Consider the following 113,076-nt stretch of genomic DNA (forward strand, 5'->3'; position numbering starts at 1 on the left):
GCCAGTGGCTGCGCAGTGGCGGCATCGTTTCCGGCGGTTCAACGCTGACCATGCAGGTCGCGCGCATCCTCGAAGGCCATCCGACCCGCAGCGCCACGGGCAAGCTCCGGCAGATGGCGCGCGCGCTGCAACTGGAGGCGCGGCTCTCCAAGCCGCAGATCCTGCAGCTGTACCTGGAACGCGCACCGTTCGGCGGCACCATCGAAGGGGTCGAGGCCGCCAGCTGGGCCTACCTGGGCAAGCCGGCCGCGCGCCTGTCGCATGCCGAGGCGGCTTTGCTCGCAGTGCTGCCGCAGGCACCCAGCCGGCTGCGTCCGGACCGGAATCCGGAGGCCGCGCGCGCGGCGCGCGACAAGGTGCTGGAGCGGATGCAGGCACTCGGCGTGTGGACACCGGAGGAAGTCGACGACGCACGCATCGAGCCGGTGGTCGCACGGTCGCTACAGGTGCCGGTGCATGCCGCCTTGCTGGCGCAGCGATTGCGCCAGGCCGCGCCGGCGCAGGCACGCATCGCCACCACGATCGACGCCGACCTGCAGCGCGCGCTGGAGGAGCGGGTGTCGGCCTATTTCGCCACGTTGCCGCCACGGACCTCGGCGGCGCTGCTGGTGGTGGACAACACGGACATGCAGGCGCGCGCGTATATCGGTTCGGTGGTGTTCGGCGATCGCGAACGCCTCGGCCATGTGGACATGGTCCGTGCGTGGCGCTCGCCGGGCTCCACGCTCAAGCCGTTCCTGTACGGCATGGCCCTGGACGATGGACTGATCCACTCGGAAAGCCTGCTGGTGGACGCACCGCAGGATTTCGGCGGCTACCGGCCGGGAAATTTCGGCGAGGCCTTCAATGGCCCGGTCGGCGCGGCGTCCGCGTTGCGACTCTCGTTGAACGTGCCCGCGGTGGACCTGCTCGACCGGATCGGCGCGGCGCGCTTCGCCGCGCGGCTGGACCATGCCGGCATCGCGCTGCGGTTTCCGCGCGGGGCGCGCCCGAACCTGGCGCTGATCCTCGGCGGCACCGGCGTGCGCCTGGAGGACCTGGTCGGTGCGTTCGCCGCGTTCCAGCGCGAGGGCGTCGCCGCGCAGGTGCGCTACACGGCGCAGCAGCCACTGGTCGAGCGCCGCCTGCTGTCGCCCGGTGCGGCCTGGATCGTGCGCGACATCCTCCAGTCCAGCCCGCGGCCGGGCCAGGGCAACGTGGCCTTCGATACCGGGTCGCGGCCACCGGTGGCCTGGAAGACCGGCACCAGCTACGGCTTCCGCGACGCCTGGGCGGTCGGCGGTACGCGTCGTTACACGGTCGGTGTCTGGGTCGGCCGACCCGATGGCACGCCCTTGCCGGGGCAGTACGGTGCGCTCACCGCGCTTCCGCTGCTGCTGGAGACGGTGGACAGCCTGCCGCGCCTGCCCGGCGATGCCGATGCCGTGCCGCGACCATCGTCGGTGGATGCGGTCGAAGTGTGCTGGCCCTTGGGTCGTGCCAGCGCGGACACCCCCGCGTCGCTGTGCCAGCGACGCCTGCAGGCCTGGCGGCTGGAGGGAGTGGTGCCACCCACCTTTCCCGAGCGCGATGCGCGCCTGTGGAATGCGGGGCGCGAGCGCTTCCAGGTCGACGCGACCACCGGCCTGCGCGTGTCGGCCGAATGCACCCGGCCGCATCCGGTCGAAACACGCGAGCTCGCGCGCTGGCCGGCGCTGCTGTCGCCGTGGCTGCCCGCCGAGGTGCGCAACGCCGCGCGCCTGCCGCCTTTGGCGCGCGACTGCGTCGATGACGGACGCGGCACCGCGGAGACGCTGCGCATCGAGGGCATCGTCGACCGGGCTACGCTGGCGCAACCCCCCGGTGCGTCGCGCGGATTGCGCCTGCGGATCCGCGCGCTGGGTACGTCCATGCCGGTGCAGTGGCTGCTCGATGGCCGCGCGATCGCAAGGACCGAAGGTGCGCGCGGATTCGAGCATGACTACGCCCTGGCCGGCCGCGGCGAGCATGTGCTGACCGCACTGGCCGACAGTGGCGCCTGGGCGCAGGTGAGGTTCCGGGTGGCGGACATGGACGGAGGCGCACGGCCGGTCGTGCAGGGCACGGCCATCGCAAGCCCCTGACGGTCTGTCCTCAGGCCGCAAGCCAGGCCTGTGCCCGGCGCCGGCCATGCTGGCGCTCCCCGCGACCCACCGAGCCCCACCGCGATGAACCCACGCCCGGCCATCGCCGAGGACCTGGCCGCCGCCATCGGCCACACGCCCCTGCTGCGCCTGCGCCAGGCCTCGGAACTGACCGGCTGCGAAATCCTGGCCAAGGTCGAATCGCTCAATCCCGGTGGCTCGATCAAGGACCGCACCGCGCTGGGCCTGCTGCTGGACGCCGAGCGCCGCGGCCTGCTGCGCAGCGGCGGGACGATCGTGGAAGGCACCGCGGGCAACACCGGCATCGGCCTGGCCCTGCTCGGCGCCAGCCGCGGCTACCGCACCATCATCACCATGCCGCAGACCCAGAGCCGCGAGAAGATCGACGCGTTGCGCGTCACCGGGGCGCAGGTGCGGCTGGTGCCGGCCGTGCCCTATGCCAATCCCGACCATTACGCGCACCAGGCGCGGCGGCTGGCCGAGGCGATGAACGGGGCCGATCCGGGCAGCGCCTGGTTCGCCGACCAGTTCGACAACACCGCCAACCGCGATTTCCACCAGGCTACCACCGGCGTGGAGATCTGGGAGCAGGCCGGCGGGCGCATCGACGGCTTCGTCTGCGCCACCGGTACCGGCGGCACCCTGGCCGGCGTTGGCCACGCACTCAAGTCGCGCAATCCAGGCGTGGTCGTCGCGCTCGCCGATCCGGCCGGCTCGGCGCTGGCCAGCTACATCAACACCGGCGAGTTGAAGAGCGAAGGCGGCTCGATCAGCGAAGGCATCGGCTCCAGTCGCATCACCGCCAATTTCGACGGCGCGCCGATCGACCTGGCCTGGTCGATCCCCGATACCGAATCGGTGCCGTGGGTCCATGCGCTGATCCACGAGGAAGGCATCAACGCCGGCGGCTCGAGCGGCGTCAACGTGGCCGGCGCGGTGCGGCTGGCGCGGCAGCTGGGCCCCGGCCACACCGTCGTCACCGTGCTGGCGGATGCGGCCACCCGCTACCAGGCCAAGCTGTTCAATCCGGCGTTCCTGCGCGACAAGGCACTGCCGGTGCCGGCATGGCTGGAGCGCGCGTTCCCGGAATAGGGTGCGCGCGCCGGTTCGGTGGAGGCCGGTTCAGTCGAGACGTGCTCAATTGAGATGCGCGATCACATGGTCGGCCGAGGACACCTTGAACTCGCCCGGCGCCTCGACGAACAGCTGGCGCACGATGCCGTCCTCGGCGTACAGGGCGAAGCGCCGCGCGCGGATGCCCATGCCGTAGCCGCTGGCATCCATTTCCAGGCCCAGGGCCCTGGTCAGGTCGGCGTTGCCGTCGGAGACCAGCTGAAGGCCGTCCGGTGCTTCCAGCGACTTGCCCCAGGCCTGCATCACGAACGGGTCGTTGACCGCCATGCAGATCACCTCGATGCCGCGGCTGCGGAAGTCCTCGAAGCGGGCGATGAAGCCGGGCAGGTGCTTCTCCGAACAGGTCGGGGTGAACGCACCCGGCACGGCGAACAGCACGACCTTGCGGCCTTCGAACAGGGTGGGCGTGTCCACGCTTTCCACGCCTTCGCGGATGCGCTTGAGCACGACTTCGGGGATGCGGTCGCCGGTCTGGATGGTCATCGGAGGGCTCCTGTGGGGAAGGGGGGCGGGCGTCGCCTGGTGGCTGAACACAGTCTAGCCGTCTGGCGGTCGCCGCCGCGTGGCGACGCTTGAAACATGCCGGCCGATTCCCATTTTCCGGGCATCGCCGCGCATCCCGCAGCGGCCCTTCGAGCAAGGAGACCTCCATGGCCATCGTCCGCTACAACACCGTTCCCGGCCGCCACCTGCAGGATGAATTCCGCCAGGTGTTCGAGCGCTTCCTCGGCGAGGCCGGCGCCGATCCGTCCGACGTGGTGACCAGCCAGTGGGCACCCTCGGTGGATATCCGCGAGGAGGCCGACCGGTTCGTCATCTTCGCCGACATCCCGGGCGTGGATCCCAAGGAGATCGAGGTGCAGATGGACAAGGGCGTCCTGACCCTCAAGGGCGAACGCGCCGGCGAGGAAGGGGAAACCCAGGGCTATTCGCGCCGCGAGCGCGCCTGGGGCGCGTTCCACCGCCGCTTCGCCCTGCCCGACAGTGCCGATGCCGACAACATCACCGCCAGCGGCCGCAACGGCGTGCTGCGCATCGACATCCCCAAGCGCCCGCGGGCTACGCCGCGCCGCATCGAAGTGCAGTGATGCCACGCCCGGCGCTGCGAGCGCAGCGCCGGGACCCGTCGCCGGTTCGCGCCGGTGCCGGGCGAACGCCTAGAATCAGGCCCGTGGCGCCCGCGCTGCGGGCCTTTATGTTTCCGGTGCCGGGCGGCAGACGCCCGGCACCCAGCCAGTCGTGGTGAATGATGGAATTCAAGGACTATTACGCGATCCTCGGGGTCGAACCGAGCGCCGGCGAAGCCGAGATCAAGTCGGCCTACCGCCGCCTGGCGCGCAAGTACCACCCGGACGTGAGCAAGGAATCCGACGCCGAGGACAAGTTCAAGGCGATCGGCGAAGCCTATGAGGCCCTGCGCGATCCGCAGAAGCGCACCGCCTACGACCAGTTGCGCGCGCGCGGCTACCGGCCGGGGCAGGAGTTCCATCCGCCGCCGGGCGGTTTCGAAGGTGGCGGCTTCGATTACGACGAGATCTTCGGCGACATGGGTGGCCGCGGTGGCGGTGGCGGCGGCTTCAGCGATTTCTTCGAAAGCGTGTTCGCACGCCAGCGCGGTGCCGGTCCGCGCGCCGGCGGGCCACAGCCGCGCGGCGACACCCGGGCCAAGCTCGCAGTGCCGCTGGAGGCGGTCTACCGCGGCGACAGCGTGCGGATCACCCTCAACGGCCGGCAGCTGGAAGTGAAGGTCCCCAAGGGCATCCGCGCCGGCCAGGCGATCCGCCTCTCCGGCCAGGGCAACGGCGGCGGCAACCTCTTGCTGGAGATCGAGTACCAGGCCCACCCGCAGTTCGAAGTGGACGGGCGCAACATCCTGCACACGCTGCCCGTGCCGGCCTGGCACGCGGCGCTGGGAACGACGGTGAGCGTGCCGACCCTGGGCGGGCCGGTGGAGCTGAAGATTCCGGCCGGCTCCGATGCCGGTCGCAAGCTGCGCCTGCGTGGACGTGGCCTGCCGGGCGACACGCCGGGCGACCAGATCGTGGAGCTTGAGGTGCAGGCGCCGGCGCCGGGCAACGAGGCGCAGCGCCAGGCCTATCGCGACCTGGGCGCGGCGTTCGGAGACAGCGAGTAGGCCCGGCTCAGGCCTCGGGTACGAGGCCGGCTTCGTCGCCGAGCAGGCGGCCGATCACGTCCGACAGGTCGCTTTCCGAGAACGGCTTGGTCAGGTAGGCGCGCGCGCCCTGGCGCATGCCCCACATGCGGTCGGTGTCCTGGTCCTTGGTGGTCACCAGCACCACCGGGATGTCGCGCGTGGTGCTTTCGCGACTCAGGGTGCGCGTGGCCTGGAACCCGTTGAGGTTGGGCATCACCACGTCCATCAGGATCAGGTCGGGCAATTGCGCCTTGGCCACCTCCACGCCCGCAGCGCCGTCTTCGGCGGTGAGCGTTTCGTGGCCGAGCTTCTCGACGATGCGCTGGATTCCCATGAGCTGGGATGGCGAATCGTCCACGATCAGGATGCGTGCCATGGTGCGTCCCCCGGTATTTCCCCTGCGCCGGAGTGTAGACGTTGCGTGAAGCCGCCGGAAGCCTCCCGCGGCCCCGGCGCCGCCACGAAGATTGACCATGCGCACATTGCGGCCCCGGAATGGGTCCCTAGCAGTCGCCCGACAGGCCCGTGGCGTAGCGCAGGCCGCGCAGCAGGTGCGCGCGGAATACCGGGTCGGCATACAGTGCTGGATCGTGGCCGAGGCCGGTGTACCACGCACGCCCCCCGGCGGCACGGTGGCACCACGCGATCGGATGATCCGCGCCCATGGTCCCGCCGGCATAGGTCGATTCGTCCACGGTGGCGATCACGTCCACGCCCGCGCGTGGATTGCGTCGGTAGTTGTAGATCTCGTCGCTGACGCGCCAGCGTTGCAGGCCATCGGGCCCGCGACCGGATTCGAAGCGCACCTCGGTTGCCTGCAGGCCGGGTGGGTGGCCCTTGAACCAGGCGCCGACCAGGTCGCCGTACCACGGCCACTGCTTGCCGGTATCGGCGGCGGAATGCACGCCCATGAACGCGCCGCCGGCGGCGACATAGCGCTCGAATGCTGCGCGTTGCACAGGATCGAGCACCTCGCCGGTGGTGTTGGCGAACAGCACCGCACGGAAGCCCGGCAGGCGGGCATCGTCGAACATCGCCGGATCCTCGCTGTGGACGATGTCGAACCCGGCCTGGTCGGCGAGGTCGCGCAGCGTGGCGACCGCCTGCGGAATCGAGTCATGGCGCCAGCCAGCGGTACGGGTGAACACCAGGAGTGCGGGGCGCGCGCTGGAGACCTCCGCGGGCGAGCCCGCTGCCACGCCTGTGACCGGCGGCGCGCCGGCAACGACGAGGTGCGGGAAAGCGCATGCCGAAGCAAGCAGGAGGGCGGCCATTCGCGGGCCATGCATGCGCATGGGGGGATCGATCATGCCTGCAAGGGTAAACGCCGCCACCGCCGGGCACCCGCTGCGACGCAGCGACCCGCCTCGCTGCGCTGCAGCTTCGCCGGGCAGCGGCGCGTGCCTAGAATCGGGGGATTCCATCAGGGGGAAGCAGCGCATGGGTCCGATCGCGAGAATGGGGCGGGTGCTGTGCCTGCTGGGCGTGATGCTGGCGCTGGCGGCGCAGGCCGAAGACGGTGCCGGCGCGCAGGCGCGGGCCTGGACGTTCGCATCGACGCCTTCGTGGCAGGACGAATTCGACGGCGACGGCCAGCCCGATCCGGCGAAGTGGGGCTACGACCTCGGCGGCAAGGGCTGGGGCAACAACGAACTTCAGTACTACACCGACAAGCCGGCCAATGCGTTCGTCGCCGATGGCCTGCTGACCATCGTCGCGCGCAGGCAGAGGGCGGGAAAGAACCCGTATACCTCGGCGCGGCTGGTCTCGCGCGGCAAGGGCGACTTCCAGTACGGACGCATCGAGTTCCGCGCGCGGCTGCCGGTCGGCCGCGGCACCTGGGCCGCGCTGTGGATGCTGCCGACCGAGAACCGCCATGGCGGATGGCCGCGCTCGGGCGAGATCGACATCATGGAGCACGTGGGCTACGACCCCGGCCAGGTCCACGTAACGGTGCATACGCAGGCCTACAACCACAAGATCAAGACCCAGCGCGGCAAGCAGGCGCATGTCGACGGCCACAGCAGCGAATTCCATCGCTACCGGGTGGACTGGACCCCGGACTGGATCCGCGGCTACATCGACGACGCGCCGGTGTTCGAGTTCGCCAACGAAGGCACCGGCCCGGATTCCTGGCCGTTCGACCAGCCCTTCCACCTGCTGATGAACCTGGCCGTCGGCGGCGACTGGGGCGGTGCGCAGGGCGTCGACGAGTCCGCGTTCCCGGCATGGATGGAGGTCGACTACGTGCGGGTGTATCCGCTGCTTCAGGACTGAATCCGCTGTCAGCGGGAGCGGTCTACGCAGGCAGGCGGACCACCGTGCGGCCCAGCGAGCCGCCGGCAAGCATGGTGTCGAACACGGCCGGCAGGTCTTGCAGCGTCGCCTCGCGGGTGCAGATGGCGTCGAGTTGCACCGGCTTCCATTCGTCCGCCAGCAGCGCCCAGATGTCGTCGCGGATGTCGCGCGCCGTGCCGGCCGATCCGATTCCGAGCAGGGAAACGCCGCGCAGGATGAAGGGCATCACCGTCAGCGCCTCCAGCGAAGGCGTGGCCGCAAGCCCCGCGGCGGCGACGTTGCCGTAGGCGGCGGTCTGCGCCAGCAGGCTGACCAGCATCGGCCCACCCACGTTGTCCAGGCCGCCGCCGAAGCGGATCGATTCCAGGGGCCGTTTCGCATCCAGCGCGTCGCGGCCGAGCACTTCGCTTGCGCCGAGCGACTTCAGGTAACCGGCCTGGTCGGCCTTGCCGCTGATCGCATGCACCTGGTAGCCGGCGCGGCTGAAGATCGCCACCGCCAGCGAGCCCACGCCGCCGGTGGCGCCGGTGACGGCCAGCGGGCCCAGCTCCGGGCGCTGGCGGTTCTCGCGCATGCGGTACAGCGCCAGCGCGGCGGTGAAGCCGGCGGTGCCCAGGATCATGGCCTGGCGCAGGTCCAGTCCGCGGGGCAGGGCGACGACCCATTCGGCCGGCAGGCGCGCATAGGCCGCGTAGCCGCCATCGCGGGTTTCGCTCAGGCCGCAGCCGGTGACCAGGACCGGATCGCCTTCGCGGAACTTCGGATCGGTGGAGGCGACCACGTGGCCGGCGACATCGATGCCGCCGACCAGCGGAAAGCGGCGCAGGATTTTGCCCTGGCCGGTGCCGGCCAGCGCGTCCTTGAAGTTGACCGAGGACCATTCGGCCTTGACCACCACTTCGCCGGGCGACAGCTCGTCCAGCGACAACGCTTCGATACCGCTGCGGTAGCCGGCGTCATCGTTGCGGATGCGGAAAGCGGGGAAGGAGGCGGGGATGGTCATGCGTGGAACTCCGTCGTCCCGGGGAACGCCGGGACCCAGTGCCTAGATTCTTGCCGCCTCGCCCGCGGAAATCAAAGCGGGCAGAGGAGGTCCGGATAAAGGTCGCGCCGCGCCGGGATTGCAGGGGGGCGCTGGCGGCGTCTGGCGCGTCGCCACGCGCCTGCGGCCTCATCGCATCGCGTCGCGTCGCTTCTCGTCGATCCACTTTGACGCCTGCGCCGGCTCATACCCCCGCATCCACGCCAGCATCGCCTCGAGGTCGTTGCCGTACCACAGGTCCGCGCGCTGGTCGGGATGCAGGAAGCGCTCGTCGACCATCCTGTCGATCATGCCGATCAGCGGGGCGTAGAAGCCTTCGACGTCGAGGAAGGCGCAGGGCTTGCTGCCGATGCCCAGCTGGCGCCAGGTCAGCATCTCGAAGATCTCTTCCATCGTGCCGAAGCCGCCGGGCAGGGCGACGAAGGCGTCGGACAGGTCGAACATGCGCGACTTGCGTTCGTGCATGGAGCCGACGATCTCAAGTTCGGTCAGGCCGCGGTGCGCCACTTCCCAGTCGGCCAGCTGCTTGGGAATCACGCCGGTGACCTGGCCGCCCGCCGCCAGCACCGCATTGGCGACCGTGCCCATCAGGCCGACGTTGCCGCCGCCATAGACCAGGCGCAGGCCCTCCCGGGCGATGCGGTCGCCCAGGGCGATCGCGCGCTCGGTGTAGGCCGGTTTGCTGCCGGAGTTGGAGCCGCAGTAGACGCAGATCGATTTCATGCCGATGTCCTTCGTTGCCCGATCAGTTCTTCGACTTGCGCTGGCGCACCACGATGGCGACGCCCAATACGATGAAGGCCACGCCGACGCCACCGAAGGCAAGCCGCTGGCTGGCGACCGCGCCGGCGATGAACATCACGCCGGCGGCGATGTAGAGGCCGGCGGTCACGCGATGCGGCAGTCCGTTCGAAGCCATGGTCACCCTCTGTGATCGGTTGCTGTGCTTGTGGAACGACAAAGCCGGGCATCACCCGGCTTCGTTGTGCCGTAGCCCCCGAGTCGGGGGCGGTCCGCGCCAAAGGCGCGCGACGGCGGGGATGGCGGCTTCCACGAGGCGCCGATCTCCGACGGCTCCTGGCCATAGCCCCCGAGTCGGGGGCGGTTCGCGCCAGCGGCGCGAAATGGCGGGGATGGCAGTTCCATGGAGGACATTCGATCTTGAATGTCCTCCATCCATAAAGCCAACTCAGTTGGCTTTATGGATCGCGCGCTTGTCCACCGCCATGGCCGCGTCGTGGATCGCCTCGGACAGGGACGGGTGGGCGTGGCAGATGCGCGCCAGGTCGTCGGCGGAACCATTGAACTCCATGGTCAGCACGCCCTCGTGGACCAGTTCGGACACGTTCGGGCCGATCAGGTGCAGGCCGAGCACGCGGTCGGTCTCGGCATGCGCGATCACCTTGGCGAAGCCGACCGGCTCGGCCATGGCCACGGCGCGGCCGACGGCGGCGAACGGGAAGCTGCCGGTCTTGTACGGCACGCCCTCGGCCTTGAGCTGCTGCTCGGTCTTGCCGACCCAGGCGATCTCCGGGGCGGTGTAGATCACGTAGGGGATGGTGTCGAGGTTGACGTGGCCGGGCAGGCCGGCGATCAGCTCGGCCACGGCGATGCCTTCCTCGAAGCCCTTGTGCGCCAGCATCGGCCCACGCACGCAGTCACCGACCGCCCAGACGCCATCGACGCCGGTGTGGCAGTGCTCGTCGACCACGACCTGGCCGCGCTCGTTGACCTGCACGCCGGTACCTTCGGCCAGCAGGCCCTTGGTCGCGGCGCGGCGGCCCACGGCCACCAGCAGCTTGTCCACGACCAGCGACTGCTCGCCGGATGCGTCGGCGTAGGCGATCGCCACTTCCTTCTTCTTGCCCTTGCCGGCGCCCTTGGACGGCACGACCTCGGCCTTGGATACCTTCGCGCCCAGCTTGATGTCCAGGCCTTCCTTCTTCATCTCGCGGGCGGCCAGCTTGGCCACTTCGGCGTCGGCGGCGGGCAGGAAGTCGGGCAGGGCTTCGAGCACGGTGACCTCGGCGCCGAGGCGGCGCCACACGCTGCCCAGTTCCAGGCCGATGACGCCGGCGCCGATCACGGCCAGGCGCTTGGGCACTTCGGTGAAGTCCAGCGCGCCGACGTTGTCGACGATGTTCTCGCCGTCGAACTTGGCGAACGGCAGCTCGATCGAATCCGAACCGGCGGCGATGATGACGTTGGTGGCCTTCAGCTCGACTTCGGCGCCGTCATGCTGCTTGACCTTGACCACGTTGCCCGGCTGCAGCGTGCCGAAGCCGTAGTACGCGGTGACCTTGTTGGCCTTGAACAGCATCGCGATGCCACCGGTGAACTGCTTCACGATGGCGTCCTTGCGGGCGACCATCTTCGGCACGTCCATCTGCGCATCCTTGAAGCTGATGCCGTGCTGGCCGAACTGGTGCTGCATGTTCCAGTACTGGTGCGTGGAATCCAGCAGCGCCTTGGAAGGGATGCAGCCCACGCGCAGGCAGGTGCCACCGAGCGCCGGCTTGCCGTCCTTGCCCAGCGCCGCGTCGATGCAGGCCGTCTTCAGGCCCAACTGCGCGGCACGGATCGCGGCGTGGTAGCCGGCCGGGCCGGCACCGATGACGACGACGTCGAATTGTTCAGCCATTTCCAGTTCCTTTGCCGTTCGCTCCCCGTCGCGGGAAGCAGCCCCGTCGGGGGCATGGAGAGTGCGGCAGGGCGGTGGAGCCGGAATGGAGCGCGTGTTCCGCCAGCCCTGGCGAAAGGCCCTCCTCCGCGCGGGAGGAGGGCGGTCGTGCTTACAGCCCGAACAGGATCCGGTTCGGGTTCTCGAGCTGGTTCTTGATGTCGACCAGGAACTGCACCGCATCCTTGCCGTCGATGATGCGGTGGTCGTAGGACAGCGCGATGTACATCATCGGTGCGATCACGACCTGGCCGTTCTCGGCGATCGGGCGCTCCTTGATGGTGTGCATGCCCAGGATCGCGCTCTGGGGCGGATTGACGATCGGCGTGGACATCAGCGAACCGAAGGTGCCGCCATTGGTGATGGTGAAGGTGCCGCCCTGCAGGTCGTCCAGGCCGAGCTTGCCGTCGCGCGCCTTCTTGGCGTAATCGGCGATGCCCTGCTCGATGTCGGCGAAGCCCATGCGTTCCACGTTACGCAGCACCGGCGTCACCAGGCCCTTCTCGGTCGACACGGCGATCGAGATGTCGGCGTAGCCGTGATAGATGATGTCGCTGCCGTCGACCGAGGCGTTGATGACCGGGAAGCGCTGCAGCGCGTTGGCCGCAGCCTTCACGAAGAAGCTCATGAAGCCCAGCTTGATGCCGTGGGCCTTCTGGAAGTCCTCGCCCAGCTCCTTGCGCGCGGCCGACACCTTGGCCAGGTTGACCTCGTTGAACGAGGTCAGCATCGCGATCGAGTTCTTCGACTGCATCAGGCGTTCGGCGATACGGGTGCGGATGCGGGTCATCGGCACGCGCTCTTCCGGGCGTGCGCCGCCGGCCTTGCCGGCGCCGCCGCTCTTGGCGTAGTTGACCAGGTCTTCCTTGGTCACCGCGCCGCGACGACCGGTGCCGTCGACCTGCGACGGATCGATGCCTTCCTTGGCGGCGGTGAAGCGCGCGCCCGGCGGCAGTTCGCTGCCCGAAGCCGGAGCCGGCTTGGTCGAGGCGGGAGCGGCGGCTTCGGCCTTGGCGGCGGCGGCCTTGGGCTGCACTTCCTCGGCGCCCGCGGCCGGCTTGGCGGCGGCCGGTGCGGCAGCGGCTGCGCCACTGGCAACAGATGCGCCTTCCTCGATGATCGCCAGCAGCTGCTGGCTGGTCACCGTGTCGCCTTCCTTGAACTTGATTTCCTTCAGCACGCCGTCGACCGGCGAGGGGACCTCAAGCACGACCTTGTCGGTCTCCAGGTCCACCAGGTTCTCGTCGCGCTTCACCGCGTCGCCGGCCTTCTTGTGCCAGCTGGCGATGGTGGCGTCGGAGACGGATTCGGGAAGGACCGGAACTTTGACTTCGGTGGCCATGGGGCGTCCTTGATTCGTTATGCGTAGGGCAAACAGGGCGAAGGTTTATTCGGCGACGATCTGGTTGCCGGGCGGATTGACCAGCGCGTCGGCAACCAGCTTCAGCTGCTCTTCGACGTGGTCGGCGAAATGGCCGACGGCCGGCGAGGGCGAGCGGGTGCGGCCGGCGTAGCTCAGGGCCTGGCCCTTGGCCAGGCAAGCCTGCAGGTGGTGCTTGATCTGGTACCAGGCACCCTGGTTCTGCGGCTCCTCCTGGCACCAGACCACCTCGGTGGCCTTGGCGTAGGTCTGCAGCACGGTGCCCAGCGCCTCGCGCGGGAACGGGTACAGCTGCTCGATGCGGACGATGGCGACATTGTCCTGGCCGCGCTTCTGCTGGTCCTCGAGCAGGTCGTAATAGACCTTGCCCGAGCAGGCGACCACGCGCTTGACCTTCTTCGGGTCGGCACTGGTGTCCGGGATCAGGTGCTGGAACTCGCCGTTGGCCAGCTCGTCCAGGCTCGACACGGCCAGCTTGTGGCGCAGCAAAGACTTGGGCGACATGACGATGAGCGGCTTGCGGGTGCTCATCTTCAGCTGGCGGCGCAGCATGTGGAAGCACTGCGCCGGCGTGGTCGGCACGCAGACCAGCATGTTCTCCAGCGCGCACAGCTGCAGGAAGCGCTCCAGACGCGCGGAGCTGTGCTCCGGGCCCTGGCCCTCGTAGCCGTGCGGCAGCAGCAGGGTCAGGCCGGAAATGCGGCCCCACTTGGCCTCGCCCGACGCGATGAACTGGTCGATCACGACCTGGGCGCCATTGGCGAAGTCGCCGAACTGGCCTTCCCAGATGTCCAGCGTGTTCGGGTCGGTGGTGGAGAAGCCGTACTCGAATGCCATCACCGCCTCTTCGCTGAGCAGCGAGTCGATGATCGTGGCCTGTTCCGGGCTTTCCACCAGCTGGCGCAGCGGCAGGTAGTAGCTGTCGGTCTTCTGGTCGTGCAGCACCGCGTGGCGGTGGAAGAACGTGCCGCGGCCGGCGTCCTGGCCGACCAGGCGCAGGCCGTAACCCTCGGACAGCAGGGTGGCGTAGGCGAGGTTCTCGGCGAAGCCCCAGTCGCCGCCGATCTCGCCGGCGGTCATCTTCAGGCGGTCGTCGTAGATCTTGGCCACGCGCGGATGCAGCGACACGCCCTGCGGGATCGTGTTGATGATCTTGGCCAACTGGACCAGCGTGCCCTTCTTGACCTTGGTGTCGACCGTATCGGACAGCGTGCCCGACAGGTACTTGGACCAGTCGATGGTCAGCTCGTAGTCTTCCGGCTTGGAACCGGCCAGCTCGGTGGTGTACTCACCGGCGTCGAGCTTGTCGCGGTACGCGTCGACCAGCGCCTTGCCGGCGTCGGCGGCGATCACGCCGGCCTTTTCCAGCCTGGCGGCGTAGAGCTCGCGCGTGGTCGGGTGCTTGCGGATGGTCTGGTACATCACCGGCTGCGTCGCCGCCGGCTCGTCGGCCTCGTTGTGGCCGTGGCGGCGGTAGCAGACCAGGTCGATGACCACGTCCTTGCGGAACTGCTGGCGGAACTCGTAGGCCAGCTTGGCCACGAACACCACTGCTTCGGGATCGTCGCCATTCACGTGGAAGACCGGTGCGCCGACCATCTTGGCCACGTCGGTGCAGTACATCGTGGAGCGGGCATCTTCCTTGTTGCTGGTGGTGAAGCCGACCTGGTTGTTGACCACCACGTGCACGGTGCCGCCGACGGCGAAGCCGCGCGCCTGCGACATCTGGAACAGCTCCATGACCACGCCCTGGCCGGCGAACGCGGCGTCGCCGTGGATCACGACCGGCAGCACGCGGCGGCGCTCGTCGTCGCCGCGGCGCTCCTGCCGCGAACGCACCGAGCCGACGACCACCGGGTCGACGATCTCCAGGTGCGAAGGATTGAAGGCCAGGGCCAGGTGCACCGGCGCGCCCGGGGTGGCGAGGTCGGCCGAGAAGCCCATGTGGTACTTCACGTCGCCGGCGTGGGCCAGCGCGTCGTGCTCGAACTTGCCCTCGAACTCGTCGAACAGCTTGCGCGGGTTCTTGCCCAGGGTGTTGACCAGGACGTTGAGGCGGCCACGGTGGGCCATGCCGATCACGATGTCCTTGACCTTGTCCACGCCGGACTGGCGGATCACCGTGTCCAGCAGCGGGATCAGCGAATCGCCGCCTTCCAGCGAGAAGCGCTTCTGGCCGACGTACTTGGTGTGCAGGTAGCGCTCCAGGCCCTCGGCGGCGGTCAGCCGCTCCAGCACGCGCTGGCGGGTCTCGGCGCTGAGGTTGTAGTCGCCACCGGCCAGCTCCAGGCGCTGGTACAGCCACTGGCGCTGCTCGACCTCGGGGATGTGCATGAACTCGGCGCCGATCGGGCCGGTGTAGGTCGCCTTGAGCCGGGCGAGCAGGTCGCGCAGCTTCATCCGCGGCTGGCCGGCCAGGCCGCCGGTGCTGAACTCGCTGTCCAGGTCGCGCTCGGACAGGTCATGGAAGCCCAGGCCCAGGTCCGGCGGGTTCATCGGCGGGGTCAGGGCGAGCGGGTCGACCTGGGCGCCGAGGTGGCCGCGCGAGCGGTAGGCGGTGATCAGGCGGCCGACGTTGCGCTCGCGCTCGTCGCCGGCGGACGGGGCGGTCGCATGGCCGTTGTTGGCGGCCTGGCGGGCGGCCTGCGCGACGTGGGCGATGACGACCGAGTGCGGGATATCACCGGCCTCGCGGCCCTTGAACCCGTCGAAGTAGCTTTTCCACTTCGGATCGACACTTTCGGGGGAGACCAGGTACTGCTCGTACAGGTCCTCGATGAAGGCGGCATTGCTGCCGAGTAGCGAAGACTGTGCAAACTGCTTGAGTAGGTTGTCCACGATGGTCGCGTCTGGAGGGGGGACGGGCCGGTATTGGCCCCAGGCCCGCCGGAGCGGGCGTGACAGCCGCAAAAGTATAACCCCCATCGCCCGTTCAGGGACCTAGACGAATGGCCGATCCACGCCCGTCGAGGCACGCGTGGTGCGCCTGTTCACACTCCGTGTGCACCGATTCGCCGCGGGTTCGCGATTCGCCCTGCGCTGTCCCGCGCCCGGTCCACGAAATACACCGTTGCGTGGCATCCATGCAGGGGCCTGCCCGGGTCGGCCCGCCGCCTGCGTACGCGTTCGCCACCTGCCGCAGCGACAGCACGGGCCGTGCTAGAGCGTGCGGTACTCGGTGCAGGGCCGCGAACGCTCCCAGATGCGATCGAAGTCCAGCTGCAGGCGCCGGGCGAGCGGTGCGTCGTCCACGCCGCCTTCGCCGTCGAAGCGGTGGCCCAGCGGGCGGAAGCAGGCGCCACCGGTATCGTTGAAGGCGTAGGCCGAGGGATAGCGGGCGTCGACCGGGTCGCGGACCTCGCGGAAGGCGAACACGCTGGGCAGGCGCTGGGCCAGCGGCAGCAACGGCGCGCCATTGCGCTGCGGCGTGGCCGCATCCTGCAGCAGCACCCGGACCCGGCGTTCCCCGCCGCTTACCGCGAAGCGGCGCAGGGCTTCGAGCACGTCCATGCGATCGAGCAGCCCCGGATCCATGGCCCGGCTGTAGACGCCCAGGTCGCGTCGTGCGTGGCCGGCCAGGGCGACCAGCACCGCGGCGGCGCCCATGGCGTCCTCGATCGGGCTTGAGCCGGGCAGGCGGCGGCGCATTTCGCGATGGTCGATGCCGGCCTCCACGAAGGAGGGGCCGGAGGGAACGAAGCCGGCGCGGGCGTAGAACGGCAGCGCGTGGAGCTGGGCATGCATCGAGACCTCCGGCCACTGGCGGCGCCGGGCTTCGGCGACCAGCGCCGCCAGCATCGCCTCGCCGATGCCCCGGCCGCGGTGCGCATCCAGCACGGCCATGCGCCCGATCCGCCGGTCGGGCGTCAGTCGGGCCGTGCCCAGCGCCTGGCCGTCGGCGTCCACGGCCAGGACGTGGAAGCACAGCGGGTCCAGCGCGTCGCGTTCCAGTTCGACGGGAACCTGTTGCCCCTGCACGAAGACCACCTCGCGCACCGCGTGCACCCGCGCGTGGTCGCGTGCGTAGTCGACGGTGGCGATGGTGAAACCAGCGGTCATGCGTCGTAGTCCGCGTCCGGGTCTTCGACCAGCAGGGCGTAGTGGCCGGCCTGGTACAGGGCGTGGGCGGCCTCGCGACCGTCCGGCGAGAGCTGCGACCAGAGCGCGCCGTCGAGCGCCTGGGCGTCGGCCAGCAGGCGCGCGTCGGCGACCGGCAATGGCAGCGCCCGCCCGCTGCAGAACAGGCTGGCGTCGTCGCGGGTGCGCCGCCAGGCCATCCGCGACCACGGATGGCGCTGCAGCACCGCCCCGCGGGTCAGGTCCCACTCCAGCTCGATCCGGGGACGCTCGTCGCCGCGCGGCATGACCTCGCCGGCGGCGCGGTAGGTGGTGATGAAGCGGCCGAACCAGTCGCCGAGGCGGTCCGGGTCGTTCATCCGGATCGCGTTGAGCGCTTCGACCACCCGGTTCATCGCGTCCACGTCGATCTCGTTGGGATCGGCCGGCACGAGCAGGTCCTCGTCGTGGTAACGGACGGACTCGTCGGCGCCGAGCAGCACTTCGTCCAGCCAGTCCCCCATCAGTTCGGATGCGGCCGGCGCGCGCATGCCGATCGAACAGGTCAGGCAGGCGTCCTCGGCCACGCCGTGGTGCGGTACCAAAGGCGGCAGGTAGAGCATGTCGCCCGGGCCCAGCACCCAGTCGTGGGTCGGATCGAACTTCCGCAGCAGCTTGATCGGCACCTCGTCCTGGAAGTCCAGGTCCGGCGCGGCTTGGCCCATCGCCACGCTCGCGTCGATCTGCCAGCGGCGATGGCCCTGTGCCTGCAGCAGGAACACGTCGTAATGGTCGACGTGCGCGCCGACCGAGCCGCCGGTGGCGGCGAAGCTGACCATGACGTCGTCGATGCGCCAGCGCGGCAGGAAGCGGAACTGCTCCAGCAATGCGGCCACGTCGGCGTCCCACTTGTCGACGTCCTGGACCAGCAGGGTCCAGTCGTGGTCGGGCAGGTCGGGGAAATCCTCCTCGGCGAACGGGCCATGGCGCACATTCCAGGCACCGCTGGCACGGTCGTGGGAGATCAGCCGTGCCAGCACGCCTTCCTCGCAGGCCAGCCCGGCTAGGTCCTCGGGCTGCAGCGGGGCCTGCAGCCCGGGGAAGGCATTGCGGATCAGCAGGGGGCGCTTGTGCCAGTAGTCGCGCAGGAACACGGCCGGATCCATGCCCAGCGGCGGCAGCCGCGCGGCATCGATCTCGAAGGGCGGCTCGATGGAGGTCTTCTTGGTGCGGGGGGTCATGTGGCGATCTCGTCGTAGCCGCGGCCGAGGAACTGGAGCAGGCACCAGCCGTGCCCGAACGGGTCGGCCAGCTGCACGATGCGGCCCCAGGCGGCTTCGCGCACTTCGCCTTCGGCGCGGGCACCGGCGCCAGTCGCGCGGGCCAGGGCGGCGTCCAGGTCCTCGACCACGAGGTCCAGGTGGATCGGCGACCAGTGGCGCCGATAATTGCGCGACGAACCGGCGGCGCCTTCGCTGCCGGTCTCCTTGCGCAGCAGGTAGAACGGCACCGGTGCACCGGTCATTTCGAGGCCGCCATCGCCGAAGCGCCGCGCGGCCGCCAGGCCGAACGCGTCGCGATAGAACGCCTCGGCGCGGGCCAGGTCGTCGACGTCGATGTTGATCAGCAGCTGCATGTCGGATCGCGTCGGCGGCGGCGGGGATCAGCGTTGTGGCGGGGTGGTGGCTTCGTCGGCCAGGCGCTTGTCGAGGCGCTCGCGCGCCTTGCCGGCATAGGCACGGCACGCACCTTCCTGGGCCAGCGGCTGGCGGGCGCCCGGACCCAGTCGCGACCACAGGTCGCTGGCGGACGGATGCGGCGTGACCAGGATGTCGCAGGGCAGGACGGCGACCGCGTCGAGCGTGCGGCGCAGGCTTGCCACGTAGTCCGGATGGTCGCTGAAACGCCATTCGTCGTCGGAGATCGCGGTGAGGCTGTCCACGTAGGCGATGTCGGCGCAGGCGCCGTTCTCGCAGGAGCGCCAGGTCCAGCTGGTGCCGCCGGGCGAGTGCCCGGGTGTGGCATGCGCGGTCAGGCGCCAGCCGCCCAGCGACAGCTCCTCGCCATCGCCGATGCGGCGCACGCCTGCGACGGGCGCCATGGCGTCGAGCATTGCGAACTGCGGGTCTTCGCGGCCGCTGCGGCCGCTCTCGAGCACCACGGCGGCCGGCTCGCGCGCGACCACGGTCGCGCCGCTGGCCTTCTGCAAGGCGGCAATGCCGCCGGCATGGTCGAAATGCTCGTGCGAACCCACGATGTAGCGCACGTCCTCGACCCGGAAGCCCGCGGCGCGGATGTTCGCCTCGATCAGTGCGGCACCCTTGGCGGTGCCGCCATCGAGCAGCACGTGACCCTGCGGGGAGGTCACCAGCAGCGCGGTGATGCCGCAGGTGCCGACGAACCAGGTGTCGCCGTGCAGGTGGTAGGGCGGGGACGGATCGTCCCAGCCGGCGTCGGCGGCGCAGGCCGGCGCAGGCGCGGGGCTGGCTGCGCTCGTGGCACCGGCACGCACGGCGAAGGGCGCGAGCAGCGCGACGGCCGCGATGGCGAGCGTCCGCACCTTCACAGCGCGCGCGCCAGGCGTTCGGCCAGGCCGGTGTAGGCAGCGGGCGTCAGCGCCTGCAGGCGCGCACGTGCATCTTCCGGCAGGTCCAGCGAGGCGACGAAACCGCGCATCGCCTCCGCGTCGATGCCCTGGCCGCGGGTCAGCGCCTTGAGCTGTTCGTACGGGTTGGGCAGGCCGTGCCGGCGCATCACCGTCTGCACCGCCTCGGCCAGTACTTCCCAGGCCGCGTCGAGGTCGGCCTCCAGGCGCTCGGGATTGACCGTCAGCTTGCCCAGGCCCTTGCCCAGCGAGTCCAGCGCGACCTGGGTATGGCCGAACGCGGTGCCCAGCGCGCGCAGCACGGTGGAGTCGGTCAGGTCGCGTTGCCAGCGGCTGATCGGCAGCTTGGCCGAGAAATGCTCGAACAGCGCGTTGGCGATGCCGAAGTTGCCCTCGGCGTTCTCGAAGTCGATCGGGTTGACCTTGTGCGGCATGGTCGAGGAGCCGATCTCGCCTTCCTTGAGCTTCTGCCTGAAATAGCCCAGCGAGATGTAGCCCCACACGTCGCGCGCCAGGTCGACCAGCACGGTGTTGGCGCGGCGCACCGCATCGCCCAGTTCGGCGATGTTGTCGTGCGGCTCGATCTGGGTGGTGTAGGCGTTGAAGGGCAGGCCCAGTCCTTCGACGAAGCGCTGCGCGAACACAGGCCAGTCGATTTCCGGATAGGCGATCGCATGGGCGTTGTAGTTGCCGACCGCGCCGTTGATCTTGCCGGTCAGCTCGACCGCGGCGATCTGCCTGCGCTGGCGTTCCAGGCGGGCCACGACATTGGCCACTTCCTTGCCGAGGGTGGTTGGCGAGGCGGTCTGGCCGTGGGTGCGCGAGAGCATCGGCTGGGCGGCCTGGGCCGCGGCCAGCGCGCGCAGCTGGGCGATGACGCCGTCCAGCGCCGGCAGCAGCACCGTGTCGCGCGCCTCGCGCAGCATCAGTGCGTAGCTGAGGTTGTTGATGTCCTCGCTGGTGCAGGCGAAGTGGACGAATTCCAGCGCGGGCCCCAGCTCTTCGGCAAGCTCGCCGGCGTCGTCCTTCAGCCGCTCCTTGATCAGGTACTCGACCGCCTTGACGTCGTGGTTGGTGGTGCGCTCGATCTCCTTGACCCGCGCCGCGTCGTTGACCGAGAGGTCGTCGGCCAGCGCGCGCAGGCGTTGCTGCGCAGCGGCGGAAAATCCGGCCAGCTCGGCGATGCCCGGCTCGGCGGCGAGCGCCAGCAGCCATTCGACCTCGACCTTGACCCGGGCGCGGATGAGGCCGTACTCGGAGAAGATCGGGCGCAGGGCGTCGACCTTGGACGCGTAGCGGCCGTCGAGCGGGGACAGGGCAAGCAGGGCGGAATCCGACATGGGGGCGGGATGCGGCGGAAGGGAGCGTTCAAGTTTAACGCGCCGGGCCGGATCGGGGCCTGGCGTATGCTGGCTGCCCCGCCAGCCGCCGGTGTCACCGGCCGCCCGCCGTGGTCCATCCCCGCTGGAGACGGTCATGAGCAAGACCCCTGCAAGGCCCCGTGCGAAGGCGTCCCCGCGCGCCAGCCGGTCCACCGCCGCATCGGCGCCCGGCAGTCCCCGCACCCGCATCGAACACGACAGCATGGGCGAGCTGCAGGTGCCCGCCGACGCCCTGTGGGGCGCGCAGACCCAGCGCGCGGTGCAGAACTTCCCGATTTCGGGCAGGCCGATGCCGCGCGGCTTCATCCGCGCGCTGGGCCTGGTCAAGGCCGCGGCCGCCGAGGTCAACGCCGGGCTGGGCCTCTTACCGAAGAACGTGGCCACCGCCACCCGCGCCGCGGCGCTCGAGGTGGCTGCGGGCGCGCATGACGCCCACTTCCCGGTGGACATCTACCAGACCGGTTCGGGCACCTCGTCGAACATGAATGCCAACGAGGTGATCGCCGCGCTGGCCAATGCGTCGGGCAAGGCTGGCAAGGGCCAGGTCCATCCCAACGACCACGTCAACCTGGGCCAGAGTTCCAATGACGTCATTCCGACCGCGATCCGCGTGTCGGCGCAGCTGGCCGTGCTCGAGGACCTGCTGCCGGCGCTCCGGCACCTGCGCAAGACCATCGAGAAGCGCGGCCGCGAGCTGCGCCGGGTGGTCAAGACCGGTCGCACCCACCTGATGGATGCGATGCCGCTGACCTTCGAACAGGAGTTCGGCGCGTGGGCGTCGCAGCTCCGCTCGGCCGAGGAGCGCATCGGCGACAGCCTCAAGCGCCTGCGCCGCCTGCCGCTGGGCGGCACCGCGATCGGCAGCGGCATCAATGCCGATCCGCGCTTCGGCGCGCGCGCGGCACGGGCGCTTTCGGTCCTGTCGGGCACCCGCTTCGAGAGCGCATCCGACAAGTTCGAGGGCCTGGCCGCGCAGGACGACGCGGTCGAGCTGTCCGGCCAGCTCAATGCGCTGGCGGTGGCCCTGATCAAGATCGCCAATGATCTGCGCTGGATGAATGCCGGACCGCTGGCCGGGTTGGGCGAAATCGAGCTGCCGGCGTTGCAGCCCGGCAGTTCGATCATGCCGGGCAAGGTCAATCCGGTGATCCCGGAAGCCACGGTCATGGTCGCCGCGCAGGTGATCGGCCACCACACCGCGATCACCATCGCCGGCCAGACCGGCAACTTCCAGCTCAACGTGACCTTGCCGTTGATCGCAGCCAACCTGCTCGATTCCATCGGCCTGCTGGCGAACGTGTCCACGCTGCTGGCCGACTCGGCCATCGCCGGGCTGAAGGTGCGGCCGGAGCGCATCCGCGAAGCGCTGGCGCGCAATCCGATCCTGGTGACCGCGCTGAATCCGGTGATCGGCTATGAGAAGGGCGCGGCGATCGCCAAGCAGGCCTACAAGCAAGGAAGGCCGGTGCTGGAGGTGGCGATCGAAGTCACCGGGTTGCCGGCGAAGACGCTGGCGGCGCTGCTCGACCCGGCGGTGCTGGCCAAGGGCGGCATCCATGGCAAGCCGGGCGGTGGTGGCGGCTGAAGCCCGGCGGCGGCGCGGCCGCCTGCAGCGATGAGCAGGCGGCGCGCGTTCCGGTCAGTTCCCGGGTCGCGCCGCGGCAGCGTCGGCCTCGGCGGCTGCGTCCATGTTGTGCTTAGCGTCCGGAGCCACCTCGGTCAGGTCGTCTGATCCGCCGCCGACGTTGACGTTGAAGTTGCCGTCCTCGCCGCATTCGTCGATGTCGCCCTGGTCCATCGTCGCGTAGGGCTGGAAGGCGGGCAGGGCGGCGGCCAGCGCCTGCTGCGAGGCGAGCAGCGGCGCCAGGCGTTCGCAGATCTTCTGCGCCTCGACCTCGATCTGCTTGCCGCGCGCTTCCATTTCCTGGCCAAACTTCTCGCTGTCGCCCTGGAAGACGCTCTTCAGCGCGCCGGTGGCCGCCTCGATCCCCAGGTCCGCGCCCTGCATGCCGACCGCGATGCCGGCCTGGGCGACCGACACCAGGTTGGCGCGATGGGCCAGCAGCAGCTTGCGCTGCGCGTCGTCGACCGGGACCGGCTTGCCATCGACCAGGAAGTCGCCCTGCGGGCTGATCTCGGCCTTGGGCTTGTCGGACTGCTCGCCGACGCGGATGTTCTCGGTCGCCAGCTTGCGGCTGGCCTGCGCCATCGCTTCCTGGATCTTCCGGCCCAGGGCCGTGTTCGCCGTCGCGGCGGAAGCCGCGCTGCCGCCATCGGCGGGCGTGGGTGCCGGTTCGTCCCTGCCGCAGGCAGCGAGCGGCAGCATGGCCACGAGGGCAAGAGCGTGGAAATGTCGCATGGTCTGTTCCTCTCCTCTAGTTCAGTGCGAATTCGCGGCGGATCTCGTCTTCGCAGTCCTGGACATCGTCGGCCTGGAGCGTGGCGTACGGCCGGAACTGCGGCAGGCTGGCGACCAGCTGCTGCTGGCTGTCCAGCAAAGCGGGAAGACTGCGGCAGATCTGCACGACACCGGGTTCGATCGAAGCCTTGATCGTCTTTTCCAGATTGCGTTCGAGGCTGCCGGTCATGGCGCTGAGCATCAGGCTGAACAGGCCGCGGTCGACCGCCTCCAGGGCCATCTGCGCGCTGCGTTCGCCGATGTCGATGCCGGCCATCGCGATGTCGATGACCTGGCCGCGATATTCCAGCAGCTCCCTGCGCTGTCGTTCGTTGACGGCGACCGCCTTGCCATCGAGCAGGAAGTCGCCACGCGGGGTGATTTCCGCCTTGGGCAAGGTCGCGTCGTCCTTGCGCTTGCGCTCGCCGGACTTGCCGAAATTCAGGTTGTCCCGTCCCACTTCCAGGTTGCCCTGCTGCAGTTCTGCGCGGGCAGTAGCCAGTTCCCGGCGGACTTCCTTGCGCGCCTCGGCCATCTCGGCGCTGATTTCTTCCTGGATGCTGCGTTCCTGCGGCGGCGCTGCGTGGGCGGCCACCGGGAACAGGCCTGCCAGCAGCAGCGGCAGCAGCGATCGACGGATATGCGTGCGTTCCATGGCGTTCTCCCGATGGGGTTCAGTCGCGGCGCGGCAGGTCGATCTGACCGGTCACGCCACTGTGGTCGACATCGCCGCTGCCGATCGAGCCGACCGACAGGGCGCCCGCGCCGCGCACTTCCAGGTTGCCCGAGCCGATCGACTCGGCCCGCACGCGGCCGCTGACATTGCGCAGTTCCGCGTCGCCGGAGCCGATCGAGCCGATCTTCACGTCGCCACGCGCGCCGTCCAGCTTGAAGTCGCCAGAGCCAATACTGCCGACTTCGGCTGCTCCACCCACGTTGCGCGCCTTTACATCGCCCGAACCGATCGAAAGCACCTTGAGCGAACCGCCGCCGTCGAGTTCGACGTCGCCGGAACCGACCTTGGCGGTCACCAGGCCACGGATGCCGCGCAGCTTGGCATCGCCCGAGCCCACGTCCGCGCTGGCCGCCGCGCCGCCGTCCAGCGATGCGTCGCCCGAGCCGACATCGAGCTGCACCAGCACGCTGTCGGGCACCGTGCCGGCGATGTCCAGCCAGGCGTAGTTGTCGCCGAACAGGCTCGACAGCCCTGCCTCCTTCTCGCGGCGCACCTTCACCACCAGCGTGTCGCCCTTCTTTTCCTGGGTGACGGTCAGGTCGTCCAGCCATTGCGGCTTGCTGGCGCAGGCGCGGCCCTTCAGTTCGTGGCTGCCGCCGGGCGCGGCGCGCAGCACCAGGTCGTGCTGGTTGACTTCGAAGCGCACCGTCTTGACGCCAGCCAGGTCCAGGGTGAGCTGGCGCGCGGCCGAATGGGTGCAGTGGTCGTCGGCCAGCGCCGCCGTGGGGGCGATCAGGAGCAGGCCGAACAGTCCGAGCAGGGTGGGGCGCATGGTGTGTCTCCGGATACGTGTCGGGTCAGGCTTCGTCGCGCCAGCGGCGCAGGCGGATCGCGGCGGCGATGAAGGCCACGCCGATCACCGCGCCGATCCACAGGTCCGCCGTCGCGAAGGCATGCCAGCTGCGGGTCAGGTCGATCGCACCGGACAGGTCGTCGGGCGTGTTGATGTGCACCGACGGATCCACCACGCCGCCGATCGCCGGGTACCAGCCACCGGGCACCACGCTCAGCAGGCCGCGGTAGACCACCGTGTACCAGACCTTGTCGTGGGCGATGTCCACGCCCGGCAGGATCGTCATCATGCTGATCACCACGCAGACCAGCACCGGCACCAGCACCGCCCACAGGAACGGCTTGGAGCGCGCCCAGGCCGAGCAGAACATCAGCCAGCCCACGGTCGGCAGCGCCCACACCATGTACACCGGCAGCGAAGCCAGCACGCCGCCGATGATGCGCAGCGGATGCGACTGGGTGAACACGGCATGGGCGGCGGGCAGTCCGTTGACGGTGATGGTCAGCGCGGAGATCACCCACAGGGCCACGCCGATCAGCAGGCCCACGCCGATCGCCCACAGCGGCGCCAGCACCAGCGCCCAGGCGGCCTTGGACAGGACCATCTGCGAATCGGAGACCGGCAGCGACTTCCAGAACAGGACGCTGCGGTCGCGACGGTCGTCGTACAGCGAGCCGAGCGCGTAGAAGAAGACCACGAAGGCCAGCACGACGCAGGCCAGCAGCACGCCGCCGAGCAGCATGCCATCGCCCATCGCGCCCAGGGCGTCGGCGATCTGGTGCGCGTCGGTGCCGTCGTCGAACACGAAGCCGCTGCTGCCCATGCTGCGGCGCGCGGCAATGCTGCCGATTACCGCCAGGATCAGGTTCAGGCCGACGATAATCGCGCCGGTGATCAGCGGCGCCCAGAAGAAGCCGCCGCGGTTCTCCCAGTACTCGCGCTTGAGCAGCCACTTGAACTTGGCCGTGTCGTGCGGCGGGGTGTGGGTGGGGCTGGGGTTCAGTGCGTTCATGCGTAGGTCCCCTTCATGATGGCGACGAACAGGTCGGCCAGACCGGGCTTGCGGGTTTCGCCGAGTGTGGCGAGCTGGGTCTGCGGCACGCCGTCATAGAGCAGTACGGTCTTGCCGAACGGCAGGCCGCGCTCGTCGATCGGCTTGAGCGCGCGCGCCGCTTCGACCCGGTCGGCGCCGACCAGCACTTCGGTGTAACGCTCGGCCACGTCGTCCATGGGCGAGGACAGCACCATCCGGCCGTCGCGGATGAACAGCACGTCGGTGAGGATGTGCTCGATCTCCTCGACCTGGTGGGTAGTGACCAGGATGGTTTTTTCCTCGTCGAAGTAATCCTCCAGCAGGCGCTGGTAGAACTGCTTGCGGTAGAGGATGTCCAGGCCCAGGGTCGGTTCGTCCAGCACCAGCAGGCGCGCATCGATGGCCATCACCAGGGCCAGGTGCAGCTGCACGATCATGCCCTTGGACATCTCGCGCACGCGCAGCTTCGGGTGCAGCTGGGTGTTGGCCAGGAAACGCTCGCACTTGGCCCGGTCGAAGCGCGGGTGCACGCCGGCGACGAAGTCGATCGCCTCGCTTACACGCATCCAGCGCGGCAGCACCGCCACGTCGGCGATGAAGCAGACATCGTTCATGAGCTCGTCGCGCTGGGTGCGCGGATCCTTGCCCAGCACCGTCAGCTGGCCCTCGAACGGGGTCAGGCCCAGGATCGCCTTGAGCGCGGTGGTCTTGCCGGCGCCGTTGGGGCCGATCAGGCCGACGATCCGGCCGGCGCCGATATCGAAATCGGCACCGGAGACGGCGACCTTGTTCTTGTAGGCCTTGCGCAGGCCACGGGCGGTGACGACCGCGCCGGTGCCTCGGGTTTCGGGAGCGACAGCGTTCATCAGTGGTTCCCCAGAGGATTGAGCAGGTCTTGCACGGACAGGCCCAGGCGCTGGATGCGCTCGGCGACGGCCGGCCATTCGTCCTTCAGGAAGCGCTCGCGCTCGTTGCTGCGCAGCTGCTTGGAGGCTTCCTCGGTCACGAACATGCCCAGGCCGCGCCGCTTCTCCACCAGGCCCTCGTCGGCCAGCTCCTGGTAGGCGCGGGAGACGGTGATCGGGTTGAGCTGGTACTCGGCGGCCACCTGGCGGACCGAAGGCAGGGCCTCGCCGGGTTTCAGGATTCCGTCCAGCATCATGGCGATCACGCGGTCCTTCAGCTGGCGGTAGATGGGAGCGCCGTCGCTCCACTGGATGTCACTCATGGTCAACCCCGTGAGCGCAGCGACTGCGCAAAGGAGAAATAGGGCATGGTCGAAGAGGCGCGGAGCCTGCGCGCCGGCCGCTCCGCGGCCGCGTCCAGGTCCGCGTCGCCGCGTGTCGCGGCGGCCTCGGCGAGTCCATAATCACCACGGCGTCCATCGTGGTCGGGCAGCCACCGGGTCGTTCCCACGACCACCATGGCCAGGCCCAGGGCCATGAACCAGGAGCGGTGGGCTGACAGGATGCGTTTCATGCGGGTGTCCTGCGTTGGATGACTGGTGTTGTATTCAACTATAACACCTAAACACGTCATGTCAACTATGACCTGCCCAACTGATGGCCTATATAGGTGCCGTTCTTCGTCAGGAGCTCCCCATGTCGTTGAAGTCAATGATTTTCAAGGCTTTGTTGCTGGTCGTGGCCGTGCCTGCGGTCGCTGCTGCACCGGCATTGCTGGATGTGGAATACCGCCCGCTGGCGTCCAAGACGGCGGTCAACCTGAACGCCCAGCAGGGCGGCAAGGTCCTGCTGGTGGTCAATACCGCCAGCAAGTGCGGCTATACGCCGCAGTTCGAAGGCCTGGAAGCGCTGCAGAAGCGCTACGGGGCAGAAGGGTTTTCCGTGCTCGGTTTCCCGTCCAACGATTTCCGCGGCCAGGACCCGGGATCGGAAAAGGAGATCCAGGAGTTCTGCACGCTCACCTACGGGGTGAAGTTCCCGATGTACGAGAAGGTGCACGTCACCGGTCCGGAAACCACCGCGCTGTACCGTCGCCTGCATGACGCCACCGGCGTGTCGCCCGGCTGGAACTTCCACAAGTACCTGGTCTCGCGCGACGGGCGGGTCGTCGGCAACTGGCCGAGCAAGGTCACGCCGGAGGATCCGGGGCTTGTCGCGGCGATCGAGCGCGAGCTGAAGGCGCCTGCGCCGAAACGTTGAGGGCGGGCGCTGTACTACTTCGCGCATGCGACAATGGCGCCGCGCCGGCCTCGCCGGTGGACCGAACAACCCCTCAGGGAATCAACGAATGAACAACCGCATGCGCGGCGCCCTGGCGTCGCTGGTGATGGGAGCAAGCATGATGGCGGGAACTGCCGTGGCACAGGACAAGACGACGCTGGCGACCGAGAAGGACAAGGTGAGCTACGCGATCGGCCTGGACGTGGCGCGTTCGTTCCAGCCGATCGCACAGGATATCGATTTCGCCGCCATGCAGCGCGGGATCGACAACGCGCTGGCCGGCGGCAAGCCGCTGTTGTCCGAGGAGCAGGCGCAGGCGACCCACATGGGCTTGCAGGCCGCGGTGGCCGCGCGCTCCGGGCAGCGCGTCCCGGGCATGCCGCCGGGTAGCGAGCCGCCGGTGCCGTCGAAGGAGCAGGTCGGCCTGCTGGTCGGTGGAAGCATGGTGGGTCCGTCGCTGCAGCCGCTCAAGGACGAAGTCGACACGGCGGTGCTGATGCAGGCCGTGCGTACCAGCCTGGGCAAGACCGGCACGCCGCTGATGAACGAGCAGGACGCGATGGCGACCATGCAGGCGTTCATGACCCGCAAGCAGAAGGGTGCGGGGGACAAGAACCGCGCCGATGGCGCCGCGTTCCTGGCCAAGAACCGCTCCGCCAAGGGCGTGCTCAGCACGCCGTCGGGCCTGCAGTACATGATCCTGCGCGAGGGCAGCGGCCAGCGTCCGCTGGCCAGCGACACGGTGCGGGTCAATTACGAGGGCAAGCTGCTCGACGGCACGGTGTTCGACAGCTCCTACGCGCGCGGCGAGCCGGTCGAATTCCCGCTCAATCGCGTCATCGCCGGCTGGACCGAGGGCGTGTCGCTGATGCCGGTGGGCGCGAAGTACCGCTTCTGGATCCCGTCGGACCTGGCCTACGGTCCGGAGGGCGCGGCGGGCGGCAAGATCGGCCCGAACGCGACCCTGACCTTCGACGTGGAGCTGCTGGGCATCGCCCAGTAAGCCTCCCGGCAGGCACACGCCGCAATGCGCGTCGCGATCTTCGGCACCGGCTATGTCGGCCTGGTCACCGGGGCCTGCCTGGCCGCGGTGGGCCACGACGTGGTCTGCGTCGACGTGGACGCGGCCAAGATCGAGGGCCTGAAGAAGGGCGTGGTCCCGATCTACGAGCCGGGCCTGGAGTCGATGGTCCGCGCCAGCCATGCGGCTGGCCGGCTGCACTTCAGCACCGATGCGGCCGTCGCCGTCGCGCACGGCGAAATCCTGTTCATTGCCGTGGGCACGCCGCCCGGCGAGGACGGCAGCGCCGACCTGAAGTACGTGCTGGCCGTGGCGCACACCATCGGCCGGCACATCGAGCGACCGGTGGTGGTGGTGGACAAGTCGACCGTGCCGGTGGGCACGGCCGACCGGGTGCGCGATGCCATCGCCGCCGAGATGGCCGCGCGCGGCGCCGACGTGGCGTTCGATGTGGTCTCCAATCCGGAGTTCCTGAAGGAGGGAGCTGCGGTGGCCGACTGCATGCGTCCTGACCGGATCATCATCGGCGCCGACAACCCGGCCGCGGTGGCGCGGATGCGTCGCCTGTATGCGCCCTTCAACCGCAACCACGACCGTTTCGTGGTGATGGACGTCCGTTCGGCCGAACTGACCAAGTACGCGGCCAACGCCATGCTCGCGACCAAGATCAGTTTCATGAACGAGATGGCGAACATCGCCGAGCGAGTGGGGGCGGACGTGGAGGCGGTGCGCAAGGGGATTGGTTCCGACCCGCGGATCGGCTGGCACTTTATCTATCCCGGTGCCGGGTATGGCGGCTCGTGCTTCCCCAAGGACGTGCAGGCACTGGCGCGTACCGCCGAGCAGCACGGCTACTCACCTCAACTGCTCGAGGCTGTGGAGTCGGTGAACGAGCGGCAGAAAGGCCGGCTGTTCGAACTGGTCCAGCACCACTACGACCGGGGGGAAGACGAAGGCGTGCGCGGCAAGGTGTTCGCGGTGTGGGGCCTGGCATTCAAGCCCAACACCGACGACATGCGCGAGGCCTCCAGCCGGCGGCTGCTGGCGCAGCTGTGGGAAGCCGGCGCCACGGTCCGTGCCTACGACCCCGAGGCGATGGACGAGGCGCGGCGCATTTTCGGCGAGCGGGAGGGCCTGGTCCTGTGCGATTCGGCGCATGCGGCGCTGGACGGCGCCGATGCGCTGGTGGTGGTGACCGAATGGAAGGAATTCCGCAGCCCGGATTTCGCGCGGCTGCACGCGGCACTGGGTGACGCGGTGGTGTTCGACGGCCGCAACCTGTACGAGCCCGAAGAGATCGAGGCCGCCGGCCTGGCCTACTACGGCATCGGCCGCGGTCGCTCGGTGCGCACGCCATGAGCCCGGCACAGATCCCCATGCCCGGCTTCGGCGGCGACGGTCCGCTCGAGAGCGGACTGGACCAGCGCCTGGTGGAGCTGGAAACGCGGCTCGCATTCCAGGAGCACGCGTTGAACGAACTGAGCGAGGCCCTGGCCGATGCACGCCGTGAAAGCGCGCGCAGCGAGGCCCTGCTGCAGGCGGTCCTGGCCGACCTGCGCGGCCTGCGCGGTTCGCTGTATTCCGATCCGGCCAGCGAACCGCCGCCGCCGCACTACTGATCGACTTTCCTATTTCCCGGCCCGATCCGCGGCCATTGCGACCGTCCCACGCCACGAAGATGACCGATACCCTCCGCGACCAGCTGCTCACCCTGGGCTTCAAGGCACCGGCGCCGCCCGAGCGAAAATCCCGGGAAGGCAACGACCACAGGGGCTCCGGCAAGCCCGTGCACGGCAAGCCCGCGCATGGCCGGCCCGCACACGACCGGCGTGGCCCGCAGGGCAGGGGGCAGCCGCAACCCGCCGGGCGCCCCGGTGGCGCAGGCGAGCGCACGCCTCGCGGACCGCGCGGCCCCGGCCCGTCGCAGCCCAGGTCCGGCGAGATGGACCTGGGCAAGGCCTACGCATTGCGCGCCCAGCACGAGAAGAACCAGCGCATCGAGGAGGAGCGGCAGAAGCAGGAAGAAGCGCGCCAGCGCCGTGAAGCGCGGGCCAGGCTCGAGCAGCTCCTGCAGGGCAAGGGCCTGAACGATGAGGCCGCCGAGATCGCCCGTCACTTCGAATACGGCGGCAAGATCAAGCGGATCTACGTCACCGCACCGCAGCTCACTGCGCTCAATGCCGGCGAGCTGGGCGTGGTCCAGGTCAACGGCCGCTACCTGCTGGTCGACGCTTCCGTCGTGGCCGAGGCCGAAACGGTGTTCCCGCAGGCCGTGGCCTTGCGGGTCGACCCGGACGCGCCTGCCGGCGACGATCCCTATGCCGATCCGCGCTACCAGGTGCCTGACGACCTGCTCTGGTGAGGGGCTCCTGAGCCTGCACCCTGGCCGGGTGCGACGTGCACCCGACCGCATGGTTGCGCGCGTTACCACGTCGCATCGCTTGCCCGCGGGCCGTCCCGCCCGCTAGCCTGCCCGGCCTATGGATAACCCCCTGCGCGTTCTCATCCACGGCGCCTCCGGACGCATGGGCCAGGCCCTGTTGCGCCTGGCCGGCGAAGCCCCGGGCCGCTGGCAGGTGGTCGCGGCGGTGACCCGCCGCCCGCCGGCGCAACGCGTGGTCGACGGGGTGCCTTTCTTCGGATCTGCCGAACTGCAGGGCGTGCCCGCATTCGACGTGGCGATCGACTTCAGCCTGCCGGAGGGGCTGGGCCCGGTGCTGGAGCTGTGCGTGGCACGCCGCTGTCCGCTGGTCTCGGGCACGACCGGGCTCGAGGACGGGCAACGGCAGGCGATCAAGGCTGCCGCGGCCCGGATCCCGCTGTTGTGGGCGTCCAATTTCAGCATCGGCGTCGCCGTCCTCGACGAACTGGTCGAGCGCGCCGCGCGCGCGTTGCCGGGCTGGGACTGCGACATCGTCGAGTCGCACCATGTGCACAAGAAGGACGCGCCATCCGGGACCGCGCTCACGCTGGGCGATTCCGCGGGGCGTGGCGGCGCAGAGCCGCGCTACGCCAGCCTGCGGGCCGGCGACATCGTCGGCGAGCACCTGGTCCAGTTTGCCGGGCAGGGCGAGCGGGTCGAGCTGGTGCACCGGGCGACCAGCCGCGACATCTTCGCGCACGGCGCGTTGCAGGCCGCCAACGGGCTGCATGGGCGGGACGCGGGGCTCTACTCGATGCGCGGGCTGCTCTTCGGCGACAGCTGAATGCGCGGCCCCGGCGGACCCGCGGCAGTGCCCGCGGCGTTCCCTTTTTCGACCTTCGCCGGTACAATTCCCGCTCGCCTGTTACCCCAAACCACGGACCGGAGAGAAACCGAGTCCGCGGTTTTCTGCAGCCCGGCTCCGACGCGCCGGGTAGCGACAGGGCTCCCCCACACCAAGGCGAACGACGTGACCCAACCCGCAATCCTCGTCCTCGAAGACGGCACCGTGTTCGAGGGTGAATCCGTAGGCGCCAGCGGCCTGTCGGTGGGCGAGGTGGTGTTCAACACCGCCATGACCGGTTACCAGGAGATCGTCACCGATCCCTCCTACGCCCGCCAGCTGGTCACGCTCACCTATCCCCATATCGGCAACACCGGCTGCACCAGCCAGGACGACGAGGCCGCCAAGGTCTGGTCGGCCGGCCTGATCGTGCGCGACGTACCGCGCCGCCCGAGCAGCTGGCGCAGCGAGGTGTCGCTGCAGGATTGGCTGATCACGCGAGGCGTGGTCGCCATTGCCGGCATCGATACCCGCAAGCTGACCCGCATCCTCCGCGAGCGCGGCGCCCAGAACGGCGCGCTGATGGCCGGCGAGGGCCTGGACGTTGCGCAGGCGCTGGAAGCGGCGCGCAAGTTCCCCGGCCTGAAGGGCATGGACCTGGCCAAGGTGGTCAGCACCGCCGAGCGCTACTCGTGGACCGAGGGCCAGCTCGACCTGGACCGCAACGCGTTCGTCCGTGCCGAGCCGAAGTTCAAGGTCGTCGCCTACGACTTCGGCGTGAAGACCAACATCCTGCGCATGCTCGCCGAGCGCGGCTGCGAAGTGACCGTTGTCCCGGCGCAAACCCCCGCCGCCGATGTGCTGGCGATGTCGCCGCACGGCGTGTTCATGTCCAACGGCCCCGGCGACCCGGCACCGTGCGACTACGCGATCGAGGCCATCAAGGCGTTCGTGGCGAAGAAGGTGCCGCTGTTCGGCATCTGCCTGGGCCACCAGCTGCTGGCGCTGGCCGCCGGCGCGCAGACCGTGAAGATGGGCCATGGCCACCATGGCGCCAACCATCCGGTGATCGACATCGACAGCGGCCGGGTGATGATCACCTCGCAGAACCACGGTTTCGCCGTCGACGAGACGACGTTGCCGGGCAACGTGCGCGTGACCCACCGATCCCTGTTCGATGGAACCAACCAGGGCATCGAGCTGACCGACGCGCCGGCGTTCTCGTTCCAGGGACATCCGGAAGCTTCGCCCGGGCCACATGACGTGGCACCGCTGTTCGACCGTTTCGTGGCGTCGATGGCCGGTTGATCCCCGCCAGGCGCCGTCCGATGGAATCCATGCACAACAGGAGTAAGGGAATGCGACTGCTGAAAGGGATGCTGCTGGTGACGATGCTGGTGCTCGGCTTCAACGCCGGCGCGCGCGAAGTTCCGATCCAGGATTTCTTCAAGGATGCGGAGTTCACCGCGCTGAGCCTGTCGCCCGATGGCAAGCACATGGCCGTGACGGTGCCGCAGGAAGACCGGACCGTGCTTGCGGTTCTGCGCGTCGCCGACAAGGGCGTGGTCGGCAAGTGGGACTTCGGTCCGGACCGGCATTTCCGCCAGGTCTACTGGGTCAACAATGATCGCCTGCTGTTCACCGTCACCTTCAAGACCGGGCGCTTCGATTTCGAGACGTCGAAAGGCGACATGTATGCGTCGAACATCGATGGCACCCAGCGCATCGACATTCCCAACGGTGCCTACTACAACATCGTCAGCCTGACGCCCGAAGATCCGCGCACGATCTTGGTCGAGCGCTCTGTCGAAACGTCGTATCTGTCCAAGCTCGATATCTATAACGGGCGACTGGTCACCGTGGCGACTGCGCCAGTGGAGCAGGGTAGTTTCCTGGTCGACCACGAGCGCAACCCGCGCTATGTCTGGGGCGCGATGAACGATGGCACCAACGTCACCTACCGCCGCGATGGCGACAAGTGGACTCAGGTGCATCGTAGCGAGCGCAACGGCGCCACTTACCGCCCGATCGGCTTCGCGGGTGACAACCGCCACGTCTACATGGCCAAGGGCGTGGACGGGAAGCCGGAGTCGATCGTCCTGCTGGACAGCGAGACCCGCGAGGAAGAGCAGCTGTCCAGCAACGGGACGGTCAGTCCTTCCGCCTTGCTCTGGAGCAGCGACCGCAAGACGTTGCTGGGCGTCCAGTACGAGGATGGCATCCCTTACTGGGACTGGATCGCCCGCGACCATCCGGAAACCCTGGCCTATGCTGGCCTGGTCAAGGCCTTCCCGGGGAAGGCGATCAGCTTCCTTCGCCCCTCCGATGATGGCCGTTTCCTGGCCATGCGCGTGTATTCGGACCAGCAGCCGCCGGAAGCCTTCCTGTTCGATCGGCAGGCGGGCAAAGCCAGCTTCCTGACCGGCAGCATGGAATGGATCAAGCCTGCGGAGATGTCGCAGATGAAGCCGATCAGCTTCAAGGCCCGCGACGGGCTGGAGCTGCATGGTTTCGTGACGATTCCGGCGGGTAGCAATGGCAAGAACCTCCCGCTGATCATCAACCCGCATGGCGGCCCGCACGGTCCGCGCGACGAGTGGGGATTCAATCCGGAAGTGCAGCTGCTGGCCAATCGCGGCTACGCGGTGCTGCAGGTCAACTATCGCGGCTCCGGCGGTTACGGCAACGCGTTCGAAGGCCTGGGCTACCGCAAGTGGGGCACGGTGATGCAGGACGACCTGACCGACGCGGTGAAATGGGCCGTGGCCCAGGGCATCGCCGATCCAAAGCGGGTCTGCATCTATGGCGCGTCCTACGGCGGCTACGCGGCACTGATGAGCGCCGTGCGCGAGCCCGATCTGTACCAGTGCACGGTGGGTTACGTCGGTGTCTACGACCTGGATGCCCAGCGCAGTTCGGACATCGGCGACCACGAAGCCGGCCGCAACTACCTCAAGGATGTCTATCCGCCGACCAAAGCCGAGCGCGTGGCGCAATCGCCCGCGTACGGGGTGGACAGGCTGAAGGCCCCGGTGATGCTGGTCCATGGCGCCAAGGACCAGCGCGTGCCGATCAAGAACATGAATTTCCTGATCGACCAGATGGGCAAGGTCGGCAGGCAGCCCGAGGTCGTGGTGGTCGAGTCCAAGGAGGGCCACGGCTTCCGTGACGTGCAGAACAACGTGAACCTCTATACGAAGATGCTGGCCTTCTTCGACAAGCACATCGGCCCCGGTGCGACCAGCGCCCCGGCCGGAAGCCCCTGAGTCCCCCACAGGGAACAAGCAGAGAACGAAATGCCAAAGCGCAGCGATATCCAGACCATCCTCATCATCGGCGCCGGCCCGATCGTCATCGGCCAGGCCTGCGAGTTCGACTACTCGGGCGCGCAGGCGTGCAAGGCGCTGCGCGAGGAGGGTTACCGCGTGGTCCTGGTCAACAGCAATCCGGCCACGATCATGACCGACCCGGATACCGCCGACGCGGTGTACATCGAGCCGATCAACTGGCAGACGGTCGAGAAGATCATCGCCAAGGAAAAGCCCGATGCGTTGCTGCCGACCATGGGTGGCCAGACCGCGTTGAACTGCGCGCTGGACCTGGCCGAGCACGGCGTGCTGGAGAAGTACGGCGTCGAGCTGATCGGCGCCAAGCGCGACGCGATCCGCATGGCCGAGGACCGCGAGCTGTTCCGCGTGGCAATGGGCGAGATCGGTCTGGAGTGCCCCAAGGCCGAAGTTGCGCGCACGCTCGAGGAAGCGCTGGATATCCAGACCCGCGTCGGCTACCCGACGATCATCCGCCCCAGCTTCACCCTGGGCGGCAGCGGCGGCGGTATCGCCTACAACCGCGAGGAACTGATCGACATCGTCAACCGCGGCCTGGAGCTTTCGCCGACCACCGAGGTGCTGGTGGAAGAATCGGTGCTCGGCTGGAAGGAGTTCGAGATGGAAGTGGTCCGCGACACCGCGGACAACTGCATCATCGTGTGCTCGATCGAGAACCTCGATCCGATGGGCGTGCACACCGGCGACTCGATCACCGTGGCCCCGGCGCAGACCCTGACCGACAAGGAATACCAGCGCCTGCGCGATGCCTCCATCGCGGTGCTGCGCAAGATCGGCGTGGACACCGGTGGTTCCAACGTGCAGTTCGGCATCAACGCGCAGACTGGCCGCGTGGTGGTGATCGAGATGAACCCGCGCGTGTCGCGGTCCTCCGCGCTGGCGTCGAAGGCGACCGGGTTCCCGATCGCCAAGGTCGCCGCCAAGCTGGCGGTGGGCTACACCCTTGACGAGCTCAAGAACGAAATCACCGGCGGCCTGACCCCGGCTTCGTTCGAGCCGGCGATCGATTACGTCGTCACCAAGATCCCGCGCTTCGCGTTCGAGAAGTTCCCGCAGGCCGATGCGCGCCTGACCACCCAGATGAAGTCGGTGGGCGAGGTGATGGCGATGGGCCGCACCTTCCAGGAATCGATGCAGAAGGCCCTGCGCGGGCTGGAAACCGGCAAGGTCGGTTTCGACCCCACCGGTCTGGACCTGGCCGACGAGGACGACCTGATCAAGCTGCGCCGCGAGATGAAGGCGCCGGGTCCGGAGCGCCTGTTCTACGTGGCCGACGCCTTCCGCGCCGGCATGAGCGTGGAGGACATCCACGCGCTGTCGTTCATCGACCCATGGTTCCTCGACCAGATCGAGGAGATCATCGCCGAGGAGAAGAAGCTCGCCGCCGAGGGCCTGGACTCGCTCGACGCCGCGCGCCTGCGCAAGCTCAAGCGCGCCGGCTTCTCCGATGCGCGCCTGGCCCAGCTGGCCGGCACCAACGAAGCCGCGATCCGCGCCCTGCGCCGCGCGCACAAGGTGCGCCCCGTGTACAAGCGCGTGGATTCGTGTGCCGCCGAATTCTCCACCAGCACCGCCTACCTGTACTCGACCTACGAGGACGAGTGCGAGGCGCAGCCGACCGATCGCGACAAGATCATGATCCTGGGCGGCGGTCCGAACCGCATCGGCCAAGGCATCGAGTTCGACTATTGCTGCGTGCATGCCGCGCTGGCGCTGCGCGAGGATGGCTACGAGACCATCATGGTCAACTGCAACCCGGAGACCGTGTCCACCGACTACGACACCTCCGACCGCCTGTACTTCGAGCCGCTCACGCTCGAGGACGTGCTGGAGATCGTCGAGCTCGAGCAGCCCAAGGGCGTGATCGTGCAGTACGGCGGGCAGACGCCGCTGAAGCTGGCGCGTGCGCTCGAAGCCAACGGCGTGCCGGTGATCGGCACCTCGCCCGATTCGATCGACCTGGCCGAGGACCGCGAGCGCTTCCAGCAGCTGGTCGACAAGCTCGGCCTGAAGCAGCCGCCGAACCGCATCGCCCGCAATCCGGACGAGGCGCTGGTCCTGGCCCGGGAGATCGGCTATCCGCTGGTGGTGCGCCCGAGCTACGTGCTCGGCGGCCGCGCGATGGAAATCGTGTATGGCGAGTCGGACCTGGCCCGCTACGTGCGCGACGCGGTCAAGGTGTCCAACGATTCGCCGGTGCTGCTGGATCGCTTCCTGGACAACGCGGTCGAGGTCGACGTCGACCTGATCGCCGACTCCACCGGCGCGACGTTCATCGGCGGCGTGATGGAGCACATCGAGGAAGCCGGCGTGCATTCGGGCGACTCCTCGTGCTCGCTGCCGCCGTATTCGCTGTCGGCCGCGACCCAGGACGAGCTGCGCCGCCAGGTCATCGAACTGGCCCGGGCGCTGAAAGTCGTGGGCCTGATGAACACCCAGTTCGCGATCCAGTCCAATGACGACGGCGACGACACCGTCTACCTGCTGGAAGTGAACCCGCGCGCCTCGCGCACCGTGCCGTTCGTGTCCAAGGCCACCGGCGTGTCGCTGGCCAAGATCGCCGCGCGCTGCATGGCCGGCACTTCGCTGACCGAACAGGGCGCGACCAAGGAAGTGGTGCCGGATTACTACTCGGTGAAGGAAGCGATCTTCCCGTTCGCCAAGTTCCAGGGCGTGGATCCGATCCTCGGCCCCGAGATGCGCTCCACCGGCGAGGTGATGGGCGTGGGCCGCAGCTTCGGCGCGGCGATGGCGCGTGCGCAGGAGGCCGGTGGGATCAAGGCGCCCACGCCGGGCAAGGCCTTCGTGTCGGTGCGCGATCCGGACAAGAAGCGCGTCCTGCCGGTCGCGCAGGCGCTGATCGAGCGCGGCTTCAGCATCGTGGCCACCCGTGGCACCGCGGCCTGGCTGCAGGAGCATGGCGTGGAGTGCGGCGTGGTGAACAAGGTCGCCGAGGGGCGTCCGCACATCGTCGATTCGATCAAGAACGGCGAGATCGCCTACATCGTCAACACCACCGAGGGCCGCGCGGCGATCGCCGACTCGTTCTCGATCCGGCGCGAGGCGTTGCAGCAGCGCGTGACCTATTCGACCACCATTGCCGGGGCCAAGGCCCTGGTGCATTCGCTTGAATTCCGCGGCACCGGGCCGGTCTGGTCGCTGCAGGAGCTGCACAAGGAGCTGCAGGCATGAGGGCGCCGATGACGCTGCAGGGCGCCGTGCGCCTGCGCGAGGAACTGGACCACCTGAAGTCGGTGAAGCGGCCGGAAGTGATCGCCGCGATCGCCGAGGCCCGCGCCCATGGCGACCTCAAGGAGAACGCCGAGTACCACGCCGCGCGCGAGCAGCAGGGCTTCATCGAGGGCCGGATCAAGCAGCTCGAGGGCGAGCTCTCGCACGCCGACCTGATCGACGTGGCCAAGCTCAACGCCGGCAGCAAGGTGGTGTTCGGCGCGACCGTGACCCTGGCCGACGTCGAGACTGACGAGGAAGTCCGCTACCAGATCGTTGGCGACCTGGAAGCGGACATCAAGCAGGGCCAGATCGCGATCTCCTCGCCGGTGGCGCGTGCGCTGATCGGCAAGGAAGAGGGCGACGAAGTCGTGATCGACGCGCCCGGTGGCAAGCGCGAGTACGAAATCGCCGGCGTCGCCTACCTCGGCTGATGGCGACCATCACCCTGCTGCTGCCGGAGCGGACGCGTTTGCCGGGTCCGTTGCCGGCGGCGATCGGCCGGGTGCTGGGACGTGCCGACCGCCGGGACGGTGAAGCCGGCGCGCGTGCGCAGCTGCGCCGCCATTTCCGCCTGTTGCCCGACCACTGGCCGGTCGCCGCGCTGACCCGGCTGGTGGATGCCGGCGACAACGCGGCCGGTGCCGGCGGCAATGCGGCGGACGTGTGGCTGCGCGCCGACCCGGCGCATATCGCACCCGACATCAACGGCGCGCGCCTGCTCGGATGGGGCGAGGGGCTGGGCATCGAGGCGCAGGACGCGCGCGCTTTCCTGCCCGCGCTGCGGCCCCTGTTCGGCGACGCCGGCTTCCAGCTCGATGCGCCGCATCCCGCGCGCTGGTACCTGCGCCTGCCAGAGGGCACGCGCCTGCCGGCGCTGCCGGGTCCCGACGAAGCGTTGGGCGAAGACCTGTTCGCCACGTTGCCGCAGGGCGACGATGCCGCTGCGCGCCGCTGGCGCGCCCTGATCACCGAAGTGCAGGTCGTGCTGCACCAGCATCCGCACAACCGCGAACGCGCCGCGCAGGGCAAGCCCGCGATCAATGCGCTGTGGTTCTGGGGTGCGGGCAGGCTGCCCACGGCAGTGGAGTCGCGTTACCTGCACGTGCGCAGCCCGGACACGCTCCTGCAGGCGCTCGCGCGCATGGCCGGTGCGGCGATCAGTGCACCGGATGGCGCCGAGGGTGCACCGGCCGGCGACAGCCTGGTCGACATGCGGCGGATGCGCAGCCTGGACCTGCTGGGCACGCAGGTGTTGCCGCCGCTGCTGGAGTCGATGGCGCGGCGCGAGTTCGACGCGCTGGAGCTGGATTTCGAGGACGGCACCCGGTTGGGCCTGCACCATGGCCAGCGGCGCTGGCAGTTCTGGCGCACTCCGATGCCCGCGCTGGCGCCCTGATGGCTGCGCCGCGGATCGTCCGTCGCGCCGAGGTGGACATCGGTGGCCCGTGGCCGGATTCGATCCCGCCGCTGCTGCGTCGCCTGTACGCCGCCCGCGGCGCCGGCAGCCCCGACCTGGCGCGTCCACGCTTGTCCGGCCTCCTGCCTCCCGATGCGATGGAGGGAATGGACCTCGCCACCTCACTGCTGCAGCAGGCGATGGCGGAGGACCGCCACATCGTGGTGGTCGGCGATTTCGACTGCGATGGCGCCACCGCCTGCGCCACCGGCGTGCGCGGACTGCGCCTGCTCGGCGCACGGCGGGTGTCGTACGCGGTGCCCAATCGCATGGTCCACGGCTACGGCCTGTCGCCGGCGCTGGTGGAAGAGCTTGCCGCCCTGCAGCCCGACTTGCTGCTGACCGTCGACCATGGCATCGCCTGCCACGCGGGCATCGAGGCAGCGCGTGCCCATGGCTGGCAGGTCGTGGTCACCGACCACCACCTGCCCGGGCCGCGGTTGCCGGCTGCCGATGCGATCGTCAATCCGAACCTGCCCGGCGATGCGTTCCCGAGCAAGGCGCTGGCCGGCGTGGGCGTGGTGTTCTACCTGCTGCTCGCACTACGGCGAAGGCTGCGCGACGGCGGTGCGTTCGAAGGTGGCGAGGCGCCCGACCTGGGCGCGCTGCTGGACCTGGTCGCGGTCGGCACCGTCGCAGACCTGGTGCCGCTGGATGCGAACAATCGCGCGCTGGTGGCAGCAGGCCTGCGCCGCCTGCGCTCGGGCCTGGGCTGCGCAGGCTTGAATGCGCTGATCGCAGCATGCGGTCGCGAACAGGCGCGGCTGACCGCCAGCGACATCGGTTTCGCGATCGGGCCGCGACTCAACGCCGCCGGGCGGCTCGAGGACATGGCGCTGGGCATCGAATGCCTGCTGACCGACGATGCGCAACGCGCGGGCGAGCTGGCCACCCTGCTCAACGGCATCAATGCCGAACGCCGTGCCGTGCAGCAGGACATGACCGACGATGCCGAAGCCGCATTGTCGCGGGCGATGCTGGCGGAAACGGACGTGCCGCTGGCGCCGTGCCTGTTCGACGCGGAGTGGCACCCCGGCGTGATCGGGCTGGTCGCCTCGAAGATGAAGGAGCGGCTGCACCGTCCGGTGCTCGCCTTCGCCCCGTCCGAGCCCGGCAGCGACCTGCTGCGCGGTTCGGCGCGGTCGATTCCCGGCTTCCATATCCGCGATGCGCTGGCGGCGGTGGATGCGGCGAACCCCGATCTGGTCCAGCGCTTCGGTGGCCATGCGATGGCCGCGGGCCTGACCCTGGCGCTGGCCAACCTGCCCGCGTTCGAACAGGCCTGGCAGGCACATGCCGCACAGGTGCTCGACGACGGCCTGCTGCAGGCCGAAATGCTCAGCGATGGCGAGCTGCGCCCGCAGGAGTTCGACCGCTTCCATGCCGAGGCACTGCGCGACGGCGGGCCATGGGGGCAGGGATTCCCCGAGCCGCTGTTCGACGGGCTGTTCGAGGTGCTGGACTGGCGCGTGGTTGGCGAGCGCCACCTCAAGCTGACGCTGCGGCATCCCGACAGGCGCGAGCCGCTGGCGGCGATCCACTTCGGTGGCTGGCAGGGGCAGCCACCTTCGACCCATGCGCACCTCGCGTACCGCCTGGCGCCGGACGACTACCGCGGCGGGCAGGCGGTCCAGCTCGTCGTGGAGCATCGCGCCCAGGCGTGACGGGGCGCTGCCCGTCCCGCGTCACGCAGCTTCCGGATGATCCTCGTGCCGTGGCGCCCGGGTGCGCGGCGCGGCGCGCTTCAATCCGAACAGCGGTCGCAACCAGCCGATCCTGCGGACGATTCCGTAGGCCGCGAAGCACAGCGCGAAGGTGGCGAGCACCAGCAGCGGTCCTTCCAGCAGTACCGGCAGGTCCAGCGGGCGCAGGTACACGGCGAGCAGCACGATTACCGTCTGGTGGAGGATGTAGACCGGGAACACCGCTTCGGCCAGCCAGCGCCGCACCGGGCTGTCGCCGGGTGCATGCCGCCGGGCGAAGCCGAGGATCGCCACGATCGCGCCCCATTGCTGCACCGACCACAGCAGGCGCTGCAGCTGGCGCAGTGATTCCGGCGGCTCCGTTCCGTCGCTGTAGTGGCCGAAGTACCAAGCGATGAAGATCCAGCTGGCGAGCGTGGCGGCCAGCGCGGGCCAGCGGGCGCGCTCGATCCGTTCCCACAGCGGGCCGGGCCGGGCGATGGCGAAGCCGAGCAGGAACAGCGGCAGGTACTGGGCGTGGTTGTACCAGTCGTCGATCAGGCCGTGGGTCGACTCGAAGCGGGCGACGAGCAGGAAGCGCGCCGCGGCCAGCCAGGCCAGCGGCCACAGCAGCCCGGCCGGATGCGACAACAGGGCACGCAGGCGTTCGGCCACGGTCCCGGTCGCGCGCGGCGCGAAGCGCAGCAACAGCCACAGCACCACCGTGTAGCACCACAGGTAGGCGACGAACCACAGGTGGTTCCAGGTCGGCAGGTCCAGGCAGTCGCCTTCGCGGCAGAACGAGCCGTCGCCTGCGAGGTAGCGCGCCCAGAACGCCAGGTAGCCGTCGTGGTAGCCGCCGGGCAGCTTCTCGACCACCTCGAAATAGGACTGCGGCGGCACGATCACCAGCATGCCGAACACCAGCGGCAGCAGCAGGCGCCACGAGCGCGGGCCGACGAAGCGGGCGCCGTCGCGCCGGCAACGGTCCCAGAGGAACGCGGTCGCCGCGCCGGAGACCAGGAACAGCAGCGACAGCCGCCAGGGCGAGGACAGCAGCATCAGCGGCTCCAGCGCGTGGCTGGCGTGCGGGCTGTTCACATGCCAGTCCCAGGTCACGTAATACATGCCGACGTGATAGAGCACGAGCACGCCGAAGGCGCAGATGCGGATCCAGTCGAGGTCGTAGCGGCGTTCCATGGGCGGCGTCCGGCGGGGCGGGGCGCCCAAGGTGCATCCGGACGGATCGCCGCGTACCCGAAAGGTGACCGTTGGCGGGGCGGGAGGGACGAACCGCGGACCGCAGTGACGGGGCGGCTGGGGCGATGGTGGCGCGCTCCGTAGAATGCGCGGCATGTCCGTGACCCGTCCCACGCCGTACGAACGCTACCTGCCCTGGCGCCGCTGGATGGAGGTCGGGTACTGGGTCGGCATGACCGTCGTGAATGCGGTCGGCAACAGCTACACGGTGATCGTCGACATCCGCAAGAACGGACTGGGATACGCGGCGTGGGAGCCGGTGGTCTGGGAGTGGTCGAGCGGACTGATGTGGCTGGCGCTGGTGTGGCCGATCGTCTGGTTCAGCCGCCGCTTCCCGATCCACTGGGACAACTGGTGGCGACAGCTGCCCTGGCATTTCCTGGCCAGCGTGGTGGTGTCGCTCGTCCACGTGCTGGGGATGGTCGGCCTGCGTACGCTGGCCTATGCAAGCCAGGGCCAGGTCTACGAGTTCGGCGACTGGCCGCGCGAGCTGTTCTACGAGTACGTCAAGGATGTGCGCAGCTACATCGGCATCGTGGTGCTGGTCAGCTTCTACCGGCTGCTGCTGCGGCGCCTGCAGGGCGAGGCCAGCCTGCTCTCCGAACCGGACGAGGGACCGCCCGTGGAGCCGGTCGAGCGCCCCGAGCGCTTCCTGGTGCGCAAGCTGGGCCGCGAGTTCCTGGTCGCCGCCGGCGACATCGAATGGCTGCAGGCCTCGGGCAACTACGTGAACCTGCGCGTGCGCGGCCACGACTACCCGCTGCGGACCACGATCGCCGGGATCGAGGCCCGCCTGGATCCGCGCGTGTTCGCCCGCGTCCACCGCAGCTACATCGTCAACCTCGGCCAGGTCGCCTCGATCGAGCCGCTGGATGCGGGCGAGGCGCGCCTGCACCTGCGCGACGGCACCGTGCTGCCGTGCAGCCGCCGCCATCGGCAGGAACTGCGCGAGCGCATCGACAGCGGCGCCAGCTGATCTTCGCCGCGACCGGCCTTCCGGGCGGATCCTTCCGGCGGCCGGGGCGTCCCGTGGAGCAGGGCTTGCCCGGCTGCTGCCTCCAAAGCCCTGCGATGAAGGCAGCCGGCCAGGTCTGGCTCTACGCGACACGGAACGCCCCGTGTCGCCCGTACGACCGGCCGGGACGCTGGTTTGGCCTAAAATGGGCGGGTTATCCGCCCGCCATGAGCCAGCCGTGACCGCTTCCCGCCCCGCCAGCGCTTCTTCCGCCCCGGTATCGATCCGCCAGGATGACCTGATCCAGTCCGTCGCCGACGCGCTGCAGTACATCAGCTACTACCACCCGGTCGATTACATCCGGAACCTCGCTGCCGCCTACGAGCGCGAGGAATCGCCGGCGGCCAAGGACGCGATGGCGCAGATCCTGATCAACTCGCGCATGTGCGCCGAAGGCCACCGCCCGATCTGCCAGGACACCGGCATCGTCACCGTGTTCCTCGAGATCGGCATGAACGTGCGCTGGGACGACGCGACCATGGGCGTGGAGGACATGGTCAACGAGGGCGTGCGCCGCGCCTACAACCACCCGGACAACAAGCTGCGCGCCAGCGTGCTGGCCGACCCGGCCGGCAAGCGGCAGAACACCAGGGACAACACCCCCTCGGTGGTCAACGTGAAGGTCGTTCCGGGCAACACCGTGGACGTGATCGTCGCGGCCAAGGGTGGCGGCTCGGAGGCGAAGTCCAAGTTCGCCATGCTCAATCCATCGGACTCGATCGTCGACTGGGTGCTGAAGACCGTGCCGACCATGGGCGCGGGCTGGTGCCCGCCGGGCATGCTCGGCATCGGCATCGGCGGCACCGCCGAGAAGGCGATGCTGCTGGCCAAGGAGGCGCTGATGGAACCGATCGACATCACCGACCTCAAGGCCCGCGGTGCGTCCAACCGCGCCGAGGAACTGCGCCTGGAGCTGTACGAGAAGGTCAACGCGCTGGGCATCGGCGCGCAGGGCCTGGGCGGCCTGACTACGGTGCTAGACATCAAGGTCAAGGATTACCCGACCCACGCCGCGAACCTGCCAGTGGCACTCATCCCGAACTGCGCGGCGACCCGCCATGCGCACTTCACCCTCGACGGCAGCGGCCCGGTTGCGCTCGACCCGCCTTCACTGGAGGACTGGCCGACGCTGACCTACAACCCGGCCAACGCACGCCGCGTCGACCTGGACACGATCACCCGCGAGCAGGTTGCGACCTTCAAGCCGGGCGAGGTGCTGCTGCTCAACGGCAAGCTGCTGACCGGCCGCGACGCCGCGCACAAGCGCATGATCGACATGCTCAACCGGGGCGAGAAGCTGCCCGTCGATTTCACCAACCGATTCATCTATTACGTCGGCCCGGTCGATCCGGTACGCGACGAAGTGGTGGGTCCGGCCGGTCCGACCACGGCCACGCGCATGGACAAGTTCACCCGGCAGATGCTCGAGCAGACCGGCCTGCTGGGCATGGTCGGCAAGTCCGAACGCGGCGACGCGGCGATCGATGCGATCCGCGACAACAAGGCCGTGTACCTGATGGCCGTCGGCGGCTCGGCCTACCTGGTGTCCAAGGCGATCAAGGCCAGCAAGGTGCTCGCCTTCGAGGACCTGGGCATGGAGGCGATCTACGAATTCGAGGTCAAGGACATGCCGGTGACGGTGGCGGTCGATTCGGCCGGCGAATCGGTGCACAAGACCGGGCCGAAGGAATGGCAGGCGCGGATCGCCGGGATCCCCGTCGTGGTCGAAGCCTGAGCCATCGCAAAATCCCGAAGCCGGCCTCGCGCCGGCTTCTTTCTTCCCGCACCAGACACAGGAGTCCGCATCGATGTCCGTCGTCCTCTACGGTTCGCCCAGCACCGCCTCGCTCGTCGTCCACTGGCTGCTGATCGAACTTGGCATCGAGCACGAACTGCACCAGCTGGATTTCGACCGGCGCGAACAGAAGTCGCCGGAGTACCTGGCGATCAATCCCGCCGGCCGCGTGCCGACGCTGCTGGTCGACGGGCAGGTGCTGACCGAATCGGCCGCCATCGCCATGCAGCTGGCCGACCTGTATCCGCAGGCCGGGCTGGCGCCGGCACCGGGCACCGCCGCGCGCGGCGCCTACTACCGCTGGGTGTGCTTCTGCGTGTACACGCTGATGCCGGCGTACCGCGGCTGGTTCTACGCCGACGAGCCGGCCGGGGAGGCCAATGCCGCGCTGGTCAGGGAGCGTGCGCGGATCCAGCTGGAAGCGGCCTGGCAGCAGGTGGCCGACCACCTGGAGCAGGGCGGCCCCTACATGCTCGGCGCGCAGCCCTCGGCGGTGGACTTCGTCCTGACCATGCTGATGCGCTGGTCGCGCAACATGCCGCGCCCGACCGACGACTGGCCGGTGCTGCGCGATTTCGCGCGGCGCATGAAGGACCGCCCGTCCTTCGCCGAGGTCTACCGGCGCGAGGGGATCAGCGACTGGACCTGAGTCCGGATCAGGGCAGCAGTTCCAGTACCGTTTCCGGCGGACGGCAGAGCCGTACGCCACGGCCGCTGATCACCACCGGCCGGTTGATCAGCTGCGGATGGGCGAGCATGGCGTCGAGCAGCGCATCGTCACCGGCGGCACCCACTCCCAGCTCCGCGAAAACTGCTTCCTTGTCGCGGACCAGTCCGCGCAGCCCCAGCCCGCTGTCGGCGGCGACCTGGAGCAGCGTCGCGCGATCGGGAGGCGAGGCCAGGTAGTCGACGACGCGCGGTTCGATCCCGTGCTCGCGCAGCAACTGCAAGGCGGCGCGCGAATTGGAGCAGCGCGGGTTGTGCCAGATGGTGACCTCCGTGCCCGCCATCAGAACCACTCCAGCAAAGCGAAGCCCACGCCGACGTAGGTCGCCTTGTGGTTGTAATCGATCATGCTTTCGCCGTAGCCGTCGAACACCTGCACGTGGCCGCGCAGCAGGTTGGTGATCGGGAAACCCCAGTCGAATTGCAGCGAACCGTGCGAGCGGTCGCCGCCGCGCAGCGAGTGGCGCGCCGTCAGCGACAGCTCGTGGCCGTTGCGGTTGTACACCAGCATCGCGTCGCCGCGGCCGATGAAATCCTCGATGTCGGCGTTGTTGTCGTCGGCGGCGTCCTCCTCGATGCGGTACCAGGGACGCACGACGAAGGCCCAGTTCTCGCGGTCCAGGCCGACGTTGAGGATCACCCGGTTCCAGCTGCGCGAGAGCGGGTCGCTGCGGCCGTTGGACTGGTGGTTGAAACTGATTCCGGTCATGCGCCCGTTCCAGCCCAGCAGGCTGTAGTTGTTGCGGAACAGCAGCATCACTTCGGGTTCGTAGTTGGTCTCGCGGAAAGGCCGGGAGATCTCCGAGTTGAAGACCTGCCAGCGCGAGCTCTGGGTGTAGCCCGCCCAGACGTCGCCGTTGTCGCCGAACAGGTTCTCCGCGAGCTTGGTCTTGAAGCTGATCTGGAACTTGGCCTCGATGCTGTCCAGTTCTTCCGGCGTGGTCACCGTGTTGTTGGGATTGGGCGAGGACGGCATCTCGTTGACGTTGCTGGTCCAGAACGCGGGAAGCACGTAGACCGGCTTGTATGCGCGGAACTGGAAGATGCCCAGCTTGGAGTCCTTGGCCAGTTCCCAGCGACTGTCGAGCAACGAGCCGCGGCCGGCGTTGGCGATCGCATCCTGTGCGTCCGTGTTGGGCGGCAGGTCGCTCCTGCGGAACAGCTCGCCGGTCCGCTGCATGGCGCGATCCGTCGCGCTTGCCTCGGCAGGCAGGGCAGCCGCGCGTTGCTCGGCCTTTTCCTGCTTGACCTGTTGCTCGGCCTGGCGGGCGACGTGGTCGGCCTGCGCGGTGGGTTGTGCCGAATGGCCATAGAACGCGTCGTAGCAGGCCAGCCGCACCGCGTCGGAGGCGACGGCCAGGCAGGCCTCGGCGGTGGCGGGCCGGGCGGTGGATTCCTGCGCGGCCAGCGGGCCGGCGGCGAAGCTGGCCACCAGGGCGCAGACCAGGCGATGCGGGGCGGGGGGATGCTTCAAGGGAAAACTCCCAGGGCGGAGGACCGCCCGAGACAAAGGGGGTGGTTCAAAAGAACCAGGCGAGGATGAACAGGCCAACCATGGCGAAGGCCAGTGCGAGCTTGAGCACGGTACCCAGCAGCAGGCCCAGCCACGTGGCCAGGCCGACATGGGTGGCCCGGCGCAAGGCGCGGGTATGCCAGAGCTCGCCGAGCAGGGCGCCGAGGAACGGCCCGGCAAGCAGCCCGAGTGGGCCGAAGAAAATCCCGGCGAAGGTGCCAAGTGCCGCTCCCCAGACCGCAAGCGGCCCGGCACCGACGCGTTTGGCGCCCGCGGCGGTGGCGACGAAATCGGCCACGACCGACAGCAGCGTCAGCAATCCCAGCAGGACCAGGGGCACGGCGCCGATCCGCTGGAAATCCCCGGCCCACGCCGCCACCAGCATGCCGACGAAGACCAGTGGCAGGCCGGGCAGGGCGGGCAGGATCACCCCGGCCAGGCCAACCAGGACCAGCACCGCGGCGAGGGCATACCAGAAGAGCGTGGGATCCATGCGGAGCGGGTCCTATCCGTTCGGCGGCCAAGTCCTTGCCATGATTGCATTTCCCCTGAACGAGGGGTAACTTTTGGGCCGCTGCGCTTGACAAGGTCACCGTGAACCGTGGCCGGAAAACGGTAAGTCCTGATGTGATGGTGATGGACCGCTACATCGTTACTTCGCGCGTACTCCTTGCAACCAGCCGCCGTGGCAACGGCGTAACCACCACCCAGCAAAGTTCGAGGAGTCAGCAGTAATGGCAGATCGCGAAGTCGGCACCGTGAAGTGGTTCAACGATGCCAAGGGATTCGGATTCATCAGCCGCGAGAATGGCGAGGACGTATTCGTGCATTTCCGCGCCATCCAGATGCAGGGTTTCAAGAGCCTCAAGGAAGGCCAGAAGGTCAGCTTCACCGTCGTGCAGGGCCAGAAGGGCCTGCAGGCGGACGCTGTCCAGGCCGCCTGAAACCCGCTGCTCGCCGTACCGGGAACGGCCCGCTTGCGCGGGCCGTTCCTTTTTCCGGTTCCAGCTGGAGCGGGCGTGGGGCTTCAGCGCAGCACGACCTTGCCGTTGACCACGCGCACGTAGGTGTTCTCGCGGATCCCGCCGAGGTCGCGCTGGTTGATGACCACGGTGCGGCCGTCGTCCAGGCGCACGTGGATGTTGTAGGTATCGGAAGTGACGTTCTTCTGGATGGCATTGCCGGCCATCGCGCCAGCGGCCGCGCCGGCGACGGCCGACACGTTCTGGTTGCCCTTGCTGCCGCCGGTCTTGTCCGAGATCTCATGGCCGGCGACCGCGCCGACGATGCCGCCCAGGATCGCGCCGGTCGCCGAAGGTGCGCTGCGGCCGGAGGCCACCGCTTCGATCCGGGTCACCAGGCCGCAGTCGACGCAACGGGCAGGCTGCGACGGATACGAGGACGAAGAAGGATAGGACGACCCGTAATTGGGCGAGGTGGTGGAGCAGCCGGCGAGGGCAAGCATGCCGACCGCGGCCAGTCCGAGCATTCGATAGGAGCCGGGGTGCTTCTGCATCATCGTGAGTCCTCAGGTGACGGGTGACGAACCGTGGGTGGATCCATGCGCGTGGCGTCGCGCTGGAGGCATCGTCCGTGCAGCCGCGTGAATGCAGCGCCAAGCAACGGCACGGTCGCGTGATCGGAACGGGCTGGCCTCAGCGAACGTTCAGCGGAAATCGCGGTGGCAGGCCTTGCAGTCCTCGCCGATCTGCTGGGCCAGGGTGGCCAGCTGGGTGCAGTCCGCCGGCGGCGCGGCCAGCGCCCCGTCGAGCGTCGCGCGCAGCCCGCTGGCTGCGGTATCGAAGCGGGCGTCGTCCCTCAATCCCGGGAATGCGGGTTCGATGTCGTTGGACAGGGCGCGCAGCGACTGCAGGCGCGGAAGGGTGTCGCTGGGGGTGCAGCGGTTGGCCTTGGCGGACCGGCCCAGTTCGCGCGACTGCTGGGCCATCACCTGCATCAGCGCGTCGGGAAACGGATCGGTGCGCGCCTGCAGGGCGCGCAGGGCCATCACCGTGCAGATCGCACCGATGACAAGTCCCAGCAGGAACAGGAACAGGTAGCGTCCGGCGTAGCGGGTCTTGCGGGGTTCCTGGCTGGACATGCGGGCTCCATTGGCGATGAGGGCCGGATGATAGGGCGACCATGGCCGCAGGTGCACCCCCGGTAGAATGCACGCGATGGATGATCCACTGCTGGAACGATTCGCCGGCATCGACCGTTTGTACGGTCGCGGTGCCGTGGACTGGCTTTCGACCCGCCGCGTGGCGGTGGTCGGACTGGGCGGCGTGGGCTCGTGGGTCGCCGAGGCGCTGGCACGTTCGGCCGTGGGCACGCTCCAGCTCATCGACGCCGACGACCTGTGCGTGTCCAACACCAACCGCCAGCTGCCGGCGATCACCGGGCAGTACGGACGCAACAAGGCCGAGGCGATGGCCGAGCGTTGCCGGGCGATCAACCCGGCGATCGACGCGCGGCCGGTGCAGGCGTTCCTTGCGTCGGCAAACCTGGAAGAGCTGCTGGGTCAGGACATCGACCTGGTGGTCGATGCCTGCGACAGCCTGCGGATCAAAGTCGAGGCCATCGCCTGGTGCCGGTGGCGCAAGTTGCCGCTGCTCACCGTCGGTTCCGCCGGCGGTCGCACCGACCCGACCCTGGTGCGCGTGCGCGACCTGTCCCGCACCGAGCAGGACGCGATGCTGGCGCTGGTGCGCAAGCGGCTGCGCGGCGACTTCAAGTTCCCGAAGAATCCCGACCGCTTCTTCGGCGTGCCGGCGGTGTATTCGCTGGAGAACGTGAAGTATCCCCATGCCGACGGCAGCGTCTGTGGCGTGCGTCCCCAGTTGGGTGCCGATGCGGCGCTCAAGCTGGACTGCGGAGCGGGCCTGGGCGCCGCCACCCATGTGACCGGTACGTTTGCCTTTGCCGCGGCGGGCAAGGCACTGGAGATGCTGCTGAAGCAGCGCGGTCCCGCATAGGACGGGGCGAGCCCGGCTCTACAGGGCGGACGCGGGCGGCAGCGCGAACAGTCGCGCCGCGTTGGCGCTGGTGATCGCGGCGATCTCGGCCGGGTCCTGGTCACGCAGCAGCGCCACGGTCTCCAGCACCCGGTGCAGCCGCGCCGGCTCGTTGCGCTGGCCGCGGATGCCCGCATCGGGCTGGTCCGGGGCATCGGTCTCCAGCAGCAGGAATTCCAGCGGCATCTCCGCGGCCAGGCGGCGCAGGCGCTGCGCGCGATCGTAGGTAAGCGGCCCGCCGAGCCCGACCAGGAAGCCCAGCTGCCACAGCTGCCGCGCCTGCTCCGGACTGCCGGAAAAACTGTGGACCACGCCACGCAATTTCGTGCCTGCCGCCGCCGTGGCGCCGATCCGGCGGATCGCGGCGATCACCGCGTCCACGGCGCGGCGTGCATGCACGATCAACGGCAATCCGGTGTCCCGTGCAAGCCGCAGCTGCCCGTCGAAGTAGTCCGCCTGCACTTGCGGGTCCAACCCCTCGACGAAGAAATCGAGCCCGCATTCGCCGATGGCCAGCGGACGCTCGCGTTCGATCCAGCCGCGCAGTTCATCCAGGTGCTCGGGCCGGTGCTCGGCAAGGAAGGTCGGATGCAACCCGTACGCCGGGTACAGGCCTGGCGCGCTGGCGCAGACCTCTCGCAGTTTCGGCCAGCTGGCAGCGGTCACCGCCGGTACGACCTGGCGATGCACGCCGATGGCGCGGGCGCGTTCGATCACCTGCTCGCGATCGGCGTCGAATTCCGCGGCATCGAGGTGGCAGTGGCTGTCGACGAGATCCATGGCGCCGGTGTCGCGCGCCGGTCAGCGCCGGCTGTTGTCCGGCAGCGCTGGTGGATCCTTGCGCCGCTTCCAGTTGGCCAGCAGCAGGGTGCCGAGCCCGAAGACCAGTTCGTCCACGAAGGGGATCGGATCGGGCAGGAGCAGGTTGACCACGAGCGCGGCGGCGGTGACCTTGAACAGCGTCGGAAAGCGCAGTCCTCGCGCCCATTCCATGAAAGACAGCAACAGTGGGCCGGGCATGGCAGCAACTCGCTCTGGCATGTCGCGAAAGCTAACATGGCCGCTACGGACCCGCCGACGCCCGCTGTCGCTCAGGCTCCGGGTCCTGTTCAGCTTCGCCGTGATGGAATCGCATCGATTGCAGCGGGATCGTCCCGCGAGGAGCCCAGGCCATGAAACAAGCTACTACCGTACTGATCGCTGCCGGTGCCCTCCTGGTCGGGGGCATTGCCACAGCGGCATTCATGAACAATCGCGGCTCGCAGGCCGAGCCCGTAGCCGTCACCACGTCCACCGATCCGGCGCTGGCTGCCGATGATGCGCCGCTGGGCGCCGAGGACGAACTGCAGACCAGCGCGCTGCAGTACGCCGATATCGTCAGGGTCGATCCGGTGACCCAGAAGGAGAAGGTGTACGCCACCGTGATCGGCACCGAGCCGGTGCGCGAGACCACCCAGACCTCTGTTCCGAAGGAAGTATGCGAGGACGTGGTGGTGGAGGAGCGCCTGCCCGAGAAGGACGGCAACGTCGGCGGCACCGTGGCCGGCGCCGTGATCGGCGGCCTGCTCGGCAACCAGGTCGGCGGCGGCAGCGGCAAGAAGGCGGCCACCGCGGCCGGTGCGATCGCCGGCGGCGTGATCGGCAACCAGGCCGACAAGCGCCATGTCGGCGGCAAGGTCGTGACCCGCACCGAGCGCCAGTGCCACACCGAGAACGCGGTCGCAGAGTCGAGCAAGGTGACCGGCTACAACGTGACCTACCGCAATGCCGACGGCACCACCGGCACCATGCGCATGGCCAGCAAGCCCGGTACGCGCGTGGCGATGGGCAACAGCGACCAGGTCATCGGCTACGACGTGACCTACCGCTACAACGACCAGGAAGGCACCCTGCGGATGGACCAGAAGCCGGATACCGACCGCCTGCCGGTCGTCGACGGCAAGATCGTGACCTCCACCGCGGTGGTCGAAGTGCCGGAAGGCGCGACGCGCCAGTAACCGCGGCCCGACGCGGAACCAGGAGAAGGCCGGCCCCGTGCCGGCCTTCTTTTTGCCGCTTTATTGCGCCGCGCATCGCCCTCGGGTGGGCTGGGCCGATACAATCGCAACCATCCCAACACCGGTTCCCGCCATGGCCCTGTCCGCCTACGACCTGTTCGACGTGCGTTCCCTGCTCAGCGACGAGGAGCGCGCCGTGCAGGAGGCGGTAGCCCGCTTCACCGACGAACGTGTGCTGCCGATCATCGGCGACTGCTTCGACCAGGCGCGTTTCCCGAAGGAGCTGGTGCCCGAGATCGCCTCGCTGGGCCTGCTCGGTTCCTCCCTGCCGGAGGAATACGGCTGCGCCGGCCTCAACGCGGTCAGCTACGGCCTGATCTGCCAGGAGCTCGAGCGCGGCGACAGCGGCATCCGCAGCTTCGTCAGCGTGCAGTCCTCGCTGTGCATGTATCCGATCTACGCCTACGGCAGCGAAGAACAGCGCCGCCGCTGGCTGCCGGACATGGCCGCGGGCAAGGTGATCGGCTGCTTCGGGCTGACCGAGCCGCACGGCGGCTCGGATCCGGCCAACATGAAGACCCATGCGCGCAAGGACGGTGGCGACTGGGTGATCAACGGCTCCAAGATGTGGATCACCAACGGCAACGTGGCCGACATCGCCATCGTCTGGGCGCAGACCGACGACGGCATCCAGGGCTTCGTGCTGGAGAAGGGCACGCCCGGCTTCACCGCCCAGGAAATCAAGCACAAGATGAGCCTGCGCGCGTCGGTGACGTCGTCGCTGTTCTTCGACGACGTGCGCGTGCCCGATTCCAGCCGCCTGCCCAACGTCAAGGGCCTCAAGGGGCCGCTGGGCTGCCTGACCCAGGCCCGCTACGGCATCACCTGGGGTCCGGTCGGCGCGGCGATCGCGTGCCTGGACGAGGCGCTGAACTACTCGAAGGAACGCATCCTGTTCGGCCGCCCGGTGGCCGCGACGCAGAGCGCCCAGCTCAAGCTGGCCGACATGGCGCGCCGCATCACCCTGGCGCAGCTGCTGGTCCTGCAGCTGGGCCGCCTGAAGGATGCCGGCCAGATGCAGCCGCAGCAGGTCTCGCTGGCCAAGTGGAACAACTGCCGCATGGCGATCGACATCGCCCGCGAGTGCCGCGACCTGCTGGGCGGCGCCGGCATCACCACCGAGCATTCCGCGATCCGGCACGCGCTGAACCTGGAATCGGTGATCACCTACGAGGGCACCGAGACCGTGCACCAGCTGGTGATCGGCCGCGAACTCACCGGCATCAGCGCGTTCTGACCGGCCTGCGCCTCCCGTCCTGCGGGAGGTTTGCGTCGAGGCGTGGCAGGTGCGGGATTTCCGCACCAGCTTCGTCTTCTCCAGTACTGCCCTGATCGGGAGAGCCGCCGCGATGGACCTGGCCGGATTGCAACTGGAAACCCCGCGCCTGCTGCTGCGTCCAACGCAGGCGCAGGATTTCGAGGCGTGGGCCGCATTCAAGGCCGACGAGGAAGCCAACCGCCACATCGGCGGCACCGAGCCGCGCGCGATGGCCTGGCGCAGCTTCGCCGCGATGGTCGGCGTCTGGCACCTGAAGGGTTTCGCGATGTTCTCGGTGATCGAGAAGGACAGCGGCCGATGGGTCGGCCGGGTCGGGCCGTGGCACCCGGAAGGCTGGCCGGGCACGGAGGTCGGCTGGAGCATCGCCCGCGACCGCTGGGGGCGCGGCTATGCGCCCGAGGCTGCGGCCGCCTGCACCGACTGGGCGTTCGACACGCTGGGCTGGAGCGAGGTGATCCACACCATCGCCCCTGGCAATGCCAATTCCAAGATGGTCGCGGCCAAGCTCGGCTCGCGTTTCCTTGAAATGGGCCGGCTGCCGGAACCGCATCAGGACAAGCCGGTGGAAATCTGGGGCCAGACCCGCGAGCAATGGCGCGCACGCAAGGAGCCCGGCGCATGATCACCGTGTACGGCATGGCCATGTCGGGCAACTGCTACAAGCTGCGGCTGCTGCTGGAACAGCTGGGCCGGGATTACCGCTGGGTCGAGGTGGACAGCGCCCGCGGCGAGACCCGCACCGCGGAATTCCTGGCCAAGAACCCCAATGGCAAGGTGCCTCTGGTCGAGCTGGAAGACGGCCGCGTGCTGGTCGAATCCAACGCGATCCTGTGCTGGCTGGCCGAGGGCACGGGGTACCTGCCATCCGACGCCTGGCAGAAGGCGCAGGCGCTGTCGTGGATGTTCTTCGAGCAGTACAGCCACGAGCCCTACATCGCCGTGGCCCGTTTCATCCGCGGCTGGACACCGGCCGATTCGCCGCGCCGCGCCGACCTGCCGCGCCTGCGCGAGCGCGGCCATCAGGCGCTGGCGGTGATGGAGCGGCACCTCGGGGAGTCCGGATGGTTCAGCGGCCCTGCGTACGGCATCGCCGACGTGGCCCTGTTCGCGTATACCCATTGCGCCGCCGATGGTGGCTTCGACCTCGCCGCCTATCCGCATATCGATGCCTGGCTCGCGCGCGTGCGCGGCACGCCGGGTTTCGTGCCGATGCCCGACCTCGACGACGAGGCGAAGGCACGACTGGCACTCGTAGATTGAACTCGAAGAACACGACGACCGAATGAACGACTCCACCATCCCCGCCAAGACCATTCCTGCCTGGAAGCGTGGCATCAACCGCGCCGATATCTGCGACCGCAACTTCACCGAAGCGGTGCGCGCCTGGCGTGGCACGCCGGCACCACGGCCGCGCGACGGGGATCCGGTGCTGCCGGGCAGCGCGCTCGACGCGCGCGGCTTCCGCGAGCTGTTCGAGTCGCAGCTCATCAGCCGCCACCTGGACCTGATGGCGCGCGTGCTGCGCGTGCAGAACAAGGTCTTCTACACGATCGGAAGCAGTGGCCACGAAGGCAACGCGATGGTGGCGCGCCTGACGCGGCACACCGATCCGGCATTCCTGCATTACCGCAGCGGCGGCTTCATGGCCGAGCGCTTCCGCAAGCTGCCCGGCATGGACCCGATCATGGACTCGGCGCTGAGCTTCGCCGCCAGCGCCGAAGACCCGGCCTCGGGTGGTCGCCACAAGGTCTGGGGCAGCAAGCCGCTGTGGGTGCTGCCGCAGACGTCCACGATCGCCTCGCATTTGCCGAAGGCTCTGGGCACTGCTGTCGCCATCGAGCAGGCGCGGCGCATCGGCCACGCTTTGCCGGTCCCGGCCGACAGCATTGCGATCTGCTCCTTCGGCGATGCCTCCAGCAACCACGCCACCGCGCAGACCGCGTTCAACGCCGCGGCCTGGACCGCCTACCAGGGCCTGCCCGCACCGGTGCTGTTCGTCTGCGAGGACAACGGCATCGGCATCTCGGTGAAGACGCCGGACGGCTGGATCGGCCGCAACTTCCGCAATCGCGCCGACCTGGACTACTTCCAGGCCGACGGCCTCGATGCCGCGGCCGGCTACGGCCAGGTGCAGGCGGCGGTCGAGCACTGCCGGCGCACGCGGCGCCCGACCTTCCTGCACCTGCGCACGACCCGGATCATGGGCCACGCCGGCACCGACTTCGAGATCGAGTGGCGCAGCATCGAGGAACTGTGCGCGGTGGAGGCGACCGATCCCCTGCTGCGCAGCGCGGCCATCGCACTCGAATCCGGCCTGATGGGCGTCGACGAGCTGCTCGAGCTGTACGAGTCCACCCGCAAGCGCTGCTTCGCCGCGGCCGAGGATGCCGACCGCCGTCCCAGGCTGGCTTCGCTGGCCGAGGTGATCGCGCCGCTGGCGCCATTCACGCCGGCCGCAGTGGCGAAGGAGGCCGCGCGCGCCGCGCCGCAGGAGGCGCGCATCGCCGCGTTCGGTGGCGAGGACAAGCTGCCCGAGAAGCAGGCGCCGCGCCACCTGGCGATCCAGATCAACCAGGCCCTGCATGAGCTGATGGCCAAGTACCCGGAGACGCTGCTGTTCGGCGAGGACGTGGCCCAGAAGGGTGGCGTCTACACCGTCACCAGGGGCCTGCAGAAGGCGTTCAAGGGCGCGCGCGTGTTCAACACGCTGCTGGACGAGACCATGATCCTCGGCCTGGCCCAGGGTTACGCCAACATGGGCATGCTGCCCCTGCCGGAGATCCAGTACCTGGCTTACTTCCACAACGCCTGCGACCAGCTCCGCGGCGAGGCGGCCAGCCTGCAGTTCTTCAGCAACGACCAGTACCGCAACCCGATGCTGGTGCGCATCGCCGGGCTCGGCTACCAGCGCGGTTTCGGCGGCCACTTCCACAACGACAACTCGATCACCGCGTTGCGCGACATCCCCGGCATCGTCGTCGGCTGCCCGTCGCGCGGTGACGATGCGGCGATGATGCTGCGCACGCTGGCCGCGCTGGCGAAGGTCGACGGGCGCGTGGCGGTGTTCCTGGAGCCGATCGCGCTTTACATGGCCAAGGACCTGCACGAGGCCGGCGACGGCCAGTGGCTGTTCCCGTACCCGGAGCAGGGCCAGGCGATGGTGCTGGGCGAGGGCCGGGTATACGCGGAGGAAGCCGACGACCTGGTGGTGTTCACCTACGGCAACGGCGTGCCGATGAGCCTGCGCGCCGCGCGCAGGATCGAAGCCGCCCACGGCTGGAAAGTGCGCGTGGTCGACCTGCGCTGGCTGGTGCCGCTCAACGACGCGTTCATCGCCGAACAGGCGCGCGACGCGAAGCGGATCCTGATCGTGGACGAGGGCCGGCGCAGCGCCGGCGTGGGCGAGGGTGTGATCACCGCGATCATCGAGGGGGGTTATGGCGCACGGCCGTTCCGCCGCGTGGTGGGTGCCGACACCTACACGCCGCTGGCAGGCGCGGCCTTCCTGGTGATCCCCGGCGACGACGACATCGTCGCGGCGGCAGCAGAGCTGGCCGGCTGACGGAAGGCCGCGGACGCAGGCGGGTTTTCCCGCTTGCGTGCGGCAGGAGCGTGAGGCGCCAGCGGGGGCGATCCCCGCCCCGGCTCGCGTCGGCGCCTGGGCGACTCTTCACCTGGCGAACGCACCGGGCTGCCTAGCATCGTGGGCCTGTCCCCCGCAGGAGCATGGCCATGGACAAGCGCAAGGTCGCGGTCCTCATCGGCAGCGTTCGTGAAGGCTCCTTCAACCGGTTGCTGGCGCGCGCGCTGGAGCGGCTGGGCGAGGACCGGCTGGTGTTCGACCTGGTCGAGATCGGCAGCCTTCCGTTCTACAACCAGGATTTCGACGGCGACTACCCCGCGGCCGGCACGGCGCTCAAGTCGCAGCTGCGCGACGCCGACGCGGTGCTGTTCGTAACCCCCGAATACAACCGCTCGGTACCCGGCGTGCTGAAAAACGCCATCGACCTGGCCTCGCGTCCCTACGGCGACAGCGCGTTCGCGGGGCTGCCGGCCGCCGTGATCGGGGCATCGGTCGGGGCGATCGGCACGGCGATGGCGCAGCAGCACCTGCGCAACATCCTTTCCTACCTGGACATGGCGGTGATGCCGCAGCCGGAGGCGTACATCCACTTCAAGGACGGGCTGGTCGACGAGGAAGGCAAGGTCACCCGGCAGGACACCCGCGAGTTCCTCGAAGACTTCGTCGACCGTTTCGTCGAGTGGATCGACCGCCAGCGCGGCTGAGCTCCGGCGCGTCAGCCCGGCCGCAGTTGCTGCAGGCCGCTGCGCAGCCGCTGCAGCGGAGAGGGGTCCACCGGGCCCGCATCGGTCAGGACGGCGGCCAGCACGCGCTTGAACGGCGGCAGCGCGGCACTGGCGCGTAGTGCGGCGCCACGCACCCAGCGCGCCGGGGCGCGTTCGTCGGTGTAGAGGCCGACGATCGCGCGGGTGGCCTGGAACAGGGGCCAGCTGCCACGGCGGTGGCGGCGTTCATAGCGGACCAGCAGGAACGGATCGCCCAGGTCGCGGCCTTGCCGCAGGGCAGTGGCCGCAAGGTCGGACAGGCGCTCCACGCTGGCCAGCCCCAGATTGAAGCCATGCGCCGTGACCGGATGCATGCCCACGGCCGCATCCCCGGCCAGCGCCAGGCGCGGCCCGGTGAAACGGCGTGCCCAAGTCGCCACCAGCGGATAGACATGGCGGCTGCCGACCAGCTCCATGCGCCCCAGGCGCCCGCCGTATCGCTTCTCCAGTTCGCGGGCGAAGGCGTCGTCGTCCAGCGCCGCCAGCACGCGCGCCTGTTCGCCCGGCAGGGTCACCACGGCGCCGGCCAGATGCTCTTCCAGGGGCAACAGGGCCAGGGTCTGCCCGAGTCCGAACCATTCCCAGGCTGCGTGCTCGTGCGGCAGCTCATGCCGCACGCGGCAGACCAGCATGCTCTTGCCGAAGTCGTGCAGGTCGGCGTCGATGCCCAGGGCGCGCCGGGTTTCGGAAAAGCGGCTGTCGGCGGCGACCAGGAGGCGTGCCTCGAGGCGAGGGCCGTCGCGCAACTGCAGCCAGGCGGCATCTGCGCCGGCGTGCACGGCCTGGATCGTCGCCGAGGGGTACAGGTCGATCCCCGGCGTCTCCTGTGCGGCAAGCCAGGCCGCGCGGCGGATCAGGTGGTTGGCGACCAGGCTGCCCAGATGCCCGCCGGCGTCCGGGGCGACACGCGGGGTGATGCGCAGTTCCTGCGGCAGGTCGCGGTCCATCACCCGCGCCGCGTGCATGGGATGGATTTCGCCGTCGGGGATGTGGGGCCACACCCCAAGCTCGCGCAGCAGGCGGATCGAGGCATGGGTGAGGGCGATCTCGCGGCCGTCGAAGGCCGGGTCGGCGAGCGCTTCCTGCGGCTGGCGCTCGACCAGTGCCACCTTCAACCCCTGCATGGCCAGGGCACGGGCCAGGCACAGGCCGACCGGCCCGGCGCCGACGATGGCGATGTCGTGCTGCATGTGCGCTCTCCGTTTGCGTCCCGCGCAGTCTAGGCAGGCGGCGGCGCGGCGCCCTGATCGAGGTCAAGGGCATGCAGCGGGGATCGCGGGGCGGGGCTGCGGAGGGCGCCGCGGTGCCGGCTATACTGCACGGTCCAAACGCTTTTGACAGACAGCGGCGCCTTTACAGATCAATGATTTGGGCCGCATTTCTGGCAAACAACATCAATCCGGTGGCGCACTGCGCCGCGAGACCCCCGGGAAACTGTCCGCCGCATGCGCCTGTCCACGATCAAGCTGTCCGGCTTCAAGTCCTTCGTCGACCCGACCACGCTGCACCTGCCGACCAACATGACCGGCGTGGTCGGTCCCAACGGCTGCGGCAAGTCCAACATCATCGACGCCGTGCGCTGGGTGATGGGCGAGAGCTCGGCCAGCCGCCTGCGCGGCGACTCGCTGACCGACGTGATCTTCTCCGGCAGCGCCGCGCGCAAGCCGGTCAGCCAGGCGACGGTCGAACTGATCTTCGACAACTCCGACCACACCATCGCCGGCGAGTACGCCGCGTTCAACGAGATCTCGGTCAAGCGCACGGTCAGTCGTGACGGCCAGAGCCAGTACTACCTCAACGGCACCAAGTGCCGCCGCCGCGATATCACCGACCTGTTCCTGGGCACCGGCCTGGGGCCGCGCAGCTATTCGATCATCGAGCAGGGGATGATCAGCCAGATCATCGAGGCCCGGCCCGAGGACCTGCGCGTGTACCTGGAAGAGGCCGCCGGCATCTCCAAGTACAAGGAGCGGCGCAAGGAGACCGAAACCCGCATCCGCCACACGCGCGAGAACCTGGACCGGCTCAACGACCTGCGCGAGGAAGTCGACAAGCAGCTCGACCACCTGCGTCGCCAGGCCCGCCAGGCCGAGCAGTACCAGGCGCTGCAGGCCGAACGCAAGGTCAAGGACGCCGAGTGGAAGGCGCTGCAGTTCCGCGCGCTGGACGTGCAGCTGCAGGGGCTGCGGGAGCGGCTGGGGCAGGAGGAGACCAAGCTCGAACAGATCATCGCCGGCCAGCGCGAGGCCGAGCGCGAGATCGAGACCGGCCGGGTGCGCCGTGAGGAAGCGGCCGAGACGCTCAACAAGGCCCAGGCCGAGGTCTACCAGGTCGGCGGCGTGCTGGCCCGGATCGAACAGCAGATCCAGCACCAGCGCGAGCTGTCCACGCGCCTGAACCAGGCCCGCGACGAAGCGGCCTCCGCGCTGGGCGAGCTCGACCAGCACATCGGCGACGACCGGCAGAAGCTCGAAGTGCTCAGCGCCTCGGTCGAGGAAGCCGAACCGCGCCTGGAGCAGCTGCGCGAGGACGATGTGTTCCGCCAGGAGGCGCTACGCGAGGCCGAGGCGCAGCTGGCCGACTGGCAGCAGCGCTGGGAAACGCATGGCCGCCAGTCGGCCGAGGCTTCGCGCTCGGGCGAAGTCGAGCGCACCCGCGTGGACTACCTGGACCGGCAGGCCCTGGAAGCTGACCGGCGTCGCGAGGCGCTGGCAGGCGAACGCGCCGGGCTGGACCTGGAATCGCTGGCGCAGGTGTTCGAAGAAGCGCAGATCCAGCACGAGTCCCAGAAGACCGCGCTCGACGGGCTCAACGAACAGCTGGAAGCGCGCAAGCAGGGCGTATCCGGACTGCAGGAACAGCAGCGCACCGCGCAGGCCGAGCTGGCCGATGTACGCAAGCAGGCCCAGGCCGCGCGCGGCCGCCTGTCTTCGCTGGAGACCCTGCAGCAGGCCGCGCTCGGCCAGGAGCAGGGCGCGGCGGTCGCGTGGCTCAAGGCACGCGGACTGGACTCGTCCGCGCGAGTGGGCGAGCGACTCACCGTCGAGGACGGCTGGGAAAACGCCGTGGAAGGCGCGCTGGGCCAGCTGATCGAAGGCGTGCTGGTCGACGCACCCGAGCAGCTGGTCGAGGCGCTGGCCGACCTGGGCGACGGGCGCATCGCGCTGGTCGCAGAAGCGGCGGGGACCGCGACCTTCGCGCCGACCTCGCTGGCGGCGAAGGTGCAGGGCCCGCTGGCCGTGCGCCGCCTGCTGGCGCGGCTGCATGCCGCCGACGACCTGGCCCACGCGCGCCGGCTGCTGCCGACGCTGGGCGAGGGCGATTCGATCATCACCCGTGCCGGCGAACGCCTAGGCGAGGGCTGGCTGCGGGTATCGCGCTCGGGCGCCGCGAAGCAGGGTGCACTGCTGCGCGAACGCGAGATCCAGTCGCTGCGCGTGGCCATCGAGGAACTGCAGCAGCGCGAAGCCGCGCTGGAAGAGCGCCTGGTCCACCTGCGCGACCAGTTGCTGGCCGCCGAACAGCAGCGCGAGGACGCGCAGCGCCAGCTGTACATGGCGCACCGCAGCGTCTCCGAACTGGCCGGCCAGCTGCAGAGCCAGCAGGGCCGGATGGACACGGCCCGTCAGCGCATCGAGCGCATCGAGAACGAACTGGCGCAGCTGGTCCAGACCCTGGACAGCAGCCGCGAGCAGGCCCGCGAGGCCCGCGCCCGGCTGGAAGATGCGGTCACGTCGATGGGCGACCTGGAAACCGCGCGCCAGGCCCTGGAGGCCGAACGCCGCCAGCGCACCGAAGCCCGCGACCTGGCGCGCGATGCCGCGCGCAGCAGCCGCGACGCCACCCACGCGCTCGCCCTGGGCCTGGAATCGCAGCGCACCCAGATCGCCTCGCTGACCCAGGCCCTGCAGCGCATGGAGGCACAGCGCGGCCAGCTCGATTCGCGCCTGGGCGAACTGGCGGCCCAGCTCAGCACCGGCGACTCGCCGATCCAGACCCTGGAGGGCGAGCACCAGGCCGCGTTGTCCGAGCGCGTGCGCGTGGAGCGTGCGCTCGGCGAGGCGCGTGCGGTCCTGGAAGGCATCGACCACGAACTGCGCGGCTTCGAACAGTCCCGGCAGCAGCGCGACGAACAGTCGCTGGCCCAGCGCGAGCGGATTTCGCAGCGTCGGCTGGACCAGCAGGCGCTGGCGCTGAAGGCCGAGCAACTGGTCCAGGCGGTCACCGCCGAAGGCCTGGTGCTGGAGGACGTGGTCAACACCCTGCCCGAAGTGGCCGACGTGGCCCAGTGGGAGCAGGCGGTGGGCCAGATCGACGGGCGCATGCGCAGGCTCGAGCCGGTCAACCTGGCCGCGATCCACGAATGCGGCGAAGCCGAGCAGCGCAAGACCTACCTGGATTCGCAGAACACCGACCTGACCACCGCGCTCGAGACCCTCGAAGAGGCGATCCGCAAGATCGACCGCGAGACCCGTGGCCGCTTCAAGGACACCTTCGACCGGGTCAATTCCGGCATCCAGCAGCTGTATCCGCGCCTGTTCGGCGGCGGCCACGCCTATCTGGAACTCACCGGCGAGGACCTGCTCGACACCGGCGTGGCGATCATGGCGCGGCCGCCGGGCAAGCGCGTCTCCAACATCTCCCTGCTGTCGGGCGGCGAGAAGGCGATGACCGCGGTGGCGCTGGTGTTCGCCATCTTCCAGCTGAACCCGGCGCCGTTCTGCCTGCTCGACGAGGTGGACGCGCCGCTGGACGAGGCCAACGTCAGCCGCTTCACCGGCATGGTCAAGGAGATGAGCGAGAAGGTGCAGTTCCTGTTCGTGAGCCACAACAAGGCGACGATGGAGGCCGCCCACCAGCTCTCCGGCGTGACCATGCGCGAGCCCGGCGTGTCGCGGCTGGTCAGCGTGGATCTGGAGGAGGCCGCGCGCCTTGCAGGCGCTGCCTGAGACGATCGCGGCGCCTCGGGGTTTTTTCCGGGGTGCCGCTCGTGACATCCTTGCACCCTTCTGACCCCCGGCGGAGACGCGTTCCATGTCCGACAAAGACCTGCTGCGCATCGGCATCCTGATCGCCGGCCTCCTGCTGTTGGTGGCGATCTGGTTCTTCGGAAGGCCGCGCAAGGAGGAGCAGGGACGGCGTCGCGAATCGCGCGAATCGCGAGGGTCCCCGGTGATGACGTCCGAGTACGGTCGCGCCCGGCGCGAACCGTCGCTGGAAGGCGAAGGCCCTGCGGACGGTGGCGGGGATGGCGATTACAGCAGCGAGGCCGTGAGCCAGCCCGAACTCGGACTGGGCGCCGAACCGGCGCCGGACAGCAACCTGGGCCGCCGCGAGACCCAGGATTTCGACAAGATCGTCTCGCTGTACGTGGCGGCCCGGGCTGGCACCGTGCTGCGCGGCGAGGACATCGTGGTGGCGGCCGAGAAGACCGGCATGGTCTTCGGCCACATGAGCGTGTTCCACCGCCTGCTGGAAGGGCATCCCGAACGCGGCCCGGTCTTCAGCATGGCCAGCATCATCAAACCCGGCAGTTTCGACATGGCCACGATCCGTGAGCTGGAGACGCCGGCGATCGCTTTCTTCCTGACCCTGCCGGCGCCGGTGCCTGCGCTGGACGCGTGGGAGAAGATGCTGCCGACCGTGCAGCGCATGGCCGAGCTGCTGGAAGGCGTGGTCCTGGACGACAGCCGCAACGCGCTCGGTCGCCAGCGCATCGCCCATATCCGCGACGAACTGCGCGCCTACGACCGCCAGCACGAAGCGCCGCCGCTGACCAAGGCGCCGCGCTGGTAAGCGCGCGTTGGGAGGCGGAAGACGGCCTGTGTCGATACGCGGCATCAGCCATGTGACCTTCGTGGTCGCCGACCTGGAACGGACCGCTCGCCTGTTCGGCGAGGGGCTCGGCGCACGCGAGGTGTACGACAGCGCCGGTCGCGAGCACTCGATTTCCCGCGAGAAGTTCTTCGTCCTCGGCGACCTCTGGCTGGTGGCCATGCAGGGCGCGCCGCTGGCCGATCGCAGCTACCGACACGTGGCCTTCGCGGTGGACGCGGCGGAGCTGCCGGGGTATCGGCAGCGACTGCAGGCCCTGGGCGTGGAGGTGCTGCCGGGGCGCGGGCGGATCGAGGGCGAGGGCGAGTCCCTCTATTTCCACGACGACGACAACCACCTGTTCGAGTTGCATGCCGGCACGCTCGATCAGCGGCTGGCGGCCTACGCGGTGATGGACGCGGCCTCCGCGCAGTTCAAGCCGGACTGAACCGCCTGCGTCGCTGGCCTGTCGCTCAGGTCGCTGCCCCCACCTGGGCGAACACTTCGCGAAAGCGCGCCATCTCCGCTTCCGTCCCGACCGTGATCCGCACGTGCTGCGGCATCGACGGCCAGCTGCGGCCGATGAAGACCTTGTGCTGCGCCATCTTCGCGGCGAACGCGCGGCCGTCTCCCTTCACGTCGACCATGAAGCAGTTGGCCTGGCTGGGCAGGCAGCCATGGCCGCGCGCGGCCAGCCAGGCGACGGTCTCCCCGCGCAGGCGGGTGTTCTCGGCCTTGCGCGTGGCCAGGTGCTGCGGGTTGCGCAGGCTGGCGATGCCGGCCGCCACGCTGGGCACCGGCAGGCTGTTGACCCCGAACAGCACCAGCCGCTGCAGCAGGTCCGGTCGCGCCATCGCCAGGCCCAGGCGCATGCCGGCCATGCCGTAGATCTTGGAGAAGGTGCGCAGCACGACGACGTCGGCGCCGGCACGGACCAGGTCCAGGGTGTCGGGTTCGTCGCTGTAGTGGATGTAGGCCTCGTCGACCAGCAGCACGGCGTCGGCCGGCTTGTGCGCCAGCAGCCAGTCGATGTCCGCGCGCGGAGTGACCGAGCCGGTGGGGTTGTTCGGATTGCAGATGTAGATCAGGCCGGCAGTGGACGCCTTCGCGGCAGCGGCCATCGCCTGCACGTCGTGGGCGCCGTCGGCTTTCAAGGGCACGCGCACGACCTTGGCGCCGTGGGCGTCGGCCATCTGCGCCAGCGATTCGAAGGTCGGATCGGCGATCACCAGGGCCGACCGCGGCGAGGTGAACGCAAGCGCCGCCGAATCCAGTGCCACGCCGGAGCCGCAGTAGCCGGCGACCTGGTCGTCGCGCAGCCCGTTCTGTCCTGCGAATACCTGCACCAGTTCGCGCTGCGGCCCGAACAGGTAGCGGTTCGCCTGGACCAGGCCATCCGCCGCCGCCTGCTGCGCTTCGGCGAAGGGCCCGTGCGGGTTCTCGTTGAAATTGAGCAGCACCGCGTCCGGATCGTCCATCCCCGGAATCGATGGGGGCAGCTGCGCCCGAGCCATGCCCCCGGACCCGATCAGGGGCGCCAGCCCGGCGGTGGCCAGGCTGCAGGCGGACAGGCCGAGGAAGTGGCGACGGCTGAGCGGATGGGCCATGTGCGCGCGCTGGCTGGAGGGCTGCAGGCACGCTACGTCAGCGCGAAGAGGGCGACAAGCACCCGGGTAGAATCGGCGCATGAACAGCCCCGACACCGCCGCGCGCGCCGCCGAACTGCGCCGCCTGATCGAAGACGCCAACCGCCGCTACCACGAGCTCGATGCGCCGGACATCACCGACGCGCAGTACGACGCCCTGGTCCGTGAACTGGAGGCGCTTGAGGCCAAGCACCCGGAACTGGCCGCCGCCGACTCGCCGACCCGTCGCGTCGGCGCGACGCCGGCCGGGCGCTTCCCGCAAGTGACCCATGCCGTGCCGATGCTGTCGCTGGGCAATGCATTCGAGGACGGCGAGGTCGCCGACTTCGTCCGCCGCATCCGCGAGCGGCTGGACCGGCAGGACCTGGTGTTTTCCGCCGAACCCAAACTCGACGGACTGGCGATCAGCCTGCGCTACGAGGACGGCGTTTTCGTGCAGGGCGCCACCCGCGGCGACGGCGCCACCGGCGAGGACGTGACCGCAAACCTGCGCACGATCGCGGTGATCCCGCAGCGGCTGCAGGGCAGCGGCTGGCCGAAGGTGCTGGAGGTGCGCGGCGAGGTCTACATGGGCCGCGCCGACTTCGAGCGCTACAACGAACATGCACGGCTGCACGGCGGCAAGGTGCTGGCGAACCCGCGCAATGGCGCGGCCGGTTCGCTGCGCCAGATCGATCCGAAACTCACCGCGCAGCGGCCACTGAGTTTCTACGCCTACGGCGTCGGCCTGGTCGAGGGCGGCACGCTGCCGGACAGCCATTCGGCGACCCTGACGCGGCTGCGCGAATGGGGCTTCCCGGTCAGCGACCTGGCCACGATCGTGCACGACGTCGATGGCCTGCTCGGCTACTACCGGCGGATCGGCGAGGCCCGCGACGGGCTGGCGTTCGACATCGACGGGGTGGTCTACAAGCTGGACGACTACGCCGGCCAGCGCGAGATGGGCTTCGTCTCGCGCGCGCCGCGCTGGGCCATCGCGCACAAGTTCCCGGCGCAGGAGCAGACCACGGTGGTCGAGTCGATCGAGGTCAACGTCGGCCGCACCGGCGCGGTCACGCCCTGGGCGCTGATGCAGCCGGTGCAGGTGGGCGGGGTCACCGTCACCCGCGCCACCCTGCACAACGCCGACCACGTGGCGCGCCTGGACGTGCGCAACGGCGATACGGTGATCGTGCGCCGCGCGGGTGATGTCATTCCCGAGGTGGTGCAGGTGGTGCTGGACCGGCGCCCGGCGGATGCGACGCCGTGGTCGATGCCGATGGCCTGCCCGGTGTGCGGCTCGGAGGTGGTGCGCGAGGAGGGCGCGGCGGTATGGCGCTGCTCGGGCGAGCTGTCCTGTCCGGCGCAGCGTGTCCAGGCGGTGTTCCACTTCGCCAGTCGCAGGGCGATGGATATAGACGGGCTGGGCGAGCGCTACATCGAGTCGCTCTCCGATTTTGGCCACCTGCAGGACGTATCCGACCTCTACCGGCTCGGCGTGGACGACCTGCTGGAGATGAAGCGACAAGCCGACGAGCGCGACGGAACGACGCCCGAAACGGTGAAGGCCGGCAAGGTCGCCACCAAGTGGGCCGACAACCTGGTCGAGGCAATCGATCGCAGCCGCGACACGACCCTGGCGCGCTTCCTGTACGCGCTGGGGATCGAACATGTCGGCGAGAGCACCGCAAAGGCGCTGGCGCAGTGGTTCGGCGACCTCGAACTCATCCGCCGCCTGCCATGGCCGCTGTTCAAGCGCGTGCCAGACATCGGTGGCGAGGTGGCGCGTGCCATCGGCCACTTCCTCGACCAGCCCGGCAACCAGCAGGTGATCGATCGGCTGCTCGAGCGCGGCGTGCGCATCGGCGATGCGCATGCGCCGAACCCCAAGCTGGGCGAGGGGCTGGACCTGGCCACGCTGCTGGTCGACCTGGAGATCCCGAAGGTCACGCCGGTGCGTGCTGCGCAGCTGGGCTCGGCCTTCGCCGACGCGCAGGCACTGCGGGATGCACCGGCGCACAACCTAGTGACCGCCGGTTTGCCGCACGAGACTGCGAACGCACTGGTCGCCTGGCTCGAAGACGAGGCCAATGCCGGACTGCTGCTGCGAAGCGCCCAGGCGCTGGTCGAGCTGCGTGGACGCCTGCCGGCGCGCGGCGCGGCGTCTGCGGGGCCGCTTGAGGGCAGGACGGTGGTCCTGACCGGGACGCTGGTATCGATGGGTCGCGACGAGGCCAAGGACCGGCTGGAGGCGCTCGGCGCGAAAGCCGCAGGCAGCGTATCGAAGAAGACCAGTTTCGTGGTCGCCGGGACCGAGGCCGGTTCCAAGCTGGCCAAGGCCGAGGAACTGGGTATCGAGGTCTGGGACGAAGCGCGCCTGCTCGCGTTCCTGGAGCAGCACGCGTGAGCGATGCCGTCGACTGGCGACCTTCTTCCGGCATCGAGGCGCTGCGCCTGCGCGCGCGCGTCTATGCGCTGGTCCGCGCGTTCTTCGCGCAGCGCGACGTATTGGAAGTGGAAACCCCGGTGCTGTCGGAGGCCGGCAACACCGAGCCCAACATCGAAAGCTTCACCACCACCTTCAGCGGCCACCGCGACGCCGGCTTGCCGCAGCGCTGGCTGCGCACTTCGCCCGAGTACCCGCTCAAGCGCCTGATCGCTGCCGGCATCGGCGACTGCTACGAGTTGGGCCGGGTGTTCCGCAACGGCGAGGCAGGGGGCCGCCACAACCCGGAGTTCACCATGCTGGAGTGGTACCGCGTCGGCTGGGACCACCGGCGCCTGGCCGCGGAGACGGTCGAACTGGTCCAGCAGGCGCTGGCCCTGGTCGGGCGACAGGCGGACGTGGTCTCGCTGACGTATCGCGAGCTGTTCGTGCAAGGAGCCGGCGTGGACCCGTTCACCGCCAGCGACGCGCAGCTGCGTGCGCCGCTGGAAGGGGTCGATATCGATGGCACGGGCCTGGGCCGGGACGACTGGCTCGACCTGCTGATGACCCATCGCATCCAGCCGCAATTCCAGAGGGACCGGATCACCGTCGTGCACGACTGGCCAGCCACGCAATGCGCGCTGGCCAGGGTCCGCGACGGTGATCCCCCGGTGGCCGAGCGCTTCGAGCTTTACCTGGGGCAGTTCGAACTGGCCAACGGCTACCACGAGCTCACGGATGCGAATGAACAGCGCGCGCGCTTCCGTCGCGACAACCAGGTCCGCGCGGGCCGCGGAACGGCGCAGCCGCCGCTGGACGAACGCCTGCTGGCGGCGCTGCAGGCCGGCATGCCCGACTGCGCGGGCGTGGCGCTGGGCGTCGAGCGGTTGCTGATGGCGCTGTCCGGTACCGGTCGTATCGCCGATGTGCTGGCCTTCGACTTCGGTCGGGCCTGAGCGCGACGACCCGTGCCGCCGGGGCGCTTTCACCGGGCCTTCCGCCGCGCGCGTCAGAATCTTTTTTGCGTGAACCAGTCGAGGGGGCGGCACGGATGGAGGCAGGACGCGGTCGAATGACGGGCGGCACGACGCGATGGCGCATGGCGGGCATGGCCGCCGGTGCGTGCGTGGCATGGATGGCCTGGGCGGGTACGGCATCGGCGGCCGAAGGCGTCGTGCGCTGCGAATCGGACGACCTGCGCCGCGTGCATTGCCCGATGGATACCGGCGGGGGGGTCGACCTGGTGCGCCAGCTCTCCGGGAACGCCTGCATCCGCGAATCCGACTGGGGCGTGGACGGCCAGGGCGTATGGGTCGCGCGCGGGTGTCGTGCCGAATTCCGTGCGCGCGCGGCGGACGCGGTGGTGAGCCGGAGCATGATCCGCTGCGAATCCAGCAGTGGTCGCACCCGCAGTTGCGCGGTGATGCTCCGGGGCGCGCCGGTGCGCCTGCTGCGGCAGCTGTCGGCGCTGCCTTGCAAGCGCGACGAGAGCTGGGGGGTCGGCCGCAACGAGATCTGGGCCTCGCGCGGCTGCAAGGGCGAGTTCGAGATCGGTGACCGCGACAGCGGCTTCCCGCCGGGGCGGCGGTTGGTCACCTGCGAGTCGAAGGACCGGCTCAAGCGCAGCTGCGGCACCACCATCGACCACGGCGCGGTGCTGCATCGCCAGCTTTCGGGGATGGATTGCGAGGAAGGGCGCAGCTGGGGTTGGGGCGCGGAGGGCATCTGGGTCGACAAGGGCTGCCGCGCCGAATTCAGCGTCGAGTAGGCCGGGCAACGGCGGCGAAGGTGCCGGCAGCGGCTAGAATCCACGCATGGAAAACGCCTTCGATTTCGACCGCTACGACCACATCCGTCCGATCCTGTGGACCGGCGAAGCGCTGGAACTGCTGGACCAGCGCCGGCTGCCGTTCGCGGTGGAACATGTCACCTGCCACGACAGCGACGAAGTCGCGCAGGCGATCCGCGACCTGGCCGTGCGCGGTGCGCCAGCGATCGGCATCTCCGCCGCCTGGGGCGTCGTGCTGGCTGCGCGCACGGTCGAGGCCGACGATGGCGCGCAGGCCGCACCGAAGCTGGAGCCGGCGCTGCAGCGACTCAACGCGGCGCGGCCCACGGCGGTCAACCTGGCCTGGGCGCTGGCGCGGATGCGGCGGGCGCTCACCGGCACGGGTGCCGACTGGCGCACCGTCCTCGAGCGCGAGGCCCAGGCCATTGCCGATGAAGACCTCGCGGCGAACCGGCACATGGGGGCGCTGGGCGCCGGGCTGGTGGAGCCGGGCAGCGGCGTGCTGACCCACTGCAACACCGGTTCCCTGGCTACCGCCGGATTCGGTACCGCGCTGGGCGTGGTCCGCGCCGGCGTCGCCGAAGGGCGCATCGCGCGCGTGTTCGCCGGCGAAACCCGGCCCTGGCTGCAGGGCGCGCGCCTGACGGTATGGGAACTGCAGCAGGACGGCATCGATGCGACCCTGATCGCCGATTCGGCCGCATCCCACCTGATGAAGACCGGTGCGGTGCAGTGGGTGGTGGTCGGTGCCGACCGGATCTGTGCCAATGGCGACACCGCCAACAAGATCGGGACGTACCAGCTGGCCATCGCCGCGCGCCACCACGGCGTGCGATTCATGGTCGTGGCGCCGTCCTCGACGGTGGACCTGGACACGCCGGATGGGGATGCGATCGAGATCGAGCAGCGCGACCCCGGCGAGTTGCACGGCGTGGGGGGCGTGCGCACCGTCGCCGAGGGCATCGCGGCCTGGAACCCCGTGTTCGACGTGACCCCGGCTGCGCTGATCGATGCCATCGTCACCGAGAAGGGCGTGGTCGAGCGTCCCGACACGGCGCGCATGCGCGCCGTGTTCGGCGACTGAGCGACTGGCGGGGTTGCGGCGCCGCCCGCGATCGCCCGCCCCCCAGGCCGACGCATGGGAGCCGCCGCCGGGCTCGATGGCTGTGTATGTTCCACGATCACCCGGTCGTCCGCCGGCTCGCCGTCGTGGCCATGCACGCGAGATCGCCGGAGGCGCCCGCCGCGTCCGCAAAATCGTCCGCAAGTGCTTGTTTCTGCGTGGGAATGAGAGTCCGTGGCGGCGCTCGTTGTGCTAGAATCGACCGGTTGCGCGAAGTCCGCTTGCGCAGCACCGCGTGCAGCCCCCGTGGCGGCCGCCCGGCATGCCCGCCACCGCCCCGCAATCGCCCCCGCTGAAGAGTCCTGATGACCGATCTCGCCAAAGAAATCATCCCGGTCAACCTCGAAGACGAAATGCGCCGCAGCTACCTCGATTACGCGATGAGCGTGATCGTCGGCCGCGCGCTCCCCGACGTGCGGGACGGCCTGAAGCCGGTGCACCGCCGGGTGCTCTTCGCGATGGATGAACTGGGCGCGCACAGCAACAAGCCGTACTACAAGTCCGCGCGAATCGTCGGCGACGTCATCGGTAAATACCACCCGCACGGCGACCAGTCGGTGTACGACACGCTGGTGCGCATGGCCCAGCCGTTCTCGCTGCGCTACATGCTGGTGGATGGGCAGGGCAACTTCGGTTCGGTCGACGGCGACTCGGCTGCGGCGATGCGATACACCGAGGCGCGCATGTCGCGCCTGACCCACGAACTGATGGCCGACATCGACAAGGAAACCGTCGATTTCCAGCCCAACTACGACGAGAAGGAACAGGAGCCGACGGTCATGCCGACCCGGTTCCCGAACCTGCTGGTGAATGGTTCGGCCGGTATCGCGGTCGGCATGGCCACCAACATCCCGCCGCACAACCTGACCGAGGTGGTGAACGGCCTGCTCGCCCTGATCGACGAGCCCGAGCTCGATATCGACGGGCTGATGCAGTACATCCCGGGTCCGGATTTCCCGACCGCGGGCATCATCAACGGCGTGGGCGGCATCCAGCTGGCATACCGCACCGGTCGCGGCCGCGTGCGCATGCGCGCCAAGGCCGACGTGGAAGTGGCCGACAACGGCCGTGAATCGATCATCGTCACCGAGATCCCCTACCAGGTGAACAAGGCACGGCTGATCGAGAAGATCGCCGAGCTGGTCAAGGAAAAGAAGATCGAGGGCATCTCGGAGCTGCGCGACGAGTCCGACAAGGACGGCATGCGCATCTACATCGAGATCAAGCGCGGCGAATCGGCCGAGGTGGTACTGAACAACCTGTACCAGCAGACCCAGCTGGAGTCGGTGTTCGGCATCAACATGGTGGCGCTGGTCGACGGCCGCCCGCAGCTGGTCAACCTCAAGCAGATCCTCGAGGCGTTCCTGCGCCACCGCCGCGAGGTGGTGACCCGCAGGACCATCTTCGAACTGCGCAAGGCACGCGCCCGTGCGCACGTGCTGGAAGGCCTGACCGTCGCGCTGGCCAACATCGACGAGATGATCGAACTGATCAAGACCTCCGAGAGCCCGCAGGTGGCCAAGGAGCGCATGCTCGGCCGCAGCTGGGAGCCGGGCCTGGTCGGTGCCTTGCTGGGCGCCGCGGGCGCCGAGGCTTCGCGACCGGACGACCTGCCGGCCGGCGTGGGCTTCATCGATGGCCAGTACCAGCTGACCGAAGTACAGGCCCAGCAGATCCTGGAAATGCGCCTGCACCGCCTGACCGGGCTGGAGCAGGACAAGCTGACCGACGAGTACCGCCAGCTGCTGGAAGCCATCCGCGGCCTGATCGAGATCCTCGAGAACCCGGACGTGCTGCGCCAGGTGATCCGCACCGAGCTGGAGAACCTGAAGGTGGAGTTCGGCGACGAGCGGCGCAGCGAGATCCGTGCCAGCGAGGAAGACCTCGACATCCTCGACCTGATCGCCCCTGAAGACGTGGTGGTCACCCTGTCCCATGCCGGCTACGCCAAGCGCCAGCCGGTCTCGGCGTATCGCGCGCAGAAGCGTGGCGGCCGTGGCCGCAGCGCGGCGGCGACCAAGGAAGAGGATTTCATCGACCAGTTGTGGCTGGTCAACACGCATGACACGCTGTTGACCTTCACCAGCAACGGCAAGGTGTTCTGGTTGCCGGTGCACCAGCTGCCGGAAGCCGGTTCCAATGCCCGCGGGCGGCCGATCATCAACTGGATTCCGCTGGAAGAAGGCGAGAAGGTCCAGGCGGTGCTGCCGGTGCGCGAGTATGCCGAGGGCTACTACGTGTTCTTCGCCACCCGCGACGGCACGGTCAAGAAGACCCCGCTGACCGAATTCGCGTTCCGCCTGGCGCGCGGCAAGATCGCGATCAGCCTGGACGAGGGCGACGCCCTGGTCGGCGTGTCCCTGACCCATGGCGCCAGCGACATCATGCTGTTCGCGTCCAACGGCAAGGCCGTGCGTTTCGACGAGTCCGAAGTGCGTTCGATGGGCCGTACCGCTACTGGCGTGCGCGGCATCCGCCTGGCGCAGGGCGAACAGGTTGTCAGCCTGGTCGTGCCGGAGGACGAGGGCGACATCCTCACCGCCAGCGAGCGCGGCTACGGCAAGCGCACGCCGCTCGACGAATACCCGAAGAAGGGCCGCGGCACCCAGGGCGTGATTGCGATCCAGACCACCGAGCGCAACGGCAAGCTGGTCGGCGCGATCCAGTTGTCCGAGCAGCACGAGGTCCTGCTGATTTCGGACGGCGGCACGCTGGTGCGCACGCGTGCCTCGGAGATCTCGCAGGTCGGCCGCAACACCCAGGGCGTGACCCTGATCCGGCTCGGCGAGGGCGAGTCGCTGCAGGCGGTCGAGCGCGTCGATGCGTCGCTGGACGACGAGGACGAACAGGCCGGCACCCGGGCCGCCGGCGATGACGTCGCAGCGGAAGTCGCTCCGCAGGCCTGATCCACGCCAGGTTCTACAAATGCGAACGCCGGCCCAGGGCCGGCGTTCGCATTTGTGCGGTGGAACCGACGCGAGGCGAGCACGCCTGTGCGTCGATCATCGCGATCACATGGTCCGGCACTGCCTCCAGCGCACCGCGTCCTCGCTGCCGGGGCGCGGATTGAGCTGCACGCGCACGTTGCGCAGCGGCGGGTAGCGCTCCAGTTCGCTGCAGATCAGCGGCCAGACCATCTGGTCGCTGCCACTGCGGTCGATCACCAGCGTCGCGCGGGTCAGCCAGTAGGCGCGGGTGATCCCGGGCACGACCGAAAGCGTGCGTGCGATATCGCCCTGGTAGCGTGCGAACGTGGCGTCATCGGGATTGTCGAGGATGACGCTTTCATCCACGGCGGGCGCCTCGGTGGCAGCGGGCGCGGCCACGGCTTTCTGCGTCCCGGCCGGGCCCGATGGCGCCGTGGCTGCGGTGACGGCCGGTGTTTCGGTCGCGGCCGATTCAAGGCGCGGCAGCAACACTGCAACGACAAGGCCCAGTGCCAGCGCACCGCCCAGTGCGATCGACGTATGTCGCTTGGCCTGCGCCTTGGCGGCGGTTTCGATCCGCTGGGTCACGTCAACCGGAAGGAAAGGCTTGAGCAGTGGCCACAGGCGCCGGCCATCGATCACTTCGATCCCGCGCGCGGCGGCGGCGGCGAGGGCGTCGCGTTCGGCATGCCCCTCGGTAAGCAGGATGCCACCCCGTGCGCCGGCCAGGTCCATCGCGCCGGCAAGCTCTTCCACGCTCGCTTCACCGAGGCGATAAGCCATGCCGTGCTTGCACGAAAGCAGCCAGCGGCTGTCGCCATCGGTCATCAGCAGCTGGCTGCTGGTCGAGTCGCCACCCTGGTCCAACCCCTGGTTGGCGTCGCGCAGGCCGCGCTGCTGCATGGCCTGGCCGATGATCGTTGCGAATTCGCGCCAGCGCAGGTTGGCCAGCGCGCGCAGGCCGGCGGCCGTTTCCGTTTCCGGACGCCGCACCAGCCAGATGTAAAGCACCGCCAGCACGGCTGCGAGCGCAGCCAGGCCCAACCCCAAAATCCAGGAAGACATGCCGATCCCTGTGAAAACCCCTGTACCGGCCGCGATGTTACCCGGTTTCAAGTGGCGGTCGGCTGCGCGCGAATGAGGGCGTCGACAGGCGAAGGTGGCCCGCCAGTCCGGTAGCCGTGAGGGGAGGGGAGCAAACGGCGGTTGGACTGGCGGGCCGGCTCCGATTTTGCCGCGTTGTCTTGTGCTGTGCAACAAAACGGGCGGCAGCGAAAGCGCGGCCGATCATCCCGCCGATGGCGTGCTCTCGTTCCCGCTTGCGGGGCTGGAAGTACCTGCGTGCGTGCGCTGGAGTTCGCGGGTCAATGCGTCGATCCGCGCACCTAGTGCGTCGAGGTCGTCCCGGGTGGGAACGTCGAGCTGGCGCAAGGTCTGTTGCACGCGCTGTTCGAATACGCGGCCCATGCTTTCCCAGGCCTCGCCGGCGCGGGTCTGGGCGCGGCCCATCGCTGCATCCAGGTTCTGGCGCAGGCCTTCGAGGCGGCCCGCCGCGCTGCTGGCCGGGGTCTCGCCATCTTCCACCTGGCGGCCTTCTTCGGCCAGTTGCTCGAAGAGGCGGCTGCCCTCGCTCTGCGCACGGGCCAGCGCACCGATGCCGGCGAGCCATACCTGGTGCGCGTTGTCGCCCAGTTCGCGGGCCACGCGTCCTGCCTGTGCCTGGAGGTCGGCGACGCTGGTGAAGCCGGGGGTGCGGGGATCGGCGCTCATGGGCGGTCCTTGTAAGTTCGCGTCCGGGCAGTGTGTGGGGCGGGGCGATAAGGAGGCGTGAGCTCGCCGGCTCAGTCCAGCCGTTCGCCCAGCACGCGCCGGATCTCGCCTTCGACCTGGCCGCGCAGCGCCGACAGGAGGAAGCCGAGTTCGGCGCTGACGCGCACCTGCTGCGGCAGGACTTCGACCAGGCCCTGCAGGCCCGGCCCGGACAGGACCACCGCATCGCCCTGCCAGGTGCCCGACAGTCCGTAGTGTTCGCGCAGCTGCGCGGCGATGCCTTCCACGATGGTGCGGGCCTCGTCGGCGCTGCGGGTGTGCGGGTGCAGGATATCGATGCGGGCCATGGCGGAAATCGCGGGGAGGGACGGCAAGGTTAGCCTCGCCCGCGGCACCGGGCCAGCGATGCGGACCTCGGATTTGCTAGGCTTTCGCCGAATGTCCGACCTGCAACTCCATTTCAGCAATCGCCAGCAGGCCGATCACCCGCTGTCCCCCGGGGTGCATCGCGTGGTGCGCCAGTCCAATGGCGTGCTGGGTGTCGGCGACACCCTGCCGGGCGTCCTCCTGGCCCAGCTCTGCCTGGACCGGCGGGGCTTGTGGCTGCAGGTGCCCGGCGGTGCGCGCGCCATCCACGTCAACGGACGACCCGTACTGCGCATGGCGCTGCTGCGTGCCGGCGACGCGGTCTATGTCGATGGCGTCGAGCTGCTGGTGCGCACGCCGTTGCGGGCCGCGCCAAGGCCGCTCGACCCGGGCGAACATGCCGGCGATCCGCGCGTGGTCCTGCGCGGGGTCGGTGGCCAGTACCACGGCCGCAGCTTCACTCTGGGTCCCGAACGGCTGGTCGGCACTTCGCGCGAAGCCGACATCCGCATCGACGCACCCGGCTTCCCGGCGCGGCATGCGTTGCTGGAGCGTCATGGCGACGTGGTCCTGCTGCGCAGCCTCGGCCAGGAGTCGAGCGTGGTCAACGGCGTGACGGTCCGCGACGCGGTGCTGGGCGCTGGCGACCAGGTGGTGTTCGACGGCCAGCATCGCTTCGTGGTCGAGTTTCCCGCCGTGCCGGACTCCCGTCCGGTGGATGCACCCGAGCCGGTGTCGCAGCTCGAGGCGGCGACTCCCCCCGCGCCGGTCCGTCCGGGCACCCGTCTGCCCTGGCTGTTGCTGGCCGCCCTGATGCTGGGGCTGCTCCTCAGCGCGCTGCTGTGGTTCGGCGCACGCTGAGCCGCCGGAACACGCGCCAGCCGAGCAGCACCGCGACGATGCCGGCATAGACCGCCGGCTCGCGCACGTCCGATTTGACCAACCACCAGAAATGCAGCACGGCGAGCACGGCCACTGCGTAGACCAGCCTGTGCAACTGACCCCAGCGCCGGCCAAGCCTGCGCATCCAGCCCAAGGTCGAGGTCACCGCCAGCGGCACCAGCAGCAGCCAGGCGGTGAAGCCCACGGTGATGTAGGGACGCTTGGCGATCTCCTCGAAGATCTGCGCCCAGTAGCCGCCCAGGTCGAAGACCAGGTAGGCGGCCAGGTGCAGGCTCGCGTAGAAAAACGCGTACAAGCCGAGCATGCGCCGGAAACGCAGCAACACTGATTGGCCGGTCAGCTGCCGCACCGGCGTGATCGCCAGGGTGATCAGCAGCAGGCGCAATGCCCACAGGCCGGTGCGATGTTCGATCGCCGCAACCGGGTCTGCGCCGAGGGCGTCGCTGCCGGTTCGCCACACTTCGGCGACCTGCCAGGCCAGGTAGGACGCGGGTGCAAGGGCGGCGGCGTGCACGCCCGCCTTGGCCCAGGCGAGACCTGCGCCCGTCTTCGCGCCCGTCCTGGCACCCGTGTTGGAGGCGGGGCGGCGATTCATGCGTGGCCGGCCGCTGTGCAGGCCGTCAATACCACTTGCGCAGGTCCATGCCGGCATACATCGAGGCGACCTGATCGCCGTAGCCGTTGAACGGTTGCGTCGGGATCCGCTCGGCGAACAGCTTGCTCTTGCTGCCGGCGATGCGTCGCTCGGTCTTCTGGCTCCAGCGCGGATGGTCCACGGCCGGATTGACGTTGGAGAAGAAGCCGTATTCCGATGGCTGCAGCTGGTGCCAGGCGGTCTCGGGCATCTTCTCGGTGAAGCGGATCGCCACGATCGACTTGATCGACTTGAACCCGTACTTCCACGGCACCACCAGTCGCAAGGGCGCACCGTTCTGCTGCGGCAGCGGCTTGCCATACATCCCGGTCGCCAGCAGGGTCAGCGGGTGCATCGCCTCGTCGATGCGCAGGCCCTCCCGATATGGCCAGTCGATCGAACGATAGCGGATGCCGGGCATCTGCTGCGGGTCGGCCAGTGTGGTGAAGGCGACGTACTTCGCCTTCGAGGTCGGTTCGAAGCGCTTGAGCGTTTCGCCAAGCGGCACGCCCATCCACGGGATCACCATCGACCAGCCCTCCACGCAACGCAGCCGGTAGATCCGTTCCTGCGAAGCCTGGCCACGCAACAGGTCTTCCAGGGCGATCCGGCCGGGTTTGGCGCATTCGCCATCCACCGCCACGGTCCACGGCGAGGTGCGCAGTGTCTTGGCGGCGCTCGAGGGGTCGCCCTTGCCGGTGCCGAACTCGTAGAAGTTGTTGTAGGTGGTGGCATCCTCGAAACGGGTCTGCTCCTCGCGGGTGCTGAAACCGGCGTTGGCATCGACGGCGCTGACCGCTGTCTTCGGCGGCGGCGGGGGTTCGGCTTCGGCACATCCCGGGAGTGCGGCGAGCAGCGGGCTTGCGGCGAATGCGGCCAGCAGTCGGCGGCGTTCGCGGTAGACGTTTTCGTCGGTTATCCCGGCGGAGGCGATGTCGGGCAGGCGGAACGTTGGCATCGCATCACTCCCGCGGTGGATGTGGGTTGGACCCCGTGGCGACTATACGGTTCCCGCGTCGCGCATGGCCTGCAGGGGCGGGTCTTGGTTGCGCCCGCAACCGCTGCACTGCGGCATACTACGGGGCCTTTCGTGACGGGTGGTTCATGACGCGCGCCTACAACTTCAGTGCCGGCCCCGCGACGCTGCCGGAGACGGTATTGCGCCAGGCGCAGGCCGAGATGCTGGACTGGAACGGGGTAGGCGCGTCGATCGTCGAACTGAGCCATCGCGGCGCCGAGTTCATGGGCGTCGCCGCGCAGGCGGAAGCGGACCTGAGGAAGCTGCTGTCCGTGCCCGACGACTACGCGGTGCTGTTCCTGGCCGGCGGCGCGACCACCCAGCAGGCGCTGCTGGCGCTGAACTTCGCCGCGCCGGGCCAGGTCGTGGACTACATCGTCACCGGCCATTGGGGCAAGACGGCGATCAAGCAGGTCAAGCCCTATGTCGACGTCCACGTGGCCGCGGACGGCGAGCCCGGGGGTTTCCACGACATCCCGTCGCGCGCCGGCTGGACGCTCAGTCCGGGCGCGGCGTACGTGCACATCACCGCGAACGAAACCATCCACGGCGTCGAGTTCCGCGACACGCCCGACGTGGGCGATGTGCCGTTGTTCGCCGATTTCAGCTCGTCGATCGCATCGGAGCCATTGGATGTATCGAAGTACGGACTGATCTACGCCGGCGCGCAGAAGAACCTCGGCCCGGTCGGCATCTCGGTGCTGCTCGTGCGTCGCGAACTGCTGGAACGCGCGGGCCAGCCGCGCGCCGACATCTTTAACTACGCCTCGCACGCGGCGCGCGATTCGATGCTCAACACGCCGCCGACGTGGAATTGGTACCTGCTCGGCCTGGTGGTGAAGTGGATGCTCGACGAGGGCGGCGTGGAAGAATTCGCGCGCCGCAACGCAGCCAAGGCGGAACTGGTCTACGGTGCGATCGACGGCTCCGGTGGCTTCTACCGCAACCAGGTCGTGCCGGCGGTGCGTTCGCGCATGAACATCCCGTTCTTCCTGCCCGACGAAGCGCTCACCAGCCGCTTCGTCAGTGAGTCCAAGGCCGCGGGGCTGCTGGCATTGAAGGGCCACAAGGCGGTCGGCGGCCTTCGCGCGTCGCTTTACAACGCGGTGCCCGTCGCAGGCGCGCAGGCGCTGGTCGATTTCATGCGCGATTTCCAGCAACGCAATGGCTGAGCACGACGGCTGCATGCTTTTCTAGGAATGCACTCCAGGCGCGACCCACCAGGCTGCTGACGCGGCTGGCCCCAAGCACAACGGAACCCCGCACATGGCAACACCGAAGAAGCCCGCCGCCGGAAAGCCGGCCCGGAAAAAGCCGGCAACGCCCAAGGCCAGCAAGGCGCCGGCAGCCGCGGCGCCTGTACTGGCCGACGTGCGCGCCCAGATCGACGGGATCGATCGCCAGATCCAGGCCCTGATCGCCGAGCGCGCCGGCTTCGCGCTGCAGGTCGGCAAGGCCAAGGGCAAGCTCGCGGCGGCGGTGGACTACTACCGGCCCGAGCGCGAAGCGCAGGTGCTGCGGATGGTGGTCGATCGCAACGAGGGCCCGCTGTCCGACGAAGTCCTGGTGCATGTGTTCCGCGAGATCATGTCGGCCTGCCTGGCCCAGCAGGAGCCACTGAAGATCGGCTACCTCGGACCGGAGGGCACCTTCAGCCAGCAGGCGGTGCTCAAGCATTTCGGCCGATCCGCGCATGGCCTGCCGCTGGGCAGCATCGAGGAAGTGTTCCAGGAGGTCGAGGCCGGCAATGCCGATTTCGGCGTGGTTCCCGTCGAAAATTCCGGGCAGGGCACGATCCAGGTCACCCTCGACATGTTCCTGACCTCGCAGCTGAAGATCTGCGGCGAGGTGGAGCTGATGGTCCACCAGTACCTGCTGTCGCGCAGCGGCCGGATCGAGGATATCGAGCGCATCTATGCGCATCCGCAGGCCTTCGCCCAGACCGCCGGCTGGCTGCGCACCAACCTGCCGAAGGCCGAGAAGGTACCGGTATCGAGCAATGCCGAAGGCGCCCGGCGCGCGCGCAGTGCCGACGACGCGGCCGCCATCGCCGGCGAAAGCGCGGCGCACGTGTACGGCCTGAAGAAGGTCATCATGCGTCCGATCCAGGACGACAAGGACAACACGACCCGCTTCCTGGTGATCGGGCGGCAGATCTTCCCGCCATCGGGCCATGACCGCACCTCGGTGCTGGTGTTCATCCACGACAAGCCCGGTGCGCTGTTCGACGTGCTCAGCCCGTTCGCCAGGCATGGCATCAGCATGAACCGGATCGAATCGCGGCCGTCGCACCAGGCCAAGTGGGAGTACGCGTTCTTCATCGACCTGGCCGGGCACGTGGAGGACCAGGCGATGAAGCAGGCGCTGGCCGAACTGGAGAAGCACGTGGCCCAGGTCAAGGTGCTGGGTTCGTATCCGGTGGCGGTGCCATAACCGCGCACGTGCACGGCAGCGGCACCCAACGGGTTTCGATTGATTGGAAAAGCAGCAGGGATACGGAGCAGAGATGTCGCAGTCGCAGCATTGGGTCGCAACCGCCGGTCAGCCGCTGCGCGGCACGCTGGAGATTCCCGGGGACAAGTCGGTCTCGCACCGCTCGGTGATGTTCGCCGCGCTCGCCGATGGCGTTTCCACCATCGACGGATTCCTCGAAGGCGAGGACACGCGCGCCACCGCGGCGATCTTCTCGCAGCTGGGCGTGCGCATCGAAACGCCGTCGCCCTCGCGTCGCATCGTGCATGGCGTGGGCGTCGATGGCCTGCGCGCGGCGGATGGTCCACTGGATTGCGGCAATGCCGGTACCGGCATGCGCCTGCTGGCCGGGCTGCTGGCGGCGCAATCGTTCGACAGCGTCCTGGTGGGTGACGAGTCGCTGTCGAAGCGGCCGATGCGGCGGATCACCGTTCCGTTGGCGCAGATGGGCGCGAAGATCGATACGCGCGAGGACGGCACGCCGCCGCTGCACATCCATGGCGCACAGGGGCTCCACGGGATCGAATACACCCTGCCGGTGGCCTCGGCGCAGGTGAAGTCGGCGGTGCTGCTGGCCGGCCTCTATGCACAGGGCGAGACGTCGGTCGCCGAGCCGCATCCGACCCGGGACTACACCGAGCGCATGCTTTCGGCCTTCGGCGTGGAGATCGAGTTCTCGCCCGGCCACGCCCGCCTGCGCGGCGGCCAGCGCCTGCGCGCGACCGATATCGCGGTACCGGCGGATTTCTCCTCGTCGGCCTTCTTCCTCGTCGCGGCCAGCATCGTTCCGGGGTCGGAACTGCGACTGCGCGCGGTCGGCCTCAATCCGCGTCGCACGGGCCTGCTGCAGGCACTGCGCCTGATGGGTGCCGACATCACCGAGGAGAATCCCTCGACCCATGGCGGCGAGCCCGTCGCCGACCTGGTGGTGCGCCATGCGCCTTTGCGCGGGATCGAGGTGCCGGAGGCGCTGGTCCCGGACATGATCGACGAGTTTCCCGCGCTGTTCGTCGCAGCCGCCTGCGCCGAAGGCCCGACCGTCGTGCGCGGCGCTGCCGAACTGCGGGTCAAGGAATCGGACCGCCTCGCTGCGATGGCGGTCGGCTTGCGCACGCTGGGACTGCGGATCGACGAGACGCCCGACGGGGCCACGATCCATCCGGGCCTGCTGGGTGCCGGTACGATCGAAAGCCACGGCGACCATCGGATCGCCATGGCTTTCGCGGTGGCCGCGCAGCGCGCGAGCGGGGAAGTGCGGGTGGACGACGTGGCCAACGTGGCCACGTCGTTCCCGGGTTTCGACCGGCTCGCGCGGGATTGCGGGTTCGGGCTTCGCAGCTAGCTGGCAAGGCGCCAGGCGGCCGCGTGTAATCCAGGCTCAGCCGCGGCGGAAATCCACCGGCAGCTGCACGGTGGCCGGTACCGCCTTGCCGTCGCGCATCGCCGGCTGGAAGCGCCACTGGCGGGCCGCTTCGATGGCGGCGCGGTCGAAGCTGCGATCGCGCGTGCCGGTGCGTTCCACGACCTGCACGTCGCCGGGCACGCCCTGTGCGTCCACGGCGATGCGTACGAGCACCGCCCCTTCCTCGCCGGCGCGCAGCGCGCTCCGCGGATATTCGGGCAGGGGGTTGCCGGCCAGTGGCAGCGGCGCGCGGTTGGCGATCACCGGGCGGGCGCGCTCGGCGATCGCCCGGGAGCCGACGACCGGGCGCGCATCCGGTGTGCTGGTCGCGGCCGGCGGCTCGATGGTCGTCACGACGGGGGTTGCGGTCGTGCCGATTCCGCCGTCGTCGCGCTGCGCGTACCACCAGACGCCGGCGGCGACCAGCGCGACGGCCAGGCCGGCCATGAGCACGGGCGAGGTGCGTTGGCGGGTCTCGCCGACGGTGTCGCCTTCGACCGGATCGAGATGCGCGTGCTGGGAATGGTTGGTATAGGTCGCCATGTGCGTCTCCTCGGGTGGTTGAACCGTGGCCGAGTTTCCGCACGACGATGTCTGCGCGAGGTCGATATCGGCTGAACCATTCCACAGGCACGGGACGCGGTTCAGCGAGTTGCACGCCGGGTGAGGGGGCCGCTATTCCAGCTTGAAGTCCACTGGAACCGACAGGCCGCCCGGCACCGCGTTGCCCGCGGCATCGAGCGCGGGAGAGAAGCGCCAGCGTGAAACCGCTTCGACCGCTGCGCGATCGAGGTCGCGCGAACCACTGCGCTGGCTCACGTCGATCGATACCGGCTGGCCTTGTGCGTCCACCTGCACCTGCAGGATTACCGTGCCGGTTTCTCCGCGACGCAGCGCGTCCAGCGGATAGCGCGGCGACGGCGACTGCTCGGGCAGTGGCGAGGGCGCCTGCATGGCTTGGCCGGCGACCGGTGCGGCCTCATCGATGCTCGGCGGCAGTGGAGTCGTCTCGACTGGTGCGGGCGCCGGCGCCGGGGCAGGGGCCTGCTCCACCACGCGCGCCTCTTCGGTGGGAGCGGGCAAGGGCGTGGCAGCGTCGCCGGCGGCCATGGGGCGCGGCAGCGGTTCGAAGGCCACCGGCTCGGCCACCGGCTTGGCGGGGCCGGGCGTGGTCGTGTCGTCGCCGCGCCCGGCCAGCCAGACCAGGGCGAACAGCAGCCAGCCCAGCAGGAAGGCCGCACCGACCAGGAGCCAGCGGCCTTGCGGCAGGTAATCGAGCAGGCCGGGACCTGCGGAACGACTGGAGGTGGCCATGAGGGTCCGGCGGTTGGTTCATCCGGATTCTGTCACAGGGTCAGTGAACCGACCGGCGCATCCGGCCGCGATTGGCGATAATGGCCGACCCAATCGCCACGCCTTCTCCCATGCTCGATCCCGCGCTGCTCCGCAACCAGACCGCCGCCCTGGCCGAACGCCTCGCCGTGCGCGGCTATACGCTCGATGCCACCGCGCTGGAAGCGCTGGAAACGGAGCGCAAGGCGATCCAGGTGCGCACCCAGGACCTGCAGAACCTGCGCAACACCCGTTCCAAGGCGATCGGGCAGGCCAAGGCGAAGGGCGAGGACGTGTCGGCACTGATGGCCGAGGTCGCCGGCTTCGGCGACGAGCTGAAAGCTTCCGAGGCGCGCCTGGAGGAAATCCGCGGCCGGATCGAGGCGATCGCGATGGGCATCCCCAACCTGCCGGCCGACGACGTCCCGCAGGGCGACGACGAAGCCGGCAATGTCGAGAAGCATCGCTGGGGTACCCCGCGCGCGTTCGATTTCCCGGTCAGGGACCACGTCGAACTCGGTGCGCGCCACGGCTGGCTCGATGCCGACACCGCGGCCAAGCTGTCGGGTGCGCGCTTCACCGTGCTGCGCGGCCAGCTGGCGCGCCTGCATCGCGCGCTGGCGCAGTTCATGCTCGACCTGCACACCGGCGAGCACGGATACGAGGAGACCAGCGTGCCGCTGGTCGTCAATGCCGATTCGCTGCGCGGCACCGGCCAGCTGCCGAAGTTCGAGGAAGACCTGTTCGCCACGCAACTGGGCGAACACACGCGCTACCTGATCCCGACCTCGGAAGTGCCGCTGACCAATATCGTCCGCGACGAAATCCTCGAGGCCGAGCGCCTGCCGTTGCGCATGAGCGCGCATTCGCTGTGCTTCCGTTCCGAGGCCGGCAGCGGTGGCCGCGATACCCGCGGCATGATCCGCCAGCACCAGTTCGAGAAGGTTGAGTTGGTCTCGATCGTCACGCCCGAAGACAGCGACGCCGAACACGAGCGCATGACGCGCGCCGCCGAGACCGTGCTGGAGCGACTGGGTCTGCCGTACCGCAAGGTGCTGCTGTGCACCGGCGACATGGGCTTCTCGGCGCGCCGCACCTACGATCTGGAGGTGTGGCTGCCCTCGCAGGACACCTATCGCGAGATCTCGTCCTGTTCGAGCTGCGGCGATTTCCAGGCCCGGCGCATGCAGGCCCGCTGGCGCAACCCGGCCACCGGCAAGCCCGAGCTGGTGCATACGCTCAACGGTTCGGGCGTGGCCGTGGGCCGCGCGCTGATCGCAGTGATGGAGAACTACCAGAACGCCGACGGCTCGATCACCGTGCCCGACGTGCTGCGTCCATACATGGGCGGCGCGGAACACATCGCCTGACGGCCGCGCTCCCCGAATCGCCTTGGAGCGGGGGAAGCGCGGCTGCGTGTCCGTGTAATGGCGCCGATCGCGGAGCAAGCCCCGCTCTACGAGCGCGGGATGGACGAGCAGCAGCACGCTTCGACGGCTGCCGCTCCCGTTTCCCTCAAGCTGCCTGGAGCAACGGCGCGGCCGGTCGCGGGATCGACGCCTTGGCCGCAGCGATGGCATCGGTGCGGTGCTGGGGCGAATAGGCGACCCCTTCGGCGCGTACGAACTCGACCTCGTCGATGCCGAGGAACGCGAACACCTGGCGCAGGTAAGACTCCTGGAAGTCCGTTGGCGCGCCATGGACGCTGCCGCGGCCGCTGGCCACGATCACCCGCTTGCCGCCGGCCAGGCCCTGCGGTCCGTTCTCGGTGTAGCGGAATGTGCGTCCTGCGACGGCGACGCGGTCGATCCAGGCCTTGAGCGTGGAGGGGATGCTGAAGTTGTACATCGGCGCCCCGATCACCACGACATCGGCATCCAGGAACTGCTGCAGGGTCCGTTCGGCTTCGGCGGCCTCGGCCGGATCGGCCTTGGCCAGGCTTTGGCCGGTCAGGTGGGGCAGGGGTTCACGGTCCAGGTCGCGGTAATCGACCTGGAGGCCATCGAGCGAGGACGACCACTGTGCGACGATGGTTGCGGTCAGCTCGCGGGTGACGGAGTTCTGGCCCAGGGCGCTGGAGTCGATATGCAGCAGTTTCATGGCGTGTCCTTGTTCGGTGCGGCGAGGTCGCCGCGGCAGGGACACTATCCGTCGTTGCATTAATGGGATAAAGGTGGTTAGATGCCACCATCTGTTCCGTACATGGAAATATAGCCATGCAGGACCTCAACGATCTCTATTACTTCGCCATGGTGGTCGAGCACGGCGGATTCGCCGCTGCCGAGCGCGCGCTGGGTATCCCCAAGTCACGCCTGAGCCGGCGCATCAGCCAGCTGGAAACCGACATGGGCGTGCGCCTGTTGCAGCGCTCGACGCGCCGGTTCGCGGTCACCGACGTGGGCATGAGCGTGTACCGCCATGCGCAGACGATGCTCACCGAGGCCCAGGCCGCTCGCGAGGTCGTGGACCGGCTGAGTGCCGAACCGCGCGGTGTGGTGCGGGTCAGCGTCCCGGTCGCGCTGGCCCAGCAGCAACTGCCGAAGCTGCTTCCGCGCTTCCTGGAGCAGTACCCGAAGGTGCGCCTGCAGCTGCACATCGGCAACCGCAGGGTGGACCTGATCAACGAAGGTTTCGACCTGGCCCTGCGCGTGCGTGCGCGCCTGGATGACGACGGCAGCCTGGTGATGCGCAGCTTCGGCCAGATCCAGGAGCTGCTGGTGGCCAGCCCGAAATACCTCGATCGTGCGGGACGTCCGAAGGATCCTTCCGATCTCGCCTCGCACCTGACCCTGAGCATCCACGAGGACGAGGCACACCAGCGCTGGGAGCTGCACGGACCGGGCGGCGAGGTGCGTCGCGTGGACCTGCAGCCGCGCGTGGCCGGTTTCGACTTCCCGTTGCTGCAGTCGATGGTCCGCGACGGTTTCGGCATCACCATGCTGCCGGAGACCGTCTGCGCCGAAGCGGTGCGCCGCGGCGAGCTGGAGGTTGTCCTGCCCGAGTGGTCGCTGCCGCAGGGCATCTGCCATGCGGTGTTCGCATCGCGCCGCGGCCTGCTGCCGGCGGTGCGCGTGTTCATCGACTTCTTGGCCGAGCACCTGCCGCAGCAGATCGAGTCCTCGCGGCTGGATTGCGGCAATTGCGGCAAGGCGGGGGAGAAACCCGTGGAAACGGCAAAGGCCGGCTGATCGCATCGCATATGCGAAAATTCCGCGGCACCCGGCTGCGCGCACCGCAGTACCGTGGCAGGCGGCAGGCCTAGGAGGAATAGCCGGTTAAGAGGCGCTGCTCTGGACCGGGCGCGATCGGCCGTCGAGGGCATCGACGCGACCGGTGCGGGACGCTGGCCGCTGCAGCGGCAGCGTAGAATGCAGACAACGGAAGTGTGGCCGAGCGGTTGAAGGCACCGGTCTTGAAAACCGGCAATGGGCAACCATTCGTGGGTTCGAATCCCACCGCTTCCGCCACCCTAGTCCGTCGGGGCGGGCGCCGGCTTGGCGTCCAGCGAGCGCAGTCCGTTCTCCAGTACCCGCAGTGCCCGCGGCACGTTGCGGGCATCCAGCTGGTCGATGCCGTCCTGCGGGCTGTGGATGACCTTCATCACCTTCGGCGCCTGCGCCGGCTTCTGTCCGGCGAATACCTGCAGGATGTCGGGGATTTCATCGCCGCCGACCAGCGAGAACGACACCGCGGGCCAGCCTGCCTTGAGGAACGCCAGGTGGTCGGTAGGCGGATACTTGTCGCCGGGCTGGAAGCCGAGCTTCTGCTGCCTGCTCAGCGCTTCGAGGGCCTTGACCAGCGGCGTATCGGACTGTGGCGCCATCATCCACAGCGTGTCGCCCCAGCCGAACACGTCGAAGTTCACGTAGAGCGCTGGCTTCTCCTGTCCTGGCGTGGCGACCCACGCGCGCGAACCGAGCAGGCCCTGCTCCTCGAGGTCCCAGAAGGCGAGCTTGACCCGGTGGGCCTGCAGCGGGCGCGCCTTGAGCGCCTGGGCCAGTTCCAGGACCGTGGCTACGCCGGAAGCGTTGTCGGTCGCACCGTGGCCGACGTCGACGCGGTCGTAGTGCGCGCCGATCAGCAGCAGCGGCGCATCGGCCGGCCCGCCCAGGTCGGCGACGACATTGCGGCCGTGCTTGCCGTCCAGTTCGAACGCCTCCGCGTGCCAGGCGATGCCCAGCGCGTCCAGCCGGTCGGTGATCGAGGTGGCGCGCGCGGCGGTGTCGGCACCGGCGCTGGTCTGCGCGACCTGGGCCTGCCAGCGGTCGGCGACGGGGTCGGGTGGGGCCTTGGCGAGTGCGGTCCCGGACAGGGGGGCAGTGAGCAGCGCTAAGGCGAGCAGGAGTGCAGGTGCAGCGATACGACGACGGGCCCGGAACGACGGGTCAGGCAGGTCCATGAAGGTTTCCCCGGCAACAGGCGTCCAGTATGCACGACCCCGCTTGCCCGCCGGCAGGCGCGGGGATAGTCTGCGCGCGACGGCATACCGAGGGAGCGGCATGACCATCCGCGTTTTTCTGGTGGACGACCATGCGCTGGTCAGGACCGGCCTGCGCATGATCCTGTCGGCTCAGCCCGACATCGAGATCCTCGGCGAAGCCGAGTGCGGCGAGGACGCATTGCCGCTGATCCGCAAGCTCAAGCCCGACGTGGTGCTGTGCGACCTGCACCTGCCCGGTATCAGTGGCCTGGAAGTGACCGAACGCATCATTCGCGGGCGGGTGGGTTGCCGCGTGGTGATCGTATCGGTGCTCGAGGATGGACCCTTGCCCAAGCGCCTGCTCGACGTCGGTGCATCCGGATACGTCGGCAAGGGCGGCGATGCGCTCGAACTGCTCAGCGCGGTGCGGGACGCTGCGCGCGGCAAGCGCTACCTGGGCAGCAGCATCGCCCAGAACATGGCCTTGGCCAGCGTAGGCGGAGAGGTCTCGCCGTTCGACGGGTTGTCGCCCCGTGAGCTGGAAGTGGCGATGCTGCTGGTGCAGGGCATCCGCCAGGACATGATCGCGCAGCGCCTGAGCCTGAGCCCGAAGACGATCAACACGCACAAGTCGCGCCTGTTCGAGAAGGTCGGCGTGCAGGACAACATCGCCCTGGCGCGCCTGGCGGCGCGCTATGGCTTGATGGATCCGGCGACCACGATCTGAGCGCGCGCGCGGCGCGCGGCGCGCGAATGCCGACATCCTCCCGCGTCTGCGGGAGGATGTTCCAACGATCAGTCAGACCTGCTGGCGGGGCTGCTCGTCGTCGGGTCCAGCAGTGTCGGCATCGGCGGTCGTCATGCCCGGCGCATCCGCTTCGGCATCGACATCCGCCTGTGCGGCGGCATCGGCCACGACCGTCGCGGTCGTCTCCCCGGCGGAAACCTGGTCGAACAGGCCGGCCGTGGTCGGGAACGAAGTGGTCGCCGGGGTCTGCGGCTCGGCCTGCACCACGGGATCGATGGGGCCGGCGACGATGGCCGCGTCCTCTTCGATCGGTGCATGCGCGGGCACGACGGGCACGACGGGCGCGGCGGCTTCGACGGCAACCGCGATCGCAGCGGCTTCGGCGGGGGCAGCGACTTCATCCACCGGCGCCGGTTCCGCTGCGGCGGCGATCGCCGCGGCACTCGCCGGTGCGGCCGCAACGACCTCTTCGGCTTCGTGCGGGACCGCAGCGACTTCGGCCGCGGGCGTTTCCGCACTCGTCGCCACATGGGCAGGTGCGACGGTGCTTGCGTCCTTCACCGCGGTCGCGGGCGCTTCGACGGCAGCAGTCTCGACGACGGGAGCGGGGGCCACCACTGGCGCGGCGGGCGCGACGATATCGTCGAAATCGAACTCGGGCTGGCCGGCATGGGCCACCGTCGCGGCGTTCGCATCGCCGGACCGGGTAGTGTCCTCCCCAGACGCGACGTCGTCCTCGCCGTTGTCGTCGAGGTCGTCACCCGACTCGTTGCCAGCTTCGTCGGCCAGTACGCCGGCGGCCTCGCCACCACGACGGCGACGGCGACCACCCCGGCGACCGCGACGGCGGCGGCTGCCGCCATCGGACGTCGCGGCATCACCGGCCTCGGCATCGATGCCGGTCGTGGCCTCGCCGGCGGCGACCTGCGCGGTCGTCTCGACCGCGGGCACGCCCTCGGCGAGCGCAGCCACGGCGGCCGGTGCGACCACGGCGGTCAATGCGACCTCCGCAGCCGTCTCGGACTGGGCCGGCGTCGTGCGCGGCGCGTCATCGCTGCGCGGACGCGGCGGGTTCTGCTGCGCGGGCTTGCTGGTGTCGACGCTTTCGGTGACCGGCTTCTTCTCACGCGGCGGCTTCTGCTGCTGCGGCTGGCGGTTGCCGGGTTGCTGCGTGGCGGCCTGGCCGCTGGCACCACCCTTCTGCTGCTGCGGCTGGCGTTCCTGGCGCTCCTGCTTCTGCGGCTGCTGGGCATTGCCGCCCTTGGCCTGCGCGTTGCCACGCTGCTTCTGCTGCGGATTGCCGCGGTTGTCGCGCTGGCCGCCGCCTTCGTTGCGCCCGTCGCGGCGAGCGCGGTCATTGCGATCGCCACGGTCGCTGCGGTTGCCACGGCCATCGCCCTGTCGTTCCGGGGAGGGCGCAGTGGCGACATCGCCGCCACCGAACAGTCGCTTGAAGAAGCCGACGACGCCGCCAGCGGCGGGCGCCGGTGCGGGCGCACGGGGTGCCGGAGCTGCTGCGACCGGGGCCGGTGCTTCTTCGCGCTCTTCGCGAACCGGTGCCGGGCGCGGCGGGGCCACGCGGGTCACCGCCGGCGGTGGCGGGATGTTGAGCTGGGCCTTGGTCAGGGCGTGCACCGGCAGCTTGCGCGGGGTGCCGCGCTGGTAGCTCGGCTTGCCGCTTTCCTCGCCGAGCTCGTTCTCGCGCAGGCGGGTGACTTCGTAGTGCGGGGTGTGCAGCTGCTCGTCGGCGACGATGATGATCGGCGCGTCATGGCGCTGCTCGATCTCACGCAGCGCGCCGCGCTTCTCGTTGAGCAGGAAGTTGGCGATCTCCACCGGGGCCTGGACCAGCACCTGCCCGGTGTTCTCCTTCATCGCGTGCTCTTCGGCGACGCGGATGATCGACAGCGACAGCGATTCGACGCTGCGCATGCGGCCGTGGCCTTCGCAGCGCGGGCAGACGATCTGGCTGGACTCGCCCAGGCTGGCGCGCAGGCGCTGCCGGCTCATCTCCATCAGGCCGAAGCGCGAGATGCGGCCCAGCTGGACGCGGGCGCGGTCGTACTTGAGCGAACCCTGCAGGCGGTCCTCGACCGCGCGCTGGTGCTTGGACGAGGACATGTCGATGAAGTCGATCACCACCAGGCCGCCCAGGTCGCGCAGGCGCAGCTGGCGGGCCACTTCCTCGGCCGCTTCCAGGTTGGTGTGGAACGCGGTCTCCTCGATGTCGCCGCCCTTGGTGGCGCGCGCGGAGTTGACGTCGATCGCCGTCAGCGCTTCGGTCTGGTCGATCACCAGCGCGCCGCCGGAGGGCAGGCGGATGGTGCGCTCGTAGGCGTTCTCGATCTGCGACTCGATCTGGAAGCGGTTGAAGAGCGGGATGTCGTCCTTGTAGTGCTTGAGCTTGCGCAGGGTCTGCGGCATCACCTGTTCCATGAACAGGCGCGCATCCTGGTACATCTCCTCGGTGTCGACCAGGATCTCGCCGACGTCGGCGCGCAGGTAGTCGCGCAGGGCGCGGATGATCAGCCGCGACTCCTGGTAGATCAGGAACGGGGCCGGCTTGCTCAGCGCGGCCTCGGCGATCGCGCGCCAGGCGGCCAGCAGGTAGTCCAGGTCCCACTGCAGCTCTTCGGCATCGCGGCCGACGCCGGCGGTGCGGATGATCACGCCCATGTCGTCGGGGATGTTCAGCGCGTCCATGGCGCGCTTGAGCTCGGCCCGGTCCTCGCCCTCGATCCGGCGCGAGACGCCGCCGGCGGTCGGTGAATTGGGCATCAGCACCATGTAGCGGCCGGCCAGCGAGATGAACGTGGTCAGCGCCGCGCCCTTGTTGCCGCGCTCGTCCTTGTCGATCTGGACGACCACTTCCTGGCCTTCGCGCAGCAGCTCGCGGATGCCGGCCTTGTTCGGGTCGACCCCGGCCTGGAAGTAGTCGCGGGAGATTTCCTTGAGCGGCAGGAAGCCGTGGCGCTCGGCGCCGTATTCGACGAAGGCCGCCTCAAGCGACGGCTCGAGCCGGGTGATGCGGCCCTTGTAGATGTTGGACTTCTTCTGTTCCTTCGACGGCTGTTCGATGTCGATGTCGTACAGGTTCTGGCCGTCGACGATGGCCACGCGCAGTTCTTCGGCCTGCGTGGCGTTGATGAGCATTCGCTTCATGGTGCGTTCCTCGCGCGCTCTACCGCGCGGAACGCCGGGCGTTCGCACTCTGGAATCCCACCTGTCCGCTCGGGGGAGCAGGGGTGGCGGGTTTCGCCGTCCGTCGCGCTGGGCGCGGTCCGGGCGGATCCTGGTTTCCAGCGCTGCAACACCACGGCGGGCCGCGGGAGCGCTTTGCTATTGGGTGTCTTCAATGGGTACAGCGGGCCGGCGGCGCGGACGCCACGCGGGACATGTTCAGCAACCGGTGCTCTGACCCACCGGGCCATGGCCGGGTCTGCCTGCAAGCCGCTAACATGGCCGCCCCTGGGGCGGTGGCCGCGCACTGTGCCGGGATCGCGGGAAGCCCGGGCTTCTGGCCCTGCAACTTCTTCCAGCGGAATCAAACCCTTACATCGCCCGCCGAGTCTAACAGAATTAACAAGTCAATGACCGACCCCCAACCTGCCAAGTCCGCTGCCCGCACCGTGAAGGTTCCGGAGGACCGCGATGGCCAGCGGCTGGACAACTTCCTGCTCGGCCAGCTCAAGGGCGCGCCGCGCAGCCTGGTCTACAAGCTGGTCCGCAGCGGCCAGGTCCGGGTCAACGGCGGGCGGGCCAAGGCCGAGCGCAAGCTCGTGGCCGGCGAAGAGGTCCGCATCCCGCCGCTGCGTCTGGAGGGCGAAGCCGAACGCGGCACGCCCGCGCCGGGCCTGCTGCAGCGGATCGAGGCGGCCATCGTGTTCGAGGACGCACGCCTGCTGGCCCTGGACAAGCCGTCCGGGGTGGCCAGCCATGGCGGCAGCGGCATCTCCTTCGGCGCCATCGAGACCCTGCGTGCGCTGCGCCCGGGCCAGACGCTCGAGCTGGTCCATCGCCTGGACCGGGACACCTCGGGGGTCCTGATCGTGGCCAAGAAGCGCTCGGCGCTGACCGAGATGCAGGCGCTCATGCGTGAAGGCAGCCGCGAGGGCGGGGCGGGCCGCGGCATCCGCAAGCGCTACCTGACCCTGCTCACCGGGCGGATGCCGGATGGGACCCTGAGCGTGGACGCGCCGCTGCACGTGGGCCTGCGCCAGGGCGGGGAGCGGCATGTCCAGGTCGATCCCGACGGCAAGCCTTCGACGAGCCACTTCAAGGTCCTGGAGCGGCGCGGCGGCCAATCCTATTGCGAGGTGCGCATCGACACCGGCCGCACCCACCAGATCCGCGTGCACGCCCAGCACCTGGGACACCCGGTGGCGGGCGACGACAAGTACGGCGATCCGGAGGCCAACAAGCGCCTGCGCGACAAGGCTGGCCTGCGCCGGCTGTTCCTGCACGCCGCCTCGCTGGAGTTCGCCCTCGATGACGGGCGCACGCCCTACACGATCAGTGCGCCGCTGGCACCGGAGCTGCGCGAGGTGCTGGACCGGCTGGCCTAGGGCGCGCGCCTTACCACTTGAACAGCACCAGGCTCAGCGCCAGCACGCCCATGCCGCTGACCAGACCATACACGGTCTCGTGGCCCTTGGCGTAGCGCTTGGCCGCCGGCAACAGTTCGTCGATGGCCAGGAACACCATCACACCGGCGATCAGGCCGAACACCATGCCGAACACCGCATCGGTCAGGTAGTTGGACAGCAGCGCGAAACCGATCACCGCGCCCACCGGCTCGGCCAGCCCCGACAGCAGGCTGGCGATGAAGGCGTATCCCTTGTTGCCGGTGGCGAAATACACCGGGATCGCGATGGCGATGCCTTCGGGAATGTTGTGGATCGCGATGGCCAAGGCCAGCGGCAGGCCGACGGCCGGATTGCCCAGGGTCGCGAAGAACGTCGCCAGGCCCTCGGGGAAATTGTGCGCGGTGATCGCGACCGCGGTCATCAGGCCGACGCGGCGGATGTATTCGCGGTTGTGTTCGCGCAGGGCGGGGTCGTCGCTGGCCAGGGTGTCGTGCGGGTTGGGCACCAGCATGTCGATCACCATGATCAGCAGCAGGCCGGCCAGGAACGCGAACGTGGCAAAGGTAAAGCCCAGCCGCGTGTCGTAGGCCAGGGTGAACGACGCGACCGCCTTGCTGAAGATTTCGGTGAGCGACACGTAGACCATCGCGCCGCCGGCGAAGGCCAGGCCGAAGGCGAGCAGCCGCGGATTGGGCCCGCGCGCGAACACCACCAGCAACCCGCCCAGCCCGGTAGCCAGCCCCGCGGCCAGCGTTACCGCCAGCGCGATCAGGATCGCGGAGGTCGAGGGGTCATGCATGCGCGTGCATCCTCATCCGTGAGTGGCCGCGCTCAGGTCGGCGAGCGGCCGGCGTCCAGTGCGAAGCAGGCGTCGGGGCGCACCGCCGGCGCGGTGAAGTTCACGGGCACCTGGATGGTCTGCGCCACCGGCTGGCCGGCGCGCGTGGCCGGGCGGAATTTCCAGCCCTGTACCGACTCCTTCGCCAGCCGGTCCAGGTCGTCGTTGCCGCTGCCGCGCACCAGGTCGATCCGGGTCGGCGTGCCGGCGGTGCCGACCTCGACCTCCAGCAGGGCCTGGCCGCCGATACCGGCGCAGGCCAGTGCCATCGGGTATTCCGGTGGCGGGGTGTCGATCGCGGCGATCTGGGTCGGCGCCGGCACGGGTTCGGCCGGGGGCGTGCTGCCGCCGCAGCCCGCCAGCAGCGAGGCGAGGAGGAATGCGGACAACAGGAAGATCGGACGGGCCATGGTTCAGTCCTCCAGCAGGGTCGCGGCGCGTGCCGCGCAGATGAAGTCGTTCTCGCTCAGGCCACCTACGTCGTGGGTGGAAAAGCGCACGACACAGCGGTCGTAGTGCACGCCCAGGTCCGGGTGGTGGTCTTCGCGATGCGCGATCCAGGCCAGCGCGTTCACGAAGGCCATCGTGCGGTGATAGTCCTTGAAGCGGAAGGTGCGCAGTAGCGCACGGCCTTCCTCGGCCAGCTCCCAGCCCGGCACCTGCGGCATCAGCTCGGCGATGCGGGCCTGCCCCAGCCGGTGTTCGTGGCCACTGCGGGGCAGGCAGTGCGCCTGCGCGAGCGGGATGAGGTCGGACATGGGGAGCCTCCGTGGTGCCTGTCTGAACGGTCCGCGGGGCCGCTGCGGGCCGCCGCCGGGACTTGGCTAGAATACCCGCATGATCAACATCTCCGACAGCGCGCAGGCGCATTTCCGCAAGCTGGTGGAACGCGAGGCCATCCCCGGCCTGGGCGTGCGCCTGAGTGCCATGGATCCCGGTACATCGCGCGCCGATGCCCGCCTGGAGTTCGCCGAACCGGCCGAGCTGGCCGGCGACGAGTGGGCGATCGACTGCGATGGCTTCACGCTGTATGTCGCCGCCGACAGCGTCGGCTGGCTCGACGGTGCGGAGATCGACTATGTGTTCCAGGGCACCGGCGCGCAGCTGACGATCCGCGCGCCGAAGATCAAGGGCGAGGCGCCGGCTGATTCGGCCTCCCTGGTCGAACGCGTGCGCTGGGTGATGGAAAACGAGGTCAATCCGCAACTGGCCTCGCATGGCGGCCGTGCCACGGTGCAGGAAGTGTCGGCCGAGGGCGTGGTCCTGTTGCGCTTCGGCGGTGGCTGCCACGGCTGCGGAATGGCCGATGTCACCCTCAAGCAGGGCATCGAGAAGACGCTCATCGCGCGCGTGCCCGGGGTGACCGCGGTGCGCGACGCGACCGACCACGACAGCGGCTCGGCGCCGTACATGCCGCGCGGAAACGCGGCCTGACGCGGTGACGCGCGCGTCTGAAATCATCCAGGCGCTGATCGGGCGCGCACCCCCACATCCCCCCGTCGAACGCCACACGCGCATGCCCTACGGCTGGGCGCTGTGGCTGCGTTCGCTACCGCCGCTGCCGGTGCATCCGCATGCTCGCCCGGCCGAGGTCGTCGACCTTTTGGTGGAGCGCCCGCCTGCAGCGCGCGCGCCGGGCAGGGAACTGTCGCGCTGGCCGGCCTTCTTCTCGCTTTTCCACCAGGGCTGGTTGCCACCGCCGCGCGACGAACGTCCGCTCCGCTGGTTCTCGGGTACCGGCAGCCTGGTGCTGCATGTCCTGTTCATCGCGGCGCTGGCCTGGATGGCCTACCTGCAATCGCTGCTGCCACCGCCGCCGCCCGAGGCCGGGGGTGGCGGCGAGCGGGTGGCGATCGGCTTCATCGGTGCCGGCGATCCGGGGACGCCCCAGTCCGAGGCCCCGGCGGCATCCTCTTCGGCGACGGGTGAACCGGTTTCGGCATCCGAATCGTCCACGCCGGCCTCCACGCCGGCCGAAGCCGCCGACGAAAGCGCGTCATCACCGCCGGTGCCCCAAGAGGTCGCCGTCGAACCTGCCCCGACGCCGCCCGCGCCCACACCGCCGCAGGTGGCGGAGGTCGCCGAGCCGGAGGTGGCGGAGGTGCCCGCGGAGCAGCCGGTGCAGGTGACCGAGGTCGAACAGCCCACGATCGACTACGTGTTGCCACCTGCCACGCCGCGCGAGGTCACCGCGCCGGCGATCAGGCAACCTCAATTGCGGGAACGCGAGGTCGCAGTGGTCGAGCTGCCGGCGATCCGCACGCCGCAGGCGCGACCCGTCGACGTGCCGCTGGTCCAGCCGCGCGAGCTGCAGTTGCGCACGCGCGAGGTCAACGAGCCGCTGCCGCAGGTTGCGCTGAAGCCGGTGACGGTCGAGGTGCCGCAGGTCCAGCCCCGGCTGCGGCAGGCGCCGGCATCCACCGTCCGCGAGCGCGAGCTGGCGATGCCATCACCGCCGGCGCCCGCGCCCGCCGCGGCACCCGCATCCGCGCCTGCGACCACTCCAGCCGCAGCGCCTGCGACCGCCGCACAGGCCGGCGGCGCACCGCCGGGCATGCCGACAGGACCGGCCGCCGCGCCGCGTGCGACCTCCGGCGGTGCCTCGCCGGCGGCGTCCCCGCGTCCGGCCCCGGGCAGTGGTTGGGACAGTCCGGTCGCCGGCGACGACTGGGGCCAGGCCCGTTCCGGCCAAGCGCGGCCGGGCGGCGCACCGGGGCTGTTCGATGGCGACGGCCGGGTGCGCCTGCCGGGCGAAGGCGCCGGGCAGGGGCCGGGCCCGGCGGCGGGCGAGGGCATGGCCGAACGTGGCGCGCCGGGCAGCGACAGCGACCGCTGGACCCGCGACCGGATCGACCAGTCGGGAACCTGGCTGAAGCGGCCGCCATACGACTACGAACCCACCAGCTTCGACCGCTTCTGGGTACCCAACGAGTCGCTGTTGGCCGAATGGGTACGCAAGGGCATGAAATCGGTGGCGATCCCGATTCCCGGCACCGGCAAGAAGATCAATTGCATGATCTCGGTGCTGCAACTTGGCGGTGGTTGCGGCATCAGCGATCCCGACCTCAACGAGCAGCCCGCCGACGGCAGGCCGCCACCGGACGTGCCGTTCAAGCCCGAACTCCAGGAAGACAACGGCAGCGTCAGGCCCTGATGCGCATGCTGGCGCGTCGTCGAGCCGCGGCGAAGCTGCGGATGGGCTCCGGTCGAGAGGCGGGCATCCCTGCTAGAATCGGCGGCCGTTTTCAAGCCTGCATGCCGCCATGATCGAGCTCAACCCCGTCCGCCAGCGCATCGCCGACCTGACCGGTCGCGTGATCTCGCTCCGGGGGTATCTTTGACTACGACGCCAAGAAAGAGCGTCTGGAAGAAGTAAACCGCGAGCTCGAACTGCCCAACGTCTGGGACGATCCCGAACGCGCCCAGGCCCTGGGCCGCGAGCGTTCGATGCTCGAGAAGACGGTCGGCGGCATCGCCTCGGTGCTGGAAGGCCTGGAAGGCTCGACCGAACTGCTGGAGCTGGCCGAGAGCGAGCAGGACGAGGACACCGCCCTGGCCGTGGTCGCCGACGTCGACCGCTTCGAGAAGCACATCGAAACGCTGGAATTCCAGCGCATGTTCTCCGGCAAGATGGACTCGGCCAACGCATTCGTCGACATCCAGGCCGGCGCCGGCGGCACCGAGGCGCAGGACTGGGCCGAGATCCTGCTGCGCATGTACCTGCGCTGGTGCGAATCGCGCGGCTGGAAGACCGAGCTGATGGAAGCCAGCGGTGGCGACGTCGCCGGCATCAAGTCGGCCACGCTGCGGGTGGAAGGCGATTTCGCTTACGGCTGGCTCAAGACCGAGACCGGCGTGCACCGCCTGGTGCGCAAGTCGCCGTTCGATTCGGACAACCGCCGGCATACCAGCTTCACTTCGGTGTTCGTGTCGCCTGAAGTCGACGACAACATCGACATCGAGATCAATCCGGCCGATCTCAGGACCGACGTCTACCGGTCCTCCGGCGCGGGCGGCCAGCACGTCAACAAGACCGAATCGGCGGTGCGCATCACCCATATCCCCAGCGGGATCGTGGTGGCCTGCCAGACCGGCCGCAGCCAGCACCAGAACCGCGACAATGCGATGAAGATGCTGGCCGCCAAGCTCTACGAGCTGGAGATCCAGAAGCGCAATGCCGAACGCGACGCGGTCGAGGCGACCAAGTCCGACATCGGCTGGGGCAGCCAGATCCGCAACTACGTGCTCGACCAGAGCCGGATCAAGGACCTGCGCACGGGCATCGAACGCAGCGACACGCAGAAAGTGCTGGATGGCGACCTGGACGAGTTCGTCGAGGCCAGCCTCAAGGCCGGCCTGGAGGCTGGCGCCAAACGTACCGACGCGGCCTGACCGGGCCGCCCGTGCAGGGCGAGCCAGGTACCGCGTCCGCATCCTCCCGACGAGATGCCCGGTGCCGCCGATGCGGACGCCGGGGCCCCTAAATCCCAAGCGCAGTCCGCGCGTCCGATCGACACCATGACCCAGCCCAGCGAATCCGCCCCCCAGGCCGCACCGGTCGACGAGAACCACCTGATCGCCGAACGCCGCGCCAAGCTCACCGCGCTGCGCGCCCAGGGCGTGGCCTTCCCGAACGACTTCAAGCGGGTCGAGTACGCCGGCGATCTGCAGGGCGAGTACGCCGATGCGGACCAGTGGACCGCCGAAGCGCTCGAAGCACTGCCGCGCACGGTCGCCCTGGCCGGACGATTGATGGCCAAGCGGGTGATGGGCAAGGCCAGCTTCGCCCAGGTCATGGACGAGTCCGGGAAAATCCAGCTGTTCCTGCAGGGGAACGTGCTCGGCGAGGCCTACGAGGCGTTCAAGTCGTTCGACGTGGGCGACATCGTCGCGGTCGAAGGCGGGCTGACCCGCACCCGTACCGGTGAACTGTCGGTCAAGGCGACTTCGCTGCGCCTGCTGGTCAAGTCGCTGCGTCCGTTGCCGGACAAGTGGCACGGCCTGAGCGACGTCGAACAGCGCTACCGCCAGCGCTACGTCGACCTGATCGTGACGCCCGAGGCGCGCGAGGTGTTCGTCAAGCGCAGCAAGATCATCCGCGCGATGCGCGAGTGGCTCGACACCCGGCGCTTCCTGGAAGTGGAAACGCCGATGATGCATTACATCCCCGGCGGTGCCACGGCCAAGCCGTTCACCACCCACCACAATGCACTGGACCTGCAGCTGTACCTGCGCGTGGCGCCGGAGCTGTACCTCAAGCGCCTGGTGGTCGGCGGCCTGGAGCGCGTGTACGAGATCAACCGCAACTTCCGCAACGAGGGCGTGTCTACCCGGCACAATCCCGAGTTCACGATGCTCGAGCTGTACGAGGCCTATGCCACGTACCACGAGGTCATGGACCTGACCGAGAACGTGATCCGCGACACCGCGCAGTCCGTGCTGGGCACCACCCGGGTCGAGTGGGACGGGCAGGCGATCGACCTGGGGCCGAAGTTCCGCCGCTGGCGGATGGACGAAGCGGTGCGCCACTACAACCCCGAGATCAGCGCCGCCGACTGCACCGATCGCGACGCGCTGCGGGGCCACTGTGAACGGCTGAAGATCCGGACCAAGCCGTCGTACGGCTGGGGCAAGCTGCTGCTGGAGATCTTCGAGGCGACCGTCGAGCACACCCTGGTCCAGCCGACCTTCATCACCGACCACCCGGTGGAGGTCTCGCCGCTGGCCCGCGCCAGCGACACCGAGCCGGGCTATACCGACCGCTTCGAGCTGTTCATCAACGGCAAGGAGATCGCCAACGGCTTCTCCGAGCTGAACGATCCGGAAGACCAGGCGGCCCGGTTCCAGGCCCAGGTCGAGGCCAAGGAAGGGGGCGACGACGAAGCCATGCACTTCGATGCCGACTACATCCGCGCACTCGAGTACGGGTTGGCGCCGACCGGCGGACTGGGGATCGGCATCGATCGCCTGGTCATGCTGCTGACCGGCAGCACCTCGATCCGGGACGTACTGCTGTTCCCGTACATGCGCCCGGAACAGGGCGCCTAGGCCGGGGCCAGACCCCTCGAGGGAAGCTGGACGCGGCGGATGTCGCGTTTTCCGGCATCGCGTCACTGTTCTGGATGCCCGCTGGCCCGCCCGTGGCACGGTTCCTGCGTCCTTTTCAGGTACGGCAGGGCGCAGGGGCGCCCCCGGAGGCGGAAGGACGGGAGCGGGCCATGGGTGCGGGCAAGGCCGATACCGCGGTATTCTGCGATGCCAGAGCGGGATGGAACGGGGCGGAGCGGGAATTGGATATCGTCATCGTCGACGATCAGGCATCTGCGCGCACAATGCTGCGCCACATCATCGAGGACATCACCTCGGAGTTGGCCGTGCACGACTTCGGCGACGCGCGCCAGGCGCTGGACTGGTGCGACACCCATCCCACCGACCTCCTTTTGCTCGACTACCGCATGCCGGGCATGGACGGGCTGGAGTTCGCGCGCCGCTTCCGTCGCCTGCCCAAGCATCGCGACATCCCGGTCATCCTGATCACCGTGGTCGGCGACGAGCCGGTCCGCCAGGCTGCACTCGAGGCCGGGGTGATCGATTTCCTGGTCAAGCCCGTGCGTCCGCGCGAACTGCGCGCGCGCTGCCACAACCTGCTGCAGTTGCGCCAGCAGTCGGAGACGGTCAAGCAGCGTGCGCTTTCGCTCGAGCAGCGACTGCTGTCGAGCATGCATGAGGTCGAGGAGCGCGAGCGCGAGACGCTTTCGCGGCTGGCGCGCGCGATCGAGTTCCGCGATGCCGGTACCAGTGCCTACCTCGAGCGCATGTCGCGGGTCGCCGGCCTTGTCGCCGAAGGCCTGGGCCTGCCCGAAGACGACGTGCGGACCATCGAGATGGCGGCCCCGCTGCACGACATGGGCAAGATCGCCATTCCGGACGCGGTCCTGATGAAGCCCGGCAAGCTCGACGAGGACGAGATGGCGGTGATGCGCCGGCACCCGCGCATCGGCCACGAGCTGCTCAGCGGCAGCCAGAACCGCTTCATCCAGGTGGGGTCGATGATCGCCCTGCGCCACCACGAGCGGTACGACGGCAGCGGCTATCCCGACGGACTGGCTGGCGAGGCGATTCCGCTGGAAGCACGCATCGTGGCCGTGGCCGACGTCTTCGACGCGCTGATTTCGCCGCGGCCATACAAGGAGGCATGGACGGTCGACGCCGCCCTGGCCTACCTGTACGCGCAGCGCGGCCGCCTGTTCGACCCGGAATGCGTCGATGCGCTCATGCGCGGCCGCGAGCGCCTGCAGCAGATATGCGAGCAGTATTCGACCGCTTCCGCGCGTCCAGGGGGGCTGGCCCGTGGCTGAAGCCTACGCCTGGTTCCGCGAGCGCCTTTCCGGCCGCCCCGACAGCGAGCACGGGCAGGCGCTGGTGCGCATCGTCCTGATCCTGCTGATCCTGAGCTACGTGCTGTTGCCGTCTTCGCGCGCGGGGCTCGAGCCGGGCCAGTACCGCACGGTGCTGGCGATCGTGCTGACCGGGCTCACCCTGAGCCTGGGTATCTTCACGGCCTTGCTGGCCCATCCGGGCCGATCCGACGCACGTCGCGTGGTCGGCATGCTGGCCGACTACGGATTGATGGCCGCCGGCATGATCGCGATGGGCGAGCCGCTGGCCTGGGTTTATGTCGTGGTGATGTGGGTGACCGTGGGCAACGGCCTGCGCTACGGCACCCGCTACCTCTACGTGGCCGTGGCAATGGCGCTCGCCAGTTTCGGCACGGTGCTCCTGACCAATGATTTCTGGGCCCAGGTCCGCGGCCTGGGTATCGGCCTCCTGGTCGGCCTGGCGGCGGTGCCGCTGTACCTGTCCAGCCTGCTCAAGCAGCTCACCCGCGCCACCGAGGAAGCGCGGCGCGCCAGCGAGGCCAAGAGCCGGTTCCTGGCCAACATGAGCCACGAATTCCGCACCCCGCTCAACGGCCTGGGCGGCATGTCCGAGCTGCTGGGGACCACGAGGCTGGATGACGAGCAGCGCGAATGCGTGCGCACCATCCAGGCTTCCACGCGCACGCTGATGGCGCTGGTCGAGGACGTGCTCGACATCTCCGCGATCGAGGCCGGCAAGCTCAAGCTCAACCTGCAGGACTTCTCGCCGCGCGAACTGGTCGGCAGCATCGGCCTGATCCTGCATCCGCAGGCCCGGGTCAAGAACCTCGATTACCTGGTGGTGATCGGCGACGACGTGCCCGAGCAGGTCAACGGCGATGCCGGCCACGTGCGCCAGGTGCTGCTGAACCTGGTCGGCAACGCGGTGAAGTTCACCGACCAGGGCCGGGTCCGGGTCGATGTCGAGGCGGTCCCGGGCGCCGCGGACGACACCCGCACGCGCCTGCGCTTCTCGGTGACCGACACCGGCATCGGCATTCCGGCCGCGATGCGCGGCCGCCTCTTCGAGGCCTTCGAGCAGGCCGATGCGGGCCTGGCGCGGCGCTATGGCGGCACCGGACTGGGCACCACGATCGCCAAGGGCCTGGCCGAGGCGATGGGCGGCCGGATCGGTTTCGAGAGCATCGAGGGCCGGGGCAGCCGCTTCTGGGTCGAGATCCCGTTCGCTGCACCGCTGGAGCGCTCGGCGCGCGTGGCCATGGCGCCGGTCGCCGAGGTGGAGAGCGAGACCGCGCTGCGCGACGCCGGCGGCAACGTCATCGCCTTCGCCGACCCGTTCCTGCGCCACCGCGCGCGCGTGCGCAGCATGCAGTTGCTGGTGGCCGACGACTACGAAGCCAATCGGATGGTCCTGCAGCGCCTCCTGCAGAAAGCCGGGCACCGCGTCACCTCGGTCGAGGGTGGCGAGGAAGTGCTCGACGCGATGGCGGCGAGCGAATACGACGCGGTGATCGTCGACCTGCACATGCCCGGGGTGAGCGGGTTGGACCTGCTCAAGCAGGTGCGGGTGATGCAGGCCGGGGGTGGCCCGCGGACGCCGGTGATCGTACTGAGCGCCGATGTGACTCCCGAGTCGATCCAGCGCTGCGAGCAGGCCGGGGCCTACGCCTTCCTGGCCAAGCCCGTCGCCGCTGCCCGCCTGCTGGAAACGCTCTCGGACGTCGCAGCGCAGCGCGGCCGCCGCAATGCGACCCTGGCGCAGCGTCCGGCTGCGGGTGCCGAAGCGCCGGCCGGCGTGCTGGACAGCTCGGTCCTGGACGAACTGGCGGCGATGGGCATGGGCGACGAGTTCGAGCGCGAGTTCATCAGCCACTGCCTGGCCGACGCCGACGGTTGCATCGGAGCGATGTCGCACGCGGCCGAGGCCGCTGACTGGGCCCGGCTGCGTGACCATGCGCATGCGATCAAGGGCGTGGCGGCGAACATGGGCCTGGTGCGGGTCGCCGAGCAGGGCAGCGAGCTGATGCGCCTGGCCGACTGGCAGATCCGCAACGAGTGGCGGCAGCGGATCGCGATGCTCAACGCCGCCTTGACCCAGGGTCGGGATGCGCTGCTGGCGCGCCAGCAGGCACGCGGCAGCGTACGCGACGGCGGCGGCAACGAGTCCGGCTGACAAGCGCGCCTTCTTCTGGCGTTCCGGGCCGACCGGACGATGCGCCAGGAAAAACGTAATCCCCAGAAAAGCGAAGGCCCGGCATCCTGCCGGGCCCGATCTTCCCCCTGACACTGCCGGCCGGAGGGCCGCAGTGATCGATCAGGCGGCTTCCGAACTGGCCCTCCGGGCCTGCGCGCGCACGATGCGTTCCATCGTCCGCAGCGACTTCTCGCCCAGCGCCAGGGCGGTGTCGACCCACACTTCAGTGATGCCCATCAGTTCCTCGTAGCTGACCGGCTGGCCGATCTTGCGCACGGCGTTCATCGCCAGGTGCGAATGCGGAGCCCGCTGGTGCTGGCGGATCAGGTCCTGCACCGCCGATTCGCCCTGGCCCTTGGGAACCAGCACGTCGACCACGCCGAGGCGATACATCTCCTCGCTGCTGTAGACCTCGCCGCTGAGGATCATCTTCTCGGCCTGGCGCGCGGTGACGCGCTTGCACAGGAACGAGTAGGCGCCCATGCCCGGGAACAGGCCGAACAGCACTTCGGGCAGGCCCATGCCGACGCCTTCCTCGGCGACGATCGTGTGGCAGGCCAGCGCCATTTCCAGGCCGCCGCCCAGGGCGTCGCCCTGGATCAGGGCCACGGTATGCATGTCGCCGCCGAAGCCGGTGTGGACGTGGTGAACGCCTTCGACGCAGCGGCGGGCGTAGGCGAGCAGGCGTTCGCGATTGCCCTCGATGATCAGCTTCCTGAACAGATCGAGGTCGCCGCCAAGGTTGTAGGCACTGGCGGCGGAGGCCAGCACGAAATGGCGCAGGCGGCCCTGGTGGCGCTGCGATTCGCGCAGCGTGATGGAGCTCATGTAGCTCCACATGTCCTCGAGCATCTCGAAGCGGCAACACGGACGCACGCCGGCCTGGGCGGCGTCGGCATGCATGTACAGCCAATGGGCGCTGCCATCCGGCGGCGTCTGCACGCGGATGGTGGGGAAGTTGTGGGTGCGCTGCAGTTTCTCGATCGTGCTCATGGCGGTCTCCGGGGGCGGCTTGACCTGCCGGCGTGACGGCAGGCGGGGGATGTTGCCCGGCCATGCTACACCTGAACGAACAATTAAAAGTGGCTGGCCGCTGAGCCCGAAAACCTGCGTGGACGAGTTGTTAAGAGCGCCGGAGAGCGCCCCTGCATGGGGGCGGGCAGAAGCCGGGGGCCGTTGCCACGGCCCGACCCGGAGGCCGGACCAGACCGCACCCGTATGGACGCGCGGGTGGGCCCGGGCCTGGGCGCCCGGGCCGGGGGCGGCCTCAGTGGGCGCTGGCGCCTGGGGCCGGCGCTGGGCCACGCAGCTCCTTGCGCAGGATCTTGCCGACGTTGGTCTTAGGCAGCTCGGTGCGGAACTCGATCTGGCGCGGCTGCTTGTAGCCGGTCAACGCCTCGCGGCAATGGGCCTTGATCTGTTCGGCGGTCAGCGACGGGTCCTTCTTGACCACGAACAGCTTCACTGCCTCGCCCGAACGCTCGTCCGGCACGCCGATGGCGGCCACTTCCAGCACGCCGGGCATCGCCGCGACCACGTCCTCGACCTCGTTGGGGTACACGTTGAACCCCGAGACCAGGATCATGTCCTTCTTGCGGTCGACGATATAGACGAAGCCGCTGGGTTCGATCCGGGCCATGTCGCCGGTGTGCAGCCAGCCGTCGGCGTCGATCACCTGGGCCGTTTCCTCGGGACGCTGCCAATAGCCCTTCATCACCTGCGGACCCTTGACGCACAGCTCGCCGACTTCGCCGTGGGGCAGGATGTTGCCGTCGTCGTCCTTGACGCACACGTCGGTGGACGGGATCGGCAGGCCGATCGAGCCGTTGAACTCCTTGATGTCCAGCGGGTTGATGCAGGCTGCCGGCGACGTCTCGGTCAGGCCGTAGGCCTCGACCAGGGTGACGCCGGTGACCTGCCTCCAGCGCTCGGCGACCGCGCGCTGCACCGCCATGCCGCCGCCCAGGGTCACCTTCAACGAGGAGAAATCGACCTCGTCGAAGCCCGGGGTATTGAGCAGGCCGTTGAACAGCGTGTTGACGCCGGTGATCGCGGTGAAGCGCGTGCCCTTGAGCTCCTTGACGAAGCCCGGCATGTCGCGCGGATTGGTGATCAGGTGGTTGAGGCCGCCCAGTTCCATGAAGACCAGGCCGTTCGCCGTCAACGCGAAGATGTGGTACAGCGGCAGCGCGGTGATGATCACTTCCTTGCCGCGCTCGAGCTTGTTGGCGCCCAGCCAGGCCGAGGCCTGCTGCATGTTCGCCACCAGGTTGCGATGGGTCAGCATCGCGCCCTTGGCCACGCCGGTGGTGCCGCCGGTGTACTGCAGGAAGGCGATGTCGCCGGGATCGATGTCCACCTGGGGCAGGGTGTGGCGCTTGCCCACCGCCAGCGCCTCGCGGAAACGCACCGAGCCGGGAATGTCGTAGTCCGGCACCATCTTCTTCACGTACTTCAGTACGAAGTTGACGATGGCGCCCTTGGGGAAGCCGATCATGTCGCCCAGGCCGGTGGTGATCACCTGCTTGAGCGGCGTGTCGGCCAGCACTTCCTGCACGGTGTGGCCGAAGTTGTCGACCACGACGATGGCCGCGGCGCCCGCGTCGACCAGCTGGTGCTTGAGTTCGCGCGCGGTGTAGAGCGGATTGACGTTGACCACGGTCATGCCGGCGCGCAGCACGCCGAACGTCGCGATCGGATACTGCAGGCAGTTGGGCATCATGAGCGCGACGCGATCGCCCTTCTTGAGGCCCAGTTCGCCCAGCAGGTACGCGGCGAACTGCGCGCTGAGCACGTCGACTTCGGCGTAGGTCATGACCTTGCCGAAGTTGCTGTAGGCCGGCCGATCCCCATAGCGGGACACGGAAGAGGCGAACACCGCCGAGATGGAACGGTACTCGTCCGGATCGATTTCGGCAGGCACACCCTGCGGATAGCTCTGCAGCCAAGGACGATCCGGATTCATTGCGCCTCCTCCCGAGGTGATGTGGCGGTCATGCAGTGTCGCTTTCCGCCGCCGTGGATGTGAGCATACCGTCCCGGATGGAAAAGGCGAAGCCATGAAAAGCGGACTGGGTGGGGCGAGGGTCGTTCTCCTTGTCGCGTGTGCGATGGCGATGGCGGTGGCATTGGCCGGCTGCAGTCGAATGCCGCCGGATCAACGCCTGCGCGAGCAGTTGTCGACGATGCAGGACGCCCTCGAGCAGCGACAGGCGGGTGCCTTCATGGACGGCGTCGCGGACGACTTCGGAGGCAATGACGGCATGGATCGTGCTGCGTTGCAGCAGATCGTCCGCGCCCAGATGCTGGCGAACGCGAACATCGGCCTGACCCTGGGGCCGGCCGATGTGGAGGTGCAGGGCGACCGTGCCACGGTCCGCTTCAGTGCGATGGCGACCGGTGGCAGCGGACGTTTCCTGCCCGACCGCGCGCAGGCCTGGGACGTCACCAGCGGCTGGCGCGACGAAGGGGGAGCGTGGCGCCTGTACTACGCGGAGTGGCAACCGAAATAGACGGGTATATCCTGCGGGAAAGCGCGCATCCGCCACCTCAGCAGGATCGCGCGGTCGTCTTCGACCGGCTGGTACAGCGCATACGGCGCGCTGCCGTGGCGAGTGGGAATGCGCCGGACGCACACCGGATGCCCCGCACCGTGCATGCGGGGCTTCCGCGACCCGCCCGCTAGGCGGCCTTGCGTGCCGCCAGCTGCCGCAGCACGTACTGCAGCAGGCCGCCATGGCGGAAGTATTCGACTTCCTTGGGCGTCAGCAGCAGGACGTGCGCGGTGAACGCGACCGTGCTGCCATCGGCGCGGCGCGCAGTGACCTGCGCGGTACGGCTGCTGCCGTCGGCCAGGCCGGTGATCGCGTAGGTCTCGGTGCCGTCCAGTCGCAGGACCTGCGCGTTCTGGCCTTCCTGGAACTGCAGCGGCAACACGCCCATCCCGACCAGGTTGGAGCGATGGATGCGCTCGAAGCTCTCCGCGATCACCGCCTTGACCCCGAGCAGGTTGGTGCCCTTGGCGGCCCAGTCGCGCGAGGAGCCGGTGCCGTACTCCTTGCCGGCGATGACCAGCAAAGGCGTGCCGTCGGCCTTGTAGCGCATGGCCGCGTCGTAGATCGACATCTTCGCGGGCTGGCCACCATCGGTGCCCGTTGCGCCGAAGTACAGCGTGTTGCCGCCTTCTTCGCCGCCGAAGAACAGGTTCTTGATGCGGATGTTGGCGAAGGTCCCGCGCACCATCACGTCATCGTTGCCGCGGCGGCTGCCGTAGCTGTTGAAGTCCGCCGGCTGCACGCCGCGCGACTGCAGGAAGCGGCCGGCCGGTGAATCCTTCTTGATGTTGCCGGCCGGGGAAATGTGGTCGGTGGTGATCGAATCGCCGAACAGGCCGAGCACGCGCGCGCCGTGGATGTCGTCGATGGTGCCGACGGCCATGGTCATGCCGTCGAAGTAGGGCGGGTTCTTGATGTAGGTGGAGGCGTCGTCCCAGGCGTACAGCTCGCCATCGGGCGAATCGATCGTGTTCCAGCGACTGTCGCCCTTGAACACGTCGGCATAGTTCTGCTTGAACATCTCCGGACCGATGGTCGCGGCGATGACGTCGCCGATTTCCTTCGTGGTCGGCCAGATGTCCTTGAGGAAGACCGGCTGTCCGTCGCGGTCGGTGCCCAGTGGTTCGGTGGTCAGGTCGATGTCGGTGGTGCCGGCCAGTGCGTAGGCGACCACCAGTGGCGGCGAGGCCAGGTAGTTCATCTTCACTTCGGGATGGACCCGGCCTTCGAAATTGCGGTTGCCCGACAGCACCGACGCCACTACCAGGTCCCCGGAGGCGACGCCGGCGCTGACCTCGACCGGCAGCGGTCCGGAATTGCCGATGCAGGTCGTGCAGCCATAGCCGACGATGTAGAAGCCGACCTTCTCCAGCTCCTTCAGCAGTCCCGCTTTTTCGAGGTAGTCGGTGACCACGCGCGAACCCGGGCCGAGGGAGGTCTTCACCCACGGCTTGCGGTCGAGGCCGCGGGCGGCCGCGTTGCGCGCCAGCAGGCCCGCGCCGACCATGACCGCCGGGTTGGACGTGTTGGTGCACGAAGTGATGGCGGCGATGACCACCGCGCCATCCCTGAGCTTGACCGGTTGCCCGTCGATCTCGATGTGCGCCACGCCCTTCTGCAGTGCATCGTTCCCGACCGCGGCCGCGCCGCCCTCGGCGATGAAGTCGGCCACTTCCGGGCTGCGCCGGTCGCGGTTGGCGGTGAGCCCGACCAGCGCATCGCGGTAGTTCTGCTTGACGTCTTCCAGCAAGACGCGGTCCTGCGGGCGCTTGGGCCCGGCCAGCGACGGCCTCACCTCGCCCATGTCCAGGTGCAGGGTGGCGCTGTAGCGCGCAGGCGCCGCGCCGGGCTCGTGCCACAGGCCCTGTGCCTTCGCGTAAGCCTCGACCAGCGCGATCTGCGCCTCGCTGCGACCGGACAGGCGCAGGTAGCTCAACGATTCGGCATCGATCGGGAAGATGCCGCAGGTCGCGCCGTACTCCGGGGCCATGTTGCCGATGGTGGCGCGGTCGGCCAGTGGCAGGTGTTGCAGGCCGTCGCCGTAGAACTCGACGAACTTGCCGACTACCCCGTGCTTGCGCAGCATCTGGGTGACGGTGAGCACCAGGTCGGTGGCGGTGGCGCCCTCGGGCAGCCTGCCGGTGAGCTCGAAGCCGACGACCTGCGGAATCAGCATCGAGGAAGGCTGGCCGAGCATCGCCGCCTCGGCCTCGATGCCGCCCACGCCCCAACCCAGCACGCCGATACCGTTGATCATGGTGGTGTGGGAGTCGGTGCCGAATACGGTGTCAGGGTAGGCCCAGGCTTCGCCGTTTGCGTCGCCGGTCATCACGACCCGGGCCAGGTTCTCCAGGTTCACCTGGTGGACGATGCCGGTGTTCGGTGGCACCACCCTGAAGTCGGAAAATGCCTTCTGGCCCCAGCGCAGGAACGCGTAACGCTCCTGGTTGCGCTCGAATTCGATGCGGCCGTTGATGTCCAGGGCGTCGGCCCTGCCGAACACATCCACCTGCACGGAATGGTCGATCACCAGTTCGGAGGGAATCAGCGGATTGATCTGTTCCGGCCGGCCGCCGAGCTTGACCACCGCATCGCGCATGGCGGCCAGGTCGACGACGCAGGGCACGCCGGTGAAGTCCTGCAGCACCACGCGCGCGGGCATGAACGCGATCTCGATATCAGGCTCGGCCTTCGGATCCCACCTGGCCACCGCTTCGATATGGGCAGGCAGCACCGTGACCCCGTCCTCGTGGCGGAGCAGGTTCTCCAGCAGGATCTTCATCGAATAGGGCAGGTGGGCCAGGTCGAAGCGCTGTCCGAGCTTGGGCAGGCTTGCGTAGGCATAGGACTGTCCGCCGACGTCCAGGCGGCTGCGGGTGGCGAAGGAATCGCGCATGGGGCGGGCTCCTGTAGCTGCGTCGCCACACTCCGGTGGCGACTGAAGGGTTCACGGCATTATCCGGTGGATTGGATGACGCGTCCGTGGCCGGTGGCAATCCACCGTTGGGGGGAGGCATTGGCCGGGGATCGGACCCCGCCATTGTGCGCCGGTGAAGCGTATGCCGGTTTGAGTATGCATGGAATGGTATGTATCATTGCGTCATACCGATTCCGTCGTGGAGAGGCCCATGGAAGCCATCGTCGCCGAGCGAGGCCAGATCACCTTGCCCAAGGCCGTGCGCGATGCGCTGGGCCTGACCAAGGGCAGCGTACTCAAGGTCGAGCTGGAGGGTAGCCGGATCGTGCTGCGCAAGAGCGTGGACGATGCGATCTCCCGGGTCCGTGGCCGCTTCGCGCTCGACGCGGCCGCACAGGCCGGCGAGGACTGACGGCTGATGATCGCCATCGACGCCCCGGTGCTGGTGGAGTTGCTGACCGACGGCCCGCAGGCCGACGCGGCCGAAGCCTGCCTGCGGCAATGCCTGGTCGGAGGGCGCGTGGTGGTCGCCGATGCGGCGCTGGCGGAGTTGTGCGCGCGCCTGAAGAACGGCGCCGAAGCATTGGGTGCGCTGGAAGAGATGGGCATCCACTTCAATGCGCTGGAGGCCAAGTCGGCGATACGCGCTGGCGAGATGTGGCGCCGCCAGCGCCAGCGCGGCGACGAACCGCGGCCGATGGCCGGATTCCTCGTCGGCGCGCACGCCCTGCTGCAGTGCGATGCGCTGATCACTACCGATGCGGCGTTCTATCGCGAGTATTTCAAGGGCCTGAAACTGGTCGTTCCCCAGGCCTGACCCGTTCCTTTTTTGTTGGATCCCCCGGAGAGTTCCCATGTTGGAAGCCTATCGCCACCACGCCGCCGAACGCGCCGCCCTCGGCATCCCGCCGCTGCCGCTGAGCGCGCCGCAGACCGCCGCCGTCATCGAGCTGCTGAAGAACCCGCCGGCCGGCGAAGAGCAGTTCCTCGTCGACCTGATCACCCACCGCGTGCCCGCCGGCGTCGACGACGCCGCCAAGGTCAAGGCTTCGTACCTGGCCGCACTGGCCTTCGGCAGCGAGAAGAACGCGCTGATCCCGCGCGAGCGCGCCACCGAGCTGCTGGGCACCATGCTCGGCGGTTACAACGTCTCGCCGCTGATCGAGCTGCTCGACGATGCCGCCGTTGGGTCCATCGCCGCCGACGGCCTGAAGAAGACCCTGCTGGTGTTCGACCAGTTCCATGACGTCGAAGAGAAGGCCAAGGCCGGCAACGCGAATGCGAAGGCCGTTCTGCAGAGCTGGGCCGACGCGGAATGGTTCACCAGCCGCCCGGAAGTGCCGCAGAGCCTGACGATCACCGTGTTCAAGGTGCCGGGCGAGACCAACACCGACGACCTGTCGCCGGCGCCCGACGCGACCACCCGCCCGGACATCCCGCTGCACGCGCTGGCGATGCTCAAGAACACGCGCGAAGGCGCGCCGTTCGTGCCGGAGGAGGACGGCAAGCGTGGTCCGATCGCTGAAATCCTGTCGCTGAAGGACAAGGGCCACCTGGTCGCCTATGTCGGCGACGTGGTCGGCACCGGTTCGTCGCGCAAGTCGGCGACCAACAGCGTGCTGTGGTTCACCGGCGAGGACATCCCGTTCATCCCGAACAAGCGCTTCGGCGGCGTCTGCCTGGGCAGCAAGATCGCCCCGATCTTCTACAACACCATGGAAGACGCCGGCGCGCTGCCGATCGAGCTGGACGTTTCGCAGATGGGCCACGGCGACGTGGTCGAGCTGCGCCCCTACGACGGCAAGGCGCTCAAGGACGGGCAGGTCATCGCGCAGTTCCAGGTCAAGTCCGAGGTCCTGTTTGACGAGGTGCGTGCCGGTGGC

Annotated in this window: 102 protein-coding genes and 1 tRNA gene (2 of these 103 only partly in view); 56 read left to right on the plus strand and 47 right to left on the minus strand. The window is 69.0% G+C overall.

Annotated features, from left to right (window positions below; genetic code table 11):
- A protein-coding gene (gene pbpC, locus MNQ95_RS12980; protein WP_241953127.1) for a penicillin-binding protein 1C crosses the window boundary here: on the plus strand, positions 1–2,102 show its 3' portion. Its footprint begins 289 nt before the window's first position; only the last 2,102 of its 2,391 coding nucleotides appear in the window; the start codon falls outside the window, past its left edge; it ends in the stop codon at positions 2,100–2,102.
- An 84-nt stretch (positions 2,103–2,186) separates the two neighbouring features.
- Positions 2,187–3,215: a cysteine synthase A gene (locus tag MNQ95_RS12985; RefSeq protein ID WP_162408680.1), complete on the plus strand. Its 1,029-nt coding sequence runs from the start codon at positions 2,187–2,189 to the stop codon at positions 3,213–3,215.
- Between the two features lie 45 nt (positions 3,216–3,260).
- On the opposite strand, the gene MNQ95_RS12990 is transcribed toward MNQ95_RS12985, so the two are convergent.
- A complete protein-coding gene (locus MNQ95_RS12990) occupies positions 3,261–3,740 on the minus strand; it encodes a peroxiredoxin (RefSeq protein WP_241953128.1) in 480 nt (159 codons plus the stop codon).
- A gap of 167 nt (positions 3,741–3,907) precedes the next feature.
- Here MNQ95_RS12990 and MNQ95_RS12995 point away from each other — a divergent pair, with 167 nt between their 5' ends.
- Positions 3,908–4,345, plus strand: a complete 438-nt coding sequence (locus MNQ95_RS12995; protein WP_241953129.1) for an Hsp20/alpha crystallin family protein — start codon at positions 3,908–3,910, stop codon at positions 4,343–4,345.
- A gap of 161 nt (positions 4,346–4,506) precedes the next feature.
- Positions 4,507–5,391 (plus strand): DnaJ C-terminal domain-containing protein, encoded by an 885-nt coding sequence (locus tag MNQ95_RS13000; protein ID WP_241954427.1) that lies wholly within the window; start codon positions 4,507–4,509, stop codon positions 5,389–5,391.
- Positions 5,392–5,398: 7 nt separating this feature from the next.
- On the opposite strand, the gene pilH is transcribed toward MNQ95_RS13000, so the two are convergent.
- Positions 5,399–5,788: a twitching motility response regulator PilH gene (pilH, locus tag MNQ95_RS13005; protein ID WP_162408683.1), complete on the minus strand. Its 390-nt coding sequence runs from the start codon at positions 5,786–5,788 to the stop codon at positions 5,399–5,401.
- A 127-nt stretch (positions 5,789–5,915) separates the two neighbouring features.
- Positions 5,916–6,686, minus strand: coding sequence for a ThuA domain-containing protein (locus MNQ95_RS13010; RefSeq protein WP_162408684.1), 771 nt, complete (start codon positions 6,684–6,686; stop codon positions 5,916–5,918).
- A gap of 166 nt (positions 6,687–6,852) precedes the next feature.
- Here MNQ95_RS13010 and MNQ95_RS13015 point away from each other — a divergent pair, with 166 nt between their 5' ends.
- Entirely contained in the window at positions 6,853–7,689 is an 837-nt protein-coding gene (locus MNQ95_RS13015; RefSeq protein ID WP_241953130.1) for a glycoside hydrolase family 16 protein, read from the plus strand.
- Positions 7,690–7,711: 22 nt separating this feature from the next.
- Here the strand turns inward: MNQ95_RS13015 and MNQ95_RS13020 are convergent, their stop codons facing one another.
- From MNQ95_RS13020 to purB, 11 genes are all read right to left on the minus strand, one after another.
- Positions 7,712–8,713 (minus strand): YhdH/YhfP family quinone oxidoreductase, encoded by a 1,002-nt coding sequence (locus tag MNQ95_RS13020; RefSeq protein WP_162408686.1) that lies wholly within the window; start codon positions 8,711–8,713, stop codon positions 7,712–7,714.
- A gap of 168 nt (positions 8,714–8,881) precedes the next feature.
- Positions 8,882–9,475: an LOG family protein gene (locus MNQ95_RS13025; protein ID WP_162408687.1), complete on the minus strand. Its 594-nt coding sequence runs from the start codon at positions 9,473–9,475 to the stop codon at positions 8,882–8,884.
- Between the two features lie 22 nt (positions 9,476–9,497).
- Positions 9,498–9,671, minus strand: a complete 174-nt coding sequence (locus tag MNQ95_RS13030; protein WP_162408688.1) for an MFS transporter — start codon at positions 9,669–9,671, stop codon at positions 9,498–9,500.
- Positions 9,672–9,941: 270 nt separating this feature from the next.
- Positions 9,942–11,393 carry a dihydrolipoyl dehydrogenase gene (gene lpdA, locus MNQ95_RS13035; protein ID WP_241953131.1) on the minus strand — a complete coding sequence of 484 codons (1,452 nt, stop codon included), beginning with the start codon at positions 11,391–11,393 and terminating at the stop codon, positions 9,942–9,944.
- A 151-nt stretch (positions 11,394–11,544) separates the two neighbouring features.
- Positions 11,545–12,774 carry a dihydrolipoyllysine-residue succinyltransferase gene (gene sucB, locus MNQ95_RS13040; protein ID WP_162408690.1) on the minus strand — a complete coding sequence of 410 codons (1,230 nt, stop codon included), beginning with the start codon at positions 12,772–12,774 and terminating at the stop codon, positions 11,545–11,547.
- A gap of 45 nt (positions 12,775–12,819) precedes the next feature.
- Positions 12,820–15,651 (minus strand): 2-oxoglutarate dehydrogenase E1 component, encoded by a 2,832-nt coding sequence (locus MNQ95_RS13045; protein ID WP_241953132.1) that lies wholly within the window; start codon positions 15,649–15,651, stop codon positions 12,820–12,822.
- Between the two features lie 321 nt (positions 15,652–15,972).
- Positions 15,973–16,872, minus strand: a complete 900-nt coding sequence (locus tag MNQ95_RS13050) for a GNAT family N-acetyltransferase (RefSeq protein WP_241953133.1) — start codon at positions 16,870–16,872, stop codon at positions 15,973–15,975.
- Positions 16,869–18,110, minus strand: a complete 1,242-nt coding sequence (locus MNQ95_RS13055; protein ID WP_241953134.1) for a ribosomal protein uL16 3-hydroxylase — start codon at positions 18,108–18,110, stop codon at positions 16,869–16,871. The genes MNQ95_RS13050 and MNQ95_RS13055 overlap by 4 nt, the downstream gene beginning before the upstream one ends.
- Positions 18,107–18,505 (minus strand): VOC family protein, encoded by a 399-nt coding sequence (locus MNQ95_RS13060; RefSeq protein ID WP_241953135.1) that lies wholly within the window; start codon positions 18,503–18,505, stop codon positions 18,107–18,109. The genes MNQ95_RS13055 and MNQ95_RS13060 overlap by 4 nt, the downstream gene beginning before the upstream one ends.
- Positions 18,506–18,532: 27 nt before the next feature.
- Positions 18,533–19,429, minus strand: coding sequence for a subclass B3 metallo-beta-lactamase (gene bla, locus MNQ95_RS13065; protein WP_202922824.1), 897 nt, complete (start codon positions 19,427–19,429; stop codon positions 18,533–18,535).
- 2 nt (positions 19,430–19,431) lie between these two features.
- A complete protein-coding gene (gene purB, locus MNQ95_RS13070) occupies positions 19,432–20,814 on the minus strand; it encodes an adenylosuccinate lyase (protein WP_241953136.1) in 1,383 nt (460 codons plus the stop codon).
- Between the two features lie 244 nt (positions 20,815–21,058).
- On the opposite strand from purB, the gene MNQ95_RS13075 reads away from it, so the two are divergent.
- On the plus strand, positions 21,059–22,441 hold the full coding sequence (locus MNQ95_RS13075; RefSeq protein WP_241954428.1) for a class II fumarate hydratase: 1,383 nt from the start codon (positions 21,059–21,061) through the stop codon (positions 22,439–22,441).
- A gap of 54 nt (positions 22,442–22,495) precedes the next feature.
- Here MNQ95_RS13075 and MNQ95_RS13080 read toward each other — a convergent pair whose 3' ends face one another.
- Genes MNQ95_RS13080 through MNQ95_RS13110 form a run of 7 tightly spaced genes read right to left on the minus strand, consistent with a single transcriptional unit; the run spans position 22,496 to position 27,295 of the window.
- On the minus strand, positions 22,496–23,215 hold the full coding sequence (locus MNQ95_RS13080) for a YggN family protein (protein WP_202922825.1): 720 nt from the start codon (positions 23,213–23,215) through the stop codon (positions 22,496–22,498).
- A 16-nt stretch (positions 23,216–23,231) separates the two neighbouring features.
- Positions 23,232–23,909: a hypothetical protein gene (locus tag MNQ95_RS13085; RefSeq protein ID WP_241953137.1), complete on the minus strand. Its 678-nt coding sequence runs from the start codon at positions 23,907–23,909 to the stop codon at positions 23,232–23,234.
- A 19-nt stretch (positions 23,910–23,928) separates the two neighbouring features.
- Complete coding sequence (locus MNQ95_RS13090; protein WP_241953138.1) at positions 23,929–24,762, minus strand: DUF4097 family beta strand repeat-containing protein; 834 nt, start codon at positions 24,760–24,762, stop codon at positions 23,929–23,931.
- Between the two features lie 25 nt (positions 24,763–24,787).
- A complete protein-coding gene (locus MNQ95_RS13095) occupies positions 24,788–25,795 on the minus strand; it encodes an ABC transporter permease (RefSeq protein ID WP_162408698.1) in 1,008 nt (335 codons plus the stop codon).
- Positions 25,792–26,682: an ABC transporter ATP-binding protein gene (locus MNQ95_RS13100; protein WP_162408699.1), complete on the minus strand. Its 891-nt coding sequence runs from the start codon at positions 26,680–26,682 to the stop codon at positions 25,792–25,794. The genes MNQ95_RS13095 and MNQ95_RS13100 overlap by 4 nt, the downstream gene beginning before the upstream one ends.
- Positions 26,682–27,044: a GntR family transcriptional regulator gene (locus MNQ95_RS13105; protein WP_162408700.1), complete on the minus strand. Its 363-nt coding sequence runs from the start codon at positions 27,042–27,044 to the stop codon at positions 26,682–26,684. The genes MNQ95_RS13100 and MNQ95_RS13105 overlap by 1 nt, the downstream gene beginning before the upstream one ends.
- A gap of 2 nt (positions 27,045–27,046) precedes the next feature.
- Positions 27,047–27,295 carry a hypothetical protein gene (locus MNQ95_RS13110; RefSeq protein ID WP_162408701.1) on the minus strand — a complete coding sequence of 83 codons (249 nt, stop codon included), beginning with the start codon at positions 27,293–27,295 and terminating at the stop codon, positions 27,047–27,049.
- A 122-nt stretch (positions 27,296–27,417) separates the two neighbouring features.
- On the opposite strand from MNQ95_RS13110, the gene MNQ95_RS13115 reads away from it, so the two are divergent.
- From MNQ95_RS13115 to recJ, 12 genes are all read left to right on the plus strand, one after another.
- Positions 27,418–27,981 carry a glutathione peroxidase gene (locus MNQ95_RS13115; RefSeq protein WP_425501305.1) on the plus strand — a complete coding sequence of 188 codons (564 nt, stop codon included), beginning with the start codon at positions 27,418–27,420 and terminating at the stop codon, positions 27,979–27,981.
- Positions 27,982–28,069: 88 nt separating this feature from the next.
- A complete protein-coding gene (locus tag MNQ95_RS13120; RefSeq protein WP_162408702.1) occupies positions 28,070–29,005 on the plus strand; it encodes an FKBP-type peptidyl-prolyl cis-trans isomerase in 936 nt (311 codons plus the stop codon).
- A gap of 24 nt (positions 29,006–29,029) precedes the next feature.
- Complete coding sequence (locus tag MNQ95_RS13125; protein ID WP_241953139.1) at positions 29,030–30,382, plus strand: UDP-glucose dehydrogenase family protein; 1,353 nt, start codon at positions 29,030–29,032, stop codon at positions 30,380–30,382.
- Positions 30,383–30,399: 17 nt separating this feature from the next.
- Positions 30,400–30,642 (plus strand): SlyX family protein, encoded by a 243-nt coding sequence (locus tag MNQ95_RS13130; protein WP_162408975.1) that lies wholly within the window; start codon positions 30,400–30,402, stop codon positions 30,640–30,642.
- 59 nt (positions 30,643–30,701) lie between these two features.
- Positions 30,702–31,385, plus strand: coding sequence for a DUF2058 domain-containing protein (locus tag MNQ95_RS13135; protein WP_241953140.1), 684 nt, complete (start codon positions 30,702–30,704; stop codon positions 31,383–31,385).
- Between the two features lie 163 nt (positions 31,386–31,548).
- The gene (locus tag MNQ95_RS13140) at positions 31,549–32,229 is read left to right on the plus strand and encodes a 4-hydroxy-tetrahydrodipicolinate reductase (RefSeq protein ID WP_241954429.1); all 681 of its coding nucleotides are present in this window, start codon (positions 31,549–31,551) and stop codon (positions 32,227–32,229) included.
- A 186-nt stretch (positions 32,230–32,415) separates the two neighbouring features.
- A complete protein-coding gene (gene carA, locus MNQ95_RS13145) occupies positions 32,416–33,537 on the plus strand; it encodes a glutamine-hydrolyzing carbamoyl-phosphate synthase small subunit (RefSeq protein WP_162408706.1) in 1,122 nt (373 codons plus the stop codon).
- Between the two features lie 50 nt (positions 33,538–33,587).
- Positions 33,588–35,495 (plus strand): S9 family peptidase, encoded by a 1,908-nt coding sequence (locus MNQ95_RS13150; RefSeq protein WP_241953141.1) that lies wholly within the window; start codon positions 33,588–33,590, stop codon positions 35,493–35,495.
- A 30-nt stretch (positions 35,496–35,525) separates the two neighbouring features.
- Complete coding sequence (gene carB, locus MNQ95_RS13155) at positions 35,526–38,768, plus strand: carbamoyl-phosphate synthase large subunit (protein ID WP_241953142.1); 3,243 nt, start codon at positions 35,526–35,528, stop codon at positions 38,766–38,768.
- Entirely contained in the window at positions 38,765–39,241 is a 477-nt protein-coding gene (gene greA, locus MNQ95_RS13160) for a transcription elongation factor GreA (protein ID WP_162408709.1), read from the plus strand. The genes carB and greA overlap by 4 nt, the downstream gene beginning before the upstream one ends.
- Positions 39,241–40,206 (plus strand): phosphoglycerate mutase, encoded by a 966-nt coding sequence (locus MNQ95_RS13165; protein WP_162408710.1) that lies wholly within the window; start codon positions 39,241–39,243, stop codon positions 40,204–40,206. Before greA ends, MNQ95_RS13165 begins: the two co-directional genes overlap by 1 nt.
- Positions 40,206–41,930 (plus strand): single-stranded-DNA-specific exonuclease RecJ, encoded by a 1,725-nt coding sequence (gene recJ / locus MNQ95_RS13170; RefSeq protein ID WP_241953143.1) that lies wholly within the window; start codon positions 40,206–40,208, stop codon positions 41,928–41,930. The genes MNQ95_RS13165 and recJ overlap by 1 nt, the downstream gene beginning before the upstream one ends.
- Before the next feature lie 21 nt (positions 41,931–41,951).
- Here the strand turns inward: recJ and MNQ95_RS13175 are convergent, their stop codons facing one another.
- Positions 41,952–43,148, minus strand: coding sequence for an acyltransferase (locus MNQ95_RS13175; protein ID WP_241953144.1), 1,197 nt, complete (start codon positions 43,146–43,148; stop codon positions 41,952–41,954).
- A gap of 154 nt (positions 43,149–43,302) precedes the next feature.
- On the opposite strand from MNQ95_RS13175, the gene MNQ95_RS13180 reads away from it, so the two are divergent.
- The 3 genes from MNQ95_RS13180 to MNQ95_RS13190 all read left to right on the plus strand — a co-directional run bounded on the left by MNQ95_RS13180 (position 43,303) and on the right by MNQ95_RS13190 (position 46,667).
- Positions 43,303–44,184 (plus strand): LytTR family DNA-binding domain-containing protein, encoded by an 882-nt coding sequence (locus tag MNQ95_RS13180; RefSeq protein ID WP_162408713.1) that lies wholly within the window; start codon positions 43,303–43,305, stop codon positions 44,182–44,184.
- Between the two features lie 217 nt (positions 44,185–44,401).
- Entirely contained in the window at positions 44,402–45,958 is a 1,557-nt protein-coding gene (locus tag MNQ95_RS13185) for a fumarate hydratase (RefSeq protein WP_241953145.1), read from the plus strand.
- A gap of 73 nt (positions 45,959–46,031) precedes the next feature.
- Entirely contained in the window at positions 46,032–46,667 is a 636-nt protein-coding gene (locus tag MNQ95_RS13190; RefSeq protein WP_241953146.1) for a glutathione S-transferase family protein, read from the plus strand.
- A 7-nt stretch (positions 46,668–46,674) separates the two neighbouring features.
- On the opposite strand, the gene arsC is transcribed toward MNQ95_RS13190, so the two are convergent.
- From arsC to MNQ95_RS13205, 3 genes are all read right to left on the minus strand, one after another.
- Entirely contained in the window at positions 46,675–47,028 is a 354-nt protein-coding gene (gene arsC, locus MNQ95_RS13195) for an arsenate reductase (glutaredoxin) (RefSeq protein WP_241953147.1), read from the minus strand.
- Positions 47,028–48,179, minus strand: coding sequence for a phospholipase A (locus tag MNQ95_RS13200; protein WP_241954430.1), 1,152 nt, complete (start codon positions 48,177–48,179; stop codon positions 47,028–47,030). Before MNQ95_RS13200 ends, arsC begins: the two co-directional genes overlap by 1 nt.
- A gap of 85 nt (positions 48,180–48,264) precedes the next feature.
- Positions 48,265–48,750, minus strand: coding sequence for a DUF456 domain-containing protein (locus tag MNQ95_RS13205; protein WP_162408718.1), 486 nt, complete (start codon positions 48,748–48,750; stop codon positions 48,265–48,267).
- A gap of 241 nt (positions 48,751–48,991) precedes the next feature.
- Between MNQ95_RS13205 and MNQ95_RS13210 the strand changes: the two genes are divergently transcribed.
- Positions 48,992–49,201 carry a cold-shock protein gene (locus tag MNQ95_RS13210; protein WP_162377451.1) on the plus strand — a complete coding sequence of 70 codons (210 nt, stop codon included), beginning with the start codon at positions 48,992–48,994 and terminating at the stop codon, positions 49,199–49,201.
- Between the two features lie 83 nt (positions 49,202–49,284).
- Here the strand turns inward: MNQ95_RS13210 and MNQ95_RS13215 are convergent, their stop codons facing one another.
- Together MNQ95_RS13215 and MNQ95_RS13220 are read right to left on the minus strand one after the other, a co-directional pair.
- Positions 49,285–49,773: a glycine zipper 2TM domain-containing protein gene (locus tag MNQ95_RS13215; RefSeq protein ID WP_238390268.1), complete on the minus strand. Its 489-nt coding sequence runs from the start codon at positions 49,771–49,773 to the stop codon at positions 49,285–49,287.
- 150 nt (positions 49,774–49,923) lie between these two features.
- Positions 49,924–50,358, minus strand: a complete 435-nt coding sequence (locus MNQ95_RS13220; RefSeq protein WP_162408719.1) for a cytochrome c — start codon at positions 50,356–50,358, stop codon at positions 49,924–49,926.
- 76 nt (positions 50,359–50,434) lie between these two features.
- Between MNQ95_RS13220 and MNQ95_RS13225 the strand changes: the two genes are divergently transcribed.
- Complete coding sequence (locus MNQ95_RS13225; protein ID WP_241953148.1) at positions 50,435–51,232, plus strand: tRNA threonylcarbamoyladenosine dehydratase; 798 nt, start codon at positions 50,435–50,437, stop codon at positions 51,230–51,232.
- Between the two features lie 18 nt (positions 51,233–51,250).
- On the opposite strand, the gene MNQ95_RS13230 is transcribed toward MNQ95_RS13225, so the two are convergent.
- Both MNQ95_RS13230 and MNQ95_RS13235 read right to left on the minus strand, forming a co-directional pair.
- Positions 51,251–52,051 (minus strand): TatD family hydrolase, encoded by an 801-nt coding sequence (locus MNQ95_RS13230; protein ID WP_162408721.1) that lies wholly within the window; start codon positions 52,049–52,051, stop codon positions 51,251–51,253.
- A gap of 21 nt (positions 52,052–52,072) precedes the next feature.
- On the minus strand, positions 52,073–52,291 hold the full coding sequence (locus MNQ95_RS13235; protein ID WP_162408722.1) for a DUF6116 family protein: 219 nt from the start codon (positions 52,289–52,291) through the stop codon (positions 52,073–52,075).
- Between the two features lie 152 nt (positions 52,292–52,443).
- On the opposite strand from MNQ95_RS13235, the gene MNQ95_RS13240 reads away from it, so the two are divergent.
- The 6 genes from MNQ95_RS13240 (at position 52,444) to MNQ95_RS13265 (ending at position 58,894) form a co-directional block, all read left to right on the plus strand.
- The gene (locus MNQ95_RS13240; protein WP_162408723.1) at positions 52,444–53,268 is read left to right on the plus strand and encodes a glycine zipper 2TM domain-containing protein; all 825 of its coding nucleotides are present in this window, start codon (positions 52,444–52,446) and stop codon (positions 53,266–53,268) included.
- A gap of 133 nt (positions 53,269–53,401) precedes the next feature.
- Positions 53,402–54,565 carry an acyl-CoA dehydrogenase family protein gene (locus tag MNQ95_RS13245; RefSeq protein WP_162408724.1) on the plus strand — a complete coding sequence of 388 codons (1,164 nt, stop codon included), beginning with the start codon at positions 53,402–53,404 and terminating at the stop codon, positions 54,563–54,565.
- Between the two features lie 112 nt (positions 54,566–54,677).
- The gene (locus tag MNQ95_RS13250; RefSeq protein ID WP_162408979.1) at positions 54,678–55,229 is read left to right on the plus strand and encodes a GNAT family N-acetyltransferase; all 552 of its coding nucleotides are present in this window, start codon (positions 54,678–54,680) and stop codon (positions 55,227–55,229) included.
- The gene (locus MNQ95_RS13255) at positions 55,199–55,867 is read left to right on the plus strand and encodes a glutathione S-transferase family protein (RefSeq protein WP_425501306.1); all 669 of its coding nucleotides are present in this window, start codon (positions 55,199–55,201) and stop codon (positions 55,865–55,867) included. The genes MNQ95_RS13250 and MNQ95_RS13255 overlap by 31 nt, the downstream gene beginning before the upstream one ends.
- 22 nt (positions 55,868–55,889) lie before the next feature.
- Positions 55,890–58,169 carry a thiamine pyrophosphate-dependent enzyme gene (locus MNQ95_RS13260; protein ID WP_162408726.1) on the plus strand — a complete coding sequence of 760 codons (2,280 nt, stop codon included), beginning with the start codon at positions 55,890–55,892 and terminating at the stop codon, positions 58,167–58,169.
- Positions 58,170–58,339: 170 nt separating this feature from the next.
- Positions 58,340–58,894: an NADPH-dependent FMN reductase gene (locus MNQ95_RS13265; protein ID WP_241953149.1), complete on the plus strand. Its 555-nt coding sequence runs from the start codon at positions 58,340–58,342 to the stop codon at positions 58,892–58,894.
- A gap of 11 nt (positions 58,895–58,905) precedes the next feature.
- Here MNQ95_RS13265 and ubiM read toward each other — a convergent pair whose 3' ends face one another.
- Positions 58,906–60,144 (minus strand): 5-demethoxyubiquinol-8 5-hydroxylase UbiM, encoded by a 1,239-nt coding sequence (gene ubiM / locus MNQ95_RS13270; protein WP_241953150.1) that lies wholly within the window; start codon positions 60,142–60,144, stop codon positions 58,906–58,908.
- 255 nt (positions 60,145–60,399) lie between these two features.
- On the opposite strand from ubiM, the gene smc reads away from it, so the two are divergent.
- The 3 genes from smc (at position 60,400) to fosX (ending at position 65,216) form a co-directional block, all read left to right on the plus strand.
- Positions 60,400–63,903, plus strand: a complete 3,504-nt coding sequence (gene smc / locus MNQ95_RS13275) for a chromosome segregation protein SMC (RefSeq protein ID WP_241953151.1) — start codon at positions 60,400–60,402, stop codon at positions 63,901–63,903.
- Positions 63,904–63,988: 85 nt separating this feature from the next.
- Positions 63,989–64,750, plus strand: a complete 762-nt coding sequence (gene zipA, locus MNQ95_RS13280) for a cell division protein ZipA (protein ID WP_241953152.1) — start codon at positions 63,989–63,991, stop codon at positions 64,748–64,750.
- 28 nt (positions 64,751–64,778) lie between these two features.
- Positions 64,779–65,216: a FosX/FosE/FosI family fosfomycin resistance hydrolase gene (gene fosX / locus MNQ95_RS13285; RefSeq protein ID WP_274379383.1), complete on the plus strand. Its 438-nt coding sequence runs from the start codon at positions 64,779–64,781 to the stop codon at positions 65,214–65,216.
- 25 nt (positions 65,217–65,241) lie between these two features.
- Here fosX and MNQ95_RS13290 read toward each other — a convergent pair whose 3' ends face one another.
- Entirely contained in the window at positions 65,242–66,375 is a 1,134-nt protein-coding gene (locus tag MNQ95_RS13290; protein WP_241953153.1) for a pyridoxal phosphate-dependent aminotransferase, read from the minus strand.
- A gap of 79 nt (positions 66,376–66,454) precedes the next feature.
- Here MNQ95_RS13290 and ligA point away from each other — a divergent pair, with 79 nt between their 5' ends.
- The 5 genes from ligA (at position 66,455) to gyrA (ending at position 74,639) form a co-directional block, all read left to right on the plus strand.
- Positions 66,455–68,800: an NAD-dependent DNA ligase LigA gene (ligA, locus tag MNQ95_RS13295; protein ID WP_241953154.1), complete on the plus strand. Its 2,346-nt coding sequence runs from the start codon at positions 66,455–66,457 to the stop codon at positions 68,798–68,800.
- Entirely contained in the window at positions 68,797–69,777 is a 981-nt protein-coding gene (epmA, locus tag MNQ95_RS13300; RefSeq protein WP_241953155.1) for an EF-P lysine aminoacylase EpmA, read from the plus strand. The genes ligA and epmA overlap by 4 nt, the downstream gene beginning before the upstream one ends.
- Positions 69,778–69,920: 143 nt before the next feature.
- The gene (locus tag MNQ95_RS13305; protein WP_425605743.1) at positions 69,921–70,589 is read left to right on the plus strand and encodes a DUF3011 domain-containing protein; all 669 of its coding nucleotides are present in this window, start codon (positions 69,921–69,923) and stop codon (positions 70,587–70,589) included.
- A gap of 46 nt (positions 70,590–70,635) precedes the next feature.
- Positions 70,636–71,694: an S-methyl-5-thioribose-1-phosphate isomerase gene (gene mtnA, locus MNQ95_RS13310; RefSeq protein ID WP_162408740.1), complete on the plus strand. Its 1,059-nt coding sequence runs from the start codon at positions 70,636–70,638 to the stop codon at positions 71,692–71,694.
- A gap of 344 nt (positions 71,695–72,038) precedes the next feature.
- The gene (gene gyrA, locus MNQ95_RS13315) at positions 72,039–74,639 is read left to right on the plus strand and encodes a DNA gyrase subunit A (RefSeq protein WP_241953156.1); all 2,601 of its coding nucleotides are present in this window, start codon (positions 72,039–72,041) and stop codon (positions 74,637–74,639) included.
- 105 nt (positions 74,640–74,744) lie between these two features.
- On the opposite strand, the gene MNQ95_RS13320 is transcribed toward gyrA, so the two are convergent.
- The 3 genes from MNQ95_RS13320 to MNQ95_RS13330 form a co-directional block, all read right to left on the minus strand.
- Entirely contained in the window at positions 74,745–75,725 is a 981-nt protein-coding gene (locus MNQ95_RS13320; RefSeq protein ID WP_241953157.1) for a restriction endonuclease, read from the minus strand.
- Positions 75,726–75,947: 222 nt separating this feature from the next.
- Positions 75,948–76,430 (minus strand): phasin family protein, encoded by a 483-nt coding sequence (locus MNQ95_RS13325; protein ID WP_162408744.1) that lies wholly within the window; start codon positions 76,428–76,430, stop codon positions 75,948–75,950.
- A 71-nt stretch (positions 76,431–76,501) separates the two neighbouring features.
- Complete coding sequence (locus MNQ95_RS13330) at positions 76,502–76,777, minus strand: polyhydroxyalkanoic acid system family protein (protein WP_241953158.1); 276 nt, start codon at positions 76,775–76,777, stop codon at positions 76,502–76,504.
- Between the two features lie 91 nt (positions 76,778–76,868).
- On the opposite strand from MNQ95_RS13330, the gene MNQ95_RS13335 reads away from it, so the two are divergent.
- On the plus strand, positions 76,869–77,657 hold the full coding sequence (locus tag MNQ95_RS13335; RefSeq protein WP_162408748.1) for an FHA domain-containing protein: 789 nt from the start codon (positions 76,869–76,871) through the stop codon (positions 77,655–77,657).
- Here MNQ95_RS13335 and msrQ read toward each other — a convergent pair.
- Both msrQ and msrP read right to left on the minus strand, forming a co-directional pair.
- Positions 77,626–78,294, minus strand: a complete 669-nt coding sequence (gene msrQ, locus MNQ95_RS13340) for a protein-methionine-sulfoxide reductase heme-binding subunit MsrQ (protein WP_241953159.1) — start codon at positions 78,292–78,294, stop codon at positions 77,626–77,628. The genes MNQ95_RS13335 and msrQ overlap by 32 nt on opposite strands.
- Positions 78,295–78,319: 25 nt before the next feature.
- Positions 78,320–79,291 (minus strand): protein-methionine-sulfoxide reductase catalytic subunit MsrP, encoded by a 972-nt coding sequence (gene msrP, locus MNQ95_RS13345; RefSeq protein ID WP_241953160.1) that lies wholly within the window; start codon positions 79,289–79,291, stop codon positions 78,320–78,322.
- A 146-nt stretch (positions 79,292–79,437) separates the two neighbouring features.
- On the opposite strand from msrP, the gene serC reads away from it, so the two are divergent.
- From serC to aroA, 3 genes are all read left to right on the plus strand, one after another.
- Positions 79,438–80,523 (plus strand): phosphoserine transaminase, encoded by a 1,086-nt coding sequence (serC, locus tag MNQ95_RS13350; RefSeq protein ID WP_162408754.1) that lies wholly within the window; start codon positions 79,438–79,440, stop codon positions 80,521–80,523.
- 94 nt (positions 80,524–80,617) lie between these two features.
- Complete coding sequence (pheA, locus tag MNQ95_RS13355) at positions 80,618–81,784, plus strand: prephenate dehydratase (protein WP_162408756.1); 1,167 nt, start codon at positions 80,618–80,620, stop codon at positions 81,782–81,784.
- Between the two features lie 73 nt (positions 81,785–81,857).
- Entirely contained in the window at positions 81,858–83,165 is a 1,308-nt protein-coding gene (aroA, locus tag MNQ95_RS13360) for a 3-phosphoshikimate 1-carboxyvinyltransferase (protein ID WP_241953161.1), read from the plus strand.
- Between the two features lie 36 nt (positions 83,166–83,201).
- On the opposite strand, the gene MNQ95_RS13365 is transcribed toward aroA, so the two are convergent.
- Both MNQ95_RS13365 and MNQ95_RS13370 read right to left on the minus strand, forming a co-directional pair.
- On the minus strand, positions 83,202–83,768 hold the full coding sequence (locus tag MNQ95_RS13365; RefSeq protein WP_241953162.1) for an energy transducer TonB: 567 nt from the start codon (positions 83,766–83,768) through the stop codon (positions 83,202–83,204).
- A gap of 132 nt (positions 83,769–83,900) precedes the next feature.
- A complete protein-coding gene (locus MNQ95_RS13370) occupies positions 83,901–84,539 on the minus strand; it encodes an energy transducer TonB (RefSeq protein ID WP_241953163.1) in 639 nt (212 codons plus the stop codon).
- Between the two features lie 110 nt (positions 84,540–84,649).
- Between MNQ95_RS13370 and serS the strand changes: the two genes are divergently transcribed.
- Complete coding sequence (gene serS / locus MNQ95_RS13375; RefSeq protein ID WP_162408987.1) at positions 84,650–85,927, plus strand: serine--tRNA ligase; 1,278 nt, start codon at positions 84,650–84,652, stop codon at positions 85,925–85,927.
- Positions 85,928–86,072: 145 nt separating this feature from the next.
- On the opposite strand, the gene MNQ95_RS13380 is transcribed toward serS, so the two are convergent.
- Entirely contained in the window at positions 86,073–86,657 is a 585-nt protein-coding gene (locus MNQ95_RS13380; RefSeq protein ID WP_241953164.1) for an FMN-dependent NADH-azoreductase, read from the minus strand.
- 116 nt (positions 86,658–86,773) lie between these two features.
- On the opposite strand from MNQ95_RS13380, the gene MNQ95_RS13385 reads away from it, so the two are divergent.
- Both MNQ95_RS13385 and MNQ95_RS13390 read left to right on the plus strand, forming a co-directional pair.
- Positions 86,774–87,745: a LysR family transcriptional regulator gene (locus tag MNQ95_RS13385; protein ID WP_162408766.1), complete on the plus strand. Its 972-nt coding sequence runs from the start codon at positions 86,774–86,776 to the stop codon at positions 87,743–87,745.
- A 191-nt stretch (positions 87,746–87,936) separates the two neighbouring features.
- Positions 87,937–88,024: transfer RNA gene (locus tag MNQ95_RS13390), tRNA-Ser, on the plus strand.
- Positions 88,025–88,026: 2 nt separating this feature from the next.
- Here MNQ95_RS13390 and MNQ95_RS13395 read toward each other — a convergent pair.
- Entirely contained in the window at positions 88,027–88,956 is a 930-nt protein-coding gene (locus MNQ95_RS13395; RefSeq protein WP_241953165.1) for a M28 family metallopeptidase, read from the minus strand.
- 100 nt (positions 88,957–89,056) lie between these two features.
- Between MNQ95_RS13395 and MNQ95_RS13400 the strand changes: the two genes are divergently transcribed.
- On the plus strand, positions 89,057–89,704 hold the full coding sequence (locus tag MNQ95_RS13400) for a response regulator (RefSeq protein WP_162408770.1): 648 nt from the start codon (positions 89,057–89,059) through the stop codon (positions 89,702–89,704).
- Between the two features lie 72 nt (positions 89,705–89,776).
- Here MNQ95_RS13400 and MNQ95_RS13405 read toward each other — a convergent pair whose 3' ends face one another.
- Complete coding sequence (locus tag MNQ95_RS13405; protein ID WP_241953166.1) at positions 89,777–92,887, minus strand: Rne/Rng family ribonuclease; 3,111 nt, start codon at positions 92,885–92,887, stop codon at positions 89,777–89,779.
- Positions 92,888–93,315: 428 nt separating this feature from the next.
- Here MNQ95_RS13405 and MNQ95_RS13410 point away from each other — a divergent pair, with 428 nt between their 5' ends.
- Positions 93,316–94,290: an RluA family pseudouridine synthase gene (locus MNQ95_RS13410; protein WP_241953167.1), complete on the plus strand. Its 975-nt coding sequence runs from the start codon at positions 93,316–93,318 to the stop codon at positions 94,288–94,290.
- Between the two features lie 10 nt (positions 94,291–94,300).
- Here the strand turns inward: MNQ95_RS13410 and zupT are convergent, their stop codons facing one another.
- Genes zupT through MNQ95_RS13425 form a run of 3 tightly spaced genes read right to left on the minus strand, consistent with a single transcriptional unit; the run spans position 94,301 to position 95,907 of the window.
- Entirely contained in the window at positions 94,301–95,110 is an 810-nt protein-coding gene (gene zupT, locus MNQ95_RS13415) for a zinc transporter ZupT (RefSeq protein WP_241953168.1), read from the minus strand.
- A 32-nt stretch (positions 95,111–95,142) separates the two neighbouring features.
- The gene (locus MNQ95_RS13420; protein ID WP_162408778.1) at positions 95,143–95,559 is read right to left on the minus strand and encodes an energy transducer TonB; all 417 of its coding nucleotides are present in this window, start codon (positions 95,557–95,559) and stop codon (positions 95,143–95,145) included.
- A 3-nt stretch (positions 95,560–95,562) separates the two neighbouring features.
- Complete coding sequence (locus tag MNQ95_RS13425; protein WP_162408780.1) at positions 95,563–95,907, minus strand: 4a-hydroxytetrahydrobiopterin dehydratase; 345 nt, start codon at positions 95,905–95,907, stop codon at positions 95,563–95,565.
- Positions 95,908–95,986: 79 nt separating this feature from the next.
- Between MNQ95_RS13425 and MNQ95_RS13430 the strand changes: the two genes are divergently transcribed.
- The 6 genes from MNQ95_RS13430 to MNQ95_RS13455 all read left to right on the plus strand — a co-directional run bounded on the left by MNQ95_RS13430 (position 95,987) and on the right by MNQ95_RS13455 (position 104,701).
- Positions 95,987–96,583 (plus strand): NfuA family Fe-S biogenesis protein, encoded by a 597-nt coding sequence (locus MNQ95_RS13430; RefSeq protein WP_162408782.1) that lies wholly within the window; start codon positions 95,987–95,989, stop codon positions 96,581–96,583.
- Between the two features lie 82 nt (positions 96,584–96,665).
- Positions 96,666–98,303 (plus strand): hypothetical protein, encoded by a 1,638-nt coding sequence (locus MNQ95_RS13435; RefSeq protein WP_241953169.1) that lies wholly within the window; start codon positions 96,666–96,668, stop codon positions 98,301–98,303.
- 109 nt (positions 98,304–98,412) lie between these two features.
- Positions 98,413–99,541 (plus strand): peptide chain release factor 2 gene (prfB, locus tag MNQ95_RS13440; protein WP_162408786.1). Its coding sequence is split into 2 segments (ribosomal slippage): positions 98,413–98,487 and positions 98,489–99,541, totalling 1,128 coding nucleotides; the frame shifts between segments, so codons are not numbered across the junction.
- A gap of 126 nt (positions 99,542–99,667) precedes the next feature.
- Positions 99,668–101,197 (plus strand): lysine--tRNA ligase, encoded by a 1,530-nt coding sequence (lysS, locus tag MNQ95_RS13445; RefSeq protein WP_241953170.1) that lies wholly within the window; start codon positions 99,668–99,670, stop codon positions 101,195–101,197.
- A gap of 170 nt (positions 101,198–101,367) precedes the next feature.
- Positions 101,368–102,507, plus strand: a complete 1,140-nt coding sequence (gene rpfG, locus MNQ95_RS13450; RefSeq protein ID WP_162408790.1) for a cyclic di-GMP phosphodiesterase response regulator RpfG — start codon at positions 101,368–101,370, stop codon at positions 102,505–102,507.
- A complete protein-coding gene (locus tag MNQ95_RS13455) occupies positions 102,500–104,701 on the plus strand; it encodes an ATP-binding protein (protein WP_238390270.1) in 2,202 nt (733 codons plus the stop codon). The genes rpfG and MNQ95_RS13455 overlap by 8 nt, the downstream gene beginning before the upstream one ends.
- A gap of 141 nt (positions 104,702–104,842) precedes the next feature.
- On the opposite strand, the gene MNQ95_RS13460 is transcribed toward MNQ95_RS13455, so the two are convergent.
- The gene (locus tag MNQ95_RS13460; protein WP_162408794.1) at positions 104,843–105,715 is read right to left on the minus strand and encodes a crotonase/enoyl-CoA hydratase family protein; all 873 of its coding nucleotides are present in this window, start codon (positions 105,713–105,715) and stop codon (positions 104,843–104,845) included.
- Between the two features lie 274 nt (positions 105,716–105,989).
- Entirely contained in the window at positions 105,990–107,687 is a 1,698-nt protein-coding gene (locus MNQ95_RS13465) for a long-chain fatty acid--CoA ligase (protein WP_241953171.1), read from the minus strand.
- A 181-nt stretch (positions 107,688–107,868) separates the two neighbouring features.
- Between MNQ95_RS13465 and MNQ95_RS13470 the strand changes: the two genes are divergently transcribed.
- Positions 107,869–108,234: a nuclear transport factor 2 family protein gene (locus tag MNQ95_RS13470; RefSeq protein WP_238390271.1), complete on the plus strand. Its 366-nt coding sequence runs from the start codon at positions 107,869–107,871 to the stop codon at positions 108,232–108,234.
- Positions 108,235–108,403: 169 nt separating this feature from the next.
- On the opposite strand, the gene acnA is transcribed toward MNQ95_RS13470, so the two are convergent.
- The gene (acnA, locus tag MNQ95_RS13475) at positions 108,404–111,172 is read right to left on the minus strand and encodes an aconitate hydratase AcnA (protein ID WP_241953172.1); all 2,769 of its coding nucleotides are present in this window, start codon (positions 111,170–111,172) and stop codon (positions 108,404–108,406) included.
- A 232-nt stretch (positions 111,173–111,404) separates the two neighbouring features.
- Between acnA and MNQ95_RS13480 the strand changes: the two genes are divergently transcribed.
- The 3 genes in view from MNQ95_RS13480 to acnB are tightly spaced (at most 37 nt apart) and all read left to right on the plus strand, a layout consistent with a single transcriptional unit that may run on beyond the window.
- Positions 111,405–111,605, plus strand: coding sequence for an AbrB/MazE/SpoVT family DNA-binding domain-containing protein (locus tag MNQ95_RS13480; RefSeq protein ID WP_162408800.1), 201 nt, complete (start codon positions 111,405–111,407; stop codon positions 111,603–111,605).
- A 6-nt stretch (positions 111,606–111,611) separates the two neighbouring features.
- Entirely contained in the window at positions 111,612–112,010 is a 399-nt protein-coding gene (locus MNQ95_RS13485) for a type II toxin-antitoxin system VapC family toxin (RefSeq protein ID WP_162408802.1), read from the plus strand.
- Between the two features lie 37 nt (positions 112,011–112,047).
- Positions 112,048–113,076: the start of a bifunctional aconitate hydratase 2/2-methylisocitrate dehydratase gene (acnB, locus tag MNQ95_RS13490; RefSeq protein ID WP_241953173.1), read on the plus strand. It continues 1,563 nt past the right edge of the window; 1,029 of the gene's 2,592 nt are visible here — the first part of the coding sequence; the start codon lies at positions 112,048–112,050; the stop codon falls past the right edge of the window.

Source organism: Pseudoxanthomonas daejeonensis (assembly GCF_022637495.1).
Lineage (GTDB): Bacteria > Pseudomonadota > Gammaproteobacteria > Xanthomonadales > Xanthomonadaceae > Pseudoxanthomonas > Pseudoxanthomonas daejeonensis.

Coding starts and splice junctions, on each gene's coding strand:
- MNQ95_RS13135 (WP_241953140.1), top strand. CDS start 30,702: ATGACCGATACCCTCCGCGACCAGCTGCTCACCCTGGGCTTCAAGGCA.
- MNQ95_RS13470 (WP_238390271.1), top strand. CDS start 107,869: ATGCCGCCGGATCAACGCCTGCGCGAGCAGTTGTCGACGATGCAGGAC.
- MNQ95_RS13420 (WP_162408778.1), bottom strand. CDS start 95,559: ATGGCCCGTCCGATCTTCCTGTTGTCCGCATTCCTCCTCGCCTCGCTG.
- MNQ95_RS13030 (WP_162408688.1), bottom strand. CDS start 9,671: ATGGCTTCGAACGGACTGCCGCATCGCGTGACCGCCGGCCTCTACATC.
- MNQ95_RS13370 (WP_241953163.1), bottom strand. CDS start 84,539: ATGGCCACCTCCAGTCGTTCCGCAGGTCCCGGCCTGCTCGATTACCTG.
- MNQ95_RS13110 (WP_162408701.1), bottom strand. CDS start 27,295: ATGAAACGCATCCTGTCAGCCCACCGCTCCTGGTTCATGGCCCTGGGC.
- MNQ95_RS13100 (WP_162408699.1), bottom strand. CDS start 26,682: ATGAACGCTGTCGCTCCCGAAACCCGAGGCACCGGCGCGGTCGTCACC.
- acnA (WP_241953172.1), bottom strand. CDS start 111,172: ATGCGCGATTCCTTCGCCACCCGCAGCCGCCTGGACGTCGGCGGACAG.
- rpfG (WP_162408790.1), top strand. CDS start 101,368: ATGGGTGCGGGCAAGGCCGATACCGCGGTATTCTGCGATGCCAGAGCG.
- MNQ95_RS13320 (WP_241953157.1), bottom strand. CDS start 75,725: ATGTCTTCCTGGATTTTGGGGTTGGGCCTGGCTGCGCTCGCAGCCGTG.
- aroA (WP_241953161.1), top strand. CDS start 81,858: ATGTCGCAGTCGCAGCATTGGGTCGCAACCGCCGGTCAGCCGCTGCGC.
- MNQ95_RS13130 (WP_162408975.1), top strand. CDS start 30,400: ATGCCCGGCTTCGGCGGCGACGGTCCGCTCGAGAGCGGACTGGACCAG.
- MNQ95_RS13265 (WP_241953149.1), top strand. CDS start 58,340: ATGGACAAGCGCAAGGTCGCGGTCCTCATCGGCAGCGTTCGTGAAGGC.
- MNQ95_RS13485 (WP_162408802.1), top strand. CDS start 111,612: ATGATCGCCATCGACGCCCCGGTGCTGGTGGAGTTGCTGACCGACGGC.
- purB (WP_241953136.1), bottom strand. CDS start 20,814: ATGTCGGATTCCGCCCTGCTTGCCCTGTCCCCGCTCGACGGCCGCTAC.
- MNQ95_RS13410 (WP_241953167.1), top strand. CDS start 93,316: ATGACCGACCCCCAACCTGCCAAGTCCGCTGCCCGCACCGTGAAGGTT.
- carB (WP_241953142.1), top strand. CDS start 35,526: ATGCCAAAGCGCAGCGATATCCAGACCATCCTCATCATCGGCGCCGGC.
- MNQ95_RS13260 (WP_162408726.1), top strand. CDS start 55,890: ATGAACGACTCCACCATCCCCGCCAAGACCATTCCTGCCTGGAAGCGT.
- MNQ95_RS13480 (WP_162408800.1), top strand. CDS start 111,405: ATGGAAGCCATCGTCGCCGAGCGAGGCCAGATCACCTTGCCCAAGGCC.
- MNQ95_RS13250 (WP_162408979.1), top strand. CDS start 54,678: ATGGACCTGGCCGGATTGCAACTGGAAACCCCGCGCCTGCTGCTGCGT.
- MNQ95_RS12990 (WP_241953128.1), bottom strand. CDS start 3,740: ATGACCATCCAGACCGGCGACCGCATCCCCGAAGTCGTGCTCAAGCGC.
- MNQ95_RS13405 (WP_241953166.1), bottom strand. CDS start 92,887: ATGAAGCGAATGCTCATCAACGCCACGCAGGCCGAAGAACTGCGCGTG.
- MNQ95_RS13015 (WP_241953130.1), top strand. CDS start 6,853: ATGGGTCCGATCGCGAGAATGGGGCGGGTGCTGTGCCTGCTGGGCGTG.
- sucB (WP_162408690.1), bottom strand. CDS start 12,774: ATGGCCACCGAAGTCAAAGTTCCGGTCCTTCCCGAATCCGTCTCCGAC.
- MNQ95_RS13175 (WP_241953144.1), bottom strand. CDS start 43,148: ATGGAACGCCGCTACGACCTCGACTGGATCCGCATCTGCGCCTTCGGC.
- pilH (WP_162408683.1), bottom strand. CDS start 5,788: ATGGCACGCATCCTGATCGTGGACGATTCGCCATCCCAGCTCATGGGA.
- mtnA (WP_162408740.1), top strand. CDS start 70,636: ATGGAAAACGCCTTCGATTTCGACCGCTACGACCACATCCGTCCGATC.
- ubiM (WP_241953150.1), bottom strand. CDS start 60,144: ATGCAGCACGACATCGCCATCGTCGGCGCCGGGCCGGTCGGCCTGTGC.
- MNQ95_RS13210 (WP_162377451.1), top strand. CDS start 48,992: ATGGCAGATCGCGAAGTCGGCACCGTGAAGTGGTTCAACGATGCCAAG.
- MNQ95_RS13430 (WP_162408782.1), top strand. CDS start 95,987: ATGATCAACATCTCCGACAGCGCGCAGGCGCATTTCCGCAAGCTGGTG.
- MNQ95_RS13215 (WP_238390268.1), bottom strand. CDS start 49,773: ATGCAGAAGCACCCCGGCTCCTATCGAATGCTCGGACTGGCCGCGGTC.
- MNQ95_RS13425 (WP_162408780.1), bottom strand. CDS start 95,907: ATGTCCGACCTCATCCCGCTCGCGCAGGCGCACTGCCTGCCCCGCAGT.
- msrQ (WP_241953159.1), bottom strand. CDS start 78,294: ATGAATCGCCGCCCCGCCTCCAACACGGGTGCCAGGACGGGCGCGAAG.
- MNQ95_RS13000 (WP_241954427.1), top strand. CDS start 4,507: ATGGAATTCAAGGACTATTACGCGATCCTCGGGGTCGAACCGAGCGCC.
- recJ (WP_241953143.1), top strand. CDS start 40,206: ATGGCTGCGCCGCGGATCGTCCGTCGCGCCGAGGTGGACATCGGTGGC.
- MNQ95_RS13225 (WP_241953148.1), top strand. CDS start 50,435: ATGGATGATCCACTGCTGGAACGATTCGCCGGCATCGACCGTTTGTAC.
- MNQ95_RS13190 (WP_241953146.1), top strand. CDS start 46,032: ATGTCCGTCGTCCTCTACGGTTCGCCCAGCACCGCCTCGCTCGTCGTC.
- MNQ95_RS13020 (WP_162408686.1), bottom strand. CDS start 8,713: ATGACCATCCCCGCCTCCTTCCCCGCTTTCCGCATCCGCAACGATGAC.
- zipA (WP_241953152.1), top strand. CDS start 63,989: ATGTCCGACAAAGACCTGCTGCGCATCGGCATCCTGATCGCCGGCCTC.
- arsC (WP_241953147.1), bottom strand. CDS start 47,028: ATGGCGGGCACGGAGGTCACCATCTGGCACAACCCGCGCTGCTCCAAT.
- MNQ95_RS13220 (WP_162408719.1), bottom strand. CDS start 50,358: ATGTCCAGCCAGGAACCCCGCAAGACCCGCTACGCCGGACGCTACCTG.
- serS (WP_162408987.1), top strand. CDS start 84,650: ATGCTCGATCCCGCGCTGCTCCGCAACCAGACCGCCGCCCTGGCCGAA.
- zupT (WP_241953168.1), bottom strand. CDS start 95,110: ATGCATGACCCCTCGACCTCCGCGATCCTGATCGCGCTGGCGGTAACG.
- MNQ95_RS13245 (WP_162408724.1), top strand. CDS start 53,402: ATGGCCCTGTCCGCCTACGACCTGTTCGACGTGCGTTCCCTGCTCAGC.
- MNQ95_RS13380 (WP_241953164.1), bottom strand. CDS start 86,657: ATGAAACTGCTGCATATCGACTCCAGCGCCCTGGGCCAGAACTCCGTC.
- MNQ95_RS13080 (WP_202922825.1), bottom strand. CDS start 23,215: ATGCGACATTTCCACGCTCTTGCCCTCGTGGCCATGCTGCCGCTCGCT.
- MNQ95_RS13385 (WP_162408766.1), top strand. CDS start 86,774: ATGCAGGACCTCAACGATCTCTATTACTTCGCCATGGTGGTCGAGCAC.
- MNQ95_RS13075 (WP_241954428.1), top strand. CDS start 21,059: ATGGGCGAGCTGCAGGTGCCCGCCGACGCCCTGTGGGGCGCGCAGACC.
- MNQ95_RS13230 (WP_162408721.1), bottom strand. CDS start 52,051: ATGGATCTCGTCGACAGCCACTGCCACCTCGATGCCGCGGAATTCGAC.
- lysS (WP_241953170.1), top strand. CDS start 99,668: ATGACCCAGCCCAGCGAATCCGCCCCCCAGGCCGCACCGGTCGACGAG.
- MNQ95_RS13325 (WP_162408744.1), bottom strand. CDS start 76,430: ATGAGCGCCGATCCCCGCACCCCCGGCTTCACCAGCGTCGCCGACCTC.
- MNQ95_RS13025 (WP_162408687.1), bottom strand. CDS start 9,475: ATGAAATCGATCTGCGTCTACTGCGGCTCCAACTCCGGCAGCAAACCG.
- MNQ95_RS13465 (WP_241953171.1), bottom strand. CDS start 107,687: ATGAATCCGGATCGTCCTTGGCTGCAGAGCTATCCGCAGGGTGTGCCT.
- MNQ95_RS13330 (WP_241953158.1), bottom strand. CDS start 76,777: ATGGCCCGCATCGATATCCTGCACCCGCACACCCGCAGCGCCGACGAG.
- MNQ95_RS13060 (WP_241953135.1), bottom strand. CDS start 18,505: ATGCAGCTGCTGATCAACATCGACGTCGACGACCTGGCCCGCGCCGAG.
- pheA (WP_162408756.1), top strand. CDS start 80,618: ATGGCAACACCGAAGAAGCCCGCCGCCGGAAAGCCGGCCCGGAAAAAG.
- MNQ95_RS13255 (WP_425501306.1), top strand. CDS start 55,199: ATGGCGCGCACGCAAGGAGCCCGGCGCATGATCACCGTGTACGGCATG.
- MNQ95_RS13095 (WP_162408698.1), bottom strand. CDS start 25,795: ATGAACGCACTGAACCCCAGCCCCACCCACACCCCGCCGCACGACACG.
- MNQ95_RS13115 (WP_425501305.1), top strand. CDS start 27,418: ATGTCGTTGAAGTCAATGATTTTCAAGGCTTTGTTGCTGGTCGTGGCC.
- MNQ95_RS13165 (WP_162408710.1), top strand. CDS start 39,241: ATGGCGACCATCACCCTGCTGCTGCCGGAGCGGACGCGTTTGCCGGGT.
- MNQ95_RS13050 (WP_241953133.1), bottom strand. CDS start 16,872: ATGACCGCTGGTTTCACCATCGCCACCGTCGACTACGCACGCGACCAC.
- MNQ95_RS12995 (WP_241953129.1), top strand. CDS start 3,908: ATGGCCATCGTCCGCTACAACACCGTTCCCGGCCGCCACCTGCAGGAT.
- greA (WP_162408709.1), top strand. CDS start 38,765: ATGAGGGCGCCGATGACGCTGCAGGGCGCCGTGCGCCTGCGCGAGGAA.
- MNQ95_RS13435 (WP_241953169.1), top strand. CDS start 96,666: ATGCCCTACGGCTGGGCGCTGTGGCTGCGTTCGCTACCGCCGCTGCCG.
- MNQ95_RS13125 (WP_241953139.1), top strand. CDS start 29,030: ATGCGCGTCGCGATCTTCGGCACCGGCTATGTCGGCCTGGTCACCGGG.
- MNQ95_RS13305 (WP_425605743.1), top strand. CDS start 69,921: ATGGCGGGCATGGCCGCCGGTGCGTGCGTGGCATGGATGGCCTGGGCG.
- MNQ95_RS13460 (WP_162408794.1), bottom strand. CDS start 105,715: ATGAGCACGATCGAGAAACTGCAGCGCACCCACAACTTCCCCACCATC.
- MNQ95_RS13180 (WP_162408713.1), top strand. CDS start 43,303: ATGTCCGTGACCCGTCCCACGCCGTACGAACGCTACCTGCCCTGGCGC.
- lpdA (WP_241953131.1), bottom strand. CDS start 11,393: ATGGCTGAACAATTCGACGTCGTCGTCATCGGTGCCGGCCCGGCCGGC.
- msrP (WP_241953160.1), bottom strand. CDS start 79,291: ATGCCAACGTTCCGCCTGCCCGACATCGCCTCCGCCGGGATAACCGAC.
- MNQ95_RS13010 (WP_162408684.1), bottom strand. CDS start 6,686: ATGGCCGCCCTCCTGCTTGCTTCGGCATGCGCTTTCCCGCACCTCGTC.
- MNQ95_RS13290 (WP_241953153.1), bottom strand. CDS start 66,375: ATGGCCCATCCGCTCAGCCGTCGCCACTTCCTCGGCCTGTCCGCCTGC.
- MNQ95_RS13085 (WP_241953137.1), bottom strand. CDS start 23,909: ATGGAACGCACGCATATCCGTCGATCGCTGCTGCCGCTGCTGCTGGCA.
- MNQ95_RS13365 (WP_241953162.1), bottom strand. CDS start 83,768: ATGGCGACCTATACCAACCATTCCCAGCACGCGCATCTCGATCCGGTC.
- serC (WP_162408754.1), top strand. CDS start 79,438: ATGACGCGCGCCTACAACTTCAGTGCCGGCCCCGCGACGCTGCCGGAG.
- MNQ95_RS13400 (WP_162408770.1), top strand. CDS start 89,057: ATGACCATCCGCGTTTTTCTGGTGGACGACCATGCGCTGGTCAGGACC.
- gyrA (WP_241953156.1), top strand. CDS start 72,039: ATGACCGATCTCGCCAAAGAAATCATCCCGGTCAACCTCGAAGACGAA.
- MNQ95_RS12985 (WP_162408680.1), top strand. CDS start 2,187: ATGAACCCACGCCCGGCCATCGCCGAGGACCTGGCCGCCGCCATCGGC.
- MNQ95_RS13090 (WP_241953138.1), bottom strand. CDS start 24,762: ATGCGCCCCACCCTGCTCGGACTGTTCGGCCTGCTCCTGATCGCCCCC.
- MNQ95_RS13120 (WP_162408702.1), top strand. CDS start 28,070: ATGAACAACCGCATGCGCGGCGCCCTGGCGTCGCTGGTGATGGGAGCA.
- MNQ95_RS13395 (WP_241953165.1), bottom strand. CDS start 88,956: ATGGACCTGCCTGACCCGTCGTTCCGGGCCCGTCGTCGTATCGCTGCA.
- MNQ95_RS13105 (WP_162408700.1), bottom strand. CDS start 27,044: ATGAGTGACATCCAGTGGAGCGACGGCGCTCCCATCTACCGCCAGCTG.
- MNQ95_RS13335 (WP_162408748.1), top strand. CDS start 76,869: ATGTCCGACCTGCAACTCCATTTCAGCAATCGCCAGCAGGCCGATCAC.
- ligA (WP_241953154.1), top strand. CDS start 66,455: ATGAACAGCCCCGACACCGCCGCGCGCGCCGCCGAACTGCGCCGCCTG.
- MNQ95_RS13205 (WP_162408718.1), bottom strand. CDS start 48,750: ATGGATCCCACGCTCTTCTGGTATGCCCTCGCCGCGGTGCTGGTCCTG.
- smc (WP_241953151.1), top strand. CDS start 60,400: ATGCGCCTGTCCACGATCAAGCTGTCCGGCTTCAAGTCCTTCGTCGAC.
- MNQ95_RS13055 (WP_241953134.1), bottom strand. CDS start 18,110: ATGACCCCCCGCACCAAGAAGACCTCCATCGAGCCGCCCTTCGAGATC.
- MNQ95_RS13235 (WP_162408722.1), bottom strand. CDS start 52,291: ATGCCCGGCCCACTGTTGCTGTCTTTCATGGAATGGGCGCGAGGACTG.
- MNQ95_RS13150 (WP_241953141.1), top strand. CDS start 33,588: ATGCGACTGCTGAAAGGGATGCTGCTGGTGACGATGCTGGTGCTCGGC.
- MNQ95_RS13140 (WP_241954429.1), top strand. CDS start 31,549: ATGGGCCAGGCCCTGTTGCGCCTGGCCGGCGAAGCCCCGGGCCGCTGG.
- MNQ95_RS13240 (WP_162408723.1), top strand. CDS start 52,444: ATGAAACAAGCTACTACCGTACTGATCGCTGCCGGTGCCCTCCTGGTC.